This window comes from Foetidibacter luteolus, assembly GCF_009650435.1.
GTDB classification, from domain to species: Bacteria; Bacteroidota; Bacteroidia; order Chitinophagales; family Chitinophagaceae; genus Foetidibacter; species Foetidibacter luteolus.
The window spans coordinates 1-115,343 of record NZ_VVIP01000049.1; the positions used below are offsets into that span (position 1 = coordinate 1).

The window sequence follows — 115,343 nt, forward strand, 5'->3', positions numbered from 1 at the left end:
GGGGGTGCCCCCAAGCTATCGCAAGGGGTCGGGCTTTCCGCTCATACTCCGGCACAAAAGCCATCGCACAATACCTTCACCGGGGTATCCGCTTCAATCCCTCACCCGACAGCCGGTTGCAGGTTACATGTAGCTGGTTTCCGGTCTGCTTAGGTGTAAATGGTAACTGTAATTTTAATCCCGAGATTTTTGAATTGCCCCTTTTTCCGTGCCTCAGTAGCGTTTATTTCTGGCGCCGGAGGCGCCCGGTTAAACCTACCCTGCGGGAAAAGCTCAACAGCGAATCCAGCCGCTGAAGAGTGCGACGCAAGCAAAGCTTAATGCTTATCCTTCCGCCGGGCCCATAAAAAATATTTTGCTGCCGTGCAACGGCCAGGCAATCCAAAGTTGAAGGATCGGGTTATTTTTTCTTCAACGATGACAGGTAAGCCAGCAGGTTGGCCATATCCTGGTCTGTAAGGCCGGCATGCAGGCCTTCAGGCATCATGGATTCCTTTAGCTCTTTAATGGATTGCACATCGGCAGCCTTAATTTGCTGCTTGCCCCCGCCGGGATATTTAATATCAATATCCGTTTCGGTTTTGCTGGCAATAATGCCGTTTAGTACGGTGCCATCCTTCAGCTTTATCGCCTGGCCTTCAAAGCCAAAACTTATACCGGCTGATGGGTGCACAATAGCATCCAGCAAACCTTCGGGCGGGTATTTGGAACCTATTTCGGTAAGCTTAGGCCCAAAATCGTAGCCTTCGCTGCCCGCCTGGTGGCAAACAGCACAAACCCTTGCATATACAGCCTTGCCCTGTGCCGCATCGGCTTTAAGCGCATTCAGCGCCGCCATGGTGGGTATTGGCCTGCCGGCTTCTTTAGGCTTATTGGGCAGATAGCTTTCCGCCTCGCTGCGTATGGCCCCACGCCATGCGCCGCTTACGCTGGCAACAATATCGGGTATAAGTTCAGCGGGTACTTTTTTACTCTTCAGCAAGGCTATTACCGTCTCCTCGCCACTCCAGCTATGGCCAATTAAGCCTGCGGCCTGCCTGCGTATTTCCAGCGGGTATTTGGCAGTTAAGGCTGTGGTTTGCAGTATAGACAAGGATTCTTTGCTGCCCACTTCGCTTAAAGCGTGCAACATTTTCACGGTGGCGGCGCTGTCTTTACCGTTAATCACTTTCCAAACCTGCTTTGCACCGCCCTGCGCCAGCAACAGGCCTGCCGCTTTGCGGCCGGTAGCACTGTCGTATTTGCTTAGCGCCAGTTGCAGCAGGTTATCGTTTTCCCTTGTTACCTTGTATTGGCGCACCAGTTCTATATACTCATCCGTACCCTGCAGGGATTGTAATACCGCAGCCAGCGCTTTTTGCGCTGCTTTTGATTTAGCAACGGTACCGCCATCCAGGTGGTGCAGCACCAGCTTATCAAGGTCTACGTTGCCGGCCGTATCCTGCTCAATCATTTGTACCAGCAGTTTAGCTTTGGCCGGGCCGCTATGAAAATCGAATGCCCTAAAGTATTTCAAACGTTGCTGCAGGGGCACAGTTTGCTGTGCTGCCAGTTGTGCCAGGTAAGGCACGGTGGCTTCGTTGCGGGCACGCCATACAATATTTCTTGAGGCATCGGATTGTGTAGGATCGGCCACGCGGGCCTTATAGGCTGTAAAAAAAGCATCCCACTGCCTGTCGGCAGCAATGCCCAGCGCTTCCAGGTACCAGCGGTCTTTGCCATCGTAAGCCTGTGCGAGTGTTGCCCAAAGGCCCGGGGCCTCGGGAGATTTGTTGTGGTACAGAGCCAATGCACATTCTCGTTTTACCTGTATATCCGCGTCATTAACCAGTTGGCCGACTATGGTAATGATGTCTGCGGGAGATTTCAGTTCCCTCGCAGCCCGTATGGCCATCATGCGTATGCTGGCACTCGTATCTTTTGCCGCTTCCTGCAGGTATTGCAATGCGTTGGCGTTGGGCATTTTTGCCAGCGCCCAAAAGGCCCTTGCCCGCATACGGCCATTGGCAGATGTATTGCGCCATAATTTTTCCAGCTCTGGTACCGCTGCCGTTCCCATGGACTGCAACGTGGTAAACGCATGATAACGTACAGATAAATTGGGGCTTTGCAATGCGGTTACAGCCCCTGCCGCGGACAAATAATCCTGCTTTGGTATAGTGTAAGCGGCATCATGCGGCGCTACACGGTAAATTCTGCCGCGGGCCTGGTCGCCAGCCTGGTGGCCACCAACGCCTACATCGTACCAATCGGCAATAATTAAAGAACCATCCGGCGCCACGCAAACATCCGCGGGCCTGAACCATTGGTCTTTCTTACCCTCCAGTATGTTAACAATAGACGCGGTGTACCCGGCCCCGTTTTTTTGTACCGGATAAGACCGTACCACGTTGGGGCCGGCATCACAATGTATCATTTGCCCCCTGAATTTTTCGGGCAGCAATGTGCCTTCGTAAATAACCATGCCGGTAGGCGAGCCTGCCCCTGTCTGTAACAGGTTGGGTACCACGCCGGGGTCGTTCAAATGCCAGTGGCGGTAAGGAATGGAATCTTCCATGTTAGTACGGCTTGCCTGCCAGCCGGCGCCGGTAACTTCATCTGTAAACCCATAGTTGCCGTAATCCATCACATAGTTAATGCGTACGCCGCGGTTGCCGTCATCGTCATTATCGCTTTGCCATAAAAGGCCGTAACTATCTACCGCAGCCTCGTAAGGATTGCGGAAATTATAGGCCAGGCACTCTACGTTAGAACCATCGGGGTCGCAACGGAAGAGCATGCCCTGTTTGTATTTTTTGGGCGAAATTTCTTCACCATCCTGGTCAAGAACGGTTTTGCCGTTTTTATCTTTTAGCGTTTCCCCGGCATTGCCAAAATTAAAATACAGTTTGCCATCGGGCCCAAAGCTAAAACTGTGAATGCCATGGTCATGCTGTTCGCCGCCAATGCCCTGGAAGAGTATTTCCTTTCTGTCGGCCTTGTCATCGTTATTATCGTCGTAAAAAGCCCATACATACGGGCTTTGAGATACCAGCACACGGTTGCCCAATACGCTTACGCCCAACGGCGCATTTATTTCAGGGCCCTGGTAAAAAAGCTTGGCGGTATCGGCTTTTCCATCGCCGTTGGTATCTTCCAGTATCATAATGCGGTCGCCTTTTTCATTGGTGGGGTTACCGTTTATGTCTGGCCTGTAGTTGTAGGCTTCCGTAACCCATACGCGGCCCCTTTCATCCACATCAATGTTGGTGGGATTTTTTAGCATGGGCTCTGTTGCAAAGGGTTTTACTTCCAGCCCTTCATCAATTTCCAGCCCTTTCAATGCATTTTCGGGAAGGTGCTTTTGCTCTTCGGTAAGTGTATCTGTGGCGGGCGATAATTTTTCCCCACCACCGCCGCAGGAAATAAAAAAAACAGAAACTACAAAAAGGCAAACCGTTATGGTACGGTTATGGCAGCAGGATTGGCTGGTGTTTAATCTCATTGTTACAGTGATATTTTGTTAGAATAAAAACGCCGTTACAGCAAAGGTTAAGGGCGCCTGCCGAAGGCACCGGGCTATCCGCTCATACTCCGCCACAAGGCCATGACACAATGGCTTCAGCGGGGTATCCGCTTCTATCCCTGGCGCGGCATTCTGCGTTTCCCTTAGCATTAGCGCTGACGGCATTTTGCAATGCATTAGATGAAACAAAATACGTTAATTAGCATTACTAAAAAATTTTTGACATGAGCCAGGCATTTGTAAGAGAATCTGAAGAACAGTGGCTGCACGAAGTAGCGCCAACTTTAAACGCCCTGGTAGCCTATCTTACCCGGGAGAATAACGGCATAAGGGTTTACGAACAAAAAAAGATGACCGGTAAAGATGGCGCAGAAATACATGTAATGAGCAATGGCCTTTCTTACACAAAAGACAAGGACGGCCGGTGGATGGTGGCGTAAGTTTTTGTTCATTGTTCGTTTGTTCAAAGTTTAATGTCAGCAGCGGATAGTATTTCTGCACTTCCGCAGCTAAACAAATTATCAGCATTTTACCCTTCAACAGACCGGTAACCAGCTACCTGTAACTGGCAACTGTTAGAGGTTCGTTTGTTCAAAGTTTAATGTCAGCAGCGGATAGTATTTCTGCACTTCCGCAACTAAACAAATTATCGGCATTTTACACTTCAACAGACCGGTAACCTGCAACTGGTAACCGGCAACCGGCTTTCGGGTGAGGGATTGAAGCGGAAAGCCCACAGCCACGAGGAACGAGTGGCGAGGACTTGTAGCGGAAAGCCCGACCCCTTGCGATAGCTTGGGGGCACCCCCTACCCTGTTGCTAACTATATTGCAGAAACAGTAAACGATAATATATGACAACAAATGAAATTGCGGCTAAGCTGGCTGAGTACTGCCGTACCGGCCAATATGAAAAAGCACAAAAAGAACTTTACGCCAACGATGTGGTAAGCATAGAACCTTTTGCCACGCCGGCCTTTGAAAAAGAAACAAGCGGGCTTGAAGCAATAATTGCCAAAGGCCACAAGTTTGAAAGCATGGTAGAAGAAAGTTACAGCAACGAGGTTTCCGAACCACTGGTTAGCGAAAACAGCATTGCGTTTAAACTTACGATGGATATAAAAATGAAGGGCCGGGATAGAGAGACCTGGCAGGAAATATGTGTGTACCAGGTAAAGGATGGCAAAGTGGTGTCTGAACAATTTTTTATGTAACGCATTAAGGAAGTTGAAACAGAAGGGCCGCAGGTTTGCAGGCCCTTTTTTAGTCGGCAAACTGTTCTATCAGTTCACCCATTTCATCTACGTTGGCAGAGTAACCAGCAGAAAAATCGAACCAGCGTCCTTGCTGGTCAACCGCTATTTCTGCCACCGCCATAGCATTAATAAAAACCTGGTAAAAATAGCTGGCGCCGGGCCAGGGTACCAGGTACACCTGCCATCTTTCCAGCAGCCCCTGCCCGCTTACGAAGACCTTGTCCATAATGCAGGTATCGGATTTTGGTGTAATCATAAGATTGCTTTTAAATACTAAAGTATTTAGTAAAAATAAATAAAAATCCTCTCCGTGTAGTTTTGCAGGCATTAAAATTTCTGGCAAAAACAATGTTTTAATGCAGGAAAAAAATGCCCTGCCCTGATACCCAGCAGAAAAAATTTACCTCGCTTACAACAGCCATTATAACGTACTTTAGCCAGCAACTTTACTTAAAGATTTTATCTATGAAACCCCTGCTTATACTGCACTTTTTATTAGCCGGTTATATTTTTTTACCAGCCCAAACTTTGCGGCTTCCACGTATTGCCATTGCCGGATTGGGAATAGAATCCAGCACATTTTCGCCTGCATTAACAACAGAAGAAGCCTTTCATGCCAGGTATGGCAAGGATGTGTTTAAAGCCTATCCTTTTTTTGCTGAGGATGCCCCTTTACGCAAGCAGGCGGTGTGGGTGCCGGCACTGGTAGGTAAATCTTTGCCCGGTGGTGCAGTTACACGGCAGGCTTATGAATCCCTCGTTAACAAAACGCTGGATTCCCCAAAAAAGAACGGCCCTTTTGATGGGTTGTATTTTGATATTCACGGGGCTATGAGTGTGGTGGGGCTGGAAGACCCGGAAGGTGATTTTATTACCCGCATCCGCAAAGTAATTGGCACAAAAACACTTATTTCCACCTCGATGGATTTGCATGGCAATGTATCCTGGCGGCTGGCACAGCACACCGATATAATTACCTGTTACCGTATGGCGCCGCATGAAGACGCGATGGAAACCAAGCAGCGTGCCGTAACCAATTTGCTTAACCGCCTGGCCAGCGGTAAAGGCAAGCCAGCTTACAAGGCCCGTATTGTTGTGCCCATTTTACTGCCCGGAGAAAAGACCAGCACCCGCATAGAGCCCGGCAAAAGCCTGTACCAGGCCGTTGCCCCCGCATCTGTACAGCCCGGCATTGTTGACGCGGCGATATGGATTGGCTATGCCTGGGCCGATGAGCCGCGCAACCATGCGGTAGTAATGGTAACCGGCGATGACAGGGAAGCCGTAACCCGTACAGCAGAGCAATTGGCAGCCAGCTTTTGGAAAGTACGCAACGAGTTTGTTTTTGTGGCGCCTACCGGTACCCTGGCCGAAAGCCTTGACAAAGCACTGGCAAGTAGTAAGAAGCCTTTTTTTATCAGCGATTCGGGGGATAACCCTACAGCCGGTGGCGCCGGAGATGTTACCTGGACGCTGACGGAAATTTTAAAACGCCCCGAGTTTAAGGAGCAAAACGGGCCTGTGCTTATCTATGCTTCCATACCCGGGCCGGAGCTGGTGCAGAAAGCCATTGCCGCCGGTGTTGGCAACCCGGTAGAAGGCTATGCCGGCGCTAAGGTAGATAGCCGCTATGCCCCGCCGGTTAAGCTTTCGGGCACTGTGCATTCCATTGAATACGGAGATAAGGATGCGGAAGTGGAAGTAGTGGTAAAAGTTGGCAGTGTGTACGTTATTGTTACCCAAAAACGCAAGCCTTACCACAATGAAATTGACTTTACCAGGCTGGGCCTTCAGCCACGCAAGTCAGATATTGCAGTTGTAAAAATTGGCTACCTGCAGCCCGAATTGTACGACATGCGGGCAGACTGGATACTGGCGCTTACACCCGGCGGTGTGGACCAAAACCTGGAGAGGCTTGAATATAAACATATTCAACGCCCTATGTACCCCTTTGACAAAAACATGAAAGACCCCGATCTATCAGCCAAACTTGTTCCACTGGCGGACGAGTAATAGCTGGCATTTAAAATTCAATTTATGGGCCCCGCTTCAGCACATGATTGAGGCTGCCGTTGCGCAATTTTGCGTGGCAAAGCAGTCCTGATGTTTCGGGAGAACTCTTGTACGGTTGGATTCGCTACGCAGCAGAAGAACAAACGCTGCCTTTTGTTAAAGGGCTTCTATTGCTTTAATAAAATCACTAACCAGGTAGCTAATCAATTTACCCATGCCGGCATCTTTTCTGCCATCGCTTAAATGTGTTGCCCCTTCGCAAATGTGCAGGTAGGCGGGTTTGCTGTCCAGGGCGCTAAAATAAACATATTGCCTTGCCTGGGATGGCGTAATACCTACGGGTGATGCAGCACTGCTTAAGGCATGTTCAACGATATCAAGGTCTAACTCTATGCCGCAATAGGTACCTTCGGTAAAACTGGTGGCATGTGCAATAGCCTGCATAAAAGTTCTCTTCTCATGCAGAAAAATATCTTCGTAGGTAATTACATCAATAAAGGGATTATTTACGATATCAAGCCATACATTTTGCGGCAGGTAATTTTCGTGCAGCCCTATTACACAATATTTCTCCAGGTACCCATCTTCATCAGCATAGCGAAAAGCGTTGCCGCTATGCCGGCCTTCCATTGGCCGGTAATCGCTGTGGGCGTCCAGGTTGATGGCATTAATTTCGGCAATCGGTATAGCACCAGCTTTGTACAAACCTTTGGCAGCACCTTTTATACATCCGTAAGCATTGTTATGGCCTCCGCCGATAACGATGGGAATTTTTCCATGCTGGGTAATGAGCTTCACCATCTGTTCCACCTGTTCATCAATGGTGTGTACCGCATGGCGGTAAGCTTCTACCCTTTCTTCAGCATTAGATGCATTGCTTTCGATCAGGCCTGGCAAACCACTGAAATCCAAATGGCCGGCCAGCAACAAATTGTCGCCCTGCAAAAAATCGCTGCTTTGTATATTTAAGAAAGCCTGTAAAAAAGGCACCCAGGCAGAGTCTGCACCCCCAATACCCATGTTTGCTTTTATTCCAATATCTTCCGGCACGCCCAACAATACAAATTTGGCTGATGATTGTGCCACTGACTGCTCAATATTTTTCTCATCGGCAAGAACCTGTACCCTCTCTCCCAGTTTGGTTTCAAAACGGCGAAGCTTTGTTATCGAAAGCACATCGTGCTTGTTGTAAACTTTAAGATGTTGCATAACTAAATGTATGATTAGTTTTCAGCAATAAGAAAACAAACAAGGCTAAAAATTGCGCTTGCCGGCAAACGGATGCGCTGTGTCCCCGCCGTGCCAGGGATTGAAGCGGATACCCCGGTGAGGCCATTGCAGCAGGGCTTTTGTGCCGGAGTATGAGCGGAAAGCCCGGTGCCCTTGCGATAGCTTGGGCAGGCACCCTGACAAGTACGAAGAAAGAAGTACGAAGTACTTTTTTTATATAAGATGTTTGATGTTGGTATGTACGGTGTAAAAAACAAATTTACCTCTAACTTCATAGTTCGGGCTCATGTTCCCTCTACCACTTCTTCTTTCTTGCGCCGGTAGAAAATAGTGCCGAGCATTAAGATGATGCCGGTAATAAGTACAACGAAAAATAAAATGCCTTCGTTGAAGGACTGCAGTTTAAACGCTTCCGGAATTTTATAGAACAGCAGTATGGTAATAAGGCCGCGGGGTATAAACATAACTTCGGGGTATACGTTTTCCTTCAGAAAAAACCGCAGGTACAAAAACCTGGCGATAAATAACACCAGCACAATAAGGCTGCCAATGGTAATAACGTTTGAATGGGCGATAAGCTTAAGATCTATGGAATAACCGAATAAAATGAAGAAGAATGTCCTGATAAGAAAAGAACTTTCTGCTGTAAGTGAATGCAACAAATGTGTAATAGACTGCACCTCTGACCGCGGGAAAAGCTTGCGCAGGATGGGGATGCGCACAAGCTCCCAGTTATTCATAAGCATCCCGAATATAAGTATTACAATCAGCGAAGGCAGGTGCAGCATTTTGCCGCCTACATATAAAAAAATAAGCAACGCGAACACCAGGAAAAACCTGATATTAAGCTTAGACCTGGTGAGTATTAAAAACAATAGGGAAGAGAAAATGATGGACAAAACAAGCGACAAAGCGATGTTGACAAAAAACATACCCACGGCATGGCCTGAAAAACCCTGTTGCCCTTCGGTAAGCATGTTGAATACAAGGATGCCAAGTATATCGGAAAAAGACGCTTCATAAACAAGGAATTCTTTTTTCTGGCTGGTTAAGTGGTGCAGGCTTGGTATAACGATGGAACTGCTCATGATAGATAACGGCGTAGCGTAAATAATGCAGTTGCGGAGAGGCTCATGAAGAAAATAATCCAGGATAATTGTGATGCCGGTAACGGAAAGCAGGAAAATAATCAGGGCTGCAAAGAAAGAATTACGGATGAGTTTAAGCTTAGAGCGGCCAAGCTTAAGGTCAAGCCCGGCTTCAAGGATTATCATAATTAAACCGGTAACACCCAAAAATTCCACCATTTTACCAGGGAGAACGATACCCCAGTTGTTGGATTCTGCCACAGCCCTTAATGCAATACCCGAAAAAAGCAGCAACATTACAGATGGCACTTTAATATACCTGGAAAGAATAGAAAACAGGTAAGAAAGCACTACTACGGCACTCAGTAGTATCAATATAAACTCAGTAGAAAAAGCCTGCATACGTGTATTCTTTTAGTCAGCAATAAACATTCCGTCAACCATCACTTTATCAATAAGGTTGGCGCCAAAAGCGTAAGGCAAATATGCCAGCGACGGAACAGGTTTTGTAAAAATAAGGTTTGCTTTTTTGCCAACGGTGATGCTCCCCAGTTGGTTGCCCAACCCCATGGCATAAGCGCCGTTAAGGGTAGCGGCATTAATAGCTTCTTCCGGAAGCATTTTCATTTGTATGCAGCTAAGTGATACTACAAAATTCATATTGCCGGATGGCGAAGAGCCGGGGTTAAAGTCTGATGCCAGCGCTACCGCACAACCGCTGTCAATTAACGTTCTTGCCGGCTGATAAGGCATTCTTAAAAAGAAGGCCGCTGTAGGCAACAAAGTGCAAATACCATCCCAGCCGGCAAGCAGTGCAACATCATTTTCCGTCAATGTCTCAAGGTGATCGAGCGACAGGGCGCCGAGCTGTATACCCGCTTCAATACCTCCAATGCTGTTCAACTGGTTTACATGCAGTTTGGGTTGCAACCCATATTGCAGGCCGGCCCGGCAAACCTGTACCATTTCTTCCGGAGAAAAAAAGCCCCTTTCGCAAAAAACATCTACATAATCAGCCAGTTGTTCATCGGCAATGGCAGGCATCATCTCGTTAACCAGCAAATCAATGTAAGCCTGGTGGTTTTGCCGGTAAGCAGGCGGGTATGCATGGGCACCGAGAAAAGTTGCTTTTATTGGTATAGCCGCAGTTTCCTTCAGGCGCTTTATCACACGCAGCATTTTTAACTCGGCTTCCTTTGTTAAGCCATAGCCACTTTTTATTTCTATGGCCCCGGTGCCCAACCGTATAAGCTCCTGCAAACGTATATATGCCTGGTTATACAAGGTTTCTTCGCTGGCTTGCTGCAGCTTTTCCGCAGAGTTTAATATACCGCCGCCTTTGGCCGCTATCTCCGCATAACCTAGCCCTTTTATTTTATCCACAAACTCTTCCTCCCTGCTGGCGGCAAATACAATATGCGTATGGCTGTCGCACCAGCAAGGCAGCACCCATGCCCCCCCTGCATTTATGAAGGTGTTGGCGGTTATTTGTGGCAGTGCAGCCATCTCACCATAAGCTTCAATGGCGCCATCCTTAATAATAAGAAAAGCATTGCTGATGAATGGCAGAACTGACAGTTGGTTACCCCTTAGCATTTCCGTTGGCTGCCTTACCCCAGCCAGGCAACCAATGTTTGTAATAAGCGTTAACGGCATAAGACAATATTACAAAAGCATTTGCAGGTTATTGATGATTTACCTGTAAATTGGCTTGCAAATTGCACCCACGCAAAGCCGTTACTTAAGATTACACCGAAGCCCTTGCCCGGGCCGGTTAAGGCAGAAGTAAAACTACCTACAGGTATGTACAGATTTCTTATTGTTTTATTTTTCTTTTCCGTTATACATGCAGGGGCACAAAATGCCCGGCCAAAACTGGGCTTAACGCTAAGTGGCGGCGGCGCCAAGGGGCTGGCGCATATCGGCATTTTAAAAGCTATTGACTCGGCCGGTCTAAACATTGACTATGTAACCGGCACCAGCATGGGCAGCATTATCGGTGCATTGTATGCCTGCGGTTATTCAGGTGATTCCATAGAAAAAATTGCCCGGAAAATTGACTGGGATATATTGCTGAGCAACTCATCCTCCCTGCAGTCTTTAATGGTAGAGGAAAAAGATGAATACAATAAGTATGCGGTAGAGCTTCCCTGGGTTAACAGCGCTTTCCGCCTGCCCATCGGCGTGCTTGAATCGGAGGAGCTGTGGCTTAAATTCAGCGAGTTCTTCTTTAATGTGAGGCATATTAAAGATTTTTCAAAGCTGCCCAAAGGCTTTAGCTGTATAGCCGCCGATGTTGCCACAGGCGAAAGCGTAGTATACAACAAAGGCGAAATTGTTTACGCCATACGCAGCAGTATGGCCATACCTACTGTTTTTACCGCCGTTAATTATGAAAAACGCAAGCTGGTGGATGGTGGCGTGGTACGCAACTTTCCGGTTAGCGACGCAAAAAAAATGGGGGCAGACCTGGTAATAGGCAGCAATGTAACTGCCGGCCTGCTGCCTACGGAAAAAATAAGGAACGCCTTCCAGGTGTTGTTGCAGATTGCTTTCTTCAGGGAGGATGCAGATTCAAAAAACGAAAGAAAGCTTTGCGACATTTATGTGCCCCACCTGTTGGACGATTACACCATGGGCAGTTTTGGCTCTGCCCCGGAAATAATACAGGAAGGTATTGACAGGGGCCGGGAAATGTACCCAAGGTTTAAACAACTGGCAGATTCGCTGAATGCGCTATATGGCATACAGCACCAGGACAAGCCAGTTCTCTCCAAAGATTCCGTGTGGATCAGCGACTATAAAATAACGGGGCTCGACAAAATGAAAGAGAACTTCTTTTTGCATGTACTGCAGTTTGAGCCCAACCATTACTTTAGCGCCGCGCAGTTATCAGAGCACGTACGCAAAGCATTTGGTACACGGTATTACAATAAGATTGTGTACAGCCTGCAACCTAAAAAAGATACCGCTTACACCATAGTGTTTGACGTAGAAGAAAACCCGCTGACATTTGCCAAGCTCGGTATACTCTATAACAGTTTTGCCGGTGTAGGGCTAATAGGCAACCTTACCGCACGCAATTTTTTAACGCCCTATTCCAGAAGCTCTTTAACATTGCATGTTGGAGAAAATATGCGGTTAAAAGCAGAACATACCCAGTTTTTCCGCAGCATACGTAATTTTTCCGCTACGCTTAAAATGCAGGCTGAGCAGTTTAATATCAACACCTATACCAACTACAAGAAAGACGGGGTTTATACACAAGCCTATTTCATGGGCGATCTTAGCATGCAGGTTTCCATGGCCCGCAAATTCGCCGGCGGTATTGGCACCCGTTTTGAAACCTTTCATTTCAGGCCCGATATACCATCTCAACTGGAACTGAGAGGCACTGTAGACTTTCTGACAAGCTATGCTTTTGTAAAATACAACTCACTCAACTCCAACATTTACCCCAAAAAAGGCGTAAAAATTGATGCCGAAGCTGGCTATGTGTACAGCCAAAACCCAAAGCTGCGCTTTTACTCACAAGGGCGGCTCATAGGCAACCAGGACTCCCTGGGGTTTTCTTTCCTTAACTATACCCGCACACGCCTTAATGTAGAGCATTATGTGCCGGTTTATCCCAAACTGGTGTTTTTAACACAGTTTCAGTCAGGCATCAACTTTAATTACCAGCAAAGCATACTTAATGATTTTTATGTAGGCGGGTTAACCAACGTCTTTCGCAACCAGGTAACTTTTGCGGGGGTTGACGAAGGCACGGTTACTACCAGCAGTATAGCCACCCTGCAGTTGGGGCTGCGCTTCCAGATGTACCCCAGCCTTTTTGTTACCGGCAGGGCCAATGCCCTGTATCATAACTTTTTAAGCAGTACCAACCGGTTCAGGTTTGCTACAGCCACCTTTTTATCCGGCTACAGCCTTACGCTGGGCTATAATTTTGTACTTGGCCCGCTTGAAGTCAGCGCCATGTATTGCGACCAAACCGGCAAACTGCTACCCTATGTAAACCTGGGAATACCATTTTAGTTGAGGAGAAAACGACTCATTGTAAGTACTGTGTTCAACCCTTTAACCGCGGATAAAGGGCGTTACATACTTTAAAAATTTCATAACACGTCCATACTCAAAGCTTAACGCCGCTTTTATTTTTCTTTCACAAAACTTTTACAACCAGCATGCAGCGTTGTTTTTGGCTAATTCTTAAATTCACATTATCTTCACAAAAACAAACATTCTACGCCTATTGGTCAAACTATACTTAAGCAATTTTTGAGGGTAAACGATTTTAAATTTTAAAACCTAATATCCCTTATTTATATGAGAAGGTTTGACCAAGCCACTACAGACACACAGCTAATCCTGGCGTTCCAGGACGGAAATGTAGCTGCATTTGAAGAACTGATTAGCCGGTATAAAGACAAAATTTATACTTCAGTCTTCTTCCTGGTAAAAGATAAATATCTTGCCGAAGATCTTTTCCAGGAAACATTTATCAGAATAATTGACACGTTGCGGAGCGGGAGATACAATGAAGAGGGTAAGTTTTTACCATGGGCAATGCGCATAGCGCACAACTTGTGTGTTGATTACTTTAGAAAGGTTAAAAGAACTCCCGCAATTGTAACAAGCGATAATAAAGATATTTTTGAGGTTTTATCCTTTGCCGACGAAACGCCGGAACAAAAAATGATGCAGGCCCAAAGCCACGACAGGGTGCATTGCATGCTGGAGTTGCTGCCGGAAGAACAACGGGAAGTAATAGTACTGCGCCATTTTGGAGACATGAGTTTTAAGGACATTGCAAAGGTTACCAACTGCAGCATTAATACAGCCCTGGGCCGTATGCGGTATGGTTTGATAAACCTGCGTAAGATGATGACAGAAAAACAAATAGCACTTTAAAACATACTGGTATTTGGCTTTGGTTCAGGTACTCCACGCAAACATCTGAAGCTATGAAATCCGAAGATATTGTCATTCTGTTGGTTGCATGTGTTTAATGTTTCCCCCTTTTGCCACAGGTAGTAAGCAGGATGACAACCAAATTTTATGAATTGCCCCATATATCCCCTCCTTTTGGAGGGGATTGTTTTTTATTATGGATCCGGCAGCAGGAACAAGTATGAGGCTGCCGTTGCGTCGCACTCTTGTACGTTTGGTTCGCTACGCGGCTTTTCCCACCGTATAGGATTTGCTTCTGCCGCCTTTGACGCAAGAAATATGCAACAATTCCGGCTAACACTACGTAACAGGCTATCTCCAAAAAAGTTCTACACAAAACTGCACTCCACCGCATGTTCCCGGCAAGCAAAATGCTGTATTTTTAAACGGAAAACTATTTTACAACCTCTGTAAAGCCCTGCTCATTAATAGCAATCTTAAAACATGTGGCAACTTACATCTGCAACCTTATTCATCTTCTTTGTACAAATCTGTTACAGTCAAACAAGTGAGAGCTATGCAAACCTGCCGGAAGGAACTATTAAGCGTGAAATAGCATTATTCGCAAAATCTGGCGGTAAAACAAAGCAGGTTGATAGCGTTGACACCAAGCTTACCGAGATAAAACTTCGCCGATGCGCCGATGACTTTGCTTTTTTTGAAAGCGGGAATATAGTTGCATTGGACAAGCTGGTTAGTATCCGGTCGAAAAAAATCACCTTTACCAACAGTAAAGTTTCAGCAAACAAGCGGTGGGGAATGGGTGATCATCTTCCTGTAACTGAAGTTGCAGAAGTCAGATATATACATTACAAGTACCAGCTAATTCTGCCAGACAGCGCAATTGCTGGGCTTTTTAATCCTAAATTTTGTATCAACACCAAAAAAAATAATAAGGCAGGAAAGACCACAATCAGCAATTGCCGGGTATACCAGTCTAAAGACAAAAAACGTGTTTATATCTATATGCTCAATGGTGAAAATCCCAAACAATATGAGGTAACATGGGTAATAGAAAACAGCCAATACTGCCAGCGGATTATTGATGAGATACGATAGAAATGAATACAACTGCATCCTGCAACCGGCAACCGCCGTTAAGATAGCTACATTATTAAACCTTGTCAGTAAAACCCCAAAGCTCCGCAGGAGCGGCATGTTAGTAGCATCCAAACTACAAAACGAAATGAAGCCCCGTAGTGGGCGGCATGTTAAACAGTCTTTTGCAACAAAGCCCGGTAAATCTCAATTATGTCCTGGCACATTAACCTGCTTAACATATCGCACCTACGGCGCTCCGGGGAACCTTGTTCTTATTGGCTACTAACAAGCCGCCCCGATGGGGCTTTATTGTTCAATGTTTTTTGTTTATGTTCAATGTTAGTGCTTTATCGCTCTACGCAACCTGCACTCCGCCAGCTTAAAATAATCTCAACCATTAATACATCAACAGACTGGTAACTTGTAACCGGTAACCGGCAACTGTTCTTCCGGGTGAGGGATTGAAGCGGCTACCCCGGTGAGGCCATCGCAGCAGGGCCTTGTGCCGGAGTAATAGCGGAAAGCCCGACCCCTTGCGATAGCTTGGGGGCACCCCCAAAAACAAGTACGAAGCTTGAAGTACGAAGTACTTGTGATATGTTAGATGTTATATGTGGGATGTACGATGTAGCTACGCTTTGGTAATAAAAAATCAATGCCGGGTTTACTGCATTTGCTTTAGCCTGTTGATGCAACTGGTTAAACCACGGTAATTGTGATAGGTGGCTTTCCATATATGGCCTTTCTGGGCCTTGGCTTTATCGGGCTGCTTGTCAAGGCCACCTTCGTACCAGTCTCCATGTACATGGTCAACCAGGTAATTTTGAACATAATCCCAAAGCATTTCAAACTTGCGATAGTACTGCATTTTGTCGGCAGGATATTTCTCAGCCATTAACAGCAATGTATTTAAGCCTTCGGCCTGCGCCCACCAGTTTTTGGTATCGTGTATAATGGTTATGCCCTGCTTGTTTTTAAAGTAGTAGCCCTCATCATAAAAGCCGCCCACGTTATCGTCCCAGCCGTTTTGCAGGGCATGGTCAACCGCAAGTTTGGATATCCGCTCAGTTAACGTATCGCTATGCAAGCCCAGCACATGAGAAGCTTCCAGCATCAGGTAAGCGGTTTCTACATCGTGACCAAAAGAAACATGGTCAAGACTGTGATGCCTGGAGATGGAGGCCACGGATGAATCGGCAAAAGAAACCGGCGACCAATTTGGCTGAAAGAACAATTGCAGGCTGCCTTTTTGAGTATAAATAACATCGCGTATAAGCAACAGCATTTCCTGCAGGCGGCTTTTTAATGTATCATCTTTCCACACTCCGTATAGTTCAGTAAACGCTTCAAGAATGTGGATGGAACTGTTCTGATCTTTATATCCAAGATCTGATGTGGAAGGCACGCCGGCATTGCGTTTTACAGGTGTACCATCCCTTTGCAGGTGCTGGTAATAACCTTTATAAAGAGTGTCGTGAGCATGCTTGTCCAGCCACGCAAAAGCTTTTTTTGCAAGATTTAACGCGGCAGTATCGCCGGATGCATGATAATATGCAGCAAGGGCATATATGCCAAACGCATTGCCATAAGCTTCTTTTCTTGTTTCCTTATTCCTGGCAATATAATCCACCACATTCCTGACAGTTAAAAACCCATCCACATCTGCATCCGGAATATTGATGTTAAACTCCTTTTCCAGCGCCATTACAATCTCCACATCATCCAGTTCATCGGCGCCTAAATCATTTCTTAAAGAAGCATCAGGAATTACTTCGGGTATCGGTACGCCCAACTTATCTGCAATTATTTCTGTTACTGCTTTTGCCAAATCAGGAAACACATACCCTTGCCTGCTGGTTAAGGAATAAAAGCCACCGTAGTCTTTATCCCACATCACATTTTGCAAAAAAGCAAACCCATGCGCAGCGCCGGTTTTATAGTAGCTTATGCCAGGATAACGTTCTGAAGCCTTACTGTTGGTCCACACATGGCGGGCCTGCGTTACAATCATCTTATCCTGGTTAGGGGCTTCCTTAAAATTGTACGCATAGGCACTGGTAAACCCACCGTTAGCGGTATCTATGGAGCGGGGGTACCAAACATCCAGCAATTCTTTGGTTAACGACTTTTCCATTTGTTCGGCAATGCGCAGGCGCCCGGCAGTTGTTTGCTGGCCGTGCGCAACGGAAATAACAACAGGCAAAAGCAACAGCAGGTATTTCATGAAATGTAGCAGGTTATGCAACAGTAAGATAGCTAAAACAAATATTGCGCATGCATACTATCTTATCCGATTGCGGTAGCTATTCTTTTGCTGTGCCTTCTGCTGCAGGGCGGGCATTTGCCGGGTACTGTTCTTTCTCCTGTTCTACTGGTGGCCGGTTGTGCCACCAGCTTGCCAGTGTAGAGCCGGTAACATTCATGAGCGGGCCAAAAATAGCAGGCGCAAGGCCAACAGTGGCCAGCTTGCCCATTGCCAGGGCCAGGCCCGATGCCAGCCCGCCATTCTGCATGCCTACTTCTATGGCAATGGTGCGGCAGTCTCTTTCAGCAAAACCCAGCAACCTGCCCGACCAATAACCGAGGAAAAAACCAGCCAGGTTATGTATCAGTGTTGCCAGCAGCAACAGCAAACCTACTTCCATCAAACTATCCCGGCCAGCCGCGGTAATCACTACAATAATCAGCGCTATGCCCGCCATTGACAGGATGGGCATTACCGTATCCAGCCACTTAAACTTGCCGTGCAAAAACTGGTTAAACAACAGGCCGCCAGCAACAGGAAAAATGACAATTTTTACAATCTCCCACATCATGTGCCAGAAATCAATATTAACCAGGGTGCCGGCCAGCAACTTCATCAGCAGCGGCGTTAAGAATGGGGCCAGCAAAGTAGATACCGTTGTAACCGCTACCGATAACGCCAGGTTGGCCTTCGCCAGGTACGACATTACATTGGATGCCAGCCCGCTGGGGCAGCAGCCTACCAGTATTATACCGGCTGCAATTTCCGGCGGAAAATTAAAAAGCCTGGCCACCCCAAAACCAACCAGCGGCATTATGGTATAGTGACAGATGATGCCTACAATCAACCCTTTCGGCATCATGAGTATGTTGGCAAAATCTTTAAAGCTTAGCTCTGTACCCATACCAAACATGATGATCTGCAGCAGCGGGACAATTAATGCTGACAACTTAAAATCTCCAATATTCTTAAAGTATTGCGGATAATACATGGCCAGGCTTACTGCCGCCAGTATGCTAACCGTATAAGAAAAACCTCTTGTTATTTTATTGCCCCTGAAACCAATGGAAACGCTGAAAAAAAACAACATGAGCAGCCAACCGCCCCATTGATGCCCGCCTAATATTGTAACCACTATGTACGCCAGCAGAAAAAGAATTGCCAGCCCATAAAAAATACCGGAACGTTTAACTATGGCCATGTAGATAGATTTAGATGATGTGCGGATTATGTACGATGTAAGATGTATATCGTTAATCAAAATACATCCCACACCGTACATCAGCCTTAGCTCCACAACCTGTCATGAGAGCGCTTATCGTCCCACTGAGGGGTGGGCTCAAAATAGCTTTTGTCTTTGGGGTGAAGGTGCTTTTTAATTTCTTCTTCGTTCAGCTCAATACCCAGCCCCGGCGCGGTAAGGGGCACGGTAGCAAAACCCTTTTCAAACAGCTTGCGGCCATCGGTGGTTTTTACAAGGCTTTCCCACCAGGGGCTATCCAGGGAGTGGTGTTCCAGTGCCAGGAAGTTTTGCGTAGCTGCGGCACAATGCACATTGGCCATAAACGATACGGGCGTACCTGCAAAATGCATGGCCATGGCAATACCTTTTTCTTCAGCATAATCGCCGATGCGTTTGGTTTCCAGTAAGCCGCCGGAAGAGGCCAGGTCTGGATGAACAATATCCACTGCACGCTGGTCAATCAGCGGCTTAAAATATTGCAGCAGGTAAATGTCTTCACCGGTTAGCACGGGCGTTTCCAAAGCGTCAGACATGGTTTTGTACTGGTCTGTAAATTCCCAGGGCACCATATCTTCCAGCCAGGCCAGCCGGTATTTTTCTACTGACTTACCAAAACGGATAGCGTTGTTTAGGTCAAAGTGGCCATAATGGTCAGACGATAGCGGCACCTGGTAACCTACCACAGAACGTACCTCATCAACTATGCGTGCCAGTTCGTCAAGGCCTTTATCGGTAATCTGTATGCCTGTAAAAGGATGTTTGGTATTGGCGTAAGACCCATAGTCGCCACTCCATTGCGCCAGCCCTTTGCCCCAAAACTCGCTGTTCACCAATGCGCCGGGAATGTTCTTTATTTCACCTATGGAGATATCCATCTTCAGCCAGGTCATACCCTGGTCTTCCAGCCGGTGTTTTATCTTGGCTTTAAAGTCGTTCATGTCCGCAGATTCAGGTGTATCAGCGTATATCCTTACTTTATCACGGTAACGGCCGCCCAGCAATTGCCAGCAGGGAACATTGTAAGCCTTGCCGCACAAATCCCACAGGGCCATTTCAACGGCGCAAACGCCACCAGCCTGGCGGCTTTGCCCGCCAAACTGTTTAATGGTTTTAAACAGCATTTCCACGTTACAGGGGTTCTGGCCAAGTATGCGGCTTTTCAACATCAGGGCAAAACGTTCATCGGCGCCATCGCGTACCTCGCCCAAGCCGTAAATGCCCTGGTTGGTATCAATGCGTATAATGGGTGTGCGCCCTACATTCTGCACCACGCAATAGCGCATATCGGTAATCTTTAATTCAGAAGGATTGGAGTAACGCCTTATGCCGGAAGTACTTCTTGCTACCACATCTTCAATAGGCGCAAACATAAAAGCGCCACCCAGGGTAATGCCCCCAAGCGCTGTTTTTTTGAGAAAGGAGCGGCGGTTGTTTTCATTGCTGTTTTCTTCAGTGTTGTCGGGGCCGGTGGTTTCAACGGTTTCCGGGTCTTTTAAACCCAGCCTGGCCAAAAACTTTTGTGATGGAGTCATAGTTCGCAAATTTTAAAATTAAATATTGTTGTTAGGTAATAGTTGCCGCTGTTAAAAGCAGGTGGTGAATGGGGAGTGGTGAGTGGGTAGTAGCAAGTGGGAGAAGCAGGTATCGCCTACTCGCTATTCACCACTCCCTACTCGCCTATTCCAGGAGGCTGGCAGTTAGTAAATAGCGGTAGCAAGCGGGAGAAGCAGGCATCGCCTACTCGCCAGTCACCACTCCCTACTCGCCTATTCCAGGAGGCTGGTAGTTAGTGGATAGCGATAGCAAGTGGGAGAAGCAGGTATCACCTACTCGCCATTCACCACTCCCTACTCGCCTATTCCAGGAGACTGGTAGTTAGTGGATAGCGGTAGCAAGTGGGAGAAGCAGGTATCGCCTACTCGCCATTCACCACTCGCTACTCGCCTTCTACCCTACCAGTTCCTTTCCTTCATATACTTATCCAGCTCTGCCCGGGGCATAGGCAGTTTAGCTGAATTTTCATCCAGCCATTTCAAAAAATCTTTTTTTATTTCATCGGTCCATTCGGTGTCTATCTGGCCGGGGGTGTATTTGCCTTCTTTCAGGCGTTGGTGGCCATAGCTGTCCCGCAGCATAATAAACTCGGCGTTAATAACAAGGTCTTCCACCAGGTACGCGGGTATAAATACTACGCCGCCTTTTTTGGCCAGTGCCACGTCTCCGGGCAGTACGGTGGCCCTGCCTATGCGGATGGGCGTGTTGATACCCGTTAACATCATTTGCTGTATGTACGATGGGTCGTACCCTTTTATCCATGCATTAAAGCCCTTAATTTCTTCCAGGCCTTCCATATCCCGCACGGCGCCATAAAATATTACGCCGCGTTGCGATTTGGCATAGATGGAATTACCCAGGTTGTCGCCTATCAATGTGCCGTCAACCACTTTGCCATAGCTGTCTGCTACATAGATGTCGCCATTTTTCAGCACATCAATGGGCCATGAGTTGGTGCCGCCAATGCGCCCTTCCGCTTTGCCTTTTTCTTTTACCAGCTTGTCCATGTCGGCACGCAAAGGCATGTACTGCGCGGTTACCACACGGCCGGTCATTACACTGTCTGGCCACATTACCATCCAGTCGCCTTCAAACTGGTTTTGAAACCCTTTGTTGCGCAAAATGCCCCAGGCTTCTTCAATGGAAACATTTTTGAGGCGCTCCAGTATTTTATCCGGCACATGCGGCCGTCCATCGGCGGAGCGTTCTCCTTTCCAGTCGGCAGTAAGGGCTTTAATCTGGTCTGGCGTTAATGTTATTTGCTGAGCATGCAACAGCGCCGCGTTGCATAAAAACAAGAGGCCCACAATCGTTTTCTTCATGTAGTGATGTTTTTGATGATATGGTTAAGCATTAGTATTTTTTTGGTACTTGGCTGAGGTACTGCTATTAAGCTTCCGTTGTGTCACTCACTTGTACGTCCGGTTCAATGGGCGGCTTTTCAGACCCGGGTAGGGTTGGTGCGTGAAGACACGCACCAAGGGAACAGACACGCACCAGGGAATAACCAATTGTCGCTGCAAGCGACAGAATAGTACTGCGGAACTTCCAGTTCCGCAGAGTGGCTATGCCGTTAACATTGAACCCCGAACAAAAGAACATTGAACAATCGAAGCCTGTTTCACTATGCTGCATAGAATTACAGAACGTACAAGTGAGTGACACAACGGAAGCCTCATAGTAATTCCTCCTGCCTGGACAATAATGGAGCTATGAGCGACAAGCTGTGAGCTATGAGCCCAGAAGCTGCGAGCTATGAGCGACGAGCTTATGAGCGACGAGCTGTGAGTTAGGAGCCTTGAGCAAAGCCGGACGCATTCTCTCGCACCTCACAACCCGCAACTCACAGCTCACAACTCGCCACTCACAGCCTTATTTACTCTTTATCCCAAAACACCCTGGTTGCCAGGTTGTCGGGCCCCATTCTTGCTACGGCAGCCGCATAATTTTCTGAGTTTACAGACTGCTCACGCACCGGGTAGGTAAGCCTTCTGATAAAGCCACCCTTCACCGCGGGGTCAGCGCCGGGATAAGGGTTAGGCGTTAAAGCCGGGAAACCGCTGCGGCGGAAATTGGCCCAGCCTTCGGAACCGTTCAGGAAGGAGTTAACCCAGTATTCGTCATTTATTTGCTGAAGGCCTGTTGTTGCATTGTAAGGGTGCGCAGCCAGGTAAGCATCTTCATCGGCCTGGGAGATGGCGGCAGACACATCAAACTGTGCCATTTGTTTCATGGCGCCACGAACACCGGCAGCATAGTAATCAGCAGCGTTTCCGGTTATCCAGCCCCGCTGTGCAGCTTCGGCCATCAGCAACTGTGTTTGCGCATAGGTAACAAAAAACTCAGGCGCATCTATTTTACCAACTGTGCGGCGGTTTACCTGTGAGTAGGCAAAAGCGGCGCCTATTTTACCCGGGAAACCAGGAGCGGTAGCAATGGTTGACTCGTTGTAACCATAAGGCATGCCTTCCTGGTTGGCGGGGTCTGTATCTGCCGCGCCTGCCTCGGCCAGCGGTTTGGCCGGGTCGGCATACTTAACGGATATTACTTTTAAACGGGGGTCGTTCATGTTTTGCAGATGCGTAACAAAGGGCTTGCCCAGGTAAATATTACCCCTTTCCGTGGCCTGGAACCAACTGCCTGTAGGGCTGTTGAAAGTAGCGTTAAAAGCAATGATGGCATTGTCTGCATTACTGGTAAAAACACCGCCGCGGGATGCGTCAACAGCTTTTTTAACCGTAGCTTCAGCCTTAGCCGCATCTACCTTTGAATAACGCATGCCTGCCCTTAAAAGCAGGGAGTTGCCCAGTTTTTTCCACTGTGCTATTCCGCCTTTGTAAAACAGGTCGCTGGTTTCTATGGGCTGCGCTGCATCCAGCTTGTTAGTGGCATCTTCCAGTTCTGTAAGTATGTCGTTGTAAATGGCTTCCTGGTCATCATACACAGGTTGGTAAGATTGCTCAAGGTATGCCTTGCCCGCGTTGAAATAAGGCACGTCGCCGTAAGTATCCACCAGCACCATAAACACATGCGCCTTCCATATACGGGCCATTTGGTAAAGGTTGGCGCGGGCAGCGTTATCCTTTGTTTTGTCCAGCACATCTGTAAGAAATTTAATGCTGGTAGTGTACAAAGTATTGTAAGCCGCATTGGTGCTGGGATCGTAGTTTACATTGTGGTTGCCGCCTTCCAGCACACCTGTATAGGGCGTATTGATTTGCTGTACAATTTCCAGTTGATAATTGTAAGTGGCAATAGCGGCGCTGAACTGCGCATTGGCAAACAGGTACACCGGGTCAAGCGAGGTAGCCTGCACGGGATTGGTATTGATCTCTTCAAAATCTTTGGTGCAACTGTTTAATCCTGCAAAGGCAAACAGCGCTATGATTATTTTATGCAGTCTTTTCATATCGTAAGCTTTTGAGGAATTAAAATTTAACGTTAACATTCAGGCCATAGCTGCGTGTGGTAGGCAGCGTATGTGTTTCTATGCCCTGCAGGTTATCTGATGAGGAAACCTGCGCTTCGGGGTCAAGGTTATCCAGGTATTTCTTAAACATTAAAACATTGTTCATGATGGCGGTAACGTTAAGCCCTTTGATGAAACCTTTCTTTACAAACCTTGATAAATCATAACCGATAGAAAGGCTTCTCCACCTTACAAAAGCCCCATTGTAAACAAATGGCGCAGCAAGGCCGGCGCCGCGGTAGGAGGAATAAAACTGTTCCGCTTCAACAGATGTTTCGTTGGCAGAGCCATCCGCATTAACGCCATCGTACACAACACCCCCTTCACGGCCAACCAGTGATGCCTTGTGCAGGCCGTGGCGCAGGAAGTTAAGATTGGAATTGGACAGTATTTTGTGCCCCGCTTTAAAATCAACCTGTGTAAATATGCGGAAGCCGTAAATGGTAAATGTGTTCATCCATGCCCCTACCCATTTAGGTATGGCGCTGCCAAAAGTTTTAAGGCTGCCCTGTTGCGGCATACCGTTGGCAAGCAGTATTTCGCCTTTTTCGTTGCGCCTGTAATCAAAGCCGCGCAGTGAGGCCAGCGGCAGCCCTATCTCGTGGGATACATTGCCAAAAAACTCGCCTGCGCCTACATCAAAACGGGTTTGGCCATTGGCCAGTTCCAGCACTTTGCTTATGTTGTAGCTGCCGTTTACGCTGGTTTCCCAGTTAAATTTTGGCGCTTTAACCGGCACTACGGATAAGAGCAACTCTATACCCTTGTTCTGCAGTTTACCAATGTTTACTTTGGTTTGGCTGTAGCCGGATGAATTGGAAATATCTACGTTCAATATTTCATCCACGGTATTCTTAATATAACCTGAGGCATTAAGATTTACCCTGCCGTTAAACATCCGCATTTCCAAACCCAATTCTGTTTCTTTTACCTTCAATGGCCGCAGGTTAGCATTGGGGCTAATGCTGGATGTCATAGAGCCCAGCGCCACACCGTTAAATGGATTGGCATTTACGTTGTAGTAAATAGCATTGGCATAAGGGTCTGTATCTCCACCCACCTGCGCATAAGCTACACGCACTTTGCCAAAGTCAAGCCAGCCCGGCTTGCCGCCCAGTGCCTCACTGAAAACAAAGCTGCCACTTACAGATGGATACAGATAGCTGTTAGATGTTGGGTTAAGGGTAGAGAACCAGTCGTTACGGGCTGTAACGGTTAGGTAGAGATAATTCTTAAAAGAGAAATCAACCGAACCATAGAGGGAGTTTACTCTTTTTTTCCAATAGCTGTAGAGCGGGTTTTTAACCTGGCCGTTTGCGATGGTATATAAGTCACGCACATAAAAATTGGTAACGGCGGTGCTCATGTTGTCATATACCTGCTGCATCTGGTTGCCGCCAACAATCGCATCAATACCAAAATTGCCAAAGCTGTGGTTGGCGCCTATCAAAAAGTCCATATTGCGTTCCCGGAACGTGGTTACATCCTGGTAATAATACCCGTTAAAACCGCTTGCCGCAGCACCTATAGAGCGGGTACCTGTGGGGCGGTTGTAATCGTATGGCCTTGTGTAGTAATCCTGGCCAAAACGTGCCTGGGCGTATAACCAGTCTGTAAACTTGTAGCGTACAGAAGCGTTGCCGAAGATGCGGTCCCGGTGAATATTTTCAAACCGGTGCAGTGTTACCCAATACGGGTTGTTACGGTTGGTAAAGCGTGCCAGCGGCATTTCGTTACCATTGGCATCTTTATAATTCTTCAGCCACTCCGTATTAATGCTGTTGGCCAGTGTATAAATGGTAGTATTGGCATTCATATCCTGTATGCCTATCTGCGGCGGGTTCTTGGTGTATTCGTTGGAATAGTTGGCATTCAGTTGTACGCTCAACTGCTTTGTAAGGTTATAAGTAAGCCCAAGGTTAATGATCTTCTTTTGGTAATCAGAATTGGGCATAATGCTTTTGGCATCTGTATTGGCAAAAGACAAGCGGAAATGTCCCTTTTCATTGCCACCGGAAACAGCAACGGAGTTAGTCCAGTTCATACCGGTGCGGTAAAAGTCTTTTATCCTGTTGGGGTATGCCACATAGTTTTGCGTAGAGCCATCAAACTGTGGTGTGGGTTTGCCATCAAATTTTTCACCAAAACTCCATACGCCGGAGCTTTGCGCTTCGGCAACCGTTGTGGGGCGTTTTCCAAACTCACCCTGGCCGTATTCATATTGAAAGTCTGTAAAATCCAGCGCCTGCTCTGCCTGGAAATTGCTGTTGACTTCCACGCCAATGCCGGTAGATTTGGTTCCGCTCTTGGTGGTGATGATGATTACCCCATCTTTGGCACGAAAACCATACAGGGCCGCAGCGGCAGCACCTTTTAAAACCGTCAGGGATTCTATATCGTCCTGGTTGATGCTTTGCAGGCCATCGCCCCCATCTGATGAGCCGCCCGTAGCGCTGGTCATGTTTAAGCCGGTACCAGCGGAGCTGCTGGAGTTATTGATAGGAACGCCATTTACAACAATCAGCGGAGAGTTGTTACCGCCAAAAGAAGATTGGCCCCTGATGCGTATTTTAGAAGAAGCGCCAGGCCCACCGGCAGGCGGCGATACATTTAACCCGGCCACCTTGCCCTGTAGGCTGTTGCCCAGGTTGGTGGTGCGGTTGGTGGTTATTTGCTCAGTATTAACCGTTGCTGTTGAGTAACCTAGCTTTCTTGCATCTTTCTTAATATCAAGGGCGGTTACCACCACTTCATCAAGGCTGTTATCGCGTAACTCTAATGAGATGTTGATGGTAACCTGGTCGCGTACAGTTATTTCTTTGGAAGCATAGCCCACAAAAGTAAACACCAATATAGCATCGGCAGAGTTTACATTAATCCTGTATTTGCCCGCGGCATCCGTGGCGGTAGCGGTGGATGTACCTTTTACCTGTACAGATACGCCGGGCAACGCTTCCCCCTTTTCATTGGTAACGGTGCCGGTTACTTCAGCAAAAGGTGGCGGTGTGGCATATAAAACATAATCAGCCTGTATGGCTTTTTGTTTAATCACCACCGTTTTGTCAATAATGGTATAAGACAGCGCTTTGTCTTTAATGCACTCATCCAGCACTTCTTTAAGAGAAGCATTTTTTACCACAACGGTAACGTTGCCGGCCTGTTTTACCAGCTTATTCTCGTACCAGAAAAGGTAGCCGGTTTGTTTCTCTATCTTTTTAAAAATGGACTCTATCGGCACATTACGTTCCGTAAGTGTAATGGATTGGGCAATCCCTTTGGCATTAACTTGTAAGCAGGCGGCAAACAATAAGATGGCAGTTAACTTCATCGTTATAATGGTTGTTTTGGTAAACCTTTTGGGTTTTACGGTTAGCAAACCATTTATCTTGATTACATGGCAGGCGCAGTTCATCAGCAAGCCCTGCCACGTTTTGCAAAAAGCATGTAATTGCATAGTTTTGGCATGTTTGGTTAAGCAATCAGACGTTAATCAGATGTTTTTTTGTTAAGTCAAACTACTGGCCGGGAATGGTAACGACATTTCCGGTTTTTGTTTTTTCGGGGAAGCATTAGCTGTTATTTTCTCATTGGCGTATAGATTTAAGAGTGGTGAATTATTAATAAACTAAACGTACGGTTTACCAGCTTTTAACTAAACAGTCGGGGCTTATTATGGCTTTACAACAATCCTTCTGCCTTTCATATTAAAATGGATACCGCTTTGCTCCAGTATGGCCAGCACGTTAGTTATTTCCGCGCTGCGTTTTATCTTCCCTGAAAATGTACGGGATGTCACATGGCCATCATACGCCACTTCCACATCGTACCAGCGTGCTACCTGGCGCATAATGGTTTTAATATCCGCATCATTAAAATAAAACAACCCATTTTTCCAGGCCATCACTTCTTCCACATCCGCAGGCACAATCTTCATGACGCCGCTGTTGCTGTTAATTCTTGCCTGCTGGCCAGCTACCAGCTTTTGAGAACTGCCTGCCGCGGGCAGGGCATTAATTACGGGTGTAATCTTTACGCTGCCTTCCAGCAAAGTTGTTTGCGTGGCGCCCTCTCCATCGTAGCTGTTGATATTAAAATGCGTACCCAGTACTTCCACCACACCACGGTTTTTGCCATTGTTTATAACAGCCACTTTAAAAGGCATGGCAGGATTTTTGGCCACTTCAAAATAGGCCTCGCCGGTTATTTCCACCTGCCTTTCAGCACCGGCAAAGGCAGGTGGAAAACGCAGCGATGATGCCGCGTTAAGCCAAACTTTTGTTCCATCGGGCAGAACCACTAAATATTCGCCGCCTCTTTGCGTGGCAATGGTGTTGTATGTAGTTGCAACGGCCGCAGCAGCATTACCTGCTTCGTATATTAAAGCTCCATTCTGTTTATGTACTGTACTGTTCGCCTGGCGGGCCAATATGCCGTTAGAAGCATCATCCAGTAATATTTTCCGCCCATCCGCAAGTGTAAGTATGGCTTTGCCGCTTGTAAATGCACTATCGGCATTTTGCAAAGGTTGCACCCGGGCAACAGGCTTTTTTTGTGTTGTATTACTGGTTACCAGCCAAAGCGTGGCGCTGATGAGCAATACAATTACCGCAGCCGCGGCTGCTGCAAACCGTGTACGAAAAAAGCGAAAGCTTTTGGCAGAAGGTTTAACTCGCAATGCTTCTGTAAGGCGTTTCAGCATGGCATCTTCCAGTTCCCGGCTATCGCCAAGTTCTTCGCTCCATTGGCCCTGCTGCTGAAAACTGTTATAGTATTCCATCAGCACCCCTATCTCCTCTTCATTAGCGGTACCATCCAGGTATCTGTCAATAAGCTGTAAAATTTCCTGTTTGCTCAAGGAGATATTTTTACAGTATGTGTAGTAAAAGATGACTACCCCCTAAGGAAGAAGAAAATTTTTTTGAGGTGGCGTAGAAACACCGCCTCCCCTCATCTGCTGAAGGCGAGTTTAGCGCATGTGTGGTACAAGTATTTTTATGGGCCCGGCAGGAGGAACATGCATGAGGCTTCCGTTGCGTCGCACTCTTGTACTGCAGCAATGCTATTCGGCAATGGATGTAGCAGCCCGCCCTGAGCAAAAGGAAGGGCTTTGTGCGCTCTGCAGTTTTTTACGCAGCGTATTTTTGCCCGGGCTTCTCCGGCGCCGGGAATAGATTGCCATTGAGGCACGGAAAATCAGGAAGAAGTTGGAAGGGCATGTGATTTAAACTACAATCAACAGGCATCCCTGCGCACATCTGTTACCCAGAATGCGTGGTGAACATATCGCACCTACGGCGCTACTATCGGCATCTTCATATTGTGCTACTAACATATCGCCCCGATGGGGCTTGATTGTTTAATGTTCGCTTGTTTAAAGTTGAATGTTTGCTGCACCGCCGCTTCAGGCGAAACCCGGGTAGATTTTAAAAGCCTGAAAGGCTTTACTAATAATAGCCCTGGTTGCAAACCGGGGGTTACTTATTTTATCTACTAATATATCGCCCAATGGGGCTTGATTGTTCAATGTTAGTTTGTTTAGAGTTGAATGTTTGCGGGCTCTGCCGCTGTACGAAACTTGCACTTCATCGCCCCAAAGAAATTTCAAACACTCACCCATTTACAGACCGGCAACCAGCTACCTGCAACCGGTAACTGGCTTTCGGGTGAGGGATTGAAGCGGATACCCCGGTGAGGCCATCGCAGCAGAGGTCTTGTGCCGGAGTATGAGCGGAAAGCCCGACCCCTTGCGCAGCTTGGGGGCACCCCCAAAGGCAAGTACGATTTACGAAGTACGAAGTACTTACTTATGGTAAATGTTTGATGTGGGATGTACGATTTCACTCACTCCCCCACACGCTGCAAAGTAATTAAGCGCAGATGTGAGACAATATAATTCCTGTGGCTATGGCGGCATTCAAAGACTCTGCCTGGCCAATTCTTGTAATGGTGAGCGGGTGAATGATATAAGGCAGCAACCCGCTCCTGATGCCTTTGCTCTCATTGCCAATAACCAATATGCCTTCTTTAACCGGGCTAAGTTTACGAATGTCTTTGCCGTTAAGCAGTGCGCCATAAACGGGCACATTGGCTGCACTTAACAGGGCCTGCACATCTGTATACCGGCATTGTACCCGTAAAAAGCTGCCCATGGTGGCCTGTATAACTTTACTGTTGAACACGTCCGCGGTATCTGCAGAAGCTGCTATTTGTGTAATACCAAACCAGTCTGCAATTCGTATGATGGTGCCCAGGTTGCCGGGGTCCTGTATGCCATCCAGCACAAGGGTTAACTTGTTTTGCAGGTTAAAGTACTGCACAGGGGCTTTTTTTTCCACTATGGCCAGTACCTGGTTAGGTGTTTGCAGTTGTGATATTTTTTCAAGCTCCGGCCCGCTGATTAATACGGCATTGAGACCCGGGTTATCTTCAATCCATTGCGCCAAAGCATATACATGCAATACTTTGTAACCGCTGCTGAATATTTCCGCCACTATCTTAGGGCCTTCGGCTATAAAGGCATTCTCCTCGTCCCTGTTTTTTTTGTGGTATAAACTTTGGATATATTTGATTTCTTTTTTAGTTATCATAATCATGAAGTTAAGCAGCAGGCCGTTTTATGTTTTTGTGTTTCTTGTTGGTATGGTTTTCCTGTTTTGCGCCTGTCGCCGCCAGTCATACCCCAACAAACCATTTGTGTACGAAAATAAGGTTGTTGTAGCTGATTCAAACGGCATTGACAAAGATGAAAGGAAACGCCTGGAAACCGCACTGCAAAACTATTGGGATGACAGCCTGCTTACCCGCAAAGTGCAGCAGTTTGGTTTTTTTTACCGGTTAAAAAACCCACCGGTTTTTGATACCAGTAACATTCCACGTACCAAGGCATTAATGAATGGCTACCTTAAATCACAAGGGTATTATTATCCTGAACTCACCTCTCATTACGATACCACCTATAAGGCCGACCAGCAGCGGGTTCATGTAACCATGGATATTAACGCCGGCAAAGCCACCATCATTGATTCGTTGGCATACGGCTTTAATGACTCTGCACTGCAGTTTTATGCCATGCGGGGGTTTAAAGAGGCGCTGATAAAAAAGAATATAACCCCGGTTGCCAAAGAAGCCATTGCAGCAGAGCTTGACAGGCTGGTAGATACGTTTAGGGTAAGGGGCTATTACAAAATGACACGGGATTACGTGGTGGCCGAAGTGGACACAATGGATATAGCATTGCTGCAACAGGTAACAGACCCCTTTCAACTGGCGGAAGCCATTAATGAAACCATTGAAAAAAGAAAACGCAACCCTACCGCGGATGTGGTTATAAAAGAGCGCCGCAATGCAGACTCCAGCCTGATAGATTCATCTGCCATGCGGCGTTATTACGTTGGCAATATTTTTTATTACCCGGAAACCGGGCCGTTTGATATTTACGACAGCCTGATAGGCAAGGCCGATTACAGAAGCATTGTATCGCCAGACACCAGCTCCATCACCATGTTTTATACAGAGGGCAAATTCTCTTACAAACCTTTGAGGGAACATACTTATATGCGTAGGGGCGGCCCCTACAACGAGCGGACTTTTATAAAAACCATGAATAACCTCTCTTCTATTGGCGCCTGGCGGCAGGTAGATTCCAGGACATCGCTACGGGGAGATACGGTTGATTTTCATATTTTCCTTATACCCTACCCTAAACACAACCTTACGTTTGACCTGGAAGCCAGCCGTAATACCGGCGATGTATTTTCTTCCAACAGCCTGATTGGCCTGGCGCTGGGTGCTACCTACCGCAACAGGAATGTGTGGAAAAGGGCCATACAATCCGCCACCAGCTTTAGAAATGGCGTAGAGCTTAACCTTACCGGCGGCAGTTCGCTGCTGCAAACTTTTCAATCTTCTATAGGGCACAATTACAGCTTTCCGCAATTAATACCCAAAGGGATACAGCGGTTCTTTTCCAATACTTTTTCTCAGCGGTCGCAAAGAACGGATGCGGTTAAAACCATAGTTGGCGTTAATGCCGCCTATTCAGAAAGGAGCAATTACTTCCGCCTGCGCTCTTTAACAGCGTCTTACGGATGGGAATGGACATACCGCCGTAACCGGGCGTGGCAGTGGAAATTTCTTAACCTGGAGTTTTACAGTCTTGATACCTTGGCGGCGTTAAGCCAGGCGATTCAATCTAACCCCTTCCTCCAAAACGTGTTCAATACTGGTAACATCATCAGCACAATCGTAAGCCGCACACAAACCTGGACGGGCAATGCAAACAACGTTAACTATGTAAGGCTTTCCGCCGAGTGGTCTCACGGGCTTGGCCTTAGCAGAAATTACCAGTTCATTAAATTTGAGGGAGAGGCCAGGAAAAATATCAGTTTCCGCAAAACATCCCTTGCATTCCGGGTGTTTGGCGGCATTGGCTACAATTACGGCAATAACCCAAAATTCGGTACCACGCTGCCATTTTTTAAACAGTTTATAGGCGGTGGCCCGAACAGTATGCGTGCCTGGACGTTGCGGCAGCTTGGCCTGGGCAGCAATATTGCCAACGACACTATTGCTTATAAAGACCGCTATGGCGATATGCAACTGGAAGCAAATATTGAATACAGGTTTCCGCTGGCTACCATTGGAGGCGTAAACATAGGCAGCGCTTTGTTTGCCGACATGGGCAATGTGTGGAATGTAAAAGGGAACCCTGATTTGCCCGGGTCTGAATTTAAGTTTAGCCGCCTGGGTAAAGACCTGGCAATTGGCATTGGCACCGGCCTGCGGTTTGACTTTACCTATTTTATGATACGTGTAGATGGGGGTATTAAACTAAAAGACCCTGCCCGCCTTACCAATAACGGCTGGCTTGACTTTACTGACTTTACCTGGCGCAATAACGAGAAAACCTATATTGACCCCACCACAAAAACCCCTGTTAACAGGAACAATTATGCCATACAACTGGGCATCAACCTTCCGTTTTAACCAATGCGTTTTAGTGCAGTTAGGTTATCGCCCGCCTTCGACAAGCTCAGGCTGACAGCCTTAAAAACATACCAATGCTATTTTACCGAAGCCCTTACTTTTTTAACGTCCGTGGCGGAAACAGCGCTGGACTTATTGCCAAAACTGCTTCTGATGTAGGTAAGCACAGCGGCAATCTCGTCATCTTTCAGGTAATTTTGAGGGGGCATATTATTGCCATAGAATACACCGTCAATTTCCTTCTTTTCCGTTGTTCCGCTAAGCACCCAGGTAATCAGCTTTGTTTTTTCGCCAATGGTGATGGCTGTTTTAATGAGCGGTGGGTTTAGGTTAGGAACCCCTTCCCCATCTGGCTGGTGGCAGGTTAAGCAATACTGTGTGTAAATTTCTTTCCCTTTTGCCAGCACCGCTTTTGATGGCGCCTGTGCGCTGGCCGTGGCCAATACAATAAATAATGCTGTGAGTGTTACAAGACCTTTTTTAAACATGTGCTTTTTGTTGATTGATTCAATTGTTATCTGATCTGAGTAATAAATTTAAGCTTTCATTCCCCGGTATCCTGACCTCACCCCAACCACTCTCCAAGGAGAGGGGCAAAAACCTACTCTTTGAAACTACGGCTGCCTGCAATAAAATTACGCAGTTGCACCAGCGGGTGAGGGATTGCAGCGGAAAGCCCACAGCCACGAGGTACGAGTGGCGAGGACTTGTAGCGGAAAGCCCGACCCCTTGCGATAGCTTGGGGGCACCCCCACAAATTCTTTTCTTTTTTAGGACATTGCCGCCGGCGGGTTATTTGGTATAAATAATCCTGTAAATGGTAGAGCCGCTATCGTCACTAACATACAAAGAGCCATCGGGGCCCTGCGCCAAACCTGTGGGGCGGTGCTTTGCAGAACCCGGCGATTTATACACCGGCCCGGCAAAGTTATCCGCGAAAATTTCCCACTCGCCGCTGGGCTTACCATCTTTAAAAGGAACAAAGGCTACAAACGCCCCTTTTTGCGGTTCCGGCGCCCTGTTCCACGAGCCATGAAATGCCACAAATGCGCCATTCTTATATTTTTCAGGAAACATAGTACCTGTATAAAATAAGAGCGCATTGGGGGCAAGGTGGCCGGGAAAAGCAACCACAGGGTCTATCGCATCTTCGCCGCCGGTTTTTTTACCGTCGCCCCCATATTCGGGGGCCAGTATCTTCTTTTTCTGAATCTGGTCGTAATAGATGTACGGCCAGCCGGCATTATCACCCTGTTTCACTTCGTACATGCATTCTGAGGGCAGTTCAGCGCTCTGCTTTGTATCGTACATGGCCGGAAAAAGATCGTGCAAGCCATCTCTGCCGTGCTGCATTACAAATAAGGAGTTAGAGGTGCTGTTCCAGTCAAGCCCCACCACATTGCGCAGGCCTGTTGCATAACGCACACCATCGCCATAACCCTGGTTAAGCTTATCTGCCTTAAACTGCCATATGCCTGCCGCGGAATCCAATATAGGGCATGGCTGCATACCCATCGAGCCGTTGGCACGGTCTTTTTCCTGGCAAGAGTTAGAAAAAGCGCCGATGTTTACATACAGGTTGCCTGCATCATCCAGCGCAATGGCCTTGGCGGCATGCTGGCGGCGGTCAATAAGCCCGGTAACCACCGTTTCCGGGTTATCGGGGTTTATTACTTTGTTACCGGCATCCAGTTTATAGCGGTAAACATCTGTATTAGAAGAGGCGTACAGGTACCCGCTTTTTACAGCTATGCCAGTGCCGTTAAACGTAGCAAAGCCGGTAAGGGTTTCGGTTTTGCCATCGCCGTCTGCATCATGCAGCAGGTATATGCTTTTTCCATCTTTAAGTCCGCCCAGTTTTACATAAATATCACCCTGCGGTGTGGCAGCAATATGCCTTGCCGCGGTAATACCCTGGGCAGCTATTAAAGCCCCGAAACCGGGCGGAAGCTTTAAGCCTGCATTATCAGCGTCTGCTTTAACTGCGTTTGCCCGGGCAGCGGTAGAATCTGGGTTAGCATAACACACAACCGAACCGCATAAAGCCCATGCACCCATAAACACATTGCGCAACCTTACAGATGTTTTTTTCATTAGATTAGGTTTTTATAGAAGTTTAAAATTAGCCATAATGCAATAACAGCAAATACCGGGCGATACTATTAAATAATAAAGTTTAGGTGCCCCCATCCCCGGAAGGGGGGCTTGGCGATTGTATGATAAAAGTATTTTTATGTACCGGGCAGGCGAATAAGCATGAGGCTTTTGTTGTGTCACTCACTTGTACGTTCTGTTCGCTATGCGACTTTTCCCACGAGGTAGAAAATGCGTGGCACTCTTCCAGTGCTGAAGCAGGAACAATGCATCTAAAGAAGGAAACTTAAAGGAAAAATCAGAACCGCGGGCAGGCCACGCTGGATTTGCCGTAACTGCCACTGCTGCCGCTGCCAAATATTTCAAAAGGAAGCCTGTACGAAAAACGTACCATGCTGAAGTAATAAAAATCTTTTGCACCTGAATTGCCCCTTCTTCTGCCTGCGCCGGGGAATGCTACAGCGGGCTTTAATTCATCTCCCCTGTAAGATAAACTGGCAGACCTGCTGCCCCTGGCGGCACGAAGGATATCAAGATCAACATAAGTGCCGCTTACATCATCCAGGTAATCGGTAAACAGGTAACGCAGGCCTATTTCCAAACCCACCCTGATGTTCTCGGACAAGGCGAACTTAATACCTGCACCCAAAGGAATGTTTAACTGCAATTTGCTGTAAGTGGGTTTGTTGCCGTATTCAGGCAGCCCCTGCCCTTCTGTACCCAGGTTTTGCAGGTATGTTTTTCTGCCTACAGAATCATATGTATAGGGACTAAAATGAAAGAGGCCGACACCGGCAAACACGTAGGGTACAATACGCCTTTCGTTAATGTTGAGAATGTCGTACTCAGCCAGCAGGTTGCCTTCGTAAACCACTGACTGAAAGCTGAGGTTTCTCCGTAACTGAAACTGCGTTTTGCCAAACTTATCATCTGCGCCTACTTTGGCATAGCTTATTTCGCCACGCAGGTAAAGCTTTTCTGTTAATTCAAAAGTAAGTCCGCCGGAAAGTGCCAGTTGTGACTGGCTGAGGGTGTACCTGCGGGCCTGCAGGTCTCCATTATAATTGGCTGTACCGGCCATTATATGAGCGTGTAAGCGTTGGCCATGCGAAACCGAAGAGTATATAAGGGCTAATGCGGTGAAAACCGGCAAAACGATTTTTTTCATATTCACAGGTCTGATTCAATTTTTATGCCTAAGTAAAAACGGGCGCCGTATAGCAGATACCCATAAATTGTAAAACGCTGCAAGTTACAGGGTTATTATTGCTCGCCTAGCAAATTTTCCAAAGCCGGGCGGTTGGTAATGGCAATGTCTTTTCCCATAATGGTAACCAGTTGTTCATCAACCAGTTCGTTAATGGTACGAAAAACGGTTTCGTAAGTAGCGCCAACAAAAGAAGCAAGATCCTGCCGGCTAAGGGTAATGTCAATACAGCCCTGGCTGTTTACCCCAAACTTTTCCTGCAACAACAGCAGGGCCTGCGCAATGCGGCCTTTAACAGGCATGTGTGCAAGGTTCCGCATATTACGTTCAGAATGCTTCAGCTCAGCCGCATAAAACATCATCAGCTCAAACAAAAAATTGTGGTTAACCTTTAAAGAAGAAAGAAAGAATTCAATATCAATAAAGCAGGCAGTAACCGGCTCCAGCGCTGTAGCGGAGATGGGGAAAAAGTTGTCTTTGCCCAGGCCGCGATGGCCGACAATATCTCCTTTTTTGGCAAAGCGGAGTATAAGTTCCTTATCCTTGTCCCAACGCTTGTGAACTTTAACCGTACCACTGTAAACAAAGTAAATACCTGTCATTTCATCCCCTTCCTTAAACAGCAGTTCGCCCTTTTTAAACTGAAAGTTTTTGCGGTTGGCAGCCACAGCGGGCAACCATTCTTTCAGGCAAAGCTTACATAACAAACAGCTCTTAACATCGCAACCGGCTTTATATTCTTTCATCAGTTATTTATTGCATTGCAATATTAACCCTTCAGTACAAATTTTAGTACCGCGGGCTGTTGTATTGTATTATAATCGTGTTTTTGGAGGTGTCCCGAAAGCCGGTTACCGGTTACAAGTTGCAGGTTGCCGGTCTGTTTAGGTGTAAAAGGCTGATGATTTGCTTAGTTAATGAAGCTCATGAGAAATTGAATGCTTGCTAATATTAAACTTTGAACTAACGAACATGGAAAAGTTAAAGCCGCCGTTAACCGCCGGAGATTTAAGATGCACCCATTGTACCCATAACCCTTTACCTTTACCGCGCCCAATGCAACTATGAGTAAATTAACAGAGAACACCACTTTCCGGCGGCTGCGCAACCGTTACCGGCTGGTGGTGATGAATGACGATACTTACGAAGAGGTGGTGACTTTTAAACTATCCCGCCTTAGTGTGTACATAAGCCTGTGTACCGTTTTTGTTTTGATGGTTAGCGTAACCGTGGCGTTGCTTACGTTAACACCACTGAAGTATTATGTGCCCGGCACCGGCAACACAGGCCGCGCCACCAAGGAACTGCAGGAGCTTAAAATAAGGACAGACTCCCTTGAACAGGCGCTGCAGTACAAAGACCAATACCTTAACAACATAAAAAAGATACTGCAGGGCAACAGCATACAACGGGATACTGCCGTATTGAATGTACCAAAAGCTGAGATTTCTCACGATTAACGGTAGCTGTTTATTGCATGCAAGCGCCGGGAAAGAAATTGTTAACCTGCATAGGCCCTGCAAATTGGCAGTTAAACACTTCTCTCCGTAAGGCTGACTGGTGGGCCAGGCAGTATGAATTTGCCGCTTTGTGGCCGTTTGGCGATAAGTTTGCTGCAAACAAGGGGTTTATGGAAACGTAAGCCCGCTGAGTGCCACAGCGTTCCTGTTGCTCATTTATTCTCATCCATTTTTTTATAGATCTTATCCTTTTTTTGCCTGAGAGAAAATGGTACCGCCCTTTTTGAGAAAAATAATTGTTGTGCAAAAACCTAACCTGGGTTTGAGTGATGTTTTCCAGGCTTCTTATAAACGGCTGTTTTTTTCTTACATACAAAATGTTGTTGGCTACAACCACATTACTGAAACTGGTACCGTCCAACGCCACTGCACAGGGCGTGCCATCCGATACCGCGGCACTATCCAGTATTATTGTATTGTTATACACCATGCTGTTGGTTACTTTATGTGCTTCATCAACACCCCACAACGTTATGCCGCCGTAACTGTTCTTACGGCCATCATTTTCACTAATGTTAAACCGCACTGTATTATTTGTAAAGGGCAGCAATGCGCCATATTCAGCAAGCAGGTAGCCTGCCCCTTCGTTATTGTAGGAGTAGTTGTATTGCAGAATGCAATTGGATGAGCCGCCGTCAATATCAAAACCACCTCCATCTTTTACCAGCCCCGCATGGTTGTTGTAAGATGTACTGTATTGTATTACAGCGTTGCGGCACATCCAAACCCATATACCAACCGGCCCTGCACTGGCACACCGGTTATTGCTTCCGTTGTTGTAGGCTTCGCAGTACTCAACCAGCAGGCTGTCAATACCCCCCATCAGTATGCCGTTGCCGGAGTGGTTGTCTGTTTTAGCCAGAATACCGGCATTATCATAAGCACTGCACCTTGCAACGTAAACATTTTGATGATGATACCCATCAAGGCCTCCGTAGGAGGAAATGCCCGCATCCCCATTACGGCTGGCAGTGCAATTTGTAATGCGTATTTTATTATACCCCTTGGTTACCACTGCTTCATTACAACCTAAAATAATACCGCTGAAATGAAAACCCTCAGCATCGCAACTGTCAATAACAATGTTGCCGGGATGCCAGTTGGTTTGCGTGGAATAAAAGAAAATACCATTGCCCTCATTAGTTTCCACACCATCACCCACCACATGAATATTACGGATTACCATATTGGATACATTGGTGGCCAATATGCCCGTGCCTTTACCTGCGTCAATTACTGCTTTGCCATTACCATACGCCGTTATAACCACAGGCCGGCCGGGCTGGCCGCTGTCAGCCGAATCCAGTAATAGGTTACCGGTGAATAAGCTGCCGGCCTGCAGCAATATGCTGTCCCCACTTTTGAAATTGACAGTATTCAGCTTCCCCAGTGTTTGCCAGGCTGTAGAAACCGTAAGCCCGTCTGCGGCATCGCTGCCGCACGGGCTTACGTAAAATTTGCGCTGTGCCTTAAGGGCGACAGCCATTGATGCAAACGCTGCTATCCATATAAAACCTTTTAAAAAAACTCGTTTACAAAAGGCCATCGGTTTAGTCATGGATGCATCCTTATTCATTTGCAACGGCAATCATTCATTGTATTTTTTGAGATATTTTACCTGAAATCATCTTCGGCCAACTCGTCATCTTCTCCAAAATTCATCTGGCCAAGGTTCATCATGCTGCCTATAAGGTCTTTAAACTCAATACGCCCTTCGATAACCTTCTTGCTGATAAGCGAATGCGCCGCAAGTCCGTGCAGTACAAATTCCATTAATAATGCGCTTTCCTTTTCATTGGCATGCGGAAAGTGCTTTTTAACCACCCCGTATAAACCATCCACCCTGTACAATGCCTGTATTTTTTCCGCATCTTTCATATCCATCATCAGGTCAATATGGTTGCCGGCATCAAACCAACGGGTAATGTTTTTATAAGGGTCTTCAATTTTATCCTGCTGGGAAGGTTTACCGGTACCCTTTCTTTTTTTCAAACCTTCGGGGTTGGGAAAATAAGTGGCAAAAAGCGATCGGATGGATTTATCCAACAGGTTAACCGCTACCTGGTAGGGCCCTTCCTGCTCCCCTTCGTACACCAATTCTATCTTGCCGGTAATGGCAGGTATAATGCCGGTAAGGTCACTTATCCATACCTGGGTGTGCTTTTCATTATGGATGATGGCACGGCGCTCCGCACTGCTAACGGCGTTTTCATAAGCGGCAATGGTCAATCTTGCACTAACACCGCTCTTCTTATCAACATATTCATTGCTCCGCGCTTCGAAGGCTACCTGTTCGATCAGGCGTTTTACCAGGTCGCTTACATCAACTTTGGCTTTCTGATCTTCCTGTACATTGGCTTCCTGTTCCGTAATGGCCAGCGAGGTTTCGATGGTTTTAGGATAGTGCGTAAGTATCTGGCTTTGAATCCTGTCTTTAAGTGGTGTTACTATGCTGCCGCGGTTGGTATAATCTTCCGGGTTGGCTGTAAACACGAACATAATATCCAGCGGCATGCGCAATTTAAAGCCGCGTATCTGGATATCGCCCTCCTCCAGTATATTAAACAGCGATACCTGTATGCGGGCCTGCAGATCGGGTATTTCGTTAATGACGAAAATACCTCTGTTGCTGCGGGGTATGATGCCGTAGTGGATTACTTTTTCGTCGGCGAAGCTCAACCGCAGGTTAGCCGCTTTAATGGGGTCTATGTCGCCGATGAGGTCAGCCACGCTAACATCTGGCGTAGCCAGTTTTTCGCCGTAACGTTCGCTGCGGTGTACCCAATGGATGGGCGTTTCATCGGCGTATTCGGCAATTAAATCTTTGGCGTATTTGCTCATCGGCTGCAGCGGGTCGTCATTTACCTCGCTGCCTGAAACGATGGGTATGTATTCATCCAGCAGGTCTACCATTTGCCTTGCCATACGGGTTTTGGCCTGTCCCCGCAAGCCGAGAAACAATATATTGTGGCGGCTGAGCAACGCCCTTTCCGTATCTGGGATAACGGAATCTTCGTATCCCAATATGCCTTTAAATGGATTTTCCCTGTTGCGTATTTTTTCGATAAGGTTTTTTCTTATTTCGTCTTTCACAGGTATTGCTTTGTAACCGCTCTTTTTTAACTCGCCTAAGGTTTTAATCTTTTCTATGTTCATGAATGCTCTTTTTCGTTACACAAAATAACTTACTGTTATTTACTAAATCTAATCAAAAGGGCTTACCTAGTTTTGAACTTACGCCCGAAAGCTACATTGCATTTATAATGTAACAGGCAATGATTCCAGGTTGACAAAGGACTTTGAATATCAGAATTTGTGAAAAAGCAGGTCTTTTATAAACTCAAAATCCTTGATATTGTCGGTAAATAATTTGCAGCCTGTTTCCAAGGCTGTGGAAGCTATGAGTGCGTCTGCAAGTTTCAACTGGTGTTTAACACTGTACTTTTTTAGTAATTCTAAAGCTTTTACTGACACAGGTTCAGAAATATGAATTAAAGTGTAAGCTTTCATCTGCTTATTTAAATCAATAATCCTTTGTTTTGTTTTTAACCCGAACATTAATTCATAATAGGTAATCATTGATACTGCAAGATTGCCTGCCTGGGAATCAAGTGCATCTTTATATAGCCTGTTACCTCTGTAAGTTTTGATAAGAATATCTGAATCAACTAAAATCTTCAACTTCTGCCCCATGCTTCTTCCCGAAGTTTTTTTGCATCAATGTGTACATTCTTCCACTTTCCAAAAAGATAGGTTGGTGAGATTTGTTTGCTCTCTTTACTTTTTGCGACCTTTCTTTCTTTCTTTTCTCCCAAATCCCCTCCTATCCTTTCTATAAACTCTTCCACGAAAGAAACATAATCATCCGGCACCCGTATTATCATTTCCTTCATACGTAAATTATTTGCATGTAAATTACAACTTATTGCCAGTACGCCACAATGGGGCGGTTCAAATCTTTGCCTTAACAATCTAAACCCAAACAGGCACTAATACACCGTTTTTCGTTTACCACTTTCAAAATCCTTAAAGATAAAAGCACCCAGCTTATCCAGCGACGCAAAGAAGGCTTTGCCGTTGTTGGTTTCTGTAAACTCTGTTACAAAGCGTTGCAGGTAAGGGTCGCTGGCAATCATGAATGTGGTAATAGGTATCTTAAGTTTTTTGCATTGCGCCGCAAGGTTAAGGCAGCGGTTGGTTACTTTTCTATCCAGCCCAAAACTGTTTTTGTAATAACGCTTGCCAATTTTTAAACAGGTAGGCTTTCCATCGGTAATCATGAATATTTGCTTGTTGGGGTTTTTTCTCCGGCGCAAAATATCCATCGCCAGTTCCAGCCCGGCAACCGTGTTTGTATGGTAAGGGCCAACCTGCAGGTAAGGCAGGTCTTTAATCTCAACCGGCCACGCATCGTTGCCAAAAACCACAATATCCAGCGTGTCTTTAGGATACTTGGTGGTAATCAGCTCACTTAATGCCATGGCCACTTTTTTGGCTGGCGTAATCCTGTCCTCGCCGTACAAAATCATGGAATGGGAAATATCAATCATCAGCACGGTGGAAGTTTGCGCTTTAAAATCGGTTTCCCTAATCTGCAGGTCATCTTCCTGCATATTAAAACTGTCAACCCCATGGTTAATCTGCGCATTGCGGATGCTTTCTGTAAAGTCAATCTGTTCCAGCATATCCCCAAACTGGAAAGGCCGGTGGTCAGGGCTAATTTCATCACCCTGGCCGGGCTTGCGGGTGCTGTGGTCGCCCTGTTTGCTTTTTTTAAGTTTGCCAAAAATTTCTTCCAGGCTTTTTTTGCGGATGCTCTGTTCGCTTTTTCCCGTAATTACAATGCGACCCGTTTGGTTGTCGTCCTTAATGTAGCCATTCTCCTTAAGGTCGTCTATAAAATCGCCCATCCCGTATTCATCATCGGTTAGCTGGTATTTTTTATCCAGCTCGTTCATCCATTGAAGCGCCTCGCTAACATCGCCGTTGGTGTAGGTGAGCAACTGCATAAACAGGTCGAGCATTTGCTCAAACCGGGTCTTTCCCTGTGCACGGGGATCAAATTTGTCAAATCTGTGTCCTAACATAACTGTAAGCTACAAAAAAATTGAATGGCTGCTGTCGCGGAGGCTGTTTGTGCAGCCATTCCAAAATAATAATAACAGTTGATTAAGGGTAAAGTTGACATTTATGTTTTTTGACGGCTGGCCGCAGGTATTAACACGTGCTGCCTGGGAAAAAACAACAGGCGTCACTACGGGTGAGGGATTGAAGCGGTTACCCCGGTGAAGCCCTTGCAGCGGGGCTTTTGCGCCGGAGTAATAGCGGAAAGCCCGACCCCTTGCGCAGCTTGGGGGCACCCCCTAAAAAAAGTATAGTAAAAGCAAATCTCCACGTACCACCATTATCTTTTCAAAAAAAAATTTCCCTCCTTCCCCAACGTTCGCAAACCGCCGCCCGTTCTTTTATATATCCCGGGAACATTAAAAAACTTTTTAACAATAGTGGTAATGATTACGAAAAACATCTTTAGACTTTTAGCGGCGGTGGCATTTGGAGGAATAATTTTTATAGCGTGCAGTAAAGACGATGACCCTACACCCATACCGCAGATACAGAGGCTAACCCAAAAAGACTGGAAAATAACCAATATTACGGTGCCCAAAACCGGCACACCTGCCGGCGACAGTACTTTGTTTGAAGAATGCATGGAAGACGACCTGGTTAAATTTTCTACTACGGCAGGTTTTGATTTTCAGGATGGAACAGACAAATGCGACTCCAGCATTTTTTACTACGCTAAAGGCATTTGGGGGTACGATTTATCGAGGGATTCCATACAACTGGGCACCAGCAACCCCACCCCATCCAAGTATATATCCTGGAAAGTGCTGACATTGAACGACAGTGTGCTTAAGGTGACTTACATTGACAGCCTTGACCCGGCAAAAAAATTGACTAAAACAATATCCTTTAAAAACTAATTTTGCGGCTGGCGCTGCTGGCCTTAAACCGGCAGCGCTACCTTATTTAACCTGAAAACACAAGGGCTGTTTAAACTTGGGCTTAGAAGATTTACAAGATATACTGAATGGTTGTATGCAAAACAACAGGGCGGCGCAGGAAATGCTGTACAAGCTTTTTTATGCGGATATGTACCGCCTTTGCCAGCGGTATATATCGGATGCGCAGGATACGCTTAGCGTTGTTAATGATGGTTTTTTAAAGGTTTTTCGCAACATAGCCCAATATAAACCCGAGCTGGGCCATTTTAAATCCTGGCTTAAAACAATTATGATCAACACCTCCATTGACCATATACGCAGCAACAAAAAAGATATGCGGCTGATTTATATTGACCAGTTGCAGGAAAAGGGCGATGAAGATTTCTTAACCCAGTACCGTTGGAAACATGAAGAACTGATGCTCCATTTAAATAACCTGCCCGCTGTAACACGCACCGTTGTTAATCTTTTTGCTTTTGACGGATATACCCATAAAGAAATTGCCGAGCACCTGGAAATATCTGAAACAACCAGCCGCTGGCATTTGGCAGAAGCAAGAAAAAGATTAAGGCAATCGCTGCAATTGTCAAACCCCAAAATGGCAAAGCATGAGTGAAGATTTACGATACTACTTTTTTGATAACGAAGCAGAAACCCCTCCGCCTGCCATACCGGCCGAAGAAGGCTGGAAGCAGATGAAACAACTGCTGGACAAAGAAATGCCCCGCAAAAAAAGGCCGTTAACAGGCATTATACTACCCTATGCCGTAGCCGCCTCAGTACTTATTGCTGGTATTTTTGTAACATTGAAACTGACTGATGGCACCGGTAGCAAAAGAGCTACTGAAGTATCGGCAGCCGGCGTGCAAAATGAACCGCCCACAAGTAATAAAAACAACGTAACCCCTGAAACGGTTGCAGCCGCACCCACCAACAAAACAGACCGCACAAATAACAACAATAATAACTTGTTGCAGGATAACGCAACCGGCAACAGCAATGCTTTAAGTGCACAACAAACAACACAGTTACAAACTGCGCAACAGGGAGGCATAACAACTGTGCCCGGCAGCACTACGCCGCAAACTGGCATTGCTTCATCTCAGCATTCTTTAAACCCATTGCAGCAAAACAAAACACTACAAAATATTGGCAGCGCCGAAAACAATAACAACTCAACTGTTACCGGTGCCAGCCAAGATAATAAGCAAACTCCGCCGCTTACTTATAAGGATGATGTGGCTGTACCATCCCTCACAAAAAAGAAAAACGCAAATAATAAAACATGGAACCTGTTGGCAGGCGTTGGCCTTAACATGACAACAACTGGCAACCCCCAAAATGTTCAGCCGTACCCGGCAGTGGCAGCAAAGTACAATGTGAGTAAAAGGTTATATGCCTCTGCCGGGCTGGCTGCTTTTTCGCCATCGGGCATACAGGCCGAAGGAACAGGCCCCTCATATTATGTGGATGACAGGGCCAACAATGTGCTTAAGTACGATGAAGTGGTTAGTTATAAGAACTTCAGGTATGTGGATGTTCCGCTGATGCTGGGCGTTAAGCTTACTGATAAGCTGGCTGTTGAAGGCGGCGTGCAGGTATCTTGGCTGATGAGTAAAACAGAAGCCATTTCCACCATACCGTATGATTATAATTTAAACAGGATGGCTATAACATACAACCCTACCGAAGCCAACACTATGTTAGGCCCATCCATAGCAACACCTACAGGCAACGATGCCAAAGTAAACCAACGTGATTTGCGCTATGTAGCAGGGTTGCAATACAGTTTTAATAAGATAAATGTAGGCCTGCAATACCAGCAGGGCAACAGAGCGGCTGTTACAGGCACTAATATTAATTCTAAAAAAACGGGGCTTGTTTCTTTGCGTGTAGGTTTTACCATAAAATAATTTTTCTGCTTTATTTTACTGAAAAACGCACAATGTGCGTTTTTTTTATGCTCCGCATAAAGCAAAGTTTATGGGCCCGGCAGCAGGAACAGGTAGGAGGCGTCCCTTGCGTCGCACTCTTGTACTGTATATCGTTATTCAGCAACGCTAACAGATAGTCTTCATAATCTTCATCACTATAGCATATACATGTTTGACTGCGTATGATAAAACCGTCGAAAATTTTCATAAGGGCATTATACCAGTCAAGCGACCGTAGACACGGTCGCCGCTTCTTAAAAACACCTAACCAAAACATAAATATTAGTGTAAAAAATCACATGGACGCAAATAACCAAATTGCCAAAATGAACATTGTTAAACGGCAACTGTTGAAACAGCCGCCTGCTGAATTGCGAATTAAAACCACCTGAAAAACATACAACCTTCAAGGTTGAAAAAGGGGTAAAACGGTATAATGACCGCAATAATTTTCTTTTATGTTTTGAGGCCCGTTTCTACTTTCATAAATTCAGGCGCAGATTTTATTCATTGAGTACGGATTTGCCGGCGAACAATAATCTTTTTTCATTGCATACGGCATATCTGCGGCAGATACTTTAAATAAAGCAACTGTAGAAACAGTTGCCTTTTGTCAATCCCGATTCATAACCACCGAAAAATATATTATAGAACGCAGTTGATGCTATGCCCGCAGTTAACCCGGCGGCCATAATTACCAGGGCTTATCACAATGTAAGCATGTAAGCAAATCCCGTTACACGCACTTGTTTTAACCCCGGCAATTATGACGTTAGCCACGGGGGTTTTCCAATATGCCGCACTCAGCAACTGCGAGCATACAATCATCTAAGCAGCTAAAGAAAGCAGCAATTATTACGCTACATAACATTAACACACCAACCACTCCGGTTAATTTGCCATTTCTTTAAAAGCTTCTGCACAAACAGTATACACCACGCCTGCTATGCTGAAGTGTAACACGGCCAGCAAAAGGATTACGGAGAGCCTTTGCAAAACAACAATGGTTAGATATTTATACCAGTTAAGTACTGATACTGAAGGACGGATGAAAAACGAATTTGCTACAGCAAATTCTACCTGTTTAGCGGGAAACGGATTAAACCGGAAGGAAAACCGGTTTGCAGGGGCCAGGGTTACAAGTTTAGATTACTTGTTTAAAAGCTTGCTAACCAAGGGGTATATTGTTAACCAGGCTATCTTCAAAAAATAACTGGTGCTGCCATCAGTGTTACTACTGTAAAGGTCTTTAAATTAAAAACTGTTTTAAAGGTCTGCAAGTCGCAGGAATTGGTCAGAAATACGGTTTCTACATTAATTTGTCCCGCAATGTTTAACTAAACGTATATCAAATTTAAACAAAAAAGGGGGCTATTGTTTGTAGCAAGCATATTAAAGCACCACATCAATAACCACATTATCTGTCTAATGCTGTAATACAGCAGCCATTAAAACCGAAGTGTTGAATGTTAGCATCAAATGCAGGCTATTAGTTTTCAACGATTTCAAGCTGGCAGAAACGCTCTTATAGCTGGAGTTTATTTTTTTCAATTATCATGCTGAAGGGCAGCCGGATTAGAATTTACCGTGTTTACTTTCTTTTAATAAGATACAAGGTAGCGCCGGTAGTAATAAGGTATTGGGCTACGCCGTATGTAATCATTACAAGCACCTCGATGAATTTCTCATGTACAACGAATTTTTCAATGGCCAGCAAACTATCAGAAAGTACAAAAAATATGGCGCCGGGTATATAGAATTGGGTAGTGATTTTAACAAGTGATTTTCTGGCGGTGGTTGTTACCGCGGCAACAAGCATGGCAGAAAGTGCAACAGCATACACAATTACCGGCACACGCAGTTCTTTGGCCGGGTTCCACAAAATCCATAAAAATAAAAGTATATAAATAAACATCCCCGCCGCGGTGGTGGCCAGCAAGCCCATATTAACCTTACGGTTACGGATAACCCTCCGGAAAAAAAATATGTATAGCAACTGCACACCAAGAAAACACAAAAGGCCGGCTATAAAAAAACGTGGGTCAAGAGATTTAAGCAGCAGGATATCTCCTGCAAAGCTTAGCAGCAAGGCGCCCAGTATAAGGTTACGCGGATAAACCTTTGCAGATTGGGCTGACTGCAAAAGCAGCAGCAGCATTAACAATGGCATTAAAAGCCCTTTTGTAAAGTAGCGGAAACCCTGGCCTGCTTCTATAAGATAACAATCTGCCGCAAGAGCAGCAAAGTAGATTACGGTAATAATTCTTTTAAATGGCAGCAATTGGCTTTTGATTGTATTTTGGCTACAATATATTAAAAAAAGGATGACAATTGCAAGCCAGGTGCCTTAAGCATGAGAGCATGCCTGCACCTTACACCGCCTGGTAAAATGTATTGATAAAAGAAGTTACCACGGAATTAAACTTTTCTGCCCCGTTAAACAAAAATTTATGTTTTACGGGTAAAACATACAGCGGCAACTGCTCTAACTGCTGGCTAAACTTAAGTAACCGCACCGCATCTTTCTCAGTAGTTAAAATGTATTTCTGCGCGGCAGCCATAGCTAAGTAACGTTTCTGCATTTCCTTAAGATCATCTATTGTAAATATATGATGGTCGCTGTAATCAAGCTGGTCGTAGGTATGCGCATGCTCCTGCAGGTATTGCTTTAAAGGTGCAGGGTTGGCAATCCCACAAACAAGCAGCACTTCGTCCAAAGAAGTTATATACCGTACCTGCCCGCCGGTTATGTGGTAAGGCACGCCATACTCAATAGTTGTAAAAAATAACTGCTGGCCTGGCAATAGGTTCAATTCATCAGCGATGCTAAGTTTTTCCTCGTTTGTTAAACCAGGCGGACATTTGGTAACCACTACCAACTGTGCCCGCTTGCAGGAAGAACGCTGATCCCTTAAATCGCCGGTGGGCAAAAAGAAATCTTTGGTAAAAAGGTTATTATAATCTGTCAGAAGTATGTTTAGGCCAGGGGTAATTGCACGGTGCTGAAAAGCATCATCCAGTATAATAACCTGTGTTTGCGGCCTGTCGTGCAGCAGTTGCGGTATGGCCACAATACGCTCCTCCCCCACCGCAACGGCTATACCCGGAAATTTATTATGGAACTGCATAGGCTCATCCCCTATTTCAATGGCCGTTGTTTGTTCGTTTGCCAGGATGTAGCCCTTTGTTTTGCGTTTATACCCACGGCTTAACGTAGCCACCTGGTACTGCTGGTGTAACAAATTTGCCAGGTACTCAACCATAGGAGATTTACCTGTACCGCCAACAGATAAATTACCTACACATATCAGTGGCAGGTTAAAGCTGGCAGACTTTAATATGTTTTTATCGTAGAGATAATTTCTAATTTTTACCACAAGCCCGTACAGTAATGCGAATGGCAATAACAATACCCTGAAAGACTTTAAAAAAATACCATTAAAATTCATAAATAGCCTGTGGAGTTATGCAAAAATTTAAAGGTACATCAAGGGGGCTTACATCTTTAATTTCTTCAACGGGCTCAAAATAGCTGAAACCTATTTTTAACACATTATCCCGGCATTGGGCCAGGTAACGGTCGTAGAAACCTTTGCCAAAACCCACACGGTTACCTTGCTTGTCGCAAGCGAGGAAAGGCACGAATACCAGGTCTATATCCTGAGGCTCAATCACCTCGCCTTCTGCCGGTTCTGTAATACCAATGTCATTTGTTCTGTAAACAGTATCCTCGTCAATTTCTACCGCCTTCATGGCCGTGGCGGAGAAATCTGTTACCGTATAAGCCATCCGCAGGCCCGGAATAGTATGCCGCAGATAAGAGGAATACAGGTGTGTATTGGGCTCCGCCTGGTGTGCCATAGGCCAGTACGTAAGCAGTACTGCGACTTCTTCAAAAAACAACTGCTGAAATTTTATCAACAATAAATCATCCAGCATAAGTTTTTCCCTGGATGATATCGCAAGTCTTTTTTGCCGGTATAAGCTTCTTAATTCCTTTTTGGTCATAATACATTCAGCAGGTTTGTTTTAACAGCATGCGCCTGCTGCAACACAAAATCTTTATCAATTTTTGCGGCTTTGGGTATGGATGCCAGCCATGGATAGCCGCTCCATCCAGCTATTTCATTCTCGTATTGCATGTACTGGTCGTTAAATATCCAGCCGCATACTTTTAAACCATGCTGCCTGCAAATTGCCGCGGTGAGCAGGGAATGATTTATACTGCCCAGGTAATTGCGGCTTACCAACAGCACCGAAGCATCCAGTTTTTTAATTAGATCTATTACAAACTCGTTTTCATTAAGTGGTACCATTATACCACCGGCGCCTTCTACAACAAGATTGTTAGAAGTTTGAGGCTTACTGTCTGCTATTTTTTGCAGGTTAATTCTTGAGCCTTCTTCCGCAGCGGCTATATGCGGAGACACAGGAAGCCGCAGTTTATATACCTCATCATGTATAACAGAAACAGGGTTGCTGATAAGGCTTTTTACCGAAAGCGCATCTGTACCATCATCAAAGCCTGCCTGTACAGGCTTCCAGTAATCAGCCTGCAATGCTTCCGTAAGTATGGCCGATACCAATGTTTTACCTATACCGGTACCTATGCCTGTTATAAAAATTGTATGCATACGCTGTGGACAAGTTTAAATACAAAGCACTGTGAACAGAAAACCGACATGTATTATTCTGCGGGCGTAAAGAAAGAGAACACTGTAGTGCCGTAGTTTCTAACAAAACTAAAGCCGGGAAATTTCTCGTAGTTATTCCGTGGCGTATGCTCCAGTACAAAAAGCCCATCTTTTGCAATGATATTCTTTTCTACAATAATTTTCGGCAAGTCATCAATAGTGCCCAGCGCATAAGGCGGCCCGGCAAAAATGAAATCGTACCGGTTACTGCAACCCGACAGAAAACTAAAAACTTCCATTTTAATTACGTTACAGTTTTCAATGCCGATCGCTTCCACATTTTTTTTAATGAACGCATGCATCTGGGGGTCATTTTCAACTATGGTAAGGTTTGCCGACCCACGGCTGGCCAGTTCATAACTTATGCTGCCTGTGCCGCCAAACAAATCCAGTGTTGTTATACCTTCAAAATCAATCCTGTTCTGCAGTATGTTAAAAAGACCTTCTTTGGCGATATCTGTGGTAGGCCTGGTATGCGGCATTTTTGCGGGGGGACTTATTCTGCGGCCACCCCAGCGCCCTGAAATAATCCTCATACAACCAGGTTGTAAAAAGGTGAAAAATAATGTGAAGGGTACTCCGCGAAAGCCTGCCTGTTAATATGGGCCGCATCAATGCTGCTTAAATTCAGGTGAGTTATGTATAAAGCCAACTCCTTATACAAGGCGGAACCGGCATCTATTAACCCGCCAACAACAACTGTTACCAATTCTTTATCAATACCCAACTGCCGCAGGCTGTTAAACAGATTGTACAAAACATCCGCGGCATTATTATAGCAGTACGCCTGGTGTAATTGAATACCGGTGACGTTTACAATAAGCAGTTCAATTTCACTATTGTAGAAGGCAAGTTGTACAACAGGCTGGCCCTGGTAAATTAATCTTGCGGTCCCATCAAACAACAATGCTTTCTTGTGTGCATGTTGCGCCGCGGGAAAATGGCTGGCAATGGTTGCTTGCCACTCCGGCAGCATTTCGTACACCACGGCCAGTTTGCCGGCAGCCGCTGTTTTAACAGCGGATGTTACCGCACTACTACCTTCCAGCGCCAGGTATCCGGCAGCAAGCTCATCATTGTAGTATTCGGCAGGCACAGCTACAGCCGGGCTGTTGTTCCAGACAACTGTTGTTGACACAGCCGACTTTTCAAATAAATTAGACTGCAGGGCAATAACCCTTAACAGCTCTGCAAAATCCCAGGCATCGGCTTCGTCAAAAACAAACATCTCAAAAGAGTGAAGTATTTTTCCTGCTTCAGCAATGTTCCAGCATGCCAGGTAACGTTTGCCCAGCTCTATATACAACCTTGCCGCCGTTGACGCATCGCCATATATGCTGAAATTTTTTTGAACCATAACTTTCTATTGGCTGCAATGATACGTAGAATACAGGAAATGGTACCGATGCTTCAAATGCTGGCCACAGCTAACTACCAGGTGAGAAAAGCTGCGTAGCGAACCGGACGTACAAGTGAGTGACACAACAATGCCGCCATGAAATACTTCAGTCCGCCCCCAAAAAAATTACCGGTAATTAAAGCCCTACCCTTTCAACACTTCTTCAATTGCGTTTAATTCATCACCTGTATAAGATAAGTTGTCAAGCGCTGCCAGGTTATCATCCAGTTGCTGTACAGAGCTTGCCCCAATAAGCACGGTGGTAATACGTTTGTCTTTCAGCAGCCAGGAAAGCGCCATCTGCGCCAGCGACTGGCCGCGTTGCTTTGCTATTTCATTCAGGCTGATAATCTTATCCAGCTTGTCTTCTGTTATTTCGTGAGACTTCAAAAAACCATGTGCCTTAGATGCCCTGGAACCTTCCGGAATGCCTTTTAAATAACGGTTGGTAAGCAGGCCCTGTGCCAGTGGCGAAAAGGGTATGCAGCCAACACCATACTGCTCAAGCACATCCAGCAGGCCACCTTCCACCCATCTTTCAAACATGGAATATTTTGGCTGGTGAATAAGGCATGGCGTGCCCAGTTGATTAAGTATTTCAATGGCACGTTTAGCTTCATCTGCCTGGTAATTAGAGAGCCCTGCATACAATGCTTTGCCCTGCTTAACAGCCGTATCCAGCGCCATCATGGTTTCTTCCAGCGGCGTATTGGGGTCTGGCCGGTGAGAATAAAATATGTCCACATACTCCAGCCCCATGCGTTTAAGGCTTTGGTTAAGACTGGAGATAAGGTATTTGCGGCTGCCCCATTCTCCGTAAGGTCCGGGCCACATCAGGTAACCCGCCTTGGTGGAAATTATCAGCTCGTCGCGCAGGTTGCCCGTGAAGTCCTTACGCAAAATGCTGCCGAAATTTTCTTCGGCCGAGCCCGGCTCCGGGCCATAGTTATTGGCAAGGTCAAAGTGCGTGATGCCTTTGTCGAAAGCCCGGCGTACAATAGCTCGGCCATTTTCAAAAACATCCACAGAGCCAAAGTTATGCCACAGGCCCAGCGAAACAGCAGGCAGCAGCAAGCCACTATTGCCGCAACGGTTATACTGCATATTGGTGTAGCGGCCAGCATCGGGTATGTATGCCATGGTATAGATTTTTTTAGCGTATAATTTTCAAGGTTTCAAAGCTAAAGGTTAGGTATGGTATTCTGCAAAGCTGTACTGCTATTTTATATTTAAGTAAGTGTTTTGCCTATCTTTAGCCACTAACTAACCTTGCAGATGCTATATATTATTTTATTAACCGGAATTGCATTGCTGATTGTTTTAATTACCGGTGTAAAGCTTAATCCGTTTGTTTCTTTTCTTGTAGTATGTGTGCTTATTGGCCTTGCTACAGGCATGAATACAACACAAATAGCCAACTCCATACAAAAAGGTGTAGGCGACATATTAGGCTCGCTGGTGGCCATTATAGGGCTGGGCTCTATGCTGGGCAAACTGGTGGCAGACAGCGGCGCGGCGCAACGCATAGCCAACGGGCTGGTAAAAAGCTTTGGCAAAAAAAATCTTGTATGGGCCCTTGTTGTAACCGCGTTCATCATCGGCATACCGCTGTTTTATAACGTAGCCTTTGTAATTTTTGTACCGCTTATTATTGGTATTTCCACAAGGTATAAATTACCGGCAGTGTATATCGGCTTGCCCGCCATGTCTGCACTGTCGGTTACACACGGTTACCTGCCGCCGCACCCATCGCCGGTAGCGTTGGTGCAACAGTTTCATGCAGACCTTGGCCTTACCCTTTTGTACGGCATGATAGTGGCCATACCGGCCATTATTTTAGCGGGGCCGGTATTTGCTACCACCCTTAAAAATTACACCAACAAACCATTGGATACATTTGCAACAGCCCCAATACCCGAAGAAGAATTGCCCAGCATGTTTGCCAGCATTTTTACCGCTTTTTTACCGGTGATTTTAATTGCGGCGGCATCTCTTTTCCAGGTATTGGTGCCTGGAGACAATACACTTAAACATATTGTTGTATCGCTTGGCGAACCTTTAACCGCCATGCTTATTACCGTTATCATAGCCATCTACACGCTGGGCATACGCCGCGGCAAAAGCATGAAACAAATTGGCAGCGGGCTTACCGATGCCATTAAAGATATCGCCATGATAATGTTCATCATCGGCGGCGCCGGCGGGTTAAAACAAATACTTACAGATACGGGCATCAGCGAGCAAATAGCCGCATCCCTGCAAACCATGCAACTGCACCCGCTGTTTGTAGCATGGACTATTGCGGCCATCATACGCGTTTGTGTGGGCTCGGCCACGGTGGCGGGTTTAACTACAGCCGGCATTGTAGCACCGCTCATCGCGTCATCTGGCGTAAACCCCTGCTTAATGGTGCTTGCAACAGGCGCCGGCAGCCTTATGTTCTCTCATGTTAACGATCCTGGTTTCTGGCTGTTTAAAGAATACTTCAACCTTTCCTTTAAGCAAACCATCAAAACATGGAGCATTATGGAAACCATTGTTTCCGTAGTAGGCCTCATCGGTGTTTTTGTGCTTAACTACTTTGTAAAATAGTGATAGTACGTAAGAAGGCATTACATCCTATTCACCATTGACTATTATGGTACCAGCGACATAGCCCGTGGCATCGTCCCTTGCGTCGCAATCCTTTCATCTGTAGTGCTAATGACATCTGCAGGCTTCCATGCAAAGCGTTTAAAGATTTGGTAATTACATTTGTGCAATAACTGTTTTTTATGAACTGGTTTACCATCAATAATATCCGTGATATAGATACGCCGGCACTAGTGCTGTATAAAGAAAGGGTGCAACAAAACATTCAACGCGCTGTTGACATGATACAGGATGTCAGCCGCCTGCGCCCCCATGTAAAAACCAATAAGATAAGCGAGGTATGCCAACTGATGCTGGATGCCGACATTACTAAGTTTAAATGCGCTACCATAGCCGAAGCCGAAATGCTGGCCATGCTGCAGGCGCCGGATATACTGTTATCCTATCAACCGGTTGGCGCCAAAGTAACCCGTTTGCTGAAGCTGGTGCAGCAATACCCGGCTACCGCTTTTTCCTGCCTTGTGGACCATATTGAAGCGGCGCAATACCTTTCTGAAGTATTTAGCCACAACAAACTCAGTGTTTCCGTTTATATTGACATAAACAGCGGCATGAACCGAACAGGTATCCAGCCATCGCATGCGGCACAGTTATTTGAGGCCATCAACCTGCTGCCCGGCATAACTGTAAAAGGCCTGCATGCATACGATGGGCATATTCGTGATACTGACGTACAACAGCGGCAGCATAACAGTGATGACGCCTTTAAAAAAGTAATTATACTGGCGGAAACAATAGAAGCCCTGACAAATAAGCCCTTAACAATTGTAGCCGGCGGCACACCTACTTTTCCCACGCACATTAACCGCAAAGTGGAATGCAGCCCCGGCACTTTCGTTTTTTGGGATTGGGGCTACCGGCAAACACTTCCGGATGAACCCTTTGAATATGCAGCACTGGTGATCACAAGGGTAATTTCCATTATTGACAAACACACCATTTGCCTTGACCTTGGCCATAAATCAGTAGCTGCGGAAAACCCATTGCCAAGGGTGCATTTTTTAAACAAAGACAATGTAACCCCTTTATCACAAAGCGAAGAACACATGGTGGCCAAAGTAGAGGACGCTTCAGCTTTTAACATAGGCGATGTACTGTATGGTGTGCCCGTGCATATATGCCCTACAGTTGCCTTATACGATACAGCTATTGTTATTGAAAATAACAGAGCGGTAGATGAATGGAGCGTAATTGCGAGAGACAGGAGAATTACGATATAGATGCAATAAACAGATTTGAAATTACCGGGTTAAGCAAGAAAGCACTACTTAACCCGGTAAAGATATTAGTATGCGTCATTATTTTTCTTTGCTTCCTCTTTTTTCTGGTAATAACTCGTATCCGGCACAGGGTCTGCCGCATCAAAAGCGCCGCCCGAACCATCAGATTCCTCTTCGTTTATTTTGGTTTTGTCGGTTTTTGTTTGTGTATTATTTTCCCCATTTACAGCAGCGGTTTTGCGGTCCTCTTTTGTTTCGGGGTTAATAATACTTTCTTTTGCAGGCGGATTGGGGAAACCTTTAAAATCCTCATCAATCCGTTCATCCTTGCTTTTCTTTACGTCTTCTTTACTTGTAATTGGATTGGTGTTATGTGATGTCTGTTTCATAAGTAATCCTTTTATAATAGTTATGAAAATACTGTGCCGGAACAGGCTATGCCATGGTTGGTAATTATTGAAGCTGTTACGCAAAATACAGCGTGCTGCACCTGAGCGCCAGGGATAGAAGCGGATACCCCGCTGAAGGTCATGTGCGTGGCTCCTTGTGGCGGAGTAGCAGCGGATAGCCCGGCCCTCCGGGGGCGCCCAAAATTCTTATGTATTCTCTTTACACAATCTCTTTTAATACTACCTTTTTTCCGACGGCCAAACTGTGCAGTACACCAACTTTAAGTGCATAATTTCGGTTGCTGTGGCTAACCGGAAAATCGAAACAAACAGGGTAACTGTACTCTTTAATTTTATCCAAAATAAGAGGGTAAGCATCCTGCCCGAATGGTATTGTGGTGTCTTTCATATCGGTAAAACCACCCACGATAAGGCCAGCAAGCCCGGCCAGTTTGCCAGCCCTCTTTAACTGCAGCATCATACGGTCAACATTGTAAATGTATTCACCCACATCTTCTATAAAAAGTATTTTGCCTGTTGTACTAATGTCAGAAGCGGAACCTACGATATGCGCCAGCAACGAGAGGTTACCGCCCACCAGTGGCCCCTGCGCTTTGCCACTACGGTTAAAGGCATGAGCATCGCAACTATAGTTGGCGGCCTTGCCCACAAGGACTTTTTTAAGTGAAAGTACAAACTCATTTTCGGCACCACCATCGTTAAACGCCGCAGCCATGGGCGAATGCAGCGAAGCCGTTTTAAGCTTTGTAAAAAGGTGCGCATGCAATAAGGTAATATCGCTGTAACCTATTATCCACTTAGGCTTCTTTTTAAAACGGCGGAAATCAAGCGCATCAATAATTCTGCTTACGCCGTAACCACCGCGGCCACACAAAACGGCATTAACAGAATCATCGTCCAGCATTTGCTGCAGATCTGCTAACCGCTCTTCATCCGTACCGGAAAAATAATTAAACTGGTGGCCCAAGGTTTTGCCAACCTTTACTTTATAACCCCATTGCTGCAATGTGTTAATGCAGGTTTGCGCTTTCTCAAAAGGCATGTAGCCTGCCGGGCAAACAATACCAATGGTATCTCCCTTTTTAAGATATGGAGGAACAGTTATCATGAAAAAATTTGTGGCTGATGGTAATTGGTTTCAATGAAAGTGAAAGTTATTTTATAATCACGCTGCCAAGATGGTTCATTAAATCCATCTCTATTTTTTTAAGGTGTTTATGTATCTCAATAAAGCGCATCTGGTCTTCAAAAGATTTGCTGTGCTCCATGTCCTGCTGGTTTTGGTCAAACATCTTTTTTATCTTCCGAAGCTTCATGTAATTAACGCTCAGTTCCGCGTCTCTTACACTGGTGTCTTTATTTACAGAAACTACGGTCTCGGTCTTTTCATCCCAGCGTGAGCTTAACTCGTATGGAAACAAAGTAATGCTGACTACAAGGTTTCTTATGTCGGCATCCTCGTGGTACAGCAACGTTTTTGCGCCCGGCTCAAGGCCGGCTTCGTACTGCCTCCTGTACAGTTCGTACAGCTTTTCCAATGCGGGGCTTTCTATATGAAATTCTTCCAGCTCACTAAAAATATACTGGGCAATCGTTATGCCTTCTTTATAAGGTTTTAAGCCAAGTTCAAGCAGCACCCTTAACACATCACGTTCCTGCAGCTCATCCTGCTGCAGCAGGCTGGTTTCAAGGTAGGTTTCATCCGGCGGCATTTCGCCGGACTCCTGTAATGGTGGCTGTTGCTCAAAAGGCAGTTTCTTTTCTTCTTTGGCAACACGGTCACGCTTGTATTTATTTACCAGTGTGGTAAGGCCCGTTTCATCAATACGCAGCACCGATGAACACTGGCGTATATATTCCTGCTGCTTAGTAAAATCTTCGGCCTTATTTATTTTGCTAAGCGTTTCGGCGATGCGGTTTACAACATCGTTCTTTTTGCTTACATCATTACCGGCCTCTTTCATCATTACTTCCAACTGAAAGAGGATGAAATCTTTTTTGTTTTCCGCAACAAACTCCCTAAAAGCGTTTGCGCCTACTTTGTTTACATAACTGTCAGGGTCTTCCTTATCGGGTATCAGCACCAGCTTTACATTAAGGCTTTCTTCCAGGGCCATATCAAGCCCACGAAGCGCAGCTTTAATACCGGCGGAATCGCCATCGTAAATAATGGTTAGGTTATTGGTATACTTTTTAATAAGCCTCAACTGCTCCACCGTAAGCGATGTGCCGCCGCTGGCCACTACATTTTCAATACCCGCCTGGTGCAGGGAGATAACATCCGTATAACCTTCTACCAGCAGGCACTCATCGTTTTTATCAATATGCTGGCGGGCAAAGTAAGAGCCATATAATATCTTGCTCTTAACATATATTTCGTTCTCCGGTGTGTTTATGTATTTGGGCGCTTTTTCTGCCTTGCCAATTATGCGAGCACCAAAGCCTATAATCTTACCCGTATTATTGTGTATAGGAAAAATGATACGCCCACGGTAATTGTCTGCAAGTTCATCATACCGGTTGGTAACAAGGCCCGTCTTTAGCAGAACCTCAACATTAAACTGTTGCTGCAAAGCTGCTGTAGCAAAGCTGTTACGGGCCTGCGGGTTATAACCCAACTGAAATTTTTTGATGATATCATCATTAAAACCACGCTCTTCCAGGTAGCTTAACGCAATGCTTTTCCCCTCATCTGTTTGCAGTTGCTCTGTAAAAAATTTTTGCGCAAAATTGTTGATGATGTACAGGCTGTCTGCCGCCAGTTGCTGTTGTTTTACTTCAGCGCTTACTTCCGTTTCTTCTATCTCTACATTGTAACGGTTGGCCAGCCAGCGCAACGCTTCCACATAGCTGTACTTTTCATGTTCCATCAAAAACGTGATGGTATTGCCGCTTTTGCCACAGCCAAAACACTTATAAATTTCTTTTGCCGGAGATACCGTAAAAGAAGGCGATTTCTCGCCATGAAAAGGACATAGGCCCAAATAATTGGCGCCACGCTTTTTAAGTTTAATAAACTCGCCAATTACATCAATAATATCAATGCGGTTGGTAATCTGCTGTATCGTTTGCGGCGTAATCATGCTAAAGTCAAGCTACAAATATCGTTATCTATTTGTCAATTCGGATTTACAAATAATTTCATTACCGGGGCGCCTGCCGAAGGCACCGGGCTTTCCGCTATTACTCCGGCACAAAAGCCCGGCTGCTATGGCCTCACCGGGGTAGCCGCTTCAATCCCTGGCGCGGGGTGACACAGCGTAGTTAACTACAGGCAGCAATAATTTTAGACCCTCATTTTTAACCACGAAACCGAAGGCTGCGCAGGGGCCTTTTGTTTATGTACAAGGGTCTGAAAAGCCCCTCAAATGATATGAACGACGAACGGATTGATTATGATTGGATCTTTCACTGAAAGACCCAATCATAACAAAACCCTATTTGCAACAGGCGATGCCATAAATTACAATTGCTGGTATTATGCTGCTTATTCCTGACCCAAATTATTTTTCGGAGACGGTATGGAAAAAACAACACACGGCTATCTCATTAAAAAACTGTTTTATGGAAGCAAACAAAATTTTACAAGCCGATGTGCTGGACATTCTTTTTGAGCACCGCAACAAAGATTACGGCGCTTACGACCTTAGAAAAAGTTACAACAAACGCGTAACCTACGCACTTTCCGGCATGGGCCTTATGTGCCTGCTGCTGATTGGGGCAAGCATCTTTGCCAACTCATCAAGGAATGAAAAACCGCAAACCTTAGTTGGGCCGGATGTTGTACTGGCTGATGTACCAAAAGAAAAACCACGAGAGGAAGTAAAAGTGACCCCTCCGCCGAAACAAACTGTACAGCAGGTTGCGCAAAAACAATTCACAAATTTTAAGATCGAAAAAGATGAGAATGTTAAGGAAAATGAGATGCCGCCAGACAATGCCTCTTTAGAAAATATAAAAATCGGCACAATTAACAGGGATGGAAAAATTGATGATGCAGTTACTCCACTTGTTGAAAATACAGGATTTGGCACAGTAAAAGAACTGGGGAAAGAAGAAAAATATAATGACGTTTTTACCCGCGTTCAGATAGAAGCAAAATTTCCAGGCGGTGCAGGTGAATGGATAAAATTTTTGGAAAGAAATTTAAGAACTGAAGTACCTGTAGAAAACGGTGCCTCCCCCGGAAAATATACAGTATTTCTTTCCTTTATTGTTGACAAGGATGGCAATCTTTCTGAAATAAAAGCTGAGAATGACCCAGGCTATGGCGTAGCGGAAGAAGCCATACGTGTTATAAAACGCGGGCCAAAATGGATACCCGCCGTGCAGAATGGCCGCAATGTGATATACCGCCAAAAACAATCCATTTCTTTTATCGTGGAAGAAGGACAGTAGTGAGGTTTTCTTTTGTTCTGCAGCCTGTTGATTTTTATCGGCAGGCTTTGCAGTTGGCGCCTGTTGCTTATACACCGGTGTGTAAATAATTTTGGTATTCTTTATAAGCCTAATCTATAACTTTACCGCTTTCAGAAAATGAAATTATGCGTGGAATGAAAAAGAATATCCGTTTGGCTTTGATGGTATTGTTTGCCCTGGTTAGCAGCGTTGTTGGCGCCCAATCCATGTTACCCATACAAGGTACAGCACCCAATTATTACATTACTTACACCATACAGCCCAAAGAATCATTATCTGCCATCAGCAGAACTTTTGATGTGTCCGTCGGCGACATCATGCGTATAAACGGTATGCATGCAGATAGCAAACTGGTACTGGGCCAGCAGATAAAAATTCCACTAACAGCTAAAAATGTAAAACAATCGAAAGACGGAGACGCTATCGCATTGGTTCATGTAGTACAAAAAGGAGAAACCCTGTACCGCATAAGCCAAAACCATAACAAAGTACCTGTTGACCTGCTGAAACAATGGAACAAAACCGGCGATATACCTATTGAAATAGGACAGGAAATAATTATTGGCTACCTGTACCCAAAAGGCCAGGTAAACCTTCCTGTAATTGCAACAGAGAGCCCCAGGGTTCCCGCACCCAAAAAAGAACCCGTAAAACAAGCGCCGGAAACAAAGCCTGCAGAAACTGAACAACAACCTGTTGCAAACAATACGCCTGCAGCAGAAACACAACCGGTTACCCAGCCGGCACCACAACCCAAAACAGAGCCTGCTGCTGCACCTAAACAAAACACAAAGCAGGTTGATTTTTCCAACGTGAGTGAAGAAGGATACTTCTCCCCCGCTTTTGGAAAAGAGGTAGAAGGCCGTGATTTAAAAAACGCTTCCGGTATGGCTTCCACCTTTAAAACAGCAAGTGGATGGGCAGATAAAAAGTATTACATCCTCATGAACGATATTCCGCCAGGCTCCATTGTAAAAGTGAGTGCGGCTGGAAAAACCATCTACGCCAAAGTATTGTGGAGCATGGGTGAAATGAAGGAGAACGAAGGTTTGCAATACCGCATCAGCAACGCCTCAGCTTCAGCGTTAGGCATAAGCGAGGCAAAGTTTGAAGTGAGTGTGGTGTATTATGAGTAAACTGTATTTTTCATTCTTACTAAATTTATGCCTCCCCATCACCATAAAGTCACTTTTCCTCAACGAAAAATATTGTCAATAGCACCATATAAGTTTTTGCCTGCCGTTAATGGTGGGCAAAAGGCAATTTATTATTTCCAAGATGCTATTGCTGATTTTTTTGAACTTGAAATTATCAGCACCCCCGACAACCAATTAACAGGCCTTGAACAATTCAAGTTAACCGGAGCATTAGGGACATCCAGGCTTAGATACATAAACCCTTTTTTATTCTTAAAGCTTTATCGAAAAATAAAACGGGAAAACCTGCAGGTACTTTTGCTGGAACAGGTTTATTTTGGCTGGCTCGCATTTTTACTTAAACGCCTGCTGAATATAAGGATCATCATAAGGCATCATAACATTGAGGGGTTACGCTTTCGATCACTTGGTAAGTGGTGGTGGTTTTTAATGAAGTTATATGAAAAATGGATTAGCGGGGTAGCAGATATGAATTTTTTCATTACAGCTACAGATGCTAAATTTGCCCAACAAGATTTTCGCATAGATCCAAGTAAAACTTTTGTTATCCCTTATGGCACTAATGTTGAAGAAAGTCCCTCTGCCGAGGAAAGACAATCCTGCAAAAAGTTGCTGCTTGAAAAGTATAATTTGCCAACCGGACTATTCTTAATTCTCTTCGCAGCGCCGTATAATTACAAGCCAAACCTAGATGCTCTTGATAAAATAATAAAAAAAATAAACCCCATACTATTAAAGACTAGTTATGAGTATAAAATAATTATCTGCGGAGGCAGCCTTCCGCAAGAGTATGAAAATCTTGAGACATACAAAAATTCAGATATTATCTATGCTGGTTTCGTTAATGACATTGATTCTTACTACAAGGGGGTGGATTTGTTTTTAAATCCTGTAGTTGAAGGCGGCGGTATTAAAACAAAGTTAGTGGAAGCATTGTCATTAGGCACAAAGGCTATATCAACTAAAAGTGGGGCAATCGGCATAGATACAAAAATATGCGGGGGCATGTTAACTGTAGTTGCGGATGATGACAATGAGATGTTTGCCGCTGAAATTCAAAAAGCTATTGTCAACATTGATCACAAACAACAGATTCCTGATTCTTTCTACGATTTTTTTAACTGGAAGAAAATTGCAGTACGTGTGTCTCACGCAGTTCAAAGTATTACGGCAAAGCCGGTTTAATGCTAAAATTGATTTTATTATAATTCCTAAAATGCTTCACGTTATTTTCAAATGTTGCTTTCGGTTATCATAGTAAACTATCATTCAGAATCCGACATTATAAGATGCTTGCGAAGTACCAGCCAATATGAATCATTTGAGAAAATTCAATGGATAATTGTAGAAAACGATTCAGATGCAGCAGGTAAGGAATTGATAATGTTGGAATTTCCCAATGTAAAATGGATTGACATGGGTTATAATGCCGGGTTTGCCAGGGCTAACAATGAAGGGATAAGGCAATCTGCAGGAGAAATTGTATTGCTGCTAAATCCCGACACGATTATTCTAGATGACGCAATTTATAAATGTTTTCAAAAATTTGTAATGTCGAATTATGTCGCCTGTTCCGTACAACTGCTTAACCCGGATTATACACCACAGATAACAGGAAATTTTGTAATAACTGGTGCCCTCAATCACCTACTCCCGCTGCCATATCTTGGTAAACTGCTTCGTTCAATAGCATTTTCCATAAATGTCAAAACATCCAATGTCACAAAGTCAGCTTCCGAAGAGAAAGTAGACTGGATTAATGGTGCATTTCTAATGGTTAAGAAAGAAAAAATAAAGACTGCGGGACTCATGGATGAAGATTTCTTTTTATACTCAGAGGAAACAGAATGGTGCAGCCGATTAAAAAAAGAAGGAGAGCTATGCGTTTTTGGAAACCTTTCAGTAATACATATTCAGGGAGAAACTATTAATAAAGCTACGGGCAATTTTGAAAAAGGTTACTTTAACTTATACGATAGAAAAGGGCTGCAAATTATTGTTTCCCACATGGTAAGGATTAGAAAAGAACTGGGAATCGGATGGTTTTTAGTTCATTTGATGATTTATTCGTTTGACCTGCCTGTTTTTCTAATTTGCAGCATTCTGGAAAACATATTTCGTTTACGCAATCCGTTTTCCGAATGGAAGCTTATTAAAGGATTTGCATATAATCTTTTAATTACTTGGCGACTTTTTTTTACTATTTTATCCAATAGACCATTCTTCTATAAAATGATATAAACTTTATGGGAAGACTCTTGAATTTGTCAATACTATTGTGCTAAAAAAAGTTCCACTAGCCCCAAACTCAGGCTGTTATTCACTCGCTACAACGCCTTCACCATCCAGATATCGCAACCAAAATGCCCTGAACTACCCATGGGCCCGGTTAAATAAGTAAAACCCAGCCGCTCATACATGCCAACGGCAGTACCCAGTTCAGGCATACTTTCAAGGTACATAGAACTGTATCCAAAGTTTACAGCGGCTTCAAAACATTTCTCTGCCAGCAGGCGGCCAAGGCCCTTGCCGCGGGCCTTATCAAGCAGGTAAAGCTTTACCAGTTCGCAGCAGCCGGCGGGCAATTTATCGGTGGGGTAAACCCCTGCGCCGCCCACTACTTCTCCATCCAACTCTGCTATAAAATAGGCTGACAAATCTTTTTTAAACAATGCAAATAAGTCGTCCGTTGTGGGGTCGTAGTAAACCGTGCCTGGTTTGTTGGCTTTAAACTCTGCCAGCACCGTTCTTATCACCAATGCAATGGCAGGGTTATCTTTCTGCTCCAGGGGCCTTATTGATATACCAGTTTGCATGCCTGCAAGATAACAACAAAGTTGCGGGCCTGCGCTTTTTCCCGTTTGCGTAAACCCATTTCCCGATTGTATAAACGCAGGGAAAAATGCAGCGGCATATTTGTAAAAAATTACGCATGTGCAGGCATCAGACATTATTCTATGACGATTCCACGGGCTATGTGATCCAGTGTGAGGAATGCGGCAATTTCCAGGTTGGCTTTGGCAATTTGCTGGTTACATTAAATGAAAAGGATTTTAGTTCTTTCAGAAAATCTGTGAACAAAACTCTGCTAGTGTACGGCGACAGTGTGGAAACTATTACAAAATCTTTTTTTCTGCCTACACCCAGCGAAGGCGTTAAACTGCTGCTGAATAAAAATGAACTGCAGCTATTAGCCACTATGCTGGAAGAGGCTGACACAGAACATAAGGCGCAGCAATTACTGCACTTGTTCTATAAGTAGTGAGGTCATATTTACAATTATATGTTTTAAAGGTGCGGTTGTATTCTTGCAACACCACTAAAAACAAGTGTTACAAGCAGGGCGCTGATGTTTATCGGCGCTTTTTCTTTAACAGACGGGCTATCTTGACTTGGTTTACAGCCGTATGTTTACGTTTTTTTGGTACTTGGCTGTGTAGCTGCTATTGAGCTATGGTTGTGTCACTCACTTGTACGGCAACAATTCTATTCAACAATTACCGCAGTAGCCTGCCCTGGGCATGTGAGGGGCTATTTTTCTGTTCATCAACGTGCAACAGGTTTATTGTGCTATAAACCTTCTTAAAATATCCGGCTACGGGAACCGCAAAATATTGGTTGCTAATCATCTTAATTGTTTCGCGGATTGTTTCTGTTTGTATCGTAAGTTGTGTTTCATTGAAATATGCTGTTACCTTCAGGAGTTTTGAGATGCATGGGTTATTTTTGCAACAGTTGCTTTGCCAGGATTAGATACAATGACCTAAAAAAATTATACATGCTTGAAACAATTGAAGCAACCGGAGAAAGTAAAGCCGCGATTCTTGATGAGCTTACCCGTGGCGATTTCCAGGCTTTTTTATACGACTGCGACGGCACGCTGGCCGACAATATGCAGGCCCACAAAGATTCTTACGTTAAAACTGCTGCCGAATATGGCATAACGCTTGATGATTCTATCATTGATGAGCTGGCCGGGTGGCCTACCATACTGGTGTCTGGCGAAATAAGCAAACGCTACAACGTTGCTTTTAACGCCGCTGAATTCTCTCAGCGTAAAAGCGCCGTTTTCTTTGAACACTTTATTGAGCACACAAAACCCGTTGATTTTGTAGCGGAACACCTCAGGAAGAATGTGGGCAAGGTAAAAATTGGTGTAGTTTCCGGGGGCAGCCGTAAAACGGTTACCAAAACTTTAACCGTTTTAGGTCTTCTGCCCTTGCTGGATGTTCTGGTTTGCGCCGGCGAAACGGCCAATGGCAAACCTTACCCGGACCCCTTTCTGCGTGCGGCGGAACTGCTGGGCGTGCAACCGGAAAAGTGCATGGTGTTTGAAGACGGCGACCCTGGCGTGCAGGCCGCAGAAGCTGCCAGCATGCGCTGGGTAAGGGTTGACAAAATATAGAAACCCACTGGTATCAGGCCGGCTATCGCTGACCATAAACAATAAATATTGTTGCTGATGCGCATAGCTATTTTATCTCCCGTAGCCTGGAGAACACCTCCCCGCCACTACGGCCCGTGGGAGCAGGTTTCGTCGAATATTACTGAAGGATTGGTAGAGCTGGGCTACGATGTAAGCCTCTTTGCCACTGGTGATTCTATTACTAAAGGCAAGCTGGAATCAGTAGTGCCGCAGGGTTATGAAGAAGCCAAACCGTCTGACGCCAAGGTATTGGAATGCCTGCATATAAGCCATCTTATGGAAAGGGCTGGCGAATTTGATATTATTCACAACAACTTCGATTTTTTACCCCTCACCTATTCACGACTGATAAAAACCCCGATAGTCACAACCATACACGGGTTTTCATCACCGCTGATTATACCGGTTTATAAAAAGTATAACAGCAGCAGTTATTATGTATCCATCAGCAATGCTGACAGAAGCCCCTTGCTGCATTATACGGCCACAGTTTACAATGGCCTCTCCCCGCAAGATTTTGCTTTTAACAGCAACCCTAAAGATTACCTGTTATACTTTGGCCGCATTCACCACCACAAAGGCACAGCCGAAGCCATTGAAATAGCCCGCCAATGCAACAGGCAGCTGCTTATTGCAGGTATTGTGCAGGATAACCAGTACTTCAAAGAGAAGGTAGAACCCTTTATTGATAACCGGCAGGTTGTATATGTTGGCCATGCTGGCCCGGAAAAAAGAAACGAACTGCTGGGCAATGCACTGGCCCTGCTGCACCCCATCAATTTCAATGAGCCCTTTGGCTTAAGCGTAGCAGAAGCCATGATGTGTGGTACACCGGTTATTGCTTTTAATAAAGGCGCTATGCCGGAGTTGATTAAACATGAGGAAACAGGCTTCCTGGTAAACAATGTTGAAGAAGCAGTAGATGCCTTACAGCAAGTTGGCACCGTTGACAGGGCTGCTTGCCGGGGCCATGCCGCGTCTTGTTTTTCCAGGGAGAAAATGGTGAAAGATTATGTGGAGGTGTATGAGAACATATTAAACAGGCGATAGATTGTTTGATAGCCCTTGGTTTTGCCCCGGGGCTGGCAACCGCGGCAACTGCTCAATAGAGTTGCTGCAGTACAAGTGAGTGACACAACCAAAGCCTCATAGTAGCAATACTGTCTGTCCCATAAAAATTCTTTGCCCCGCAGAACTTACAGTAACGCCTGCAATTATTTACAGGAAACTGCTATTTCTTATTTCGTTCACTAATTTGCCTATCTTGCGCCATCATTTCCCGTGGATATGTTTTATTCTAACGTAGGCACATATTCTACCGGCATTACCTACAACAAACCTACGTTGCCATGAGTGTACAAAAAGAAATCAAGAAAATAACTACGCATACGCTGCAGCGCATGAAAGCTGCCGGAGAAAAAATTTCTATGCTTACGGCATACGATTTTTCGTTTGCCCGCATGTTTGACAGCGCCGGCATTGATGTGCTGCTGGTAGGCGACAGCGCCAGTAACGTGATGGCCGGCCACGAAACCACTTTGCCTATTACACTTGACCAGATGATTTACCATGCTTCGTCAGTAATACGTGGTGTAAACCGCAGCCTGGTGGTGGTTGATTTGCCCTTTGGCTCTTACCAGTCTAACCCTTCTATAGCGCTGGCCTCATCTATACGTATTATGAAAGAAACCGGCGCTCATGCGGTAAAACTGGAGGGGGGCGAAGAAGTGATTGAATCAGTAAAAAGCATTGTATCCGCCGGCATTCCTGTAATGGGCCACCTGGGTTTAACGCCGCAAAGCATTTACAAATTCGGCACCTATAACGTACGTGCAAAAGAAGAGGCCGAAGCTGCCAAATTACGCAGGGATGCTAAACTGCTGCAGGAAACGGGCTGCTTTGCCGTAGTGCTGGAAAAAATACCGGCCCTGCTGGCCAAAGAAGTTTCAGAAAGCCTGGATATACCAACCATAGGCATTGGCGCCGGCAAACATTGCGATGGGCAGGTATTGGTAATGCATGATATGCTGGGCATTAATACGGAGTTTAAGCCCCGCTTTTTGCGTGAATACCTTAACCTGCACGAGCAGGTTACTACCGCTGTACAGGCCTATATAAGCGATGTTAAAACCGCTGACTTCCCCAGCAACGCTGAATCTTACTAACAGGATAACCGATAAATACAGCCGCTTAATCTAAAAATAAAAAGGCTTTATACAAATGTTACTGCCTTAATGTTAGCTTTAGCATTATTGACTTTAAAAAGCACTTGCCGCAGATAGTCACGGGGATGGTATCAGCACCTTTTTTATGATTGCTTGTTTACATGCTGCTGCGGCGTAGTTACAAGGGTTTGGTAATGGCGCTTAAAAACAGAAACATTAAGGTTGAAATCATAATTAACGCAATTACCTGGGCGGTAATATTGCTGCTGCCTTTTGTGTTCTTTTTTTACAACAGAAACCAACCGGCTTTTCAAAGCGAACGTTTTTCTAAAAGTTACCTGGCCACTATCTTTTTTCTGCCCGGTTTATTTTACCTGAATAAAGAATATTTAATCCCCAAAATACTGGCGTCAAAAAAAACCATCAGCTACCTTTTGATTGTTTTGGGCTATTTTTTCCTGTACTTAACAGTGCTGTACTACCTTAACTTTTATTCTGATGAAGTGCAGAATTACCTGCAAACGGAAGAAGCCAAAAAAAATAACTGGCGTGGCCCACGTTATTTTTCCACCGGGCCTATGACCATGTTTTTGCTGGTATTTATTATCAGCGCCGGGTCAAAAGTTATCAAGCAATGGTTTACCGCAGAGGAAATAAAAGAAGAAATATCCAAACAGCAACTGCAAACAGAATTGTCATTGCTAAAGTCCCAGGTTAATCCGCATTTTTTGTTCAATACGCTTAACAGCATTTATTCCTTATCGGTAAGCAATAGCGATAAAGCGCCAGACGCGGTGCTGAAATTATCCAAGATAATGCGTTATACTTTGGAAGAATCTTTAAACGACAGGGTAATGCTATCCCAGGAAATTGACTTTATTAACAGCTATATTGACTTACAGAAAGTACGCCTTACCGAAAAAGCCAAAATACTGTTTAACACAAGCGGCAACATAGAAACCGTAATGATAGCGCCACTTATTTTTATACCCTTTATAGAAAATGCTTTTAAATACGGCATCAGCACCCATTTAAGCTCAAAAATTGAAGTCGCGTTGGTGGCAAAAGGCAAAGAGCTTTTCTTTAACTGCGCTAACGATATTGTGCCCGGCGCTACCAGGTTAAGCAGTACCGGTACAGGTATCAGCAATACCAAACGCCGGTTAGAATTGTTATATCCGCAAAAACATACGCTTACCATTGAAAACAATGCAACGCGTTTTGTTGTTTCACTAAATATAAATCTTGAAGCATGACATGTGTAGCAATTGATGACGAACCTCTTGCTCTCCAGTTAGTGCAGAGTTACATTGGCAAAACAGAAGGACTGGAACTGGTGGCCAAATTTACCGATACGGTGGAGGCAGGCGAGTTTATGGAAAACAATCCTGTTGACCTGCTGTTTCTTGATGTGCAGATGCCCGATGAAAGTGGCCTGCAGTTCTTCAGCAGGCTTAAGAATAAACCGATGGTTATTTTCACTACCGCCTTTAGCCAGTTTGCCGTAGAAGGTTTTAACCTGGATGCCATTGACTACCTGCTTAAACCTTTTGACTATGACAGGTTTGCCAAAGCCGTTAACAAGGCGATGGAGTTTGCCCAGTTTCGCCAGGACAAAGCCGTTGCCGAAGGTTTTCTTTTTGTAAAACACAATTATCAGTGGGCCAAAATTTATTATAAGGATATTGAGTTAATAGAAGCCCTTGACGATTACATAAAAATCTATATACAGCCCAAACCTATACTGGTGCACATGAGCATGAAGGCGGTTTCAGAAAAACTTCCCGCAGAAAAATTCATCAGGGCCCACCGCTCATACATAGTTCCTGTTGACCGTATTAACAGCTGGAACAAGAACATCATACGCATTGGCGACAAATCAATCCCCATAAGTTATACTTATCAAAAACAGGTGTACGAGCTGTTGCAGAAAAAAATGGAAATGTAAGTAGGTGAATGGGGAGTGGTGAATGGTGAGTAGTGGTTACATCGTACATCCCACATCTAACATAAAAAAGTACTTCGTAGTTATAACTTTGTACCTGGCTACATCGTACATCCCACATCTAACATCTTACATAAAAAAGTACTTCGTACTTCTAACTTCGTACTTGGGGGGTGTCCCCAAGCTGCGCAAGGGGCCGGGCTTTCCGCTCATACTCCGGCACAAAAGCCTGGCTGCGATGGCTTCACCGGGGTAACCGCTTCAATCCCTCACCCGCCGGTGTAACCTGCTATTTGCTTTACAGGGCTTTTCATTTTAAAAGCGTAAGGTTCCTGGTTATTCACAGTAATGTTTCCGCTTTTTTTATACTGCTGTATAAATGCTGTACCAAGCCATCTGCAAGGCCAATTTTAGGAACATAAATTTCATCAGCATTTACCCAGCGCATCACATTAATATAAATCTGCAAAGCAGGTACAATTACGTCGGCGCGGTCGTCCCGAAGTTTATAGATGCGTATCCTTTCCTGCACACTAAAGCTGGAAAATTCTTTGTAGTAATCTTTCAGTAAATCAAGGTGCAGCGGGCGGCCTTCTTTCTTTTTGCTAAGGGAGAATATTTTGTTGATGTTACCGCCGGAGCCTATAGCGATGATGGGATATTTGGTTTTTATGTTTTGCTTTATTTTATCCCGCATGGCATCCCAATGGCCGTCATCTACCTGGTACTTTAGTAACCTTATAGTACCTATATTGAAGGACTCTTTGTAACGCAATTTACCCTCTGCGAAAAAGGTAATTTCCGTACTGCCGCCACCTACATCAATATACAGGTATCCATGTTCTTTATCCAGTGTTTCTGCAAAATGGTTCTCGTAAATAACGGTGGCTTCTTCATCACCACTTATTATTTTAATTTCAATACCGGTTTCAAGCTTTACTTTCCTGATAATGTCGTTGCTGTTACGGGCATCCCGCATGGCGCTGGTGGCGCAGGCTATTAAATGCGGTACATCATATACGTTAAGCAGGTGACGGTAAGCTTTCATGGTTTGAATAACCATCCCTACTCTCTGCTTACTTATCTCCCCCTTTTCAAATACATCAAAGCCCAGCCGTAAAGGCACACGCACCAGGTTTACTTTATTAAACTGCGGTTTGCCGTTATCATCATCAATAACCTCCACTATCAACAAACGGGCAGCATTACTTCCTATATCTATTGCGGCTAGCTTCACTTAATATATTTTAGTGCAGTGCGGCTGAAAAAATATGATGAGGCATTTTAACAAAAAGGCTTCTAACTACCCGGGTCTGAAAAGCCGCCCAATGATATGAACGATGAATCCCGAAGTTTCGGGACGACGCAAGGAATCCCGAAATTTCGGGACCATGAAAAACCGTCGCCGGTATCTATATTGGCCTTTTCTGAAAAAAAATCTCAGGTTGTAACGATTTCTTCTTTAACCGCCTCCACAGATTTTTGAATTTTCCTGTGCAGGTAATGATAAGTTTCTACCTGCGACCGGATTTTCTTTTTGCCTGCGGAAGATACATAGTTATTCGCAAGGTCATTATCCAGCCAGCGGGCCTTTACGTTATCCCTTAACTGAATGTGGATAATATCTTCCAGTTCTTTCTTTATCTCTTCATCGGTTACAGGCACGGCAGCTTCCACACGGTGGTCAAGGTTGCGCACCATCCAATCTGCGGAAGAAATAAACATTCGTTCCTTGCCGCCGTTGTTGAAAATCAGCACCCGGGCATGCTCCAGGTATTCATCTACAATACTGATGGCTGTAAGCGGTTTTTTGTACTTTTTACTCTGTATGCGTGCACAGAAAATACCCCGTACAATCATCTGCACCTCAACACCGGCCTGTGCCGCCTCCTGCAATTTATTAATAAGCGTAGCATCGCTTAGGGAGTTGAGCTTAAGCATTATACGTGCTTCTTTTTTGGCTTTGGCAAGGCGTATTTCCTTGTTTATCATCTGCATCAGTTGCTTGCGCATACCTACCGGGCAAACCATTAAAGTTTTGCAGGCCTGCAGGTGTTGCATCCCTGTTTTGGGGTTTTCCAGGTAACGGAAAATACGGTTGATATCGGCCATAATGTTACGATTGCTGGTAAGCAGGCAGTGGTCTGCATACACCTTCGCTGTTTTCTCATTAAGGTTGCCGGTACTTACAAAACCATATTGAATGGTTTTAGTGCCAACCCGTTTTTTTATAACGCATATTTTGGCGTGTACTTTCATGTTAGGCACACCCAGCAATACTTTAACGCCTTCTTCTTCCAGCACTTCTTTCCATTCAAGGTTGGCCTCTTCATCAAAGCGGGCACGCAGTTCCAGCATTACCACCACTTCTTTGCCGTTACGCACGGCATTCACCAGGGCATTGATAGTTTTTGAATTAGAGGCCAGGCGGTAAGCAGTTATTTTAATACCTGTTACGGTTGGGTCCATCGCCGCCTCCCGCAACAGGTCAATAACCGGATCGAAAGACTGGTAAGGAAAATGCAGCATCACATCCTGTTCCAGTATAACATCTGTAACCCTTAATGAATTTTTTAAAGCCGGGTGCCTGAAGGGGGTTACCCTGGTGTTCTTTTTATCAAACACATCCGGAAAATCCATAAAATGCCTGAAATTATGAATGCGCCCACCGGGAATAATATTGTCTTTGCGGGAAAGGTTCAGCCGCCGTATCAGGTACTCCAGCAAGCCCGCATCCATTTCCTTATCATAAATAAAGCGAACAGGCTTACCCTTTCTGCGGTTTTTAAGGCCATGCTCAATTTTCTGCACCAGCGTGGTGGATACATCGCTGTCAAGGTCTATCTCCGCGTCTTTGGTTACTTTAAAAATATGCGCATCAAAATGATCGTAGGCAAAGTAAGAGAATATATAAGGCAGGTTAAACCTTACCACATCCTCCAGCAGTATAATGTTTTTTTCGCCTGCTTTGGATGGCAGTTGCACAAAGCGGCCCACCGTTTTGCTGGGTATTTCTATCAGGGAATATTTCTGGTCGTAAGCAGATTTGTTTTTGCGCATCACCACACCCAGGTAAATACTCTTGTCCCGCAGGTAAGGCAATGCCGGAAGTGTTTCTATCAGCAGGGGTATAATGTTAGAGCGTACTTCCTCATCAAAAAACTGCTTTACAAAAACACGTTGCTCTTTATTCAGGTTTTTCTCAGTCAGCAAAAATATCTTCTCTTTTTTCAGCTCCTGCAGAATATCATCCCATATACGGTTAAACTCATTCTGCTGCTGCAAAACAATAACCTGTATCTGGTCAAGAATTTCCTGGGGGTTATCTTCAAAATGCATGTTGGCCTTTTTACCAGCCAGCTCTATCATGCGCCTTAAAGTGGCCACACGCACCCGGAAAAATTCATCCATATTATTAGAGTGTATGCCCAGGAAACGGATACGTTGTTTAAGGGGCACGTTGGGGTCGTTTGCTTCCTGTAAAACCCGGGCGTTAAAACTAAGCCAGCTAATATCTCTTGGTATCAGGTTCTTTTTGCTCATAAGTGTAATAGCCTTAATCTATCAAAAGTAAATAAGAGTATAGTGTGCCAATGTTAAGTTTAAGTGTATTAAACAAGGTGCTGTTTATGAAGGTAAGGTAACAAACAAAAACCGCATGGAAATTCTTGCTGGGCAGCATAGTGCAGCCGAATTACCGGTAAACTATACCTCATCGGCATAGATTGCTTTGCTTACCACGCAGTCTGTATGGAAAAAAAGTGGGGTGCTACACTTAAGGGTGAGGGATTGAAGCGGTTACCCCGCTGAAGCCATCGCAGCATGGCCTTTGTGGCGGAGTAATAGCGGAAAGCCCGACCCCTTGCGCAGCTTGGGGACACCCCATGATAATGTTAGATGTATGATGTGGGGTGTACGATGTAGCAAGTACAGGAGTACGATTTTTATGTAAGATGTTATAAGCTGGTTAGTAAATCACTAAGGGCAAAGTAGTTACAAGGTTATTATTCCTGTACAGGGAAAGGTAATAGAGTCCCGGAGGAAGGCCGGGTAATGTTACCTGCTGCCTGGCTGACTGTACTTGATGGATGATGGTTTGATAAACTTTAATACCCAAACTGTTGTTTACTGTAAGCTGATAAGTACTGGTTGGCAGTTGCTGCGTAAATAATTGAATGCGCTGCCCTTTAACGGGATTTGGCGCCACTGAAACCTGCTGCCCTGACCTGGCCGGATTTGCCACTGAGACGCCGGAATAATAAAACCTGCCATTATTATCCAACGCTTTTATGCGGTAGTATGCTTTTGCCCAACCATGCCCAACATGTTGCCAGGCATAGTTGCTCTTACGCCCGGCTTTAATCCGGGCAACCTGCCGGAAATTATGCCCATCCTCGGAAAACTCAACTTCGTAATGCTGTATGTTGGTTTGTTCTGCCACTGCCCATGCTACATCAACATATTTTCCGCTGGCTACGGCATTTACGCTAACAAATTTTACCGGTAAAATAAAACCACCCTGGTTAACTACAGAGAAGGCGCCGCCAAAGCGGGTTAACCCATTACTGAGGTTACCATCCGCCACACTTACGCCACGATTGTACATGCCATACATCTCCGTATCAAAATTATAGTTGCCGGGCGACGTACTGAGTTTATCTGAGCCGTTGGAAACATGAGAAAAATAGTTGGCAGTGGTTTTATGTGCCAGGTGCATATCCGTAAAGTCAAAACCGGTTTCCAGCTCATTTTGTCCGCTAAGGAACAAAGAGGCATCACGTTTGGTAAAGTATAGTTTCATGGATACCTGGCTGCTGTCTGCCGCGGTTGCCGGGGCAACCCTTTCGTTAATATACCATTTCCGGTATACAACCGGCATGGGTGTGTTGGCAATATCCCCAATAGCTACTACAACGGTAAAATCGTCCGCTGCCCCATCATTTTTCATTGACATGCGGTTGGGCGAAACCAGGTCAGCACCTACCGGGAACATTATTTCTGTTGTACCTACATTATTTATCCTGAAGCCTTTGCTGCCGTCTGTTACAGGTATGGATGTGCCGGTTTCGTCGCAGGTGCAGATATAACTGTTTTTGTACGCTGTACTGTTTTGTGTATAGCCAGCCACAGTTAAACCACTGCCGGTGCCGCTTTCGTTTAAAAAGGTAAAAAGGTTGTTGCCGGTAATAATTATTCCATTGGTAAGTGTAAGGTTTTTACTGTACAGGTTGCTGCCCAAAACAACTTTGCCGCCGGCTGAATTAATGGTAAAGGCGTTAATATATTCATAGCCGTTTTCAAAACTAAAAACAGGTGCGGTGGCTGTACCGGCTATGGAAATATTGGTTACGGCCCCGCCAGCAGTGGAAGAACCTTTAAAGCTACCGGTTGAGGAAGGATCAAGACTGCCCGTAACAGTGAAGTGGCCATACCCAAGGTTGATGGCTGTACCTGACTGGTGGATGAGCGTACCCGCAACCAATAATTCGGCGCCCGGCGCTGTTGCTGAACCTACCGTTACAGAAGCGGTGTTTTTAAGCGTTACCGTAGCGCCACTGGCTATTTCCAGCGCCGGGCTTACAGAAGAGTTCTCTAATTGTAATTGCAGGCTGCCATCAATTACTGCATCAGCAGCGGTAATTTTAAAAGTGCCGCTGGTGCTGCTATGTATAATGGTACCTGTGCCGCCCAGGCCGTCCCTGAATATTTTGGTACCGCTGTTAACAAACTGGAAGTTGCTTGCATTGCTTTCAAACTTTCCGTTAATAGTTAATGTGGTGGCAGCGCCAACACTTGGGGCGCCGGTAACACGAAATATTGGTTTTTCCAACGCACTGCCGGCAGCATTAAAATAAGTTACGTTTCCAGATGTAAAAGAGGTATTAATATTCCATTGAAAAATACTTCCTGTTTTAAAAAGCACCTGTGTACTACGGGCAAAATCATCACTGCCACTTCCTGTGTTCGCATCTACCCTTACTACTCCGCCACTTTGTATTTCTACAGACACCCCGGAAGCTAAAACAGGCTGTGCCCCATTTAGCACATAGGTACCGCTTATATTCATATCTGTACCGGTATTGTTGGCAATAGAAAAAGTCACTCCGCTGTTATGCGTAAGCGTGGCACCCTGCTCAACAACAAGTTGGTTGGCTGTGGCGGCAGAAGCAAGGGTTATGCTATGGCCATTTTTAACAGTAATGGCCGCGGCAGAACTGGTGGGGAACAAGGTTGCTGTAATCCAGTTACTAATACCATCAGCGGAAGATTGCCAATTATTGGGTGCACCCCAGTTGCCGGATGAAACTGCGGAACGGAAATGATCTGTTGCTGAAGAATAAGTACCGGAAGAAGCGGTTGTAAAACTGAAATCATTAATCCCCATCGCATCATCAGAGCCGGATGCATCAAAATCGCTCCAGCGTATAAAGAACGAAGCGCCGTTAACAATTCCTATGTTGGAAATGGTGGCGGTTACTGTTGCTGATTGAAGCAATGACCCTGAGCCTGTTGAAGAAGCATTATTGGTATAATCGAGGCTATTCACATCTACCCAGGTGCCGTTACCTAAACCGGTGGCATCAATGCTGTATTGAAAATCCAGCCTGTCACTTCTGCCGCTGCTGCCCACCCGCCATGTTTCGCCGGTATAGGTAATTGTTATGGAAGTAATAACGGCCCCGGTAGTATTGGTGAAATAAAAACCGAAATAAGGGACCAGCGTACCAGACCGCAACCCGCCCAGAGCTCGTTGAGTCGAGCCACTGGCGCCAAAATGATAGTTGTCACCCGTGCTGGCACTACCGGTACCGGCGCTAATGTCATTATTGGCAGCGCTGCCGGTTTCATAAAAGTACCACCCACCCAGGTTGCTGTTAATATTGCCCAGGCTTCCATCGGTAACACCGGTGTGGCTGGATGTTCCCAAACCGTCAAAATTCTGGCTGTAACTGGTGGCTGAAAGATTGTATTGTGCTGCAGCGCACATAGGAAGGAGCAGAAGCAGCAAAATGCTTCGCAGCAAAGAATACGGAATTGGTCCATAAGTAATATGCCGCATAAGTTTTCAGCAGGTATTTGGATAGAGGGGCAATCAGCCGCTCCATACGCAATATAAAATGGCAGCACATTAATCTCTCTTACTATTTTAATATCCCTTAAAATTTTATGCGTTTTTTAATCCGATTAATACTTAACCTTTTTCCTGGATTCTTTGGGGGACAAAATAGCAGTGGCAGTAGTATCGAAGCCTTGGTTAACAATTTTGCATGCCAAAGCCGTCCTGTATTGCGGGAGAAAATTTGAAGGATTGAATACTATTTTACAGCAAAACAACGGCTCAGGCCGAGGTAACAGCCTTAACTCTTTCAATACCAGCTTTCACGCCACTGATTATCATATTGCCGTACTGGTCTTTTTTAAGGTGGCGGGAGTAACGCTCGGCTAACTGGTAATATTCTTCAGCAGCGGGGTACTGCTTCACATCTTCATAAGATTTAGCCACGTTAAGGCAGAGAGAGGGAAAAGCTTCGCTTATATCCGGCTGTACCACCTGGGTAGCAAGCTGGTAAGCAAAAAGGTTCCATTTAAGCGTATCGTAAACAGAATTCTGGATACGGGCCATGTAGTGGGCCGCGGTAAAAGATTCAAATGCATCTGCAGCCAGGTCCCAGGCCTCCCGGTACAATTTTGCGGCTTGGTCAAAATTGCCGGCATATTCTTTTTGAATGCCCTTTACACAAAGTTGTACAACAGGATTATCTGGATTATATAACATGCGCACAAGATAAGCCATAATGCGCAGGCGATCAAACCCTTTAACAGATTGAAAACGAAATATTTGCTTACCAATCTTTATGCGGGCCCCCACTTATAGCCGCGAAACTATTCGTGTACTGTATAACCATGATGATGAAACAAAAAGCACCAGCCTGGTGCACCGTTGTATAAAAACCAGGCGGCCAGAACAGAAGCCGCGAAAACAGCTACAAGAATAAGATTGAGGTTCCAATGACGGCGGTAAAGCGCATTTTGGTAATTCATAGATAAATAGATTGATATTGGATGGATGTTGCAAAGGTAAAAGCAGCATTGCCAACATTGCTGAAACACTGGTTAAAGAAACCTTTAGAGAGGCTTAATAAAAAAGGCCCGCTGTATGAAACAGCAGGCCATGATTTAATTGCATGAGAAAAACTGGTTAGTGGCACGGGTTGCAACGGCTTAGGGTTAAAGGCAAAAGGTTGAAAATATATTGTAAAAGCAAACAGGAAACCGAAACCGCAATAGAATACTCCAATGGCATGCCGGAAATGAATACTGCTGATAATCAACAAAATAAGCAACCTGCATCCTTTAATTTTCCTTTTTTGAGAATAAAGCCTCCCAAAAGTAAAAATGGGCCTGGCCCTGTAGTTTTTTGAATAATGCTGCGGGATGCCGTAGAAGTTTGTTGCGCAAGGCGGTACGGCACAAGAGTGCGACGCAACGGCAGCCTCATACCTGTTGCTGCTGCCGGGCCCATAAAAATGCTTTCACCATACACGAGCCAACCCCCTGCAGGGGATGGGGGTGTTCCTGCTGCCGGGCCCATAAAAATTCTGTCCAGGTTTATTGCCTGTAAATAATACATTCGTTACCCAAAATGAAGCAACCGTATGGATAACCTGAAAATTACCACTGCCCAGTTTGAACACAAAAGCGGCGACAAAGCCTATAATCTTTCCGTTATCGGCAAAATGGCAAAACAGGCAGCGGAGCAGGGCTCAAAAGTTATTGCTTTTCATGAATGTTCTATAAGCGGGTACACTTTTGCCCGCAGGCTTTCTAAACAACAAATGCTGCAACTGGCAGAACATATACCAGCCGGGCCATCTGTTGAGGCGCTTAAGGCAATCGCCACTGAATTTGATATAGCCATACTGGCTGGCCTGTTCGAAAAAGATGAACAAGGCAATTTATTTAAGGCTTATGTATGTGTTAACAGTACGGGGCTGGTAGCTAAGTTTAGAAAACTTCACCCGTTTATTAACCCGCACCTTACACCAGGTAATGAATACTGTATTTTCGATTTGCATGGCTGGAAATGCGGCATACTAATTTGCTACGACAATAACATCATCGAAAATGTAAGGGCCACTACCCTGCTGGGCGCCGAAATTATTTTTATGCCGCATGTAACCATGTGTACACCTTCTACCCGCCCAGGGGCCGGCTTTGTAGATCCAAAACTTTGGATAAACCGCCATGCCGACCCAACCTCGTTACGCCTTGAATTTGACGGCCTTAAAGGAAGGCAATGGCTTATGAAATGGCTGCCTGCAAGGGCCTACGACAATGCCGTGTACGTGGTTTTTTCCAACGCCATCGGCATGGACGACGACCAGCTAAAAAACGGCTGCTCTATGATACTTGACCCCTTTGGTGATATACTTGCAGAATGCCGCCTGCTGGATGATGATATTGCAACAGCCACGTTTACCCGCGATAAATTAACAAATGCTGGCGGTTACCGGTATTTACAGGCCCGGCGGCCAGGTTTGTACAGTGATATATTGGGGCAGCCCCACATCCCGCAACAAAAAGTGGTATGGCTAAAATAAATGCATTCGTTAAACAGCTACTGTGGTAGCCAATGGTTATCATTTAATTCGTAAGGTGCTTACAGTTTTTTTTCATGTCTAAACCTTAAAATCAGATTAACTTTTTCTCTTTTACAGTACAACTGCTACCATACACCCTACCTTTATTGTCATTCAATTTTCATAATTTTTCCAATACCCGGTACCAATATTCATAACCCAAAATAGTTTACATAATCCGTTAAACATAACATCTAATCCAACTTACTATGATACCAATACATATAGATAAACGTTGACAATCAGCATTTTTCCAAACAAAAAATAGTGGGAAAGAGAGGTTAGAGGGCGCCCCCGCCAAAATACAGGGCGGGCCGGGCTATCCGCTGCAAGTCCTCGTTCCGCTACGTTGCACTGCGCTGCACTGCGGGCTTTCCGCTTCTATCCCTGGCGCAAAGTGCAACAGGTTCACTTTATACCTGCAGGTTTTTGTGCAACCTGTTAATGGGTGATAATAACCCATAATACAATACCTGATGCAATACATGAAAACAATTGTACCCGCGCTGCCGTTAACTGCAACGGTTATTATAAAAGGATTTTCCCTGGCCCTTGGCCTTTCATTGTCGCTGGCTGTAGCCGCTCAAACACACGATTTTGGAGATGCTCCTGCCTCCTATGAATTAAACAATACTTCATCATCTGTACCAGCCCGGCATTTACCATCTGCAACGCTGCGTATAAACGCAATACCAGATGCGGAGTCATCCGCGGCAAATGTTGCAGCAGGGGCCGATAATAATAACCTTAATGGAGACGGCACAGATGAAGACGGTGTGGCATCTACTCCGCCTGCCCTTACGGCCAATGCGAATTATTCGCTTACCATCTCCGTAACAAACACCACCGGCGGTACAAGAACACTTTATGGGTGGATAGATTTTAACAACAATGGCCGCTTTGAAGTGGGCGAAGTAATTTCTGCATCGGTACTGAACAATGCCACATCGGCAACTTTGTTGTGGCCCGCAGCCACAACAAGAAATGCACTTGCCCCCAAGCTGTACATGCGCCTGCGTTTTGCAGGTGGGGCAACAGCTTTGGCAGACAATGGAACTACCACCGCGGTTGACGAACGCAGTATTGCAGACGGCGCTAACACCGGTACCTACGGCACAGCACAAATGGGCGAAGTGGAAGATTATCAAATTAGCGTAACCGGAGCTTACGATTACGGCGATGCCCCCTCATCTTATGAAGTAAACAGTTCCGGCGTTACGGTACCGGCAAGGCATACACCCACTACCAACCTCTCTCTTGGCAGCGGCACACCGGATGCAGAGGCTGGCGCTCAAAGTGTTACCGCAGGTTCAGACAACAATAGCAGCTTTGGCGACGGTGCAGACGAAAACGGCATTAGCGTGTTGCCATTGCTGACATCGGGCAACGCTTTTTCGGTTACAGTGAGTGTTACCAAAAACATTGCGGGAACAGGCAATTTGTATGCATGGTTAGACAGAAACGGCAATGGCCGCTTCGAAGTGGGGGAAGCGGCATCAACAACGCCAACCACTTTTGCAACCACATCTGCAGCATTGCAAACGGCTACACTTACCTGGCCTGCTGCTTCCGTAACAGGCTCGCTGGTATACCTGAGGTTGCGCTTTACTACCACCGCCCTTGCAGATAATGCCGCCACCGCCACGGTTGACGAACGCTCTATTGCAGAGGGCGCTTCCGGAGGGGTGTTTGGCACACCCGTAAATGGCGAAGTGGAAGACTATGCCATACAGGTTCCTTCTGTATTTGTAAGCGGCACTGTATGGGATGATGCCAATGGCAACCTTATCACAGATGGAACGGAAGCCGGCACCAATACGGGCGGCACCTTATATGTAAACATGCTGGATGCATCCAATAACATCATCAGTTCATCCACAGTGGCTTCCAACGGTATATACTCTATGGGTATGCCAACCGGCGTAACAGGCTATAAGCTGGTGCTTACCACTTCCGCAACCGGCATAACGCCGCTGCTTCCAGGCGCTGGCAACACATGGGTTAATACGGGAGAGAATATTGGCTCGGGCAATACGGCCTCCCAGGCATCTTCGCCTGTGGGAGAAATTGCTTTAACCACTGGCGCATCCAGTATAACGGGGCAAAACTTCGGCATAGAGCAAAGGCCTACGGGCACCAACACGTCCGTAACATCACAATCCAACCCTGGGGCCAGTACCATCATAGCTGTGCCTTCCACTGTTTTTAACGGCTCAGATGCGGAAGACGGAACTTTTGGCAATAACTTAAATGGAAAAACAGTAACGCTAAATGCCGCTACCGGCGCAACACTTTATTATAATAATGCAGCAATAACAATCGCAACAACCATCAGTTCCTTCAACCCCTCAAAAGTTGCCGTTGACCCTACCGCCACCGGTGCTACCAGCCCCACATTCACCTATACCGTTAATGATAATGCAGGAGTAGCTTCTCTGCCCATTACAATAACGGTTCCCTTTACGGCCCCAACCCGTACATTTAGCGGCACCGTATGGAAAGATGATAATACCAATGCCATAAAAGACGGTTCGGAAATATTTACCAATGCAGGTAATATTTATGCCAACCTTACCAGTAATGCCAGCGTTGTTTTGCAGTCAGTTGTTGTTGATGCCACTACCGGCGCCTACAGCGTGGCCGCCCCAAGCACGGGCGTTGCATACAAAATTGTACTTTCTGACGGGCCCAAAAACATAGGCGTTACGCTTACCGGCTCCAGCCTGCCTGCCTACTGGGTAAATACGGGCGTTAACCTTGGTGGTTCTGCCAATACCGTTAATCAAACTGGCTCAATAAACATTGCGGCCGCTTCGGGTAATTTAACCAACCGCAACTTTGGCGTTAAGCAGCAAACCATTACCGCCGCCACATGTACCCCTGCTACGGGTACCGTGTTCGACCTGTACGACCGGTTAATCGGCGGATGGCATGGCACCATCATGAAAAATGCCAATGGTTATTATACCAACTGGGGCCAGTTTATGCAGCCCGGCGGCTATGACGGAGACGACAATAATGGCCAGATAAACCCTGTTGACATAACCCCCGCTAACGGGTATAACTACACCGGGACTGTACTGTTGGCTACCCTGGGCACCGATGGGCGGGAAAGCCAGGCATTCCTGCTTACTTCAGATGGCTTGTACACCTGGGGATACCATGGAGAAATTCTTAGCACCAGCAACACAACCAACAATGGCTCCGGCGGCGTTGCTTTCCAAAAAATGACGGTGAATGCCAAAACAGACGGCCTGCCCACCGGTGTTACCCCCACGGATGTAAAAATGATGACAGCCTCTTCCAGCGGCCTTACCATATTAACTTATTCCGGCCATGTGTACACGCTGGCCCGGTACACCGATAATTATGGCGATGGTACCAACAACACCGGCGGCGGCATAACAGGCGATGCTGTTTGGCACCAGGCGAAAACAAATTCCACAACCGTACTTTCCGGTGTGGACATCATCAGGGCCAGCACTTCGGGCGTACTGGCCATTACATCAACAAATAACTGGTACACCTGGGGGCAGAAAGTTTACCTGGGCAACGGCACTGCGGAAACTTCCCTTAGCTATGCTACGCTCATGACTAAGCCGGCAGCATTCACCAGCTATTCAGACATTAAGATGATAGCTATGACCAACGGTTCCGACCACGGCTCCTACTACGCACTGCACGCCACTAATAAGATGGTTTATGCACTTGGCTATAACGATGAAGGCCAGTTAGGCATTGGCACTACCACCACCGCTACCTCCTGGACCAACGTACTGCAGCCCGGTTCCGGAAGTACGCCACTTACCAATGTAAAATTTATCAGCGCTAACGATAACGATGAATCTCATGGTGCAGCAGGCGCCATACAGGAAGATGGCACGCTGCTGCTATGGGGCTCCAACAGCCAGGGCATGATAGGGGCCGGCGCTGCCGCAAACAGTACCAGGCCCAGGATACCTAACGGCTTTGTGCAGGGTACAGATGTGGCTACCTACCTTGAGGTAGGCGGCCACTTTACGGAATATATCAAAAGCGGGGCAGCAAAACCTTGTTATACCGGCCACTATGTAGGCGGCTCTGCCGGTAATGGCTCGGCGGCGGAAGCAGAAATTACCACCTTTGATTGCAGCCTTGCCGCGCCTGTTTCCATTTGCGGTGTTACCAGCTTTGACGCCGGTGATGCCCCGGTAAGCTACGAAAATGGTAACTATGCCACACACCTGCTGGTAGCTACCCCTGTTACGCTTAAGCTGGGTACCGCGGACCCTGTGGATAACAGCCTTAACCTTAAAAATGTTGCCGCAGGCGCCAACAATAATGGTACCAACGGCGACGGCGCTGAAGAAGATGGTATCGCTACAATACCCGATTATACACTCAGTGGCTCGTACAGCCTTACTGTAACTGCTACTAACAGCACAGGCATTACTGCTAACATGTATGCATGGATAGATTGGGATAATGACGGGCTGTTTGAAGCCTCGGAATTACAAACAGCAACCGTTAATACCGGTTCAACCAGCACCACACTTACGTGGACGGGAGTGCCTTCCAGTAACCTTCCGGCACATCCCTATATCCGCGTACGCCTTACATCCGATAACCTGGCAGACAATACACTAACAGCCAATGTAGATGAACGCAGCACCGGTTCCGCATCCAATGGCGAAATAGAGGATTACCGTCTAAATGTTTACTATGCAGTAAGCGGGAAAGTTTCCAACGACCAGGATGGCCTTAACGACGGACAGGTGAACGGTACCGGCACCAATGCAGGTGGACTTAATGCTATTTTGTACAACGTAACTACAGGGCAGGTAGCCTCAGTTGTGCCCGTGGCCGGTAACGGCACTTACAGCTTTAATTCTGTAACCCCGGGCGATAATTACCGTATTTATATTACTACCAACAGCGCTACTGTAGGGCAGACTGCCATACCCGAAATAGATTTGCCGGATGGCTGGGTGAATACAGGGGAATTTAACGGTACCGGCACCGGAAGCGATGGCTCTCCTGATGGGATTTTATCTTTGGGCACTTTAAATGCAAGCATAACCACTGCCAACCTTGGTATTGAACAAAAGCCTACGGCTTCAATGTTTAATTACACCTTATTGCCTGTACCTACCAGGGGTGGTACCTACCCTATGGATGGTACTTACCGGAACATGTTTCCGCTGGATGGCAATGATGAAGAAGATGGGCCGCTGGGAGAAGGGGCCACCTTCATCATCACCAGTCTTGGCATTATGGATGGTAACGTACTTTCTTATAATGGGACCGCAATAACCGGCTCACGGGTTATCACTAACTACGATCCTTCTTTGCTTACCATTACTTTTAACAATAATGGCAATTCGGGCTTCTCCTTTAACTATGCGGTTGTTGATGCGGCCGGTGTACAGTCAGACCCGGTTAGCTATACCGTTTCCTGGGGCCTTGGTGTTCTGGCTATAAGGCTTACCGCTTTTGAAGCGGAGAAAAAAGCAGACAGAGCTTTACTTACGTGGAGCGCTACCGGAAAAAAATCAGATGGTTATTTTCAACTGGAAAGAAGCCCGGATAGCCGCAACTGGGCCAGCCTGGCAAAATTACCGGCGATAGACGGCACAGGCAACCACCACTATGCTTATACGGACGCAGCACCCCTGGCAGGCAATAATTTTTACCGCCTTAAACAATACAATAATGACGGCACTGTTGTGTACAGCCAGGTACGGCTGCTTAAATTTGATGTCAAATGGCGTATATCGCTATCGCCCAACCCGGCAGTTAATACTGCTTTTGTACAATTGTATAGCAACGAGCCCCTTGCTTCTATAAGCATTATTAACGCCGGTGGCCAGGTATGCATGGCTGTTAACAGGTTTATGGGCAACAACATTACAGAACTTAATACAACCCAACTTGGCAAAGGCATTTACATTGTGCAGGTAGTAAGTGCAAAAAATGGTGTTCAAAACCTTAAGCTGGTAAAGAACTAATTAAAAACCGGGCTGTCTGTCGGTAAAGACGCAGCGTGTTACACTTTGGGTGAGGGATTGCAGCGGAAAGCCCACAGCCACGAGGTACGAGTGGCGAGGACTTGCAGCACAACCGAGTAAAAGCAACAAAATGTTGCTTTTACGAAGGTTGCGAACGCAGTTCTGCCCGGCCCGAGGTACGAGGGACACCCCCTAAAACAAATACTTATTTTAAAAAATAGTTTGCCGTGTAAAGTACCGCCTTTTACACCGGTTACTTATAAAACAATACATCCACGCAAAGGCATGAAATACCCTAATCTTTTCTTTATGGCAATATTTGCATTTAATGGCCTACTTTTGCCATATTGCCCTCGACTTGGTAGTATTCCTTATAAAAGCTTCACCCGGTCACCTGGGTAAGCTGAAAGCAGGCTCCACGCAAATGCGGTTATCCATATTTCAGTGAAGGAATTTAATTAACGATTCAATTATTTATTTTGACATTCAAAGACTTAGGGTTGAATGAAGCGGCTTTGAAAGCCGTGGAAAAAAAAGGCTATACAACCCCCACCCCCATTCAGCAGCAGGCAATTCCTGCTGTATTAAACCGGAAAGACATACTGGGCTGCGCCCAAACAGGCACGGGTAAAACCGCCGCCTTTGCCCTGCCCGTGTTACAATTACTGCACCAGGCCGATGAAAACCGCCGCGGTTACAAACACATAAGAGCGCTGGTATTGGCGCCCACCAGGGAACTGGCGTTACAGATTGCGGAAAGCTTTACAGACTACGGCAGCTACACCGGCTTAAAACACACCGAAATTTACGGTGGCGTACCACAACACAGCCAGGTGATTGACCTGCGCAACGGTACAGATATACTGATTGCTACACCCGGCCGCCTGCTTGACCTGATCAACCAGGGTTATATATATCTTGATTACCTGGAATTTTTTATACTGGATGAGGCGGACAGGATGCTGGATATGGGCTTTATTGATGACATAAGGAAGATTATAAAAATGCTGCCCGATGAAAGGCAGACCTTGTTCTTTTCAGCCACATTCTCCCCACAAATTACACGGCTGGCAGATTCACTGCTTACCAATCCTGAAAAAATTGAGATAACACCAGTATCATCGGCAGCGGAAAAAATACAGCAGTTTGTGTATATGGTAGGCCGCAAAGACAAGCCCCGCCTTTTACAACACCTGCTTAAGCAGGACCTTGTGAAAAGAACCATCGTTTTTACACGCACCAAGCACGGGGCAGACCGCATAGTGCAGGACTTAAAGAAAGCCAACCTGCGTGCCGGCGTTATACACGGAAACAAATCCCAGGAAGACCGGCAATACATACTGAATAAATTTAAAGAAGGCAGGATAAACATATTGGTTGCTACCGACATAGCATCAAGGGGTATTGATATTGATAATATTTCCCATGTTATTAATTATGATGTTCCTGATGTGCCGGAAACTTACGTTCACCGCATTGGCCGTACCGGCAGGGCTGGGGAAGACGGCGTAGCCTTCTCCTTATGCGATAAGGAAGAAAGGGGCAACCTAAGGGATATCAGGAAAATAGTAAAAGCAGATATTGTAGTAGTGGAGGGCCACCCTTACCAGTTGAAAGAAGGGCCCCAGCAGCAAAATGGCAACAACAACAGGCCAAAAAATCATAAAAAGAAACAATCGCCTAAAAAGCACCACAACCATAACAGGCCTAATGCTGTTGTACCGGGACGGGAAAACCTGCCCCCTCTTCAGCAGGCGGTATAATAATTGCGGCAATTAATAAAGCATTGCTCCCTATTCGTTCCATCTCACTATCCTGTAAAAAAGCCGCTAATAAACATAGCTAACGCTGTATAATTTAGTTAAGTATGGCAAAATCACTTTAGCGTATAAAACCGTCAAATTGATTTTATTATAATTACAAACTATACGCATATAGCTTTGTTAGTGTATATTTACCAAAATTATTTCTTAAATGAACCTAATTGTAAAAGGGCTACCCCGTGACGTGTTTGAGCCGGAATTACAGGAGATTTTTGAACAGTTTGGCAGAGTTGCTAACGTAAAAGTTATCATGGACAGTATTACGCTTAAAAGCCGCGGTTTTGGATTTGTAGAAATGCCCGATAACGCCGAAGCCCTGAATGCTATTAAAGAGCTGGACGGCTCTACTATGGAAGACAAAACAATGTCAGTTAAAGAAGTTGAAAATAAAAGGCCCCCGCAAAATAATTCAGGGTTCAGGCCCCGTGGCGGTGGTGGTGGATATGGTGGCCGCGGCGGCGGTGGCGGTTTTCGTGGAGGCAGCGGCGGTGGATATGGTGGCGGCCGCAGCAGTGGCGGTTATGGCCGTAGCAGCGAAGGTGGTGGTGGTTACAGGGACAGAGGCGAAGGTGGCGGCGGATATAACCGTGGCAGCGGAGAAGGCGGATATGGTGGACGCAGCAGCGAAGGTGGTGGTGGCTACAACCGTGACAGGGGCGAAGGCGGCGGTTATAACCGTGGCGGCAGCGGTGGCTACAACCGTGACAGGGGTGAAGGCGGGTATGGCGGCCGCAGTGAAGGCTTTGACAGGAACAAAGACAGGTACTAACAACATTACCAGATACAAGGATGCCGGTTGTAAACATGCAACCGGCATTTTTATTTGAACAGCTTGCTGCCGGATTGCGCAAAAAAGGTTGACGCCTGCAGTTGAACCTGTTTGGCATGCAATTGGCTTTTTGACTTCAGTTTTCGTTTAATGGGTATCTCTCAGAATACTTTACTACATTTCAGTATAATTTGGTTATGAATGGCACGTAAAAACAACAATAAGAAGAAACAGAAAGGAAGAGTTTTGCACCACAGCGCACAACAGGGCACATTGGAAATAACACGCTCCGGCATTGGCTATGTAGTAGTGGCAGATGGAAGCGGCGATATACTGGTACGGCCCGGTGATTTTAACACAGCGCTTAACGGCGATACCGTAATGGCTAAAGTGGTGAAGGAAAACCTGGGCAGTGGCCGCAAAGAAGGCCGTATAACTGAGGTGTTGCAACGCAAGCAAACCGAATTTATAGGTACGTTGCAAATGGGCACCAACTTTGCTTTTTTTATACCGGATACGGATAAGCCCATGCCCGATTTGTACATACCGCTGGACAAAATAAACGGCGCCAAAAACAAACAACGTGTGGCCGTAAAAATGGTGAAATGGGATAAGGACGACAAAAAACCCGTAGGCGAAGTTATTGGCGTATTGCAGGCGGAGGATGAGAACGACAGCGCCATGAAAGAAATATTGGCGGAAAACGGGTTTCCCCTCTCCTTTCCCGATGATGTGATGGAAGAAGCGGCCCGCATTCCCGATACAATCACACAGGACGAAATAAACAAACGCAAAGACTGCCGCGATATCCTGACGTTTACAATAGACCCTGTAGATGCCAAAGACTTTGACGATGCGCTATCCCTGCGTAAACTGCGCAATGGCGTTTACGAAATAGGCGTACATATTGCCGACGTAAGCCATTACCTGGAAGCCGGTACCGCCCTGGACGACGAGGCGTACAAAAGGGCAACATCCGTTTACCTGCCAGACAGGGTTAACCCCATGCTGCCGGAGCATATTTCCAACGTTCTTTGTTCGCTAAGGCCCAAAGAAGACAAGCTTACTTTTTCCGCCATCTTTCAAATAAATTCAAAAGCTGAAGTAAAGCAATACTGGCTGGGCAAAACGGTGATACACTCCAACCACCGCTTTACCTACGAAGAGGTGCAGGAGATAATTGAAAAAGGCACCGGCGAATATTTTGAAGAAGTTTTACTGTTAAACACGCTGGCACAGAAACTAAGAAAACAGCGTTTTAGCAAAGGGGCCATCAATTTCTCCTCGCAGGAAGTACGTTTTCAACTGGATGAAAAGGCCAAACCCATTGGCATTATTGTGAAAGAAAGTAAAGAAGCACACCAGTTGATTGAGGAATTTATGCTGCTGGCCAACAGAACAGTGGCAGAGAACATCTCAAAAATAAAAGTGAATAAAAAAGAGATACCCTTCCCCTACCGCATTCACGACCAGCCGGATGAGCAAAAACTTGCACCATTTATAGCGTTTGCCAAAAAATACGGGCATGTGTTTGACATAAGCTCCCCACAAAAAATAGCGGCAAGCTTTAACCAGATGCTGCAGGATGTGGATGGCAAACCAGAGCAGCACGTACTGGAACAGTTGGGTATAAGAACAATGGCCAAAGCCGTGTACTCAACAGAAAACATTGGGCACTATGGGTTGGCTTTTGAGTTTTACTGCCATTTTACATCTCCCATACGCCGTTATCCGGATGTTTTGGTACACAGGATTTTACAATCTTGCCTGGAAAACCAGCCCGCCATTGACAAAAAAATGGACGAAAAATGCAAGCACAGCAGTGAGCGGGAAAGGGCAGCCATGGAAGCAGAACGTAGCGCCAACAAATACAAACAGGTAGAATTTATGAAGGAGTACTTGGGCCACGATTTTGAAGGCGTTGTAAGCGGCGTTGCCGGCTTTGGTTTTTGGGTAGAAACAGTAGCACACAAATGTGAAGGCCTGGTAAGCATTGCCACCCTTTCTGACTACGATGATTTCAGGCTGATAGAAGGTGATTACAGCCTGGTTGGTTTGCGCAGCGGCCGCAAATTCAGGATGGGCGATAAAGTGTGGATAAAAGTGGTAGCAGCCAATATGGAAAAACGGCAGCTTGATTATGAATGGGTGATGGATGAAGGAAAAGAAGCCGATACCCCGGCAAAAAAGAAGAAACAAAAAACACCGGATAAAGCGGCTAAACCAAAAGTCCGGAAGCACAAAAAGGAACAGTAACAAATTAGTAGATATAGTTTGCTTAATGCACGAAATGCGAGCCCTCAAAAAATCAGCAAGCCTTTAAAATATTCAACCGCCCACAAAACTCCAGGGATGGCCGTGATATGCGTGAGGGATTGAAGCGGCTACCCCGCTGAAGGCCCTGTGCAAGGTCTTTGTGGCGGAGTAATAGCGGAAAGCCCGGCCCCTTGCGATAGCTTGGGGACACGCCCAAAACCTGCTTTTGTTTACAGATTAAGGCTTAACCCGCAAAACTTATCTGCATAATCTTTCACAAAGTTTTTCCACACCCGCCGGCCGATAATTTTTTTGGGCCAGAATTTTGGCTTAGGTTTGCATGACCACTGAGAAATTATTTCTGTTCTCCACGGTCACATAAAATCACAAATAAATTATTAAATGCACCATAACATTCTGCTGCAAGCAGGGTGATTTTTAATTTATTTATTGAGTTCCAACCCCCGGATAAAGCCTCCGCGGATGAGGAGGCGGCAGCACCGTACTTAAAAAAGCAGTATCAACAAGGCAAACCATAAATTTCTCTATATGGCTAAATATATTTTTGTTACTGGTGGCGTAACCAGCAGTTTGGGTAAAGGTATTATTGCAGCATCGCTGGCAAAGCTGCTGCAGGCAAGGGGTTTCAGGGTTACTATCCAGAAATTTGACCCTTACATTAACGTTGACCCAGGTACACTAAACCCTTACGAACATGGAGAGTGTTATGTTACCGAAGACGGCGCTGAAACCGACCTTGACCTTGGCCACTACGAACGTTTCCTGAGCATTTTTACATCCCAGGCCAACAATGTAACCACGGGCAGAATATACCAAACGGTAATTAACAAAGAACGTGAGGGCGCTTTTTTAGGCAAAACCGTGCAGGTGGTACCGCATATTACCGATGAAATTAAACGCCGCATGCTGCTACTGGGCAAAGACGGCAAATACGATATTGTTATAACAGAAATAGGCGGCACCGTAGGCGATATTGAGAGCCTGCCATTTATAGAAGCCGTACGCCAGTTGCAGTGGGAACTGCCGGAAGAAGATGTAGTGGTTGTTCACCTTACACTGATACCCTACCTGCGTGCAGCCAAGGAGTTAAAAACAAAACCTACACAGCACAGCGTAAAAATGCTGAGCGAAACAGGCGTACACCCGGATATTATTGTATGCCGTACAGAAGAGCCTTTAAGCAACGATATTAAACGCAAAATTGCGCTGTTTTGCAACGTGAAGCAGGAAGCGGTTATTGAAGCGATGGACGCCTCTACCATTTACGAGGTGCCCTTGCTGATGTTACGCGAAAAGCTGGACATTATCTGCATGAAGAAGCTGAACATTACCAATGCCAAAGAACCTGAACTGGAAAAATGGAAGGGCTTTCTGGACAAACTGAAATACCCCAAAAGCAAGGTTACCGTTGGCCTTATCGGCAAGTATGTAGAGTTGCAGGATGCCTATAAATCAATACTGGAAAGCTTTATACATGCCGGCGCCGTTAACGAGGTTAAAGTGCAGGTAGTTAATGTGCACAGCGAGTTTATTACCAAAGACAATGTATCAGAAAAACTGGAGGGGCTGGATGGCCTGCTGGTAGCGCCTGGCTTTGGCCACCGTGGCATAGAAGGCAAAATAATTGCCGTACAATATGCCCGTGAAAACGGCTTACCGTTTTTTGGTATTTGCCTGGGCATGCAAATGGCCGTTATTGAATTTGGCCGCAATGTACTGGGGCTTGCAGATGCACACTCCACCGAAATGGATGCCAGCACTTCCAACGCTGTTATTAACATGATGGAAGAGCAGAAAAAAATAAAGCTGATGGGCGGCACCATGCGCCTGGGCACTTACCCCTGCGAAATAAAAGAAGGCACCCTGGCTTACGAAATTTATGGCAGCACACATATAAGCGAAAGGCACCGCCACCGCTATGAGTTTAACAACAGTTACCTTGAGCAGTTTGAGAACGCGGGCCTGGTAGCCAGCGGGCTTAACCCCGATAGCGGCCTGGTTGAAATAATGGAGATACCGGCGCATCCGTTTTTTATTGGCGTGCAATACCACCCCGAGCTAAAAAGCACAGTGGAAAGGCCTGCACCACTTTTTGTTGGCTTTATTGGCGCGGCCAAAAAGTACAACGAAAAAAGGGTATCGCAAAAAAGCGTTGCCTTGCAAACGGAACTGATTTAGCAATCTCCGGATAAGATTTACAAAAAAGGCTACCCTTGCGGGTGGCCTTTTTACGTTTTGTGCCCGGACTATATTGCTACTATGAGTCTTCCGTTGTGTCACTCACTTGTACGGCTGGTAATTCTACTGGCCATTGTGCAGCAGCCTGCCTGTAAGCAAACTATTCTCAATTAAAAATGCTTGATACCTGGTCAATAAAGCTTTGTACCGGCCTTTCATCACTCAGGAAATAACAAGTTATAATAAGGTAAACCACCCCAAAAACAGCACCCCAAAAGTGTGCGGAATGATTGATATGATCCCCTCCCCTTTTTGCCATGTATGAGGAACCGATAAGGTAAATAGGGCCGAATATGTATCCCGGAATTATAGGAGGTATGATGAAAAATCCATACAAATATAGTGGGTGAATAAAAACGCTGGTAAACACAACTGCCGATACGGCGCCGGAGGCGCCAAGGCTTGTGTAGTAAGAATTGTCAATATTTTTAAAATAAGTAGGAATAAGGCAAACCACAAGCGCCAAAAGATACAACCCTATGAAAAGCGCTTTGCTTCTTTCACCAAAAAATTCATCAAAGGACGCTTCCACCCCCTCCCCAAAAAAATAGAGAGAGAGCATATTAAACGCCAAATGTGGTGTATCCGCATGAATAAAGCCACAGGTAATAAAGCGGTACCACTGGTTCCGGTACCGTATGGCAGGGGGATAGAATGTAAGATCGTCAATAATTTTATGGTTGGAAAAAGCCATAAAAGAAATGATACATGTTATGATAATAATAATCAGCGTTAACGATAAACTCATGGATGCCTACGGTTTAGGCCGCTAAAATAAGTTAAACAGGTATAACATGTAGAACAGCCGGCACAAGAAGTATTAGTGGCGCTGTTTTAACCGTTGCCGACAAACTGTAGCCTGACCGCCAGGTGCAAAGCTGCATAGCGTATGGTTATACTATACGCTCCTTTCCTTTGCAGTTTCTAAGAAGCCCCGTTCATATTCTGCTCAAAATGGGCAGTCATGGTTTTGGCATAATCAGCAATGGCAAGCTCTGGCTCTGCCAGTTCAGGATGCCAGAGTTTCTCCCATTCAAAACTGTAGTATCCACTATAGCCATCTTTGGCTAATAAGTCTATCGCCTCAAAAATGGGCACTTCTCCCTGTCCCAAAAAACGGTATTCCACTTTACCGTTCACCAACCGGGCGTCTTTTATATGGGTGTGTTTTATGTAGGGCTTTAGCTTTTCATATACAACCGCAGGCGCTTCTTTGGTAATGGTCCACATATTGGTAATATCCCATATAAGGCCGGTATTAGTAGCAGCGGCCTGCTGCATAATCTGTTGCAGGTCGGCGCAAAGTACCACATCTCCATGCGTTTCCATCAGTACGGTTACGTTGCTGCCTTTGGCGTGGTTACCCAGCTCTGTTAAGCCTTGCGCAATAAGATCAAGTGTTGCCGCTTTATCCTGGTTTTTGGGCAGGTTATTGGGAAACACACGTATGTATGGGCAATCTATTTGTTCTGCCAGGTCAATAAAACGTTTGGCATCATCCAGTTGTTTTTTGCGTTCTGCAGGTTCCACAGTATGCAGGTTAGCGGAGGAGCCCAGGTTAATAAAACGCAGGCCTTTATCTTTCATCATAGACTGTGTAGCCCTGCGCTTTCGCTTACTGCTGAATTCGGGGCATTGAGCCAAATCCATCTGCCGTTGTATGCCGCGTATTTCCAGCGCTTTAAAGCCATGCTTAGCTGCAAAATCTGTTATCTGCGCAAATGTCCAGTCCGGGCAGCCAAGTGTGGAGAACGAAAGTAATGGTTTTACGGGCTGGCGGTAGAACGCTTTGCCCATTAACGGCGCTGCCAGCAATGCTGCGGTGGATGTAAGGAACCTGCGGCGTGAAAACTGTGTCATTCGGCAATGGTGTTTGTGAGGGAAAGATAGTTGATTATGAGAAAACTTAATGTGCCTTAATAAGCATGGGGATGTTTCAAATATATCATTGTGAAGCAATGTATCTTTAGGTTGCCGGCAAAAAAAGCTGTAGCATCATCGTTACATCGTCCCGAAATTTTAGGGTTCATCGTCCGGTAATGCTATTAAGCTTTTATTGAAGGGAAGAGGTGAGGTGATACCGCAAATGAATTTATTTTAAACAATTTTTAAACTGCTGCTGCTTTTCATCAACCCCAATATTTGTAATCTTGCGACAAATAAAATCCGAAACTCTTATGAAACAATTTCTAAGCCTTCTTATCATTTGCCTTTCATTCACCTCCTGTGTAAAACAGACTATTGATATATTTGATGGAGATAACCCCGATGATTGCCCTGTTGATGTAGATATAACAGCTACAACACTAACGCCAAACACAGGAGAGGATATTATACTTACAGCAAAGCCTGCGAATGTGGGCTACAATTGGACAGGACCTTCCGGCTCCGGCATACGGGAGCTTTTCGGCAATAACATATTCAATATATATGCCATTAAAATAAAAAACTCAGGATGGTATTATTGCCAATCCGTTACACCGGGTTGCAACCCGGTTAGCGACAGCATTTACATTGATGTTAAATACAAGCAAGGCAACCCGCCATGCGCCCTTACCAATAATCATTATACCGGCACAAGCATGCCAGATGTTAATGCACCTAACGTTAGGAAAAGTTTTGATGAAACCCGCAGTTCCGTATTAGTGGATGTTTCAGGCGGCTGGGGCTCCCCCACCCTCAGGATAATTTTTAACCCTTCTATTGGCAACAGCGAACCCAAAGACGGTGTGTACACCACTATTGACGGCCAATCATTTGACAGCGATGATGACAATGACGCCATTTTTGTGTCATGCCTGTACAGCAATGTGTACATGGCGTGCCGCAGCGGGCAATCCGTGTATATTTCTCATACAAGCGGTAAACTTACTGCGGCTTTCTGTTCGCTTAAAGTCAGCGGCGACATTGGGTGGGGGCCTATTGTTGCCGACCTTACAGGACAGGTAACTGAAAACCAGTTTTAAGCCTGGCTTATATTGCCCTTGGTTATAGGAAATTGTCTGTTCACCTTTTTCACTCAGTTAAACAAGTACATCCTTTACAGCAGAGCTTACTTCCTTTCACCCAACCATGCTGCTATGGGATTAATCCAATGGTCGTAACCCTTGTAGAAAAAACCGTGGCTTTTGCCGGTATGCAATACAACTTCCCGGTAGCTGGTTAGGGTTGCCCTGTTTTCAAAAATTTTGGCGCAGGTGCCATGTGGGTCTGAGCTTTCTATAATTGACAGGAAGCGGCCATAAAGTTGAAGATTGCTGTAGTCCTTATATGTACCGGGCCAACAGCCACCCATAACAACGTAGTTAACCTGCGTGTTTTTAAGGCTGGCAGATGCCTGCAACACTATGTCCCAGCCAGATGATGCACCCACCATAACAATGTTACCGGCTAACACGCCTGCCTTTAACAGGCTATCAGCCTGGCTACAGATTTTTTGGGTGTAGAAGCTGTTATCAGTGCCCTTTTTTCTTATTTCGCTAATAACAAAAAAGCCTCTCTTTTTCAGCGAATCCAGTATGTTGGAGTATTCGTATGGCCCCCATTCGGGGGCTGCGTTATTAATGGCATTATCGCCCAGTTCTGTAACCACCTGGCCATGCAGGTAAAACAGGTATTTTGCGGAGCTATCAATTTTACCGGGCAGGCTATTGCTGGCATTTTGAGCAGTTACCAAAGAAACACATAGCAGGCAGGCTGGAAGCAAAGTAAAAAGCACCCTGAATTTTTGCGCTGTTACCATAGTTGTTGCCGGAAGTGTTAGGTACCGGCCAGGTAAAGTTCAGTCAAAAATTGTTATAAGCTTAATGAGGTGTCCGATGCATTATTTCTCCGGTTGTTTTTCATAAACTCTCACATAATCTACCTCAAAACGGTTGGGGAAAGCTGTGCCGGAAGGGTCGCCGCCGTTCATGCCGCCAATGGCAAAGTCAAGCAGCATGTAATGCGGTTGTTTAAATGGGTTAACGCCGCTGCCATCCCTGTTTACCAGGCTATCTAACGGCACATGGTTTAGCAACTGGTCATCTACATACAGGGATATAGCCTTCTCATCCCAATCCATACGCCAGGTATGAAATTGCGATGCCCAGGCAGTACCGCCCAGCGAATCTACCGGGTGTTTGGTAGTGTACCAGAAAGCCTTATATGGCCTGGTACCGGCACAGGCTATGTTTGCCAACAGGCTGTCCCGGTAATATTCCATAATGTCAATTTCGCCATTGGCAGGCCATTGCCCGTTAACACCCAACGTCCACCAGGCCGGCCATAAACCACCGCGTATATCAATACGGCCACGCATAACAAACCGGCCGTACTGCCAGCTATGCTTGCCTTTGGTGTTAATGCTGGACGATGTATACTGAATGTCAGGGGAGGATTTTCGCCAGTCTTTACTGCCATGCTCATACATAGGGTTAGGTTTGTTTTCCCTTCGGGCTTCAATTACCAGCAGCCCGTTTTTGCAAAAAGCATTTTCTTCCTGGTACCACTGAAATTCCTCATTACGTACGAAGCCCTGCTCATAAACCCAGTTGGCTGTATCGGGCAATCCATCAGTATTAAACTCATCCTGCCAAACCAAGCGGTAGCCTTGCATGCTATCCTGTGCACTGGCAATACTATGACTAAAGAATACTGAAAGCAAAAAAGCAATTGTGCGGTATAAGTTCGTGTTTTTCATTATAATAGCCTTCTGTGTATTACAGGTTGTTTTCAAGAACCATGTTAGTTAGTTGTTGGCGGGGCATCGGTTTGGTGGCGGCTTTTTCCGGCATTAAAGCCGCGGGTAAATACAGGTAGAAGGCGCTGCCCGTTCCTTCCAGGCTTTCTACCCAAAGGCGCCCTGCCATCATTTCCGCGAATTCATTGCAAAGCACAAGGCCCAGGCCGGTACCTTTTTCATTCTGAGTGCCATAAGAGGGCGTTGTTTGTAACTGGAAAAGCTTTATTTGCTGTTCTTCCGTCATGCCACGCCCATTATCTTTTACAGCAAGTACCACACCGCCTTCCGAGCTATAAGAACATATATGCACTATGCCGGAAGCATGGGTAAATTTTATGGCATTTTGCACCAGGTTTCTAACTATCAGCTCCACCATGTCGCGGTCAGCCAGGGCCAACGCAGTGTAGGGAACATCGACAATAATCCTTATTTGTTTGGCAGCGGCTATTGACTGCTGTACCCGCAGTACATCCACCACTACAGCCTGCAGGTGTACCTCCGTACGGTGTACCCTTACATCTTTAATGCGTGCAGAACTCCAGGAAAGCAGGTTCATCAGCATATCCGCGGTATTCCTGCTTACGGAAAGCAGCTCCACATTTATCTTTTTCCGCTCGTCTTCGCTTAGTTCATACTCATCCAGCAATTCCAGGGCGGTAATGATGGAGTTAAGCGGCGCCCTTAAATCGTGGGAGATGATGGAGAACATTTTGTTCTTTTCCCTGTCGGCTTTTTCCAGCGCTTCATTTTGCGCCTGTATCTTTTTTTCCCTTTCCAGCGCCAGTCCTCTTTCGCGGCTGTAATTATTGCGCAGGTAAATGGTAATGCAGTACATACATACCAGTATAACAAGATAGCTTGATGATAAATCCAGCAGCCTGGCGCCGCGGCTGTAGTAAGTATCCGGTACCAAGTTGGGCCTGCCGTATTCCATTGCCATTAACCCCAGCGGCAGCAACAGGTGAAGGGCCGTCCAGCCGAGGTGGTATTTTTTGGGGCTGAAGGCGATGAGCAACTGGTAGGTTAAAAAGAACAGGCACAGCGTAGGGCCGGTACTGCCTGCATTAAAAAAATAGTTTAGCCCAAGTGTTATGTAGCTGCAAAAAGCATAAGTGATAATACCTACAACGTATTTTTTATGCCAGCGGGAAAGGTAATACATGCCGGCCTGCAACAGCAGCACCGCCACCATTACAGCAGCTACCGGGTAAAGGCCTATAAAAATATTAAACGGTAAAAGTATAAGTAGTATAAAAAGCGTTATTACACTAACTGCGTTAAACGCCCTGTTAGCAGGGGTAAACTGATCATATTCGCCTGCGAGTGCATTCCAAAAACGCAGCAGGTATTGCCGTGGTTTCAAATTACTGGAGGTTTGGTAAATTAATCAAGGCAGCAACTAAACCGTAAATATAAAAAAGTTTGCTTTTGTGTGCAGTTTGTTGTTGCTTTTTAGATGTACCATTTTAAAATCAAAGTCATTTAGTTAAGGATGTCATCTTGAGCCCGTCGAAGGCGGATGCAAGAAAAGAATGGACATACAACGGTTACGACAAGCTCACCTGGCATTGGGTTCTTAGCTAAACGACATAGATTCATAAATTACCGTTCATTCAGTTTTCTTAAGAAGGGCAATAACTGGTTGATGTTGCCTCTACTGTGATAATTTTTACCAGGGGGTGCCCCCAAGCTGTCGCAAGGGGGTCGGGCTTTCCGCTTAAATCCCTCACCCGAAAGCCGATACCGGTTACAGGTTGCTGGTTACCGGTCTGTTTATGATGTATGCAGTTGAGGTTTTTAGGGTTGATAATATGCAAGTACCGCTTACATTAAACGTTGCCGCCTCTAAGAGGCTTTGCAAAAAAGGCCGCCATTACCTGTCTGCTCCTAACATATCGCCCCTGCGGAGCTTTGCTCAATCAATGTCGTTCGGTTGAGGATTCTACTGCCCAATGGCTGCCGGATTGAAACGGAAACCCCGCTACCCCCTGGCCCCCTGAAGGGGGGATGCAGCGCTGGCGGTGGCGGAGTTGCAGTGAAAAGCCGGTACTGCTGCTGCAAAATGTTCCTGCAGATGAAAGCCCCAAATGGTTTTCTAATCTGCCGCAAATGCAATTAATTTGCTCTCTAATTAGCACCTGATGACTGAAAAAAGATATGTATTAGACGCCCATGTTGCACAACAGAAATTGCACCGTATGGCCCTGGAAATTGCTGAACGCACCAGCGGAGACAGTGAGCCGCTTATACTGATTGGCGTTAGGAACAGTGGGTCTGTTATCGCTGCCAGGATAGCGGATTTTTTACAGCCTTATATCAACGTGCCGGTTACCGTTACATCTGTAAAACTTGACAAACATAACCCATCCACAGTTGAACTGGCAGACCCTATCGATGTTGACGACAAAAACATTATTGTAATTGATGATGTTTGCAATACGGGTAAAACACTGCTCTACTCCATGAAGGCGCTGCTTGACCACCACCCCAAAAGAATTCAGACTTTGGTACTGGTTGACAGGATGCACAAGCTTTTTCCTGTTAAGCCTGACTATATAGGGCTTTCGCTTGCTACCACCTCGCAGGATTTTATACATGTAGAATCTGAAAATGGCGAAGTTACCGGCGCATACATTGGTCAATAAACTTTTAGCGGTTAAAAGTGCAGCCAGTTCCAGCTAACTTTTCCCCGTGAAAATTCAACAGAAGGGGCCGGAAACTTAACGCTGTTTAAAATACTGAAAGTAGTGCGCAGCCACTTGCTACGGGTTTTAATGCGGGTAAGGTCAATATCCGGCGCTATATAAAACTGGCGGTAACGTTTTAAGTCACCTGTAAGATAAATAGGGTTTCCGCTGGCATCTTTCCAGCTATCGGGCCGGGCGCCAAACATGTTGTCAGCGCCGTAGCCGGCAGCAATGTTCAGCCACCGCGGCAACCCGCTGTTCCTGAAGAAAGAATGCAGGTTGGCGCTTAACCAGTAGGTTTGGCCATTATAATCCTTCAACATACGTTCAGATAGTTTATTGCCGTAAATATCATCGGCCCGCTGGTTTAAAACAGGGCTGCCATAGTTTTTTTTGTGAAAAGAGAATTTGAAAGATATACGTTGCTCCTGCCACAGCAGTTCCTGCCCTACCAGCAGCCCGGGGCCGGTAACGTTGGCAGCAAAATCGCCCCAGCTCCACCCCCAGCCAGATGAGAAGCCGTCATACACTTCTACCATCGTTAAAAAAGCAGTACCTGTAAAAGCCCCCAGCCAAACACTTTTTTTATGCGGCACCCCCGCCCATTGCCACATATTCATATTGAGCCGGGCAATGGTGTAGGCACTGTAGGAATGGCCCATTTTATCCACCTGCAGCCATTCATCCATATCATTAAAAAAATGAAAGCCGGTTTGGTTGTAAGAGTTGTACCAGGTGTTGTAAAGGCTAAAAGTTAATGCGGTAAAAGCTGTAATATTAGCGGCGCTTACCGTGTATAATCTTGTTTTTTTAGAAAAAGGGGGCTGCTTTGCCAGTCTTGGCGAAAAGGAGGCCGGTATATCCTGCTTAAAAGTAGCAGAATCGTATAAGGGTAACGTATAAGCCGGTTGTTGCAGTTGCTGCGCAGTAACAGCCTCACAAACCAGTACCAGTACGGCAACAATCCACTTGTTCATGCCTCAAACTTAGTTTTAGTTTCACAAAATAAAAAATAGGTTTCAGCCGGTATAACAACCCATCATTTCTAACATTTTTATAAAATGCGGTTTACCTTTATCAACTATGAGATACACCGCCGCCACATTACTGCTTTGCCTTTTTATGGTACAAAGCCATGCACAATTAAGCCAGCCGGATGTCATTAACACCTCAAACGGCAACCTTAGCATACAACCTATACAACATGCCAGCCTTGCCATTACGGCCGGTGGCAAAACTGTTTACATTGACCCTTCCGGGGCAGATTTCTTTAAAGGCCTGCCTGCGCCAGACCTGGTGCTGGTTACAGATATTCACGGCGACCATTTTGATATTAATACCATCAATGCCCTGGCGGCAGAGGGCACTATATTTGTTGTTCCGCAGGCGGTGGCAGACAAGTTTCCCGCAGGTAACAAATACAAACTGGTAGTTCTTAAAAACGGGGAAACTACCGAACAGCAAGGCTTTTCCGTAACCGCCGTACCTATGTATAACCTGCCGGAAGAAGCCGGCGCCTTTCACACCAAAGGCAGGGGTAATGGTTATGTAGTAGCCTATGGCGGCAAACGCCTGTATTTTTCGGGCGATACGGAAGACATTCCCGAAATGCGGGCCCTTCAAAACATTGACGTAGCTTTTGTTTGTATGAACCTGCCTTACACCATGGAAGTTAAACAAGCTGCGGATGCTGTGCTGGCTTTTAAACCTGTGATAGTTTACCCCTATCATTACCGCGGCCAGGGTGGGCTTAGCGATACCAATGCTTTTAAAGAACTGGTTAATGCTGGCAATTCCGGTATTGAAGTGCGGCTGCGTAACTGGTATCCTGCAAAATAGATTAACAGCGGTTAAATAAAAAAGTGCCATGAATGGCACTCTCTTATTTTTTAAACCAAAACTCCAATCGTAGAAAACCGCAGAATCTCACTCTGCAGAAAAAGTTATTTTCCAGTAACGCTCTTCATTGTCTTTTACCACTACAGAATTCTTTTTAATGCAGGCCACCGCTTCTATGTTGGTGCCGGGCCTGTTTTTAAGGGTAGCCCTTATTTTAACTTCGCCGTTTTTAATTTCACAAACCTGTATAAGCTGCTCCTCATTGTCAGATTCTGGATGGCTCATACAGATAAAATCTGTTTTACTGCCGGAAAACACAGGCAGGCCGGCAACGGTATCTATATGCCCCGTAGCCAGGTTGATAAGGTAAAACTCATCGCTGTGGTAAGTAGATTTTTTAAATATGGCAATCTTGCCAAAGCTGATATCGCCTGAATAATAATATTCCTCTACATCATCACCCTGTTTTTTATCGTTATATACTTTTTGTGTGCCGTTGTTAAGGTTAATAACCAGCTTATCGCCCTGCTTTTTAATTTTCTGGTTAACCGGAAAAAACTGCGGTTTGGCGCAGGCGGTAAATTCCTTTTTAGTTACTTCGGTGTATTCCTGTGAAACCTGTTGGCAAAAAGCCTGTGCGGTAAACGCGATAACGGCGGTGAGTGTTAGAAGAGTTTTCATAAATATATTGGTACTTGAGGGCGAAGATATACACATAAAACATTCGGGCGCAAAAGGCTAATAATTTAAAGCATTTTTTAAAGTTGACAGAACATTTTGGGGTTTGGCCGCAGGCAGCAACTGTAAGCCTGCGTTAAAAACTGTTACCAGTTATTTGAAGAATATTTATGGGCCCGGCAGCAGGAACAGTTATGAGGCTGCCGTTGCGTCGCACTCTTGTACGTTCGGTAATTCTATTCGCCAGTTGCCACAGTAGCCTTTCCTTATGCCAACAAAAGTTCGGGTAATCCTATTCGCCATTGGGCAACATTTCTTGTATTTGCAGGCTTTGTTGCTGTATAAAAAAGGAAAGGTTGCCCACCCCCATGGACAACCTTAACGGATTAAATATTGTTGCTAACCTTTTGCTGAACTGATTCAAAGATTTGTTACCGGATGCAGGGTTGAGTGTTGGCAGGGAAAGCCAGGTTAGCGACAATGCCCCTTTAGATGACAAACTCCAATAAAAATGTATAATTAGATGCTTTTTTCTTAGTATAACATACGGATAACCGGCAGGGAAGATGGAGTTTCTTCTATCTCCACTGACTGGATGTTGGTTTCAGCCTTCAGCCTGTTTGTTCTGCTTGCTTTGCCCCCACACGATGCCATGCACATCACCAGCGCCATTGCGGCTGCCACTACCCATATTTTTGCGATGTACTTCATTGTTTTCTGTTAACACTGTAAAGATGCATACGGCAGCACATACCTGCGCAGGCAATTGAATGAATGGTATAAATTATTCAGCAAACGGGCGAAATACCAATGTGAATTGCAAAATGCGGGGTGGTATTTGATAACCGGTGCAACGGGCTGCTGGTGGCATCAAGCGGGATGGAGGAGATGTAGTCTACCGGCAACTTACGATGTACAATGCAGGTATTCAACCACCTTCGGGGTTGGCCAGGCATTCTAACCCGACCCCGGATTTCATCCGGGGCTATTCACATGAAGCCCTTCGGGCAATGTGCAAGCTTTAGCTATGTGGAAGCGGTATGTTATACAGACCTCGTAACAGAACCTGGTAATCATCCATCACGCAGTTACATATCGTCCTGCTTAACATATCGCACCTACGGCGTTCCGGGCAAACCGCCTCTTCTTTTATCTACTGACATGCCGCATCTACGAGGCTTTGTTGTTCAATGTTCTTTTGTTTAAAGTTTAATGTTTGCGGCCCTGCCGCATAATGTCATTAAGTTAAGCTGTCAGCCTGAGCCTGTCGAAGGCGGATTGGTGAAAAAGCGGCTTGCATAACCCAGTTTCGACAAGCTCAACCTGACATTCGTTTCCTTAACTTAATGACATTGCCCTGCCGCATTTGAGAACTTGCACATCACCGCTCTTTAAACAACTTAACCAATTACACACCAACAGACCGGTAACCAGCCACCTGTAACCGGTAACCGGCTTTCGGGTTGCGGTGCTTTCCAAAGCTCCGCAGGAGCGGTATGTTAGTAGCATTCATGCAATCGCGGCCTGTTTTATAAAGCCTCGTAGAGGCGGCATGTTGCCCAGGCTGCAGCACCCCGTGTTGACTGCGTAATCAAATTATCACCCCGACTTACATATCGCACCTACGGCGCTCTATTGCCTTTTGTCTGTTGGTGCTACTGACATGCCGCCTCTACGAGGCTTTGTTGTTCAATGTTCTTTTGTTTAAAGTTTAATGTTTGCGGCCCTGCCGCGTTGGAGAACTTGCACATCATCGCTCTTTAAACAACTCAACCAATTACACACCAACAGACCGGCAACCTGTATCTGGTAACCGGTAACCGGCTTTCGGGTGAGGGATTGAAGCGGATACCCCGGTGAAGGTTTTGTGTGTGGGGCATGCGCCGGAGTAATAGCGTAAAGCCCGACCCCTTGCGATAGCTTGGGGGCACCCCCTAAAAAATATAACTGGTAATAATTAATACCCCTACATAGCTGGAGATTAGTTTGCCGGCATTTTTTCTTTGCTTATGGCTGCCACTTCTTTAAGCAGCAATGGAAAAGCGGGTGTTGGCATGCCACCGTGATCAAAACCGTCCAACTCGTACAGGCGGGTACGTTTGTGGCCGGCCAGCTTCATCATGCGCAACAGGTACGCGTTTTCTTCATAACGGCCATACAGTTCCAGTTCCCGGTCGCCGGTTATTAAAAGCATGGGTGGGGCATCGGCACGCACATAAAAAAGCGGTGCGTACTCATCTATAACAGGTTGCGTTTCTTTAATGCCCCTCTCCTGCCGTATGGTAAAATGTGTAATGGCCTGGCCGCTGAAAGGTATAAGGCCTGCTACGCTGTTTGCATCAAGCTGGTAATTAGCCAGGTATTTTTTATTGAGTACGGCCATCATGCCCAGGTAGCCGCCCGCAGAATGCCCGGAAACAAAAATAAGGTTGGTGCTGCCGCCATAACCCGCAATATGCTTAAACACCCAGGCGATGGCTGCCGCGGCATCTTCTATATAGGCCGGGGCCTTTACTTTTGGTGACAACCGGTAACCCACACCTATTACCGCATAACCCTTGTCCGTTAATGCCGCAGGTATTTCTTTTGAGCCACCGGTTATGCCGCCTCCATGAAACCATACAATCGTAGCAAAATTCTTTGCTCCCCTGGGATAATAAATATCCAGCAAACACTGCGAAGCAACATAACTGTCTTTTTGAGATATACTATCCGCGTAGTAAGGGATATTTTTTTCGGTGGCATACTGCTGCTGGGCTTTTGCACCCATAGCAACGGTGGTTAACAATAGAATGAACAGATGTTTCATAGCAGCAAGTTACTATGGCCCGGTGAATTATTAACAGCCCTGTTTTCATTTTAATGAAGTACGATTTTTATTTCAACTGAAATACAGCAGCTTCGTAAGGGCGCAGCGTGTTGCCTTTAAGGGCTGATGAATAGTTGCCTAACAGCAACCGGGCGTTGGTTATATTATAACCTGTGTTAGCAATAACCTGCCGGGCAGTGAAATTAAGCAGCACCAAAAACTTTTTGCCCTGCCACTCCCTTGTGTAAGCATACAGGCTGGGATTGTCTTTATCCAACAGGGTGTATTTTCCGTACACCAATACGGGGTTGGACTTGCGCAGGGCAACCAGCTTCCTGAAATAATTAAGGCAACTGCTGCTATCCTGCTCTTGCGCAGACTGGTTGATGGTTATATAGTTCTTATTTACTTTAAGCCAGGGCGTACCGGTAGTAAAACCTGCGTTGGCCGTTGCATTCCATTGAAAAGGTGTACGGCCATTATCCCTGCATTCAAATTGCAAGCGTTGCATAAACTGCTGCAAATCTCCACCAATATCTTTTTGGTGCTGGTATTCGTTTAGCGTAGGCATATCCCGGTAGTCTTCAATTTTGTCAAAGCCGGCATTGGTCATGCCCAGTTCATCGCCGTTGTAGTAGTAAGGAGTGCCCCGCATGGTCATAATAAAAGTAGAGAGCATTTTAGAAGATAAGTCCCGGAAAGCCGGGCTGTCGTTACCAAAACGGCTAACCATCCTTGCCTGGTCGTGGTTAGCCAGAAAAACAGAGAGCCATCCCTGGCTGGCAAAGGCACTATCCCACCGGCTGAATACATTCTTAAAATGCAACAAGCTGTACCCTTCCGGTTTAGCAATGTCAACACCATCGAAAGCATAGGCCATATTTAGCTCCCGGCGGTTTTCATCCACCAGGTTATGCGCATCTTCAAAACTGTTACCCGCTCCTTCGGCCACGCTCATCACATCGTACCGGCTTAATACTTCGGCATTCATTTCTTTGAGGTAATCGTGCAAATGGGGGCCCATGGCATAGTATTTTGACAACTGCTTTTCATAACCTTCCGGAAAAACCGGGAAGCTGGTATCTTTTGCAGCGAACTGAAAAGCATCCAGGCGAAAACCGTCAATTCCCTTATCAGCCCAGAACTTCATAATATCGTAAACCTCCTGCCGCAATACAGGGTTTTCCCAATTAAGGTCTGGCTGCTTACGGGAAAAATAATGGAGGTAGTAGGCATTGGTTAATGAGTCGTACTTCCAGGCATCGTGATTTACATCAAACAGGCTGTATCTTGGCGTAGGCTTGCCCCATTCTGCATTCCACCAGTGATAATAATTCCTGTACGGACTTGTCCTGGAGCTGCGGCTTTGCTTAAACCATTCATGTTCATCGCTGCTGTGGTTTACTACCAGGTCCATCACCAGTTTAATGCCCCGCTGGTGCATACCTTTCAGCAGGGCGTCAAAATCGTCCATGGTGCCAAAGTCCTTCATAATACCCCGGTAATCGCTAACGTCGTAACCATTATCATCGTTGGGAGAGCTGTAGATGGGGTTTAACCAAACCGCCGTAACACCCAGGCTTTTAATATAATCCAGCTTGGATATGATGCCCTTCAAATCACCAATGCCGTCCCCATCACTGTCTTTAAAACTACGGGGGTACACCTGGTAAACAATGGCTTCCTTCCACCACCTGCGGCCGGTATCAGGCTGGCCGGGCTGTGCGTTACCGCTAAAGACAAGTACCAGGATGATGGCTGCAATAATGGACGACCTTTTCATACACAGTTTGATTATGGCATAAGCAAAAAAGAAGCGACTATTAAATATACTAAATGAACATGTTAGTGCGTGCCACCGGCTTGTTAGGGGCTGCCTCTTTGCGATAGCTTTGCGGGCACCCATTGATAGTTTTCTTACGTATAGGCATACAACTGCCGCCTATGCCGGACTGAAATATTACGGGACGAATTATACAAAGACCGGGTTTAATTATAGCCTGAAACTATTGAACAACCCATTTTATTTGTTTACATTACAAATTAAATACCTCTAATATGTTAACCAAACAAACCCCTTCTGCCAAAGCAATGCTTTTTGCTTTATTGATGCTAACTTTTGTAGCAGTGGCCTGTTCCGGCCCGGAAACAAAAGAAGCCAACGAATCTGCCGCCAGCAGTGTTGCGCCAGACAGCAACGCTGTTGCGGAAGATACTACCCTGCTGGATACCGGTTCTGTACGGCCGCCTGTAAAATCGCCCAATAAGTAAAGGAATTACAGCACACCTGTTTTTTGTTCATCATTATAACCGGGTGGGTATGTTGCTGCAGGTACAGGCTGTTCTGCAACATTATGTGCATCCTCATGGCCATGCTTACCGTTTGCATGGCCATGCCCTTTGGTTAGCCTGTTGATTAACCAATGCTCTATGCGGTGATGGGCCGGCACCAGTACGGATGCGATAGCCACGAAAATAAGTATTTCATAAACAGGGGTATGATGGGTAAACTCAACCACCCGCGGGTGCAGCAGCAGCAACAGGTATTCAAAAAACATAAGCAATGACAGCACGCCGAGAAACTTAATGAAGCCCCTGTTTACTTTGATGCGGTTAAGAAATAAGGTAAGCAAAAAAAGCACGGGTATAAATATTCCTATTACCAGCAACTGCATCTGCTGGCGTCTTTCCTCAGCCGCCTTTCTTTTATTCTCAGCTATCTCATTTTGCCTTAAATGCTCATTGCTTGAAATAACCTGCAGGGCCCTTATTTTATCTTTGCTATGAATAGAATCTTTTAATGCCTGTGCCTCCTGGAAGTACGCAAAGGCGCTGTCTATAACACCTGAGTTTTTGTAATGATTGGCCAGGAACTGCGCAGCATCCAGCTCCCTTGATTCAAACCTGGCTGTGCGGGCAAGCCGGAAAGACTGCATGGCATAATACCTGGCGGAATCTTTCATAGCCAAACCTTCATACAGCCTGGCCATTCCCAGGGATGCCTCGCAAACAAGGTCGTCATCATTAGATGCCTCCAGGTACACAAGCGCCTGCCTGTACGCCTGTGATGCTTCGTTTATTTTCTTTTGCTTTAAGTAAATATGCCCTAACCCCGTAATGGAAGTACCCTTAAGATCATCATCGTTTATTTTACCGGCAATTTGCACCGCTTTGGTAAAACGGGCGAAAGCGGAATCATCCTGGTTGAGCCGTTCATACACATCACCCAGGTTGTTGTTGATGTAATACTCAAGATCGTTTACGTTAAACTGATTGATAACAGAATCTGCCCGTTTATAATACAGCACCGCTTCATTATACTGCTCAAGGTAAACATACAAGATACCTATGTTAATGAGCACGCTGGCCAGGTTGCGTGGGCTTTCCCGCTTTTCTTCCAGTTGAAGCTTCTGGAAAAAGTATTGCAATGCTTTCTGGTAATCTCCAATTTGCCTGAATGCCACCGCCAATACTCCCAGCGACCTTGATTCACCTTCGATGAACCTTATTTGTTGGGCAAGGAACAAAGCCTTCTGCGCCAATTGCAGCGATGTGTCAGGATCGTACATATTGGCGGCATCGGCCATCAGCCACATTAACGTTACACGGTTAGAATCAATTTTTTCAGCAGCAAGCCGGGCATGAAGGCTGTCAACTTTTCGCTTTTGGCCAGGGAGGTTGCCGCAAAACAAAACAAGGGCAACGAGCAACAAAAATATTCTCATAATGCTGTTTGAAGGGAGTGCTTACAGGTTAAATAAAATTTGAGCAGCCAACCAAATAAAAGTACATTTAAATTATCAAAAAAGCTCTCCATATGTTGCGTAACCTTTCCCTGGCACTTCTTGTTTTAAGTGCCGCCTTCAGCAACCTGCAGGCTCAATCCCTCTACAATTTTAAGTACTCCTTTAACGCGGATGGCCATACCGAATATTATAACGCTTTTATGGTAAGGTACGATGATGGAACGGGGCTTATACGCGTACAGTTTATTGACAGCACCACCGGTGAGCATTACCTGGTAGCTATGGAAATGAGTGAGAGTTATGAGGCTGAAAACGAGCATGCCGCTGTTAAAGACAGCAACCTTCTTTTCTTTACCGGGTTTAACCCGGTTGTTATTTCCGGTGATACATCCGAAGGCTACGACCCCGACATTTATGTGTTCGCCAAAGATGAAGCTTCCGGCTATTACGACCCGCTGAAAGTATTCTCTTACAGCAACGATGAGAACAACGATGAACTGGCAGAGGGCGACTTTACCGATGTGCGCCTGCTGGAAGCCGAAGACCTTACCGAAGAATTTGTGGGCCAGTTCTTTTTTAAAGAGGAAGATTTTTATAAAGACCTTTTCAGCACCAGTGTAAGGCAGTTAACGGCAGATGAAAAAAAAACCACCCTGCACCTGCTGATTGTTGCCAATACCAACGACCCTGATATTGGCAGCACCTGTAACCTTGACAAAGACAGGACACTGAAAACCTTCACCGACCTTTCTGAATTTATGCACCTTAAACTGAACGCCAAAACCATTTCTGGCAACGATTACAGCAAGAAGAGTGTAGAAGATGCACTTTCCGCCATACAGCCATCCCCACGGGATATCGTTATCTTCTATTATTCAGGGCATGGGTTCAGCAAGAACGATAACTACCAATACCCTTACCTGGAGCTACGCTCCAAAAGTTTTGAAAGCCTGGACGAACATTCCATCAATGTAGAAGACATCTATAATTTTCTAAAGCAAAAGAAAGCCAATGTAACCCTGGTAATAAGCGATTGCTGCAATTCAGCGCCGGAAACCGCGCCGGCCATCAGCGGAGAACTGGCGCTTACCCGCAGCTCTTCTCTGGGCTGGAACCTCAACAATTGTTTCCAGCTTTTTCTGCCGCCTGCGCCAATAGCCATGCTGGCAACCGCGGCCACCAAGGGCGAAATGTCTGCCGGCAATAACAGCTATGGAGGGTTCTTTACATCCAATCTAAGGTCAACACTGGTTAATTACCTTAGCCCGGTGTTTTCTTTTAAAGCAGTATCCTGGGATAAACTGATAGACGAAGCCAAAGTGCAAACTGCTAAAAAAGCCAACGGCACTTTATGCAACCTGCCCGATGGCACCCGCAAAAGATGTGTGCAGCATCCCGTTTACAAAATGTTTTAGCCAACATCGGCTAAAGGAAATAATTATGAGCCCGGCGCATGAGCTACTATGAGGCTTGCGTTGTGTCACTCACTTGTACGCCTTGTCCGCTACGCAGCTTTTACCTAAGCGTAGGGGCATTGCGGCAACTATCTGCCAAGCACATCTATCAGGCAGTACAACCAAAAATAAAAGCGAAGTGGTATTGCCAGCTTCGCTTTTAAAGAGCTATGTAAAAAAGTTATTCTTTTACTGTATTATCCATGGCATGTAGAGCATCATCAACCTGCCGTAATATTACCTTTGCAACTCACTTACCATTGCCAAACCAACCGCATGGGCCGATTGAGGGTTCTGGCCTGTTATCAATCTTTGGTCAACAGCTATTTTCTCCTGCCACAGGCCAGCCTTTTCAAACCTGCCGCCATGTGCTATCAGCTTGTCTTCCAAAAGAAACGGCACCACTTTTTCCAGTTTTACCGCAGCTTCCTCTTCATTGGTAAAAGCGCTGATTTTTTTCCCATCCACCAGGTATTTTCCATCGCTTAATCTAATATTTACCAACCCGGAAGGCCCGTGGCATACGGCGGCAACCACTCCATTGGCTTCGTAAATTTTGCGGGTAATCTCCGCAATTGCGGTATCGCCAGGAAAGTCCCACATGGTTCCATGGCCGCCGGCAAAATAAATAGCCGCGTACTGTGAAGCATCCACCTGGGATGGGGCCATCGTATTTTCAATTTTCGCCCTGTATTGTTCATTCTCCCAAAACTTTTTATTTACCTCATCCTGCAGGTTAAAACCATCAACAGGCGCTTTACCGCCTTTGGGGCTTACAAAGTCAATTTCATATCCTGCAAGCTGCAAAACATTCCATGGGTGGCTAACTTCTGAAAGATAATAACCGGTAGGCTCTCCTGTACTCCCTTTTTTGTTGTGGCTGGTAACCACAAAAAGTATCTTTTTCATTTTTTGTTTATTTAAGTTTTTACTTAATGCTGTGCCTGTTGTAACGATAAGCATTAACAAAGCCAGGCCTGTGATAACTTTGGTTTTCATGTTTGTTATGTAGTTTAATTTTATCAGGCAAGCGCTTCAGCAAGGTGATGCTGGTATTGGCTCTTAAAAAACCCCAGGCGCTCCTCACTCATGTTTTTTTGCACATCGTGCATGTGAAAGCTGTTTAACGGCGCCAGTGCCAGGAAGGCATTCATGCGGTGGAAGCCGAAGAGTATGCCTTCGTCCACACTTTTCTGCTGAAAGAATTCACCTTCAAGGGTGAATGCAGCGGCAGGGGCATTCCATGTGGTTGTAACCATATACTTTTTTCCATGCAGTAAACCCGCGGTGCCATAATTTCTGTCTGGGTCGCCCATCTTGCGGCCATCACTGTAATACATCCCCTTTCGGTGCCCCGCTGTTAGTACTTCGTCCAGGTATTTTTTAAGGTTATGCGGCAGTGAAAACCACCACACAGGAAAATGATAAATAACTACATCGGCCCATACAAATTTCTCTACCTCTTCATCCACATCATAGGGTTGGCTGATGTTGGTAACCTTCAGTTCAAACCCTGCAGAGGCGGAGAAGAATTCCTTATCCCATTCCGTAATCCTGTTATTTAGAAAGCCGCCCGAATGGGCGAATGCCTGGCCTCCATTGATGACAAATATGCGTTTCATAACTCTTTAATTTTGAAACACAAAGTTGAAGAGGCTATAGCCGCTGGTAAAGGAGATACATCACAGGTTTTGTGTGAGGTAGGTCACACTATTTTGAAAACCGGCTCAGGGTTTCCCTTGATACACCGAGGTAGGAAGCAATCAATGTTTTGGGTACTTTTTGAAACAACTCCGGGTAAGACGCCAACAGTTGGTCATACCGTTCTTTCGCTGAACTTGTAAGCAGCGATAAAATCCTGCGTTGCAGGGCAACATAACCGGCATTTGATTTCCGGCGGAAAAAATGCTCCACCTTATGCATTTCAGCACAAATTTTTTCACGGTTATACAGCGATAAAGCAAGCACCTGCGTATCCTGTATGCAGGTGATGCCGAGGGTTGCTTTTGCCTGGTTAAAATAGGCCTGGTAATCGGTTATCCACCAGTCTTCCCACGCAAACTGCAGTATATGCTCCTTACCATCCCCGGGATTAACGTATGACGCTTTCAGTAACCCTGACAGCACAAAGTAATCATCGCTTACATGGCTGCCATCCTGAACAAGGAACTGGTGCTTCTTGAGCTTCTTTGGCACAAAATGAGACAAGAGGTATTCGAACTCGCTATCGGTAAGCGGAGTGATTTTTTCAAAATGCTGCCTTAGTTGGTTACTCATCCTGCTCAATTCTATATATGTTTAACCGGATATAGAAACTGTTTTCCATCGAGTTTTAACATGAGTATATTTCAAATTTATCGCTGGTTATTCTTCACCTGCTTATTTCACCTGTCTAAGTTTATGCTGTCAGCTTTAAGCTTTTCGCTAATCCAGTAACTCAAACAATTCCTCCTCATATTTAAAATGGGTAATTGTCCAGCCGCCTTTTGCTTTGTATAAAGTAAAATCAAACTTTAAATAATACCTTTCAAACCTTAGTATATAAAATCGCTTGACAATAAAGTCTTTTATTTTCCTTTCAGTAATAAATTCGTAAGAAAGCATCTTACCAAAAGCCGGGAAAGTACTCTTCATTTGGTTATCAACTGTTAACTGTAACGTGTCAATAGTATTCAAATCAACAACTGTATTCTTTCTAAGAAGTAAAAAAGCGTCATGTGTCTTCGCTTTGGTAAAAAATTCCATAAATGTGTCGCAAACTTTATCAAGCTGCTTTTTGTCTTTGTCAATTAGTTGCGTTTTGTGTCCGCAAGCAATCAGGATTAAAGAAAGAAAAGTAACAGTAAATAATTTTGTCATAGCTCTTGTTTACATAAATAGTTAGGGCGGGGATTGCAAGACTCACGATGCCTTTATTTAGATATATCTGTATTATCAAAAATATACAATTCTCTTGTTTGCGACTACTTCCCTTCAATGCCGGTTTTTTGTCGCGTAAAGCGGTGGCGTACAAGAGTGCGACGCAACGATGCCTCATAGTAATTCCTGCTGCCGGGCCCATAAAAAAAGCCTGCTGCAAGCAACGCTTGCAACAGGCTTTGCAGATTTCATTCATGCATATAAGCTACTACCCTACCCCCTGTAAAGTTTTTTCATGTTCGGTTTGTGGCTTGCCCTTGGCATTTGGCTGCCCTTTGCCTGTGGTAATAAGGCTATACAAACTTTTACCCACATACTGGCCCCAGGCATTTCTGCAGATATCAAAGCATTCATATTCCGGTACCAGCCCCAGGTGTGTAAAACGTAGCTGTGTTTGGTTGCCTTGCCGGCTGATGTCGAAAATAATTTTTGTACCAGTCCACTCGCTTTTGTCTTCGGTAAACTTAAAGTAGTTATCCAGCACCTGCCAAACCACTTTTTTACCGGGCACCACTTCGGTTAGTTTTATGTGGCAACGGTGCACATCTTCGTAGTGATAGAAAAACTCGTCGTTCAGTTTTTCAGTACCGCCTTCAACTTCTTCAGACCACCAACCGGGTACATTGGTTACGGCGTTGAATACTTCCTGCGGCGTGTTGTTTACCAGTATGCTGGTGGTAAAATCCTGTTTGTTCATAGTTTTTTATTTAGATGGTTAACAGATCTACAATAAGCAGCTATGCCGGCTGCCCTGTAAAGCGTAATTGAATGGTTACAAAACTATGCTTTGCTGACGGCTTTGATGGGTGGTAAAATGGACTTTACAATGGGTTGATTTGGACGGCCCATGGTTTTTACCTTTACCAAAACATTACGGATGAAGCATATTACCATTGTAGTGCCAGACGGGCAAACCAACCTTAGCACCATTGCCTGTATTGTGGGCACTTACGAAATACTTAACGTAGCCAACAGTTACTGGAAGCAGAATGGCAAAAGGGAGTTGTTTACCATACAACTGGCGGGCGTATCTGCCAAAACGGAATTTGACAATGGCCTGCTTACCATAAAACCCCAGGTGAATATTTCTGCCATCAGGCAAACCGGCCTTATCATCATCCCATCCCTGGCGCGGGATTACCAGCAGGCCATGAAGGGCAACAAACTTTTGGTTAGCTGGATTGCGGAACAATACAAGGCCGGCGCTGAAATTGCCAGCATGTGCACCGGTACTTTTATGCTGGCTTCGGCTGGCTTGCTGGATGAAAAGAATTGCTCCACACACTGGTCTGCAGCGGATACTTTCAGGATGCTTTTCCCCAGGGTGCACCTGCAGGCTGACAAACTGATTACCGATGAACATGGCATTTATACCAATGGCGGCGCTTACTCTTTTCTTAACCTGGTTATTTACCTGGTGGAAAAATATTACGACAGGCAAACGGCTATTTACTGTTCTAAAATTTTCCAGGTAGAAATGGACAGGCAAAGCCAGTCTGCCTTTGCCATATTCTCCGGCCAGAAGCAACATGGCGACGAAATGGTGCAACAGGCGCAGGCATATATTGAAAGCAGGCTGGATGAAAAAATATCCATTGAAGAATTATCTTCTCACTTTGCCGTTGGCAGGCGCAACTTTGACAGAAGGTTTATTAAAGCCACCGGTAACACGCCCATTGAATATGCACAACGGGTAAAGATAGAAAGCGCTAAAAAAGCCCTGGAAACTACCCGCAAAACAGTTAACGAAGTAATGTACGAGGTTGGCTATTCTGATGTTAAGGCTTTCCGGGAAGTGTTCCGTAAGGTAACGGGAATGTCTCCGCTGGAGTACCGCGGCAAGTACAACAAAGAGGCTGTAATAATATAATACCCAGGCCACGCAGTATTTACATAAAGTATAACATTAATAATTAGCTATAGCCACC

At 45.6% G+C, this 115,343-nt stretch carries 89 protein-coding genes; 35 read left to right on the forward strand and 54 right to left on the reverse strand.

The window, feature by feature from the left end; all coding sequences use genetic code 11:
• Window positions 1-400 precede the first annotated feature (400 nt).
• On the reverse strand, window positions 401-3,484 hold the full coding sequence (locus F0364_RS15085; protein WP_153798629.1) for a PVC-type heme-binding CxxCH protein: 3,084 nt from the start codon (window positions 3,482-3,484) through the stop codon (window positions 401-403).
• 245 nt (window positions 3,485-3,729) lie between these two features.
• Between F0364_RS15085 and F0364_RS15090 the strand changes: the two genes are divergently transcribed.
• Entirely contained in the window at window positions 3,730-3,945 is a 216-nt protein-coding gene (locus F0364_RS15090; RefSeq protein ID WP_153798630.1) for a hypothetical protein, read from the forward strand.
• A 413-nt stretch (window positions 3,946-4,358) separates the two neighbouring features.
• Window positions 4,359-4,718, forward strand: a complete 360-nt coding sequence (locus F0364_RS15095) for a nuclear transport factor 2 family protein (RefSeq protein WP_153798631.1) — start codon at window positions 4,359-4,361, stop codon at window positions 4,716-4,718.
• A 49-nt stretch (window positions 4,719-4,767) separates the two neighbouring features.
• Here the strand turns inward: F0364_RS15095 and F0364_RS15100 are convergent, their stop codons facing one another.
• The gene (locus F0364_RS15100) at window positions 4,768-5,016 is read right to left on the reverse strand and encodes a hypothetical protein (protein WP_153798632.1); all 249 of its coding nucleotides are present in this window, start codon (window positions 5,014-5,016) and stop codon (window positions 4,768-4,770) included.
• A 209-nt stretch (window positions 5,017-5,225) separates the two neighbouring features.
• On the opposite strand from F0364_RS15100, the gene F0364_RS15105 reads away from it, so the two are divergent.
• A complete protein-coding gene (locus F0364_RS15105; protein WP_153798633.1) occupies window positions 5,226-6,773 on the forward strand; it encodes a M81 family metallopeptidase in 1,548 nt (515 codons plus the stop codon).
• A 156-nt stretch (window positions 6,774-6,929) separates the two neighbouring features.
• On the opposite strand, the gene F0364_RS15110 is transcribed toward F0364_RS15105, so the two are convergent.
• The 3 genes from F0364_RS15110 to hutI form a co-directional block, all read right to left on the reverse strand.
• Window positions 6,930-7,982 (reverse strand): formimidoylglutamase, encoded by a 1,053-nt coding sequence (locus tag F0364_RS15110; RefSeq protein WP_153798634.1) that lies wholly within the window; start codon window positions 7,980-7,982, stop codon window positions 6,930-6,932.
• Window positions 7,983-8,287: 305 nt separating this feature from the next.
• Complete coding sequence (locus tag F0364_RS15115; RefSeq protein WP_153798635.1) at window positions 8,288-9,493, reverse strand: cation:proton antiporter domain-containing protein; 1,206 nt, start codon at window positions 9,491-9,493, stop codon at window positions 8,288-8,290.
• 12 nt (window positions 9,494-9,505) lie between these two features.
• A complete protein-coding gene (gene hutI, locus F0364_RS15120) occupies window positions 9,506-10,747 on the reverse strand; it encodes an imidazolonepropionase (RefSeq protein ID WP_153798636.1) in 1,242 nt (413 codons plus the stop codon).
• Window positions 10,748-10,894: 147 nt separating this feature from the next.
• On the opposite strand from hutI, the gene F0364_RS15125 reads away from it, so the two are divergent.
• The 3 genes from F0364_RS15125 (at window position 10,895) to F0364_RS15135 (ending at window position 15,100) form a co-directional block, all read left to right on the forward strand.
• Window positions 10,895-13,126 carry a patatin-like phospholipase family protein gene (locus F0364_RS15125; RefSeq protein WP_153798637.1) on the forward strand — a complete coding sequence of 744 codons (2,232 nt, stop codon included), beginning with the start codon at window positions 10,895-10,897 and terminating at the stop codon, window positions 13,124-13,126.
• 291 nt (window positions 13,127-13,417) lie between these two features.
• On the forward strand, window positions 13,418-14,002 hold the full coding sequence (locus tag F0364_RS15130; protein WP_153798638.1) for a sigma-70 family RNA polymerase sigma factor: 585 nt from the start codon (window positions 13,418-13,420) through the stop codon (window positions 14,000-14,002).
• 483 nt (window positions 14,003-14,485) lie between these two features.
• Window positions 14,486-15,100 (forward strand): hypothetical protein, encoded by a 615-nt coding sequence (locus tag F0364_RS15135; RefSeq protein ID WP_153798639.1) that lies wholly within the window; start codon window positions 14,486-14,488, stop codon window positions 15,098-15,100.
• A 646-nt stretch (window positions 15,101-15,746) separates the two neighbouring features.
• Here the strand turns inward: F0364_RS15135 and acpP are convergent.
• The 8 genes from acpP to F0364_RS15175 form a co-directional block, all read right to left on the reverse strand.
• On the reverse strand, window positions 15,747-17,306 hold the full coding sequence (gene acpP, locus F0364_RS29465; RefSeq protein ID WP_370752098.1) for an acyl carrier protein: 1,560 nt from the start codon (window positions 17,304-17,306) through the stop codon (window positions 15,747-15,749).
• Window positions 17,307-17,385: 79 nt separating this feature from the next.
• Window positions 17,386-18,528, reverse strand: coding sequence for a bile acid:sodium symporter family protein (locus tag F0364_RS15145; protein WP_153798640.1), 1,143 nt, complete (start codon window positions 18,526-18,528; stop codon window positions 17,386-17,388).
• An 86-nt stretch (window positions 18,529-18,614) separates the two neighbouring features.
• Window positions 18,615-20,102 carry a mandelate racemase/muconate lactonizing enzyme family protein gene (locus F0364_RS15150; protein ID WP_153798641.1) on the reverse strand — a complete coding sequence of 496 codons (1,488 nt, stop codon included), beginning with the start codon at window positions 20,100-20,102 and terminating at the stop codon, window positions 18,615-18,617.
• A gap of 420 nt (window positions 20,103-20,522) precedes the next feature.
• Window positions 20,523-21,446, reverse strand: coding sequence for an RraA family protein (locus F0364_RS15155; RefSeq protein WP_153798642.1), 924 nt, complete (start codon window positions 21,444-21,446; stop codon window positions 20,523-20,525).
• Window positions 21,447-22,000: 554 nt separating this feature from the next.
• Window positions 22,001-23,533 carry a SusD/RagB family nutrient-binding outer membrane lipoprotein gene (locus tag F0364_RS15160; RefSeq protein ID WP_153798643.1) on the reverse strand — a complete coding sequence of 511 codons (1,533 nt, stop codon included), beginning with the start codon at window positions 23,531-23,533 and terminating at the stop codon, window positions 22,001-22,003.
• 19 nt (window positions 23,534-23,552) lie between these two features.
• Entirely contained in the window at window positions 23,553-27,047 is a 3,495-nt protein-coding gene (locus tag F0364_RS15165) for a SusC/RagA family TonB-linked outer membrane protein (protein ID WP_207632700.1), read from the reverse strand.
• Window positions 27,048-27,263: 216 nt separating this feature from the next.
• Window positions 27,264-28,448: a FecR family protein gene (locus F0364_RS15170; RefSeq protein ID WP_153798644.1), complete on the reverse strand. Its 1,185-nt coding sequence runs from the start codon at window positions 28,446-28,448 to the stop codon at window positions 27,264-27,266.
• Between the two features lie 1,012 nt (window positions 28,449-29,460).
• A complete protein-coding gene (locus tag F0364_RS15175; protein ID WP_153798645.1) occupies window positions 29,461-30,180 on the reverse strand; it encodes an RNA methyltransferase in 720 nt (239 codons plus the stop codon).
• Between the two features lie 4 nt (window positions 30,181-30,184).
• Here F0364_RS15175 and F0364_RS15180 point away from each other — a divergent pair, with 4 nt between their 5' ends.
• Window positions 30,185-32,578, forward strand: a complete 2,394-nt coding sequence (locus tag F0364_RS15180; protein ID WP_153798646.1) for a BamA/TamA family outer membrane protein — start codon at window positions 30,185-30,187, stop codon at window positions 32,576-32,578.
• A gap of 77 nt (window positions 32,579-32,655) precedes the next feature.
• Here the strand turns inward: F0364_RS15180 and F0364_RS15185 are convergent, their stop codons facing one another.
• The 4 genes from F0364_RS15185 to F0364_RS15200 all read right to left on the reverse strand — a co-directional run bounded on the left by F0364_RS15185 (window position 32,656) and on the right by F0364_RS15200 (window position 36,625).
• Entirely contained in the window at window positions 32,656-33,066 is a 411-nt protein-coding gene (locus F0364_RS15185) for a c-type cytochrome (protein ID WP_153798647.1), read from the reverse strand.
• Window positions 33,067-33,370: 304 nt separating this feature from the next.
• Entirely contained in the window at window positions 33,371-34,672 is a 1,302-nt protein-coding gene (locus F0364_RS15190; RefSeq protein WP_153798648.1) for a PQQ-dependent sugar dehydrogenase, read from the reverse strand.
• A gap of 298 nt (window positions 34,673-34,970) precedes the next feature.
• Window positions 34,971-35,840: a DUF6089 family protein gene (locus tag F0364_RS15195; RefSeq protein WP_153798649.1), complete on the reverse strand. Its 870-nt coding sequence runs from the start codon at window positions 35,838-35,840 to the stop codon at window positions 34,971-34,973.
• 95 nt (window positions 35,841-35,935) lie between these two features.
• A complete protein-coding gene (locus F0364_RS15200) occupies window positions 35,936-36,625 on the reverse strand; it encodes a Crp/Fnr family transcriptional regulator (RefSeq protein ID WP_153798650.1) in 690 nt (229 codons plus the stop codon).
• A gap of 318 nt (window positions 36,626-36,943) precedes the next feature.
• Here F0364_RS15200 and F0364_RS15205 point away from each other — a divergent pair, with 318 nt between their 5' ends.
• The gene (locus F0364_RS15205; protein WP_153798651.1) at window positions 36,944-37,339 is read left to right on the forward strand and encodes a hypothetical protein; all 396 of its coding nucleotides are present in this window, start codon (window positions 36,944-36,946) and stop codon (window positions 37,337-37,339) included.
• 10 nt (window positions 37,340-37,349) lie between these two features.
• Here the strand turns inward: F0364_RS15205 and F0364_RS15210 are convergent, their stop codons facing one another.
• The 5 genes from F0364_RS15210 to F0364_RS15230 all read right to left on the reverse strand — a co-directional run bounded on the left by F0364_RS15210 (window position 37,350) and on the right by F0364_RS15230 (window position 42,486).
• The gene (locus F0364_RS15210; protein ID WP_207632701.1) at window positions 37,350-38,957 is read right to left on the reverse strand and encodes a right-handed parallel beta-helix repeat-containing protein; all 1,608 of its coding nucleotides are present in this window, start codon (window positions 38,955-38,957) and stop codon (window positions 37,350-37,352) included.
• 56 nt (window positions 38,958-39,013) lie between these two features.
• Window positions 39,014-40,555 (reverse strand): AAA family ATPase, encoded by a 1,542-nt coding sequence (locus tag F0364_RS15215; RefSeq protein ID WP_153798653.1) that lies wholly within the window; start codon window positions 40,553-40,555, stop codon window positions 39,014-39,016.
• Between the two features lie 150 nt (window positions 40,556-40,705).
• The gene (locus tag F0364_RS15220) at window positions 40,706-41,092 is read right to left on the reverse strand and encodes a type II toxin-antitoxin system VapC family toxin (protein ID WP_153798654.1); all 387 of its coding nucleotides are present in this window, start codon (window positions 41,090-41,092) and stop codon (window positions 40,706-40,708) included.
• Window positions 41,077-41,292 carry a hypothetical protein gene (locus tag F0364_RS15225; protein ID WP_153798655.1) on the reverse strand — a complete coding sequence of 72 codons (216 nt, stop codon included), beginning with the start codon at window positions 41,290-41,292 and terminating at the stop codon, window positions 41,077-41,079. Before F0364_RS15225 ends, F0364_RS15220 begins: the two co-directional genes overlap by 16 nt.
• 96 nt (window positions 41,293-41,388) lie before the next feature.
• Entirely contained in the window at window positions 41,389-42,486 is a 1,098-nt protein-coding gene (locus tag F0364_RS15230) for a vWA domain-containing protein (protein WP_153798656.1), read from the reverse strand.
• Window positions 42,487-42,909: 423 nt separating this feature from the next.
• Here F0364_RS15230 and F0364_RS15235 point away from each other — a divergent pair, with 423 nt between their 5' ends.
• The 3 genes from F0364_RS15235 to F0364_RS15245 all read left to right on the forward strand — a co-directional run bounded on the left by F0364_RS15235 (window position 42,910) and on the right by F0364_RS15245 (window position 45,317).
• The gene (locus F0364_RS15235; protein WP_153798657.1) at window positions 42,910-43,383 is read left to right on the forward strand and encodes a hypothetical protein; all 474 of its coding nucleotides are present in this window, start codon (window positions 42,910-42,912) and stop codon (window positions 43,381-43,383) included.
• A gap of 76 nt (window positions 43,384-43,459) precedes the next feature.
• Window positions 43,460-44,020 carry an RNA polymerase sigma factor gene (locus F0364_RS15240; protein WP_262885384.1) on the forward strand — a complete coding sequence of 187 codons (561 nt, stop codon included), beginning with the start codon at window positions 43,460-43,462 and terminating at the stop codon, window positions 44,018-44,020.
• A complete protein-coding gene (locus F0364_RS15245) occupies window positions 44,013-45,317 on the forward strand; it encodes a hypothetical protein (RefSeq protein ID WP_153798659.1) in 1,305 nt (434 codons plus the stop codon). Before F0364_RS15240 ends, F0364_RS15245 begins: the two co-directional genes overlap by 8 nt.
• 1,612 nt (window positions 45,318-46,929) lie before the next feature.
• Here the strand turns inward: F0364_RS15245 and F0364_RS15250 are convergent.
• The 7 genes from F0364_RS15250 to mgrA form a co-directional block, all read right to left on the reverse strand.
• Window positions 46,930-47,619, reverse strand: coding sequence for a lysoplasmalogenase (locus tag F0364_RS15250; protein WP_153798660.1), 690 nt, complete (start codon window positions 47,617-47,619; stop codon window positions 46,930-46,932).
• Window positions 47,620-47,710: 91 nt separating this feature from the next.
• Window positions 47,711-48,787: a tetraacyldisaccharide 4'-kinase gene (gene lpxK, locus F0364_RS15255; RefSeq protein WP_153798661.1), complete on the reverse strand. Its 1,077-nt coding sequence runs from the start codon at window positions 48,785-48,787 to the stop codon at window positions 47,711-47,713.
• Window positions 48,777-49,346 (reverse strand): 5-formyltetrahydrofolate cyclo-ligase, encoded by a 570-nt coding sequence (locus F0364_RS15260; protein WP_153798662.1) that lies wholly within the window; start codon window positions 49,344-49,346, stop codon window positions 48,777-48,779. The genes lpxK and F0364_RS15260 overlap by 11 nt, the downstream gene beginning before the upstream one ends.
• Complete coding sequence (gene bioD, locus F0364_RS15265; protein ID WP_153798663.1) at window positions 49,343-49,972, reverse strand: dethiobiotin synthase; 630 nt, start codon at window positions 49,970-49,972, stop codon at window positions 49,343-49,345. Before bioD ends, F0364_RS15260 begins: the two co-directional genes overlap by 4 nt.
• Window positions 49,973-50,025: 53 nt before the next feature.
• Entirely contained in the window at window positions 50,026-50,568 is a 543-nt protein-coding gene (locus tag F0364_RS15270; RefSeq protein WP_153798664.1) for an RsmD family RNA methyltransferase, read from the reverse strand.
• Entirely contained in the window at window positions 50,565-51,389 is an 825-nt protein-coding gene (locus F0364_RS15275; protein WP_153798665.1) for a DUF3822 family protein, read from the reverse strand. The genes F0364_RS15270 and F0364_RS15275 overlap by 4 nt, the downstream gene beginning before the upstream one ends.
• A 186-nt stretch (window positions 51,390-51,575) precedes the next feature.
• A complete protein-coding gene (gene mgrA, locus F0364_RS15280; protein WP_153798666.1) occupies window positions 51,576-52,571 on the reverse strand; it encodes an L-glyceraldehyde 3-phosphate reductase in 996 nt (331 codons plus the stop codon).
• Window positions 52,572-52,706: 135 nt separating this feature from the next.
• Between mgrA and F0364_RS15285 the strand changes: the two genes are divergently transcribed.
• Entirely contained in the window at window positions 52,707-54,023 is a 1,317-nt protein-coding gene (locus tag F0364_RS15285) for a gluconate:H+ symporter (RefSeq protein ID WP_153798667.1), read from the forward strand.
• Window positions 54,024-54,205: 182 nt separating this feature from the next.
• Window positions 54,206-55,303: a D-TA family PLP-dependent enzyme gene (locus F0364_RS15290; RefSeq protein WP_153798668.1), complete on the forward strand. Its 1,098-nt coding sequence runs from the start codon at window positions 54,206-54,208 to the stop codon at window positions 55,301-55,303.
• A 65-nt stretch (window positions 55,304-55,368) separates the two neighbouring features.
• Here the strand turns inward: F0364_RS15290 and F0364_RS15295 are convergent, their stop codons facing one another.
• From F0364_RS15295 to dnaG, 3 genes are all read right to left on the reverse strand, one after another.
• Window positions 55,369-55,692: a hypothetical protein gene (locus tag F0364_RS15295; RefSeq protein WP_153798669.1), complete on the reverse strand. Its 324-nt coding sequence runs from the start codon at window positions 55,690-55,692 to the stop codon at window positions 55,369-55,371.
• Window positions 55,693-55,912: 220 nt separating this feature from the next.
• Window positions 55,913-56,821: a S66 peptidase family protein gene (locus tag F0364_RS15300; RefSeq protein ID WP_153798670.1), complete on the reverse strand. Its 909-nt coding sequence runs from the start codon at window positions 56,819-56,821 to the stop codon at window positions 55,913-55,915.
• A 46-nt stretch (window positions 56,822-56,867) separates the two neighbouring features.
• Complete coding sequence (dnaG, locus tag F0364_RS15305) at window positions 56,868-58,796, reverse strand: DNA primase (protein WP_153798671.1); 1,929 nt, start codon at window positions 58,794-58,796, stop codon at window positions 56,868-56,870.
• A 481-nt stretch (window positions 58,797-59,277) separates the two neighbouring features.
• On the opposite strand from dnaG, the gene F0364_RS15310 reads away from it, so the two are divergent.
• The 4 genes from F0364_RS15310 to F0364_RS15325 all read left to right on the forward strand — a co-directional run bounded on the left by F0364_RS15310 (window position 59,278) and on the right by F0364_RS15325 (window position 63,530).
• A complete protein-coding gene (locus F0364_RS15310) occupies window positions 59,278-60,111 on the forward strand; it encodes an energy transducer TonB (RefSeq protein ID WP_153798672.1) in 834 nt (277 codons plus the stop codon).
• 155 nt (window positions 60,112-60,266) lie between these two features.
• Window positions 60,267-61,268, forward strand: a complete 1,002-nt coding sequence (locus F0364_RS15315) for a LysM peptidoglycan-binding domain-containing protein (protein WP_207632702.1) — start codon at window positions 60,267-60,269, stop codon at window positions 61,266-61,268.
• A 27-nt stretch (window positions 61,269-61,295) separates the two neighbouring features.
• Window positions 61,296-62,474: a glycosyltransferase family 4 protein gene (locus tag F0364_RS15320; protein WP_153798674.1), complete on the forward strand. Its 1,179-nt coding sequence runs from the start codon at window positions 61,296-61,298 to the stop codon at window positions 62,472-62,474.
• A 51-nt stretch (window positions 62,475-62,525) separates the two neighbouring features.
• On the forward strand, window positions 62,526-63,530 hold the full coding sequence (locus F0364_RS15325; protein ID WP_153798675.1) for a glycosyltransferase: 1,005 nt from the start codon (window positions 62,526-62,528) through the stop codon (window positions 63,528-63,530).
• 86 nt (window positions 63,531-63,616) lie between these two features.
• On the opposite strand, the gene F0364_RS15330 is transcribed toward F0364_RS15325, so the two are convergent.
• Window positions 63,617-64,105, reverse strand: a complete 489-nt coding sequence (locus tag F0364_RS15330) for a GNAT family N-acetyltransferase (protein WP_153798676.1) — start codon at window positions 64,103-64,105, stop codon at window positions 63,617-63,619.
• A gap of 116 nt (window positions 64,106-64,221) precedes the next feature.
• Between F0364_RS15330 and F0364_RS15335 the strand changes: the two genes are divergently transcribed.
• The 6 genes from F0364_RS15335 to F0364_RS15360 all read left to right on the forward strand — a co-directional run bounded on the left by F0364_RS15335 (window position 64,222) and on the right by F0364_RS15360 (window position 69,828).
• On the forward strand, window positions 64,222-64,551 hold the full coding sequence (locus tag F0364_RS15335) for a DUF6686 family protein (RefSeq protein ID WP_153798677.1): 330 nt from the start codon (window positions 64,222-64,224) through the stop codon (window positions 64,549-64,551).
• A 516-nt stretch (window positions 64,552-65,067) separates the two neighbouring features.
• Window positions 65,068-65,694, forward strand: a complete 627-nt coding sequence (locus F0364_RS15340) for an HAD family hydrolase (protein WP_153798678.1) — start codon at window positions 65,068-65,070, stop codon at window positions 65,692-65,694.
• Between the two features lie 57 nt (window positions 65,695-65,751).
• Window positions 65,752-66,765, forward strand: a complete 1,014-nt coding sequence (locus F0364_RS15345; RefSeq protein ID WP_153798679.1) for a glycosyltransferase family 4 protein — start codon at window positions 65,752-65,754, stop codon at window positions 66,763-66,765.
• A gap of 299 nt (window positions 66,766-67,064) precedes the next feature.
• Window positions 67,065-67,880, forward strand: coding sequence for a 3-methyl-2-oxobutanoate hydroxymethyltransferase (gene panB / locus F0364_RS15350; protein WP_153798680.1), 816 nt, complete (start codon window positions 67,065-67,067; stop codon window positions 67,878-67,880).
• 194 nt (window positions 67,881-68,074) lie between these two features.
• Window positions 68,075-69,136 (forward strand): sensor histidine kinase, encoded by a 1,062-nt coding sequence (locus F0364_RS15355; protein WP_207632703.1) that lies wholly within the window; start codon window positions 68,075-68,077, stop codon window positions 69,134-69,136.
• A complete protein-coding gene (locus F0364_RS15360; RefSeq protein WP_153798682.1) occupies window positions 69,133-69,828 on the forward strand; it encodes a LytR/AlgR family response regulator transcription factor in 696 nt (231 codons plus the stop codon). Before F0364_RS15355 ends, F0364_RS15360 begins: the two co-directional genes overlap by 4 nt.
• A gap of 337 nt (window positions 69,829-70,165) precedes the next feature.
• On the opposite strand, the gene F0364_RS15365 is transcribed toward F0364_RS15360, so the two are convergent.
• From F0364_RS15365 to F0364_RS15385, 5 genes are all read right to left on the reverse strand, one after another.
• A complete protein-coding gene (locus F0364_RS15365) occupies window positions 70,166-71,062 on the reverse strand; it encodes a Ppx/GppA phosphatase family protein (RefSeq protein WP_153798683.1) in 897 nt (298 codons plus the stop codon).
• 203 nt (window positions 71,063-71,265) lie between these two features.
• Window positions 71,266-73,368: a polyphosphate kinase 1 gene (ppk1, locus tag F0364_RS15370; RefSeq protein WP_153798684.1), complete on the reverse strand. Its 2,103-nt coding sequence runs from the start codon at window positions 73,366-73,368 to the stop codon at window positions 71,266-71,268.
• A gap of 424 nt (window positions 73,369-73,792) precedes the next feature.
• Entirely contained in the window at window positions 73,793-76,885 is a 3,093-nt protein-coding gene (locus tag F0364_RS15375) for a T9SS type A sorting domain-containing protein (protein WP_153798685.1), read from the reverse strand.
• Between the two features lie 279 nt (window positions 76,886-77,164).
• The gene (locus F0364_RS15380; protein WP_153798686.1) at window positions 77,165-77,602 is read right to left on the reverse strand and encodes an rRNA adenine methyltransferase; all 438 of its coding nucleotides are present in this window, start codon (window positions 77,600-77,602) and stop codon (window positions 77,165-77,167) included.
• A gap of 107 nt (window positions 77,603-77,709) precedes the next feature.
• Window positions 77,710-77,868, reverse strand: a complete 159-nt coding sequence (locus F0364_RS15385) for a hypothetical protein (protein ID WP_153798687.1) — start codon at window positions 77,866-77,868, stop codon at window positions 77,710-77,712.
• A gap of 614 nt (window positions 77,869-78,482) precedes the next feature.
• Between F0364_RS15385 and F0364_RS15390 the strand changes: the two genes are divergently transcribed.
• From F0364_RS15390 to pyrG, 6 genes are all read left to right on the forward strand, one after another.
• A complete protein-coding gene (locus F0364_RS15390) occupies window positions 78,483-79,427 on the forward strand; it encodes a nitrilase family protein (RefSeq protein ID WP_153798688.1) in 945 nt (314 codons plus the stop codon).
• Between the two features lie 524 nt (window positions 79,428-79,951).
• On the forward strand, window positions 79,952-85,453 hold the full coding sequence (locus F0364_RS15395; protein WP_207632704.1) for a GEVED domain-containing protein: 5,502 nt from the start codon (window positions 79,952-79,954) through the stop codon (window positions 85,451-85,453).
• Window positions 85,454-85,932: 479 nt separating this feature from the next.
• Window positions 85,933-87,216 carry a DEAD/DEAH box helicase gene (locus tag F0364_RS15400; protein ID WP_153798690.1) on the forward strand — a complete coding sequence of 428 codons (1,284 nt, stop codon included), beginning with the start codon at window positions 85,933-85,935 and terminating at the stop codon, window positions 87,214-87,216.
• A gap of 211 nt (window positions 87,217-87,427) precedes the next feature.
• Window positions 87,428-88,045 (forward strand): RNA recognition motif domain-containing protein, encoded by a 618-nt coding sequence (locus F0364_RS29315; RefSeq protein ID WP_153798691.1) that lies wholly within the window; start codon window positions 87,428-87,430, stop codon window positions 88,043-88,045.
• 201 nt (window positions 88,046-88,246) lie between these two features.
• On the forward strand, window positions 88,247-90,301 hold the full coding sequence (gene rnr, locus F0364_RS15410) for a ribonuclease R (protein ID WP_153798692.1): 2,055 nt from the start codon (window positions 88,247-88,249) through the stop codon (window positions 90,299-90,301).
• Between the two features lie 549 nt (window positions 90,302-90,850).
• A complete protein-coding gene (pyrG, locus tag F0364_RS15415) occupies window positions 90,851-92,500 on the forward strand; it encodes a CTP synthase (RefSeq protein WP_153798693.1) in 1,650 nt (549 codons plus the stop codon).
• Between the two features lie 166 nt (window positions 92,501-92,666).
• Here the strand turns inward: pyrG and F0364_RS15420 are convergent, their stop codons facing one another.
• Window positions 92,667-93,308 (reverse strand): rhomboid family intramembrane serine protease, encoded by a 642-nt coding sequence (locus F0364_RS15420; protein ID WP_153798694.1) that lies wholly within the window; start codon window positions 93,306-93,308, stop codon window positions 92,667-92,669.
• A gap of 176 nt (window positions 93,309-93,484) precedes the next feature.
• Window positions 93,485-94,420, reverse strand: coding sequence for a sugar phosphate isomerase/epimerase family protein (locus tag F0364_RS15425; RefSeq protein ID WP_153798695.1), 936 nt, complete (start codon window positions 94,418-94,420; stop codon window positions 93,485-93,487).
• 317 nt (window positions 94,421-94,737) lie between these two features.
• Between F0364_RS15425 and F0364_RS15430 the strand changes: the two genes are divergently transcribed.
• Entirely contained in the window at window positions 94,738-95,526 is a 789-nt protein-coding gene (locus F0364_RS15430) for a hypothetical protein (protein ID WP_153798696.1), read from the forward strand.
• Window positions 95,527-95,612: 86 nt separating this feature from the next.
• On the opposite strand, the gene F0364_RS15435 is transcribed toward F0364_RS15430, so the two are convergent.
• The 3 genes from F0364_RS15435 to F0364_RS15445 form a co-directional block, all read right to left on the reverse strand.
• Window positions 95,613-96,302 carry a hypothetical protein gene (locus tag F0364_RS15435; RefSeq protein ID WP_153798697.1) on the reverse strand — a complete coding sequence of 230 codons (690 nt, stop codon included), beginning with the start codon at window positions 96,300-96,302 and terminating at the stop codon, window positions 95,613-95,615.
• An 81-nt stretch (window positions 96,303-96,383) separates the two neighbouring features.
• Complete coding sequence (locus F0364_RS15440; protein ID WP_153798698.1) at window positions 96,384-97,241, reverse strand: glycoside hydrolase family 16 protein; 858 nt, start codon at window positions 97,239-97,241, stop codon at window positions 96,384-96,386.
• Between the two features lie 19 nt (window positions 97,242-97,260).
• Complete coding sequence (locus F0364_RS15445; RefSeq protein WP_153798699.1) at window positions 97,261-98,646, reverse strand: sensor histidine kinase; 1,386 nt, start codon at window positions 98,644-98,646, stop codon at window positions 97,261-97,263.
• 778 nt (window positions 98,647-99,424) lie between these two features.
• On the opposite strand from F0364_RS15445, the gene F0364_RS15450 reads away from it, so the two are divergent.
• On the forward strand, window positions 99,425-99,928 hold the full coding sequence (locus F0364_RS15450) for a phosphoribosyltransferase family protein (protein ID WP_153798700.1): 504 nt from the start codon (window positions 99,425-99,427) through the stop codon (window positions 99,926-99,928).
• An 11-nt stretch (window positions 99,929-99,939) separates the two neighbouring features.
• Here F0364_RS15450 and F0364_RS15455 read toward each other — a convergent pair whose 3' ends face one another.
• The gene (locus F0364_RS15455) at window positions 99,940-100,947 is read right to left on the reverse strand and encodes a DUF2279 domain-containing protein (protein ID WP_153798701.1); all 1,008 of its coding nucleotides are present in this window, start codon (window positions 100,945-100,947) and stop codon (window positions 99,940-99,942) included.
• A 106-nt stretch (window positions 100,948-101,053) separates the two neighbouring features.
• On the opposite strand from F0364_RS15455, the gene F0364_RS15460 reads away from it, so the two are divergent.
• On the forward strand, window positions 101,054-101,809 hold the full coding sequence (locus F0364_RS15460; RefSeq protein WP_153798702.1) for an MBL fold metallo-hydrolase: 756 nt from the start codon (window positions 101,054-101,056) through the stop codon (window positions 101,807-101,809).
• A gap of 87 nt (window positions 101,810-101,896) precedes the next feature.
• On the opposite strand, the gene F0364_RS15465 is transcribed toward F0364_RS15460, so the two are convergent.
• The 4 genes from F0364_RS15465 to F0364_RS15480 form a co-directional block, all read right to left on the reverse strand.
• The gene (locus F0364_RS15465; RefSeq protein ID WP_153798703.1) at window positions 101,897-102,490 is read right to left on the reverse strand and encodes a hypothetical protein; all 594 of its coding nucleotides are present in this window, start codon (window positions 102,488-102,490) and stop codon (window positions 101,897-101,899) included.
• Window positions 102,491-103,021: 531 nt separating this feature from the next.
• Window positions 103,022-103,198, reverse strand: coding sequence for a hypothetical protein (locus tag F0364_RS15470; protein WP_153798704.1), 177 nt, complete (start codon window positions 103,196-103,198; stop codon window positions 103,022-103,024).
• Between the two features lie 1,270 nt (window positions 103,199-104,468).
• Window positions 104,469-105,296 carry an alpha/beta hydrolase gene (locus F0364_RS15475; protein ID WP_153798705.1) on the reverse strand — a complete coding sequence of 276 codons (828 nt, stop codon included), beginning with the start codon at window positions 105,294-105,296 and terminating at the stop codon, window positions 104,469-104,471.
• A 67-nt stretch (window positions 105,297-105,363) separates the two neighbouring features.
• Window positions 105,364-107,079, reverse strand: coding sequence for a glycoside hydrolase family 13 protein (locus F0364_RS15480; protein ID WP_153798706.1), 1,716 nt, complete (start codon window positions 107,077-107,079; stop codon window positions 105,364-105,366).
• A gap of 275 nt (window positions 107,080-107,354) precedes the next feature.
• On the opposite strand from F0364_RS15480, the gene F0364_RS15485 reads away from it, so the two are divergent.
• Window positions 107,355-107,567: a hypothetical protein gene (locus tag F0364_RS15485; protein WP_153798707.1), complete on the forward strand. Its 213-nt coding sequence runs from the start codon at window positions 107,355-107,357 to the stop codon at window positions 107,565-107,567.
• A 5-nt stretch (window positions 107,568-107,572) separates the two neighbouring features.
• Here the strand turns inward: F0364_RS15485 and F0364_RS15490 are convergent, their stop codons facing one another.
• Window positions 107,573-109,021 (reverse strand): tetratricopeptide repeat protein, encoded by a 1,449-nt coding sequence (locus F0364_RS15490; RefSeq protein WP_153798708.1) that lies wholly within the window; start codon window positions 109,019-109,021, stop codon window positions 107,573-107,575.
• Between the two features lie 92 nt (window positions 109,022-109,113).
• On the opposite strand from F0364_RS15490, the gene F0364_RS15495 reads away from it, so the two are divergent.
• Window positions 109,114-110,457: a caspase family protein gene (locus tag F0364_RS15495; RefSeq protein ID WP_153798709.1), complete on the forward strand. Its 1,344-nt coding sequence runs from the start codon at window positions 109,114-109,116 to the stop codon at window positions 110,455-110,457.
• Between the two features lie 276 nt (window positions 110,458-110,733).
• Here the strand turns inward: F0364_RS15495 and F0364_RS15500 are convergent, their stop codons facing one another.
• From F0364_RS15500 to F0364_RS15520, 5 genes are all read right to left on the reverse strand, one after another.
• A complete protein-coding gene (locus F0364_RS15500; RefSeq protein WP_207632705.1) occupies window positions 110,734-111,495 on the reverse strand; it encodes a type 1 glutamine amidotransferase domain-containing protein in 762 nt (253 codons plus the stop codon).
• 23 nt (window positions 111,496-111,518) lie between these two features.
• Window positions 111,519-112,118 (reverse strand): NAD(P)H-dependent oxidoreductase, encoded by a 600-nt coding sequence (locus F0364_RS15505; RefSeq protein WP_153798710.1) that lies wholly within the window; start codon window positions 112,116-112,118, stop codon window positions 111,519-111,521.
• Window positions 112,119-112,206: 88 nt separating this feature from the next.
• The gene (locus F0364_RS15510; RefSeq protein WP_153798711.1) at window positions 112,207-112,773 is read right to left on the reverse strand and encodes a Crp/Fnr family transcriptional regulator; all 567 of its coding nucleotides are present in this window, start codon (window positions 112,771-112,773) and stop codon (window positions 112,207-112,209) included.
• A gap of 147 nt (window positions 112,774-112,920) precedes the next feature.
• Window positions 112,921-113,355, reverse strand: a complete 435-nt coding sequence (locus tag F0364_RS15515) for a hypothetical protein (RefSeq protein WP_153798712.1) — start codon at window positions 113,353-113,355, stop codon at window positions 112,921-112,923.
• Window positions 113,356-113,623: 268 nt separating this feature from the next.
• Window positions 113,624-114,112 carry an SRPBCC family protein gene (locus tag F0364_RS15520; RefSeq protein ID WP_153798713.1) on the reverse strand — a complete coding sequence of 163 codons (489 nt, stop codon included), beginning with the start codon at window positions 114,110-114,112 and terminating at the stop codon, window positions 113,624-113,626.
• 180 nt (window positions 114,113-114,292) lie between these two features.
• Here F0364_RS15520 and F0364_RS15525 point away from each other — a divergent pair, with 180 nt between their 5' ends.
• Window positions 114,293-115,285: a GlxA family transcriptional regulator gene (locus F0364_RS15525; protein ID WP_153798714.1), complete on the forward strand. Its 993-nt coding sequence runs from the start codon at window positions 114,293-114,295 to the stop codon at window positions 115,283-115,285.
• The last annotated feature ends 58 nt before the right edge of the window (window positions 115,286-115,343 follow it).

Bases quoted from the DNA above. Each gene is read 5' to 3' on its own strand.
- F0364_RS15085 (WP_153798629.1), bottom strand. From the start codon at position 3,484: ATGAGATTAAACACCAGCCAATCCTGCTGCCATAACCGTACCATAACG.
- F0364_RS15090 (WP_153798630.1), top strand. From the start codon at position 3,730: ATGAGCCAGGCATTTGTAAGAGAATCTGAAGAACAGTGGCTGCACGAA.
- F0364_RS15095 (WP_153798631.1), top strand. From the start codon at position 4,359: ATGACAACAAATGAAATTGCGGCTAAGCTGGCTGAGTACTGCCGTACC.
- F0364_RS15100 (WP_153798632.1), bottom strand. From the start codon at position 5,016: ATGATTACACCAAAATCCGATACCTGCATTATGGACAAGGTCTTCGTA.
- F0364_RS15105 (WP_153798633.1), top strand. From the start codon at position 5,226: ATGAAACCCCTGCTTATACTGCACTTTTTATTAGCCGGTTATATTTTT.
- F0364_RS15110 (WP_153798634.1), bottom strand. From the start codon at position 7,982: ATGCAACATCTTAAAGTTTACAACAAGCACGATGTGCTTTCGATAACA.
- F0364_RS15115 (WP_153798635.1), bottom strand. From the start codon at position 9,493: ATGCAGGCTTTTTCTACTGAGTTTATATTGATACTACTGAGTGCCGTA.
- hutI (WP_153798636.1), bottom strand. From the start codon at position 10,747: ATGCCGTTAACGCTTATTACAAACATTGGTTGCCTGGCTGGGGTAAGG.
- F0364_RS15125 (WP_153798637.1), top strand. From the start codon at position 10,895: ATGTACAGATTTCTTATTGTTTTATTTTTCTTTTCCGTTATACATGCA.
- F0364_RS15130 (WP_153798638.1), top strand. From the start codon at position 13,418: ATGAGAAGGTTTGACCAAGCCACTACAGACACACAGCTAATCCTGGCG.
- F0364_RS15135 (WP_153798639.1), top strand. From the start codon at position 14,486: ATGTGGCAACTTACATCTGCAACCTTATTCATCTTCTTTGTACAAATC.
- acpP (WP_370752098.1), bottom strand. From the start codon at position 17,306: ATGAAATACCTGCTGTTGCTTTTGCCTGTTGTTATTTCCGTTGCGCAC.
- F0364_RS15145 (WP_153798640.1), bottom strand. From the start codon at position 18,528: ATGGCCATAGTTAAACGTTCCGGTATTTTTTATGGGCTGGCAATTCTT.
- F0364_RS15150 (WP_153798641.1), bottom strand. From the start codon at position 20,102: ATGACTCCATCACAAAAGTTTTTGGCCAGGCTGGGTTTAAAAGACCCG.
- F0364_RS15155 (WP_153798642.1), bottom strand. From the start codon at position 21,446: ATGAAGAAAACGATTGTGGGCCTCTTGTTTTTATGCAACGCGGCGCTG.
- F0364_RS15160 (WP_153798643.1), bottom strand. From the start codon at position 23,533: ATGAAAAGACTGCATAAAATAATCATAGCGCTGTTTGCCTTTGCAGGA.
- F0364_RS15165 (WP_207632700.1), bottom strand. From the start codon at position 27,047: ATGCAATTACATGCTTTTTGCAAAACGTGGCAGGGCTTGCTGATGAAC.
- F0364_RS15175 (WP_153798645.1), bottom strand. From the start codon at position 30,180: ATGATAACTAAAAAAGAAATCAAATATATCCAAAGTTTATACCACAAA.
- F0364_RS15180 (WP_153798646.1), top strand. From the start codon at position 30,185: ATGAAGTTAAGCAGCAGGCCGTTTTATGTTTTTGTGTTTCTTGTTGGT.
- F0364_RS15185 (WP_153798647.1), bottom strand. From the start codon at position 33,066: ATGTTTAAAAAAGGTCTTGTAACACTCACAGCATTATTTATTGTATTG.
- F0364_RS15190 (WP_153798648.1), bottom strand. From the start codon at position 34,672: ATGAAAAAAACATCTGTAAGGTTGCGCAATGTGTTTATGGGTGCATGG.
- F0364_RS15195 (WP_153798649.1), bottom strand. From the start codon at position 35,840: ATGAAAAAAATCGTTTTGCCGGTTTTCACCGCATTAGCCCTTATATAC.
- F0364_RS15200 (WP_153798650.1), bottom strand. From the start codon at position 36,625: ATGAAAGAATATAAAGCCGGTTGCGATGTTAAGAGCTGTTTGTTATGT.
- F0364_RS15205 (WP_153798651.1), top strand. From the start codon at position 36,944: ATGAGTAAATTAACAGAGAACACCACTTTCCGGCGGCTGCGCAACCGT.
- F0364_RS15210 (WP_207632701.1), bottom strand. From the start codon at position 38,957: ATGACTAAACCGATGGCCTTTTGTAAACGAGTTTTTTTAAAAGGTTTT.
- F0364_RS15215 (WP_153798653.1), bottom strand. From the start codon at position 40,555: ATGAACATAGAAAAGATTAAAACCTTAGGCGAGTTAAAAAAGAGCGGT.
- F0364_RS15220 (WP_153798654.1), bottom strand. From the start codon at position 41,092: ATGGGGCAGAAGTTGAAGATTTTAGTTGATTCAGATATTCTTATCAAA.
- F0364_RS15225 (WP_153798655.1), bottom strand. From the start codon at position 41,292: ATGAAGGAAATGATAATACGGGTGCCGGATGATTATGTTTCTTTCGTG.
- F0364_RS15230 (WP_153798656.1), bottom strand. From the start codon at position 42,486: ATGTTAGGACACAGATTTGACAAATTTGATCCCCGTGCACAGGGAAAG.
- F0364_RS15235 (WP_153798657.1), top strand. From the start codon at position 42,910: ATGATTACGAAAAACATCTTTAGACTTTTAGCGGCGGTGGCATTTGGA.
- F0364_RS15245 (WP_153798659.1), top strand. From the start codon at position 44,013: ATGAGTGAAGATTTACGATACTACTTTTTTGATAACGAAGCAGAAACC.
- lpxK (WP_153798661.1), bottom strand. From the start codon at position 48,787: ATGAATTTTAATGGTATTTTTTTAAAGTCTTTCAGGGTATTGTTATTG.
- F0364_RS15260 (WP_153798662.1), bottom strand. From the start codon at position 49,346: ATGACCAAAAAGGAATTAAGAAGCTTATACCGGCAAAAAAGACTTGCG.
- bioD (WP_153798663.1), bottom strand. From the start codon at position 49,972: ATGCATACAATTTTTATAACAGGCATAGGTACCGGTATAGGTAAAACA.
- F0364_RS15270 (WP_153798664.1), bottom strand. From the start codon at position 50,568: ATGAGGATTATTTCAGGGCGCTGGGGTGGCCGCAGAATAAGTCCCCCC.
- F0364_RS15275 (WP_153798665.1), bottom strand. From the start codon at position 51,389: ATGGTTCAAAAAAATTTCAGCATATATGGCGATGCGTCAACGGCGGCA.
- mgrA (WP_153798666.1), bottom strand. From the start codon at position 52,571: ATGGCATACATACCCGATGCTGGCCGCTACACCAATATGCAGTATAAC.
- F0364_RS15285 (WP_153798667.1), top strand. From the start codon at position 52,707: ATGCTATATATTATTTTATTAACCGGAATTGCATTGCTGATTGTTTTA.
- F0364_RS15290 (WP_153798668.1), top strand. From the start codon at position 54,206: ATGAACTGGTTTACCATCAATAATATCCGTGATATAGATACGCCGGCA.
- F0364_RS15295 (WP_153798669.1), bottom strand. From the start codon at position 55,692: ATGAAACAGACATCACATAACACCAATCCAATTACAAGTAAAGAAGAC.
- F0364_RS15300 (WP_153798670.1), bottom strand. From the start codon at position 56,821: ATGATAACTGTTCCTCCATATCTTAAAAAGGGAGATACCATTGGTATT.
- dnaG (WP_153798671.1), bottom strand. From the start codon at position 58,796: ATGATTACGCCGCAAACGATACAGCAGATTACCAACCGCATTGATATT.
- F0364_RS15310 (WP_153798672.1), top strand. From the start codon at position 59,278: ATGGAAGCAAACAAAATTTTACAAGCCGATGTGCTGGACATTCTTTTT.
- F0364_RS15315 (WP_207632702.1), top strand. From the start codon at position 60,267: ATGAAAAAGAATATCCGTTTGGCTTTGATGGTATTGTTTGCCCTGGTT.
- F0364_RS15320 (WP_153798674.1), top strand. From the start codon at position 61,296: ATGCCTCCCCATCACCATAAAGTCACTTTTCCTCAACGAAAAATATTG.
- F0364_RS15325 (WP_153798675.1), top strand. From the start codon at position 62,526: ATGTTGCTTTCGGTTATCATAGTAAACTATCATTCAGAATCCGACATT.
- F0364_RS15330 (WP_153798676.1), bottom strand. From the start codon at position 64,105: ATGCAAACTGGTATATCAATAAGGCCCCTGGAGCAGAAAGATAACCCT.
- F0364_RS15335 (WP_153798677.1), top strand. From the start codon at position 64,222: ATGTGCAGGCATCAGACATTATTCTATGACGATTCCACGGGCTATGTG.
- F0364_RS15340 (WP_153798678.1), top strand. From the start codon at position 65,068: ATGCTTGAAACAATTGAAGCAACCGGAGAAAGTAAAGCCGCGATTCTT.
- F0364_RS15345 (WP_153798679.1), top strand. From the start codon at position 65,752: ATGCGCATAGCTATTTTATCTCCCGTAGCCTGGAGAACACCTCCCCGC.
- panB (WP_153798680.1), top strand. From the start codon at position 67,065: ATGAGTGTACAAAAAGAAATCAAGAAAATAACTACGCATACGCTGCAG.
- F0364_RS15355 (WP_207632703.1), top strand. From the start codon at position 68,075: ATGGCGCTTAAAAACAGAAACATTAAGGTTGAAATCATAATTAACGCA.
- F0364_RS15360 (WP_153798682.1), top strand. From the start codon at position 69,133: ATGACATGTGTAGCAATTGATGACGAACCTCTTGCTCTCCAGTTAGTG.
- ppk1 (WP_153798684.1), bottom strand. From the start codon at position 73,368: ATGAGCAAAAAGAACCTGATACCAAGAGATATTAGCTGGCTTAGTTTT.
- F0364_RS15375 (WP_153798685.1), bottom strand. From the start codon at position 76,885: ATGCGGCATATTACTTATGGACCAATTCCGTATTCTTTGCTGCGAAGC.
- F0364_RS15380 (WP_153798686.1), bottom strand. From the start codon at position 77,602: ATGTTATATAATCCAGATAATCCTGTTGTACAACTTTGTGTAAAGGGC.
- F0364_RS15385 (WP_153798687.1), bottom strand. From the start codon at position 77,868: ATGAATTACCAAAATGCGCTTTACCGCCGTCATTGGAACCTCAATCTT.
- F0364_RS15390 (WP_153798688.1), top strand. From the start codon at position 78,483: ATGGATAACCTGAAAATTACCACTGCCCAGTTTGAACACAAAAGCGGC.
- F0364_RS15395 (WP_207632704.1), top strand. From the start codon at position 79,952: ATGAAAACAATTGTACCCGCGCTGCCGTTAACTGCAACGGTTATTATA.
- F0364_RS29315 (WP_153798691.1), top strand. From the start codon at position 87,428: ATGAACCTAATTGTAAAAGGGCTACCCCGTGACGTGTTTGAGCCGGAA.
- rnr (WP_153798692.1), top strand. From the start codon at position 88,247: ATGGCACGTAAAAACAACAATAAGAAGAAACAGAAAGGAAGAGTTTTG.
- pyrG (WP_153798693.1), top strand. From the start codon at position 90,851: ATGGCTAAATATATTTTTGTTACTGGTGGCGTAACCAGCAGTTTGGGT.
- F0364_RS15420 (WP_153798694.1), bottom strand. From the start codon at position 93,308: ATGAGTTTATCGTTAACGCTGATTATTATTATCATAACATGTATCATT.
- F0364_RS15425 (WP_153798695.1), bottom strand. From the start codon at position 94,420: ATGACACAGTTTTCACGCCGCAGGTTCCTTACATCCACCGCAGCATTG.
- F0364_RS15430 (WP_153798696.1), top strand. From the start codon at position 94,738: ATGAAACAATTTCTAAGCCTTCTTATCATTTGCCTTTCATTCACCTCC.
- F0364_RS15435 (WP_153798697.1), bottom strand. From the start codon at position 96,302: ATGGTAACAGCGCAAAAATTCAGGGTGCTTTTTACTTTGCTTCCAGCC.
- F0364_RS15440 (WP_153798698.1), bottom strand. From the start codon at position 97,241: ATGAAAAACACGAACTTATACCGCACAATTGCTTTTTTGCTTTCAGTA.
- F0364_RS15450 (WP_153798700.1), top strand. From the start codon at position 99,425: ATGACTGAAAAAAGATATGTATTAGACGCCCATGTTGCACAACAGAAA.
- F0364_RS15455 (WP_153798701.1), bottom strand. From the start codon at position 100,947: ATGAACAAGTGGATTGTTGCCGTACTGGTACTGGTTTGTGAGGCTGTT.
- F0364_RS15460 (WP_153798702.1), top strand. From the start codon at position 101,054: ATGAGATACACCGCCGCCACATTACTGCTTTGCCTTTTTATGGTACAA.
- F0364_RS15465 (WP_153798703.1), bottom strand. From the start codon at position 102,490: ATGAAAACTCTTCTAACACTCACCGCCGTTATCGCGTTTACCGCACAG.
- F0364_RS15470 (WP_153798704.1), bottom strand. From the start codon at position 103,198: ATGAAGTACATCGCAAAAATATGGGTAGTGGCAGCCGCAATGGCGCTG.
- F0364_RS15475 (WP_153798705.1), bottom strand. From the start codon at position 105,296: ATGAAACATCTGTTCATTCTATTGTTAACCACCGTTGCTATGGGTGCA.
- F0364_RS15480 (WP_153798706.1), bottom strand. From the start codon at position 107,079: ATGAAAAGGTCGTCCATTATTGCAGCCATCATCCTGGTACTTGTCTTT.
- F0364_RS15485 (WP_153798707.1), top strand. From the start codon at position 107,355: ATGTTAACCAAACAAACCCCTTCTGCCAAAGCAATGCTTTTTGCTTTA.
- F0364_RS15490 (WP_153798708.1), bottom strand. From the start codon at position 109,021: ATGAGAATATTTTTGTTGCTCGTTGCCCTTGTTTTGTTTTGCGGCAAC.
- F0364_RS15495 (WP_153798709.1), top strand. From the start codon at position 109,114: ATGTTGCGTAACCTTTCCCTGGCACTTCTTGTTTTAAGTGCCGCCTTC.
- F0364_RS15500 (WP_207632705.1), bottom strand. From the start codon at position 111,495: ATGAAAACCAAAGTTATCACAGGCCTGGCTTTGTTAATGCTTATCGTT.
- F0364_RS15505 (WP_153798710.1), bottom strand. From the start codon at position 112,118: ATGAAACGCATATTTGTCATCAATGGAGGCCAGGCATTCGCCCATTCG.
- F0364_RS15510 (WP_153798711.1), bottom strand. From the start codon at position 112,773: ATGAGTAACCAACTAAGGCAGCATTTTGAAAAAATCACTCCGCTTACC.
- F0364_RS15515 (WP_153798712.1), bottom strand. From the start codon at position 113,355: ATGACAAAATTATTTACTGTTACTTTTCTTTCTTTAATCCTGATTGCT.
- F0364_RS15520 (WP_153798713.1), bottom strand. From the start codon at position 114,112: ATGAACAAACAGGATTTTACCACCAGCATACTGGTAAACAACACGCCG.
- F0364_RS15525 (WP_153798714.1), top strand. From the start codon at position 114,293: ATGAAGCATATTACCATTGTAGTGCCAGACGGGCAAACCAACCTTAGC.